The organism is Streptomyces sp. NPDC001634, assembly GCF_040298185.1.
Taxonomy (GTDB): Bacteria; Actinomycetota; Actinomycetes; order Streptomycetales; family Streptomycetaceae; genus Streptomyces.
Genome location: NZ_JBEOZU010000032.1, coordinates 1 through 102,902, shown reverse-complemented (window position 1 = coordinate 102,902; position 102,902 = coordinate 1). Strand labels below are relative to the sequence as shown.

Below are 102,902 nucleotides of genomic sequence, written 5' to 3'. Positions count from 1 at the left end.
TGCCCCTGTCTCAGCCAGCAGCATGACCGCTCCCCGGGGTGTCGTGCCGGTCGGTGTGCACGGCCGGTGACGGTGACCTCGGCCACCGGCTCCAGCAGGACCATGGCACAGGCCCGCAGCGCCTCCCGGAGCGCGAACCGGCCGGCCGTGCGGAACGCCATCTCGGACGAGTCCTTGGGGTGGGTCGCCCCGTCGGTCAGCACGACGCGCAGCCCGGTCACCACGTGACCGTCCAGCGGCCCCTCGGCCAGGGCGTCCCGGCAGCCGGCCTCCACCGCGCGCACGTACTCCTGCGGCACCCGGCCGCCGATCACGGTCGAGCGGAACTCGAAGCCGGACGCGCCGTCGTCGCCGGCCTCCAGGGGCTCCACGTCGAGGACGACATGGGCGAACTGGCCCGCTCCGCCGTCCTGTTTGACGTGCCGGTACACCAGCCCGGAGACCCCACGGGTCACCGTCTCCCGGTAGGTCACCCTCGGCCGGCCGACGTTGACGTCCAGCCTGTGCAGGCGGCGGACCTTCTCCACCGCCACCTCCAGATGCAGTTCACCCATGCCTGACAGCACCGTCTGACCCGTCTCGGGGTCGGTGCGGACGGTCAGCGAGGGGTCCTCCTCGACCAGCCGTGCCAGCGCCGTCACCAGGCGTTCGGTGTCGGTGCCGCGGCCGGCCTCGACCGCGACGGACACGACGGGATCGGCGGCCGTCGGCGGTTCCAGGACCAGCGGTGCCCCGGGAGCGCACAGCGTCGATCCGGCGCGGGCCGACTTCGGCCCGACCACCGCGACGATGTCCCCGGCCACGGCCCGGTCCAGTTCCGTGTGCCGGTCGGCCTGGACCCGCAGGATCCGGCCGATCCGCTCGGATCGGCGGGTGCCCGCGTCCATCACCGTCTCTCCCTTCCGAAGGGTTCCCGAATAGATGCGCAGATACGTGAACCGGCCCGTGGCGGTGGCGTTCACCTTGAACGCCAGCGCCGCGAACGGTGCCCCCGGGTCGGCCGCCCGCTCCTGCTCCGTACCGTCCTCGGTGCCCCGCACCGCGGGCACGTCCAGCGGCGAGGGCAGGTAGGCCACGGCGGCGTCCAGCAGTGGCTCGATCCCGCGGTTGCGATAGGCCGAGCCGCACAACACCACCACGCCGTCACCGGTACGGGTGAGATCGCGCAGCGCCAGGGCCAGGGTGCGCGCCGAGAGCGGGGAGCCGGCGCAGAACTCCTCCAGCGCCAGGGGGTGGAGTTCGGCCACGGCCTCCTCCAGCAGCCCGCGGCGCCGCTGCGCCTCGTCGCGCAGGGCGTCAGGCACCGGGCCCTCCTCAGCCGTGTCGCTGCCGTCGGCCCAGACCAGCGACCGCATGCGCAGCAGATCCACGACTCCGGTGAACCCGTCCTCCGTGCCGATCGGCATCTGCACGACGAGCGGGGCCGGATGCAGTCGCCGCCGGATCGACTCGACCGCGGTGTCGAGGTCGGCACCCGCGCGGTCCAGTTTGTTGACGAAGGCGATCCTCGGCACCCCGTACCGGTCGGCCTGCCGCCACACCGACTCGCTCTGCGGCTCGACGCCCGCGACCGCGTCGAACACGGCGATCGCGCCGTCCAGCACGCGCAGCGAGCGCTCGACCTCGTCGGCGAAGTCGACATGGCCCGGGGTGTCGATCAGGTTGATCCGGTGTCCGTCCCAGACACAGCTGACGGCAGCGGCGAAGATGGTGATGCCGCGGTCGCGCTCCTGCGGGTCGAAGTCGGTGACGGTCGTGCCGTCGTGGACCTCGCCACGCTTGTGGGTGGTACCGGTGAGGTAAAGGATCCGCTCGGTGACGGTGGTCTTCCCGGCGTCGACATGGGCGAGGATGCCCAGGTTGCGAACGGCGGTGAGCGGACTGGTGAGTTGACGGTGCAGGTCGGTACGCACGGCCCAGGGCCTTTCAGGGTGATCCGAACAGGGCGGCGCGATTCCCGGACGAACGGGCCTGCGGTCAGGCCGGGTTGGGACCTCCGCCGCATCCCTGCGCGGCGCACACGGCCAAGGGGGAGGCAGAGGTCAGATGTTCGTCACGGGCATCCGGTCCCGGCCGCGCAGCCGGTACCGGACGTACGGAGACACGAGGATCACCTCGTACCGTGAGGGGGGAACGACGACAGCGGTGCGCTCACGCACGGCCGGGCTCCCCTCACTGGTCACGGGACGCGCGGCGAGGATGTGGCGGCGCGCCATGTGTGGTGAGTGTAGGGAGCCGGTCGGGGGCGGAGCACGGGATTTTTTTCCTCAGGCGGGCAACGGCGGGGAACGGCAGGGCACTTGCACACGCTGCCGGCCGGGTCCTCACCTGGCCGCGGGCTCCGCAGGCAGGTTGAAGACGTGACCCGGGGTGACGATCTTCGTGATTTCTTCGCCGATGAGTGTGCTGGGCTCCTGGCCCTCATGGTTGATGTCGGTGTTCAGCAGGACGACGAGGGTCGCCTTCCCCGACGGCAGATAGACGGCAAGGGACTCATAGCCCGGCAGTGAACCGTTGTGCCCGAGCCAGCCCTGCACACCGAAGAGGCCGAGGCCGTACCCGATGCCCGGCACGGGGGTCGGGGGCATGGTGAGCCGCTGCTTCTGCAGGGAGGGGCTGATCAGGTCGTGGCCGTCCGGCAGTTTGCCCGTGGCCACCGTTTTGGCCCAGACGCGCAGGTCCTGGAGACCGGAGATCATCGCGCCGGCCGCCCAGGCCCAGGAGGGATTCCAGTCGGCCGCGTCCTCGACGTCCCCGCTCGCGGTCTGGTCCGTGTATCCCTGGGCGTGCGGCGCCGGGAACGTCGCGTCGACCGGGAGGAGCGTGTGGTTCAGTTCTGCCGGCGCGAGGATGTTCTTCTGGAGGAAGTCCGTGAGCCGCTGACCGGTGGCCTTCTCGATGACCAGGCCGAGCAGGATGAGGTTGGTGTTGGAGTACTTGAACTTCTTGCCCGGCGGGAACAACACAGGGTGCTTGAAGGCGTAACCGAGGAGCTCCTGCGGGGTGAACGGCCGCAATGGATCGGACGTCAGCGTCCCGTAGAAGCTCTCGTCCTCGGAGTAGTTGAACAGCCCGCTGCGCATGGCGGCCAGCTCGCGCAGGGTGATCTTGTTTCCGTTGGGCACGCCGTCGACGTACTTCCCGATCGGATCGTCCAGGCCCACCTTGTGCCGGTCGACCAGCTCCAGCAGCGCCGTCACGGTGAACGTCTTGGTCTCGCTCCCGATCCGCATGTACAGATCCGGCGACATCGCCTGGCCGTTGCTCTTGTCGGCGACCCCGAACGACCGCACGTAGGTGCCCTGTCCGGGCGTCCACAGGCCCACCGTCACACCCGGTACGTTCGCCTCCTGCATGACCCGCTGAATGACGATGTCGAGCTGCCGCGCCACATCGGGAGTGATCTGCCGGACCTCCCCAGGGGACGCCGACGTGGACGTGGGATGCGGTGCCGGTCCCCCGCCCCCGCATGAGGTCACGCCCGCGATCGGCAGTGCGAGCATCCCCGCGGCAGCGGCCGCCGCGGCCATTTTGCGCAGTCGTGTACGGGCATGCGTCATGGGCCGGCTCCAACCATGCGAGGCCACCTTCCGCGTCTGTCGTGCACGCGGGTTGAGAGGTGTGTCCGCCTACGGCGTGGCTGCACAGGAGCCGCAGGTCACGGCGCTGCCGTGGGACACAGGCCGCGAGGTTCCCGAACCCCCAGCATAAAAGCGCCCGCCCCCTGCCGCAGGTCGGCGCCCTGCGCAACGCGGTCGACGCCGTCCGGGTGACGGCTCAGTCCGCGCGTGGCACCGCCGTGGTACCGGGGACGACGAGGCGCGGCGGAATGACGGTCTCTCCGGTCGGCGCCGCCTCTCCTTCCAGGCGCGCGACGGCCCGGCCGACGGCGAGCTCCGCCAGGCGCGGGATGTCCTGTGCCACCGCGCTGAGGTCGATAGGGGCGAGGCGGGCCGGACGGCTGTCGTCGAAGCCGACGACGGCGACCTCGCCGGGGACGGGCACACCGGCACGCAGGAAGGCGTCGAGGACGCCGGTCGCGCAGCGGTGGTTGAAGGCGAGGACCGCCGTGGGCAAGGGGCCCTCGGCCAGGAGGGGTGCGGGCGGCCACTACGCCCTCCTCCTCGGTGAACCCGCCGGGCAGGACCCCTACAGGCTCGCCCAGGCCGTGGCGGTTCATCGCGGTGCGGTAGCCGCGGCGACGGTCGGCGGCGCCGGGCGCCCGGCCACCGTCGATATGGGCGATGTCACGGTGACCGAGCGCCACCAGGTGGTCCACGGCCTGGCGGGCGCCCTCGTCGTCGGCGGTCCGTACGACGTCCACGCCCGGCGCCGCCCCGAATTCAAGGACCGGGTCCTGCTCGATGCGGCCGTGGTCACGATCCGCTTCGAGCAACGGCGCCCTCGCCACCGCCGAGGCCGGCTTCCAGGCCGTGTACGGCTATGACGTCCGCGGCGAGGTCTTCGGCTCGGCGGGCATGCTGACGATGGGCGACATCCGCCGCACGCATCTGACGGCCTACGGCACCGAGGGCGTCGCCGCCGAGTGCGTCGCCTACGACCAGGACCTGTTCCACGACGCGTACGTCGCCGGACTCGCCGACTTCACAGACAGCGTCCGTACCGGCCGCACTCCGTCGGTCACCGGCGAGGACGCCCGCGCCGCCCTGTCCATCGCCCTCGCGGCCATCCAGTCGGTCGGCACGGGGGTCCCGTCCGCATCGACGAGCTCAAGGACCAGGAGTAACCGCGAAGGGACCGACAGTGTGATCCCGGCGCCCGGATCGAGCCCGCCGACCGCGGCGGAACCCAGCCGCCCGACTCCCCCACATGGCGCCCCACCTCGACCCCATCTTGACCGAAAAAGGCAAGTACACCCGCGTTTGTCAAGAGAAGTTCTAAAATTACCTACAGCATGCAATCGTTCCTGAAAGGGGGCGACAGAGCGGCAGAGCGGCGATCCGGTGAGCAGAGCGGCGATCCGGTGAGGGGAGTGATGCACATGGGGGCCGCAGGCGGCATCGACCTCGCCCGTGCGCGCGAACGCTTCCTGAAGGGCGAGCCGGCCGAGGCGGGCGTGCGGAGTCTGATCCTCAACTCGTGGCAGCGCAGCCTGCTGCTGGGTCTCTCCCCGGACCAGATCGAGCTCCCTTATCGACAGGACTTCGACCCGGACGTCCGCCTCGTCCGCGCGGCCGTCCCGGTGCTCGACCGGCTGCAGCTCAGGTTCGCCGGCAGCCGGATGAACATCGGCCTCGCCGACGCGGAGGGGGTGGTGCTCGCACGCCGCTTCGGAGAACGCTCCCTGGCCCGGAACCTGCCCGCATTCCAGGTCATCCCGGGTTTCGTGTTCGCCGAGCAGGTCGCCGGGACGAACGGCATCGGCATAGCTCTGGCGGAAAGGCGACTGTGCCAGGTCCATGGGGCGGAGCACTTCGCCGAACGCTCTCAAGCGAACGCTTGTTCGGCAATTCCCATCCGTGACCCGCTCAGCGGGCGCATCGAGGGCGTTCTCTCCTTCGGCTGTCCGCGCTCCGACGCGAGCCCGGTCATGGACACCCTGATCAGCAAGGGCGCCCGCGCCATCGAGCACCGGCTCCTGGAGCAGAGCACGGCGCGTGAGCGCACCCTGCTCCAGGCGTACCTGGACGCCAAACGCGACGCGGGGAACGGAGAACCGGTCATCGACGGTGAGCCGATCGCCGTGGACCAACTGGCCCGGAGCGGACTGGACTGGCGCGACCAGATGATCCTCAAGGAGAAGGCCGCCGAGCTGATCTCCGCGGCCCAGCGGGTCGCGGTCGAGGTGACCCTCTCCGACGGCCGGCGGCTCACCCTCCTCAGCCATGTGGTGACGGGCCCGTCCGGTGTGCAGGGCGTCGCCGTCGAGGCGGTGCTGCATCACGAGGCGCCGCTGCTCGCCGTCGCCGGCTCCCTCGGCGTATCACGAGAGGCCCCGCCACGGCATGCCACCCCTCCCGCCGTCCCGCCGCCCAGGCACCTTCACGGTGTGCCGACCGGCCTGCCGACGGGCCTGTCCGCGGCCGCCTCGACCCTTCTTGGCCCGGGGCAGCCCGAAAGCACCGGCCCCGGCGACAGGGCGGGCGACAGGCGGCTGGTACTCGTGGGCGAACCGGGAGTGGGCAAGTACGCCGTCGCGGCACGGCACCGCCTGGAGTTGCTCTCCGAGGCGAGCACCCGGATCGGCACCACTCTGGACGTGAGCCGCACGGCTCTCGAACTCGCCGAGATGGCCGTCCCGGGCCTCGCCGACCACGTCGCCATCGACCTGCCCGAGGCCGTACTGCGCGGCGAGGAGGCGGCCGACCCGCGCATCGACATGAATCGCGTGGTGATGCACGGCATCGGCGACGACCTCCCCTTCTACCCGGTCGGCCAGCGGATCGACCCCCGACCCGCCACGCCCCAGTTCCAGTGCCTGACCCTGGAGCAGGCGGTGCTGGTACCCGATCTGCGGGTGGCGAGCGGCTGGCTCGCCCAGGACCCCGAGCACACCGAGCGCCTGATCTCCCTGGGCGTCCACTCCCTGATCGCCGTCCCGCTGCTCGCCCGCGGCGTCGTCCTGGGTATCGCCAGCTTCTACCGCTCCCGGACCCCGGCCCCCTTCGGCGACGACGACCGTTCCCTGGCCCAGGAACTCGCCACGCGCGCAGCCATCTGCATCGACAACGCCCGCCGCTACACCCGCGAGCACACCATGGTCCTGGCCCTGCAGCGGAGCCTGCTGCCGAGCCGGCTGCCGGAGCAGAGCGCCGTCGAAGTCGCCCACCGGTACCAGCCCGCCGAGTACGAGGTCGGCGGGGACTGGTTCGACGTCATCCCCCTGTCCGGCACCCGCGTCGCCCTGGTCGTCGGCGACGTCGTGGGCCACGGACTGCACGCCGCCGTCACCATGGGCCGGCTGCGCACGGCCGCACGCAACTTCGCCGAGCTCGACCTCGCCCCCGACGAGGTCCTCACCCATCTCGACAATCTGGTGGGGCGCCTGGCGCGGGACGAGCGCAACGAGGAGTCGGCGGCAGAAGCCACGGGCATCATCGGCGCCACGTGTCTTTACGCCGTCTACGACCCCACCTCTCAGCAGGCCACCATGGCTCGCGCGGGCCACCTCCCGCCTGCGCTGGTCCTCCCCGACGGCACCGTGACCTTCCCCGACCTGCCCGCCGGGCCTCCCCTCGGGCTGGGCGGCCTCCCCTTCGAGTCCGCCGAGGTCCACCTTCCCGAAGGCAGCCAGGTGGTCCTCTACACCGACGGACTCGTCGAGGACCGCGACCGGGATCTGGACACATCCTTCGACCTGCTGCGCAGCACCCTGGCCCACCAGGACCGCACGCCCGACGACACCTGCCGGGCGATCCTGGAGACCGTGGCACCGGAGCACCCCGGCGACGACATCGCGCTGCTGGTCGCCCGCACCCTCGCCCTGGACCCCGACCGGATCGCCCACTGGGAGCTGCCCGCCGACCCGGCCCGCGTCTCCGACATCCGCGCCGCCGTCACCCGCCGCCTCGGCGACTGGGGCCTGGACGAGGTGTCGTTCACCGCGGAACTGGTGCTCAGCGAGCTGGTCACCAACGCCGTCCGCTACGGCAGCGGGCCGATCCAGGTACGCCTGATCCACGACCGCAGCCTGATCTGCGAGGTCGCCGACACCAGCAGTACCGCCCCGCACCTGCGCCACGCGGCCACCTACGACGAGGGCGGCCGGGGCCTGTTCCTCGTCGCACAGCTCACCCAGGCCTGGGGCACCCGTTACACCGCCGACGGCAAGGTCATCTGGGCCGAATGCGCCCTGGAGACACCCGGTGTTCTTCCCGAGCCGGCCATGATGGACTGGGAGGACCTCCCTGCCCTCTAACGACTCGACAAGCTCCGCCGCGAACCGCAGCAGTGAGGAACCCCTGGTCCGTATCCGGGGTCTCAGCAAGCGGTTCGGAGGCACGCTCGCGCTGGACTCGGTCGGCCTCGACGTCCACCGGGGCAGCGTGCTCGCCCTGCTGGGGCCCAACGGCGCCGGCAAGTCCACCCTCATCAAGATCCTCGCCGGCGTCCATGACGCGGACGAGGGAGAAGTGACCGTGGCCGGGCATCCGCTCGGCACCGACGCCGCCGCCCGGAACATGTCGTTCATCCACCAGGACCTCGGACTGGTCGGATGGATGACGGTCGCGGAGAACATCGCCTTGGGAACCGGCTTTCCCCGCCGCTGCGGGCTGATCTCCTGGCGGCGGGTGCGAGAGAGCTGCGCGCAGGCCCTGGAGATCGTTGCCGGGCACCTCGACCCCGACGCCCGGATCGCCGACCTCGGCCGGGCCGAGCGCTCGCTGGTCGCGATCGCCCGCGCGCTGTCGACCCGGGCCGCGCTCATCGTGCTCGACGAACCCACCGCCAGCCTGCCCGCTGCCGACTGCGCCCGGCTCTTCGACGTGCTGCACACCTTGCGCGACCGCGGCCACGGCATCGTCTACGTCAGCCACCGGCTCGACGAGGTGTACCGGGTCGCCGACCGCTTCGCCGTACTCCGCGACGGCCGCCTCATCAGCCAAGGGCGCCTGGCCGACCACCACCCGGCCCGCCTGGTGCGCGAGATCGTCGGGCACCAGCCGGCCGACTATCACCCCGCGACCGCCCGCACCGACGGACCTGTCCTGCTGCGCCTGGAGGGAGTGCGGACGCGCGACGCCGGGCCGGTAGGCCTCGAACTCCGGTCCGGGGAGATCCTGGGGATGGTCGGACTCACCGGGGCCGGTCACCTGTCCCTGGGCCGCGCTCTCGCCGGCTCCGGGCCGATCCTCGACGGACGGGTACTGCTCGACGGCCGTCCGTACCACCCGCGGACCGTGGCCGCCGGCGTCGACGCGGGCGTCGGCTTCGTGACCAACGACCGCCACGAGGAAGGCTGTCTGCCGGACCTCACTGTCCGCGAGAACTTCCTGGCCAACCCCAGGGCGGACGGACTGCGGGCGCTGCACTGGATCAGTCCGCGGCGCGAGCGCGACGCGGCCACGGCGCTGATCGAGCGGTACGGAGTGCGGCCCCGCGACAGCGAGGCCCGCATCGCCACCCTGTCCGGCGGCAATCAGCAGAAGGTCATGGTGGGGCGGTGGCTCCGGCTCAGCCGACGCCTGCTGATCCTGGAGGAGCCGACCGCCGGCGTCGACATCGGTGCCAAGGCCGCCGTGTACCACCTGCTCGACGACGCGCTGGCGGCCGGCGCCGCCGTGCTGCTCATTTCCACCGACTTCGAGGAGATCGCCAACGTGTGCCACCGTGCCCTGGTATTCGTCCGCGGGGCCGTGACCGCCGAGCTGACCGGCGACAACCTCACGGTCACCGAGCTGACCCGTACGGCCTCGGCCATGCCCGCCATCACCGGTACGGCGACCGAGCGATGACCACGCCACGCCCGCCCGAATCCCCTCCGGGCCGCGGGCCCGGCTCCCGCAGGCCCCGGTCCCCGCTGGGCCGCGCGAGTGGTCACCTCGCCGGCGCCTACGGTCTGCTGCTCCTGACCGCGCTGCTCTTCCTCGTCTTCTCCCTCGCCCGGCCGGACACCTTCCCGACGCTGGACAACGTCTCCTCGATCCTGTCCACCCAGTCGATCTCCGCGATCCTCGCGCTCGGGGCGACGATCCCCATCGCCACCGGCAGGTTCGACCTGTCCATCGGATACGGCCTGGGCCTCGCCCACGTCATGGTCCTGAAACTGATCGTGGCCGACGGCTGGCCCTGGCCGACGGCCTGCGTCGCCGTCATCGTCGGCGCCGGAGTCATCGGTGTGTTCAACGGCCTGCTGGTCGAGTTCGCCCGGATCGACTCCTTCATCGCCACCCTCGGCACCGGTACCGTGATGTACGCCTTCACCGGCTGGATCACCGGGGGCGCCCGGATCGTCCCCGGCCCGGCAGGTCTTCCGCGGGCCTTCACCGACCTCTACGACTCCAAGTTCCTCGGCCTGCCCGTCGCCGCCTACTACGTCCTCGCGCTCGCCGTGGCGCTGTGGTTGCTGCTGGAACGGCTGCCGCTGGGCCGGTATCTGTACGTCATCGGCTCCAGCCCCCGCGCGGCCGACCTGGTCGGCATCCCCACCCGCCGCTACGGCATCTACGCCTTCACCGGCTCCGGCCTGGTCGTCGGCTTCGCCGGAGTGCTGCTCGCGGCGCAGCAGCAGATCGGCAACCCGAGCGTCGGCATGGACTACCTGCTCCCGGCCTTCGTCGGCGCCCTGCTCGGCTCCACGGCCATCAAGCCGGGCCGCGCCAACGCCGCGGGAACCGTCGTCGCCGTCGCCGTCCTGGCCATCGGCCTGGCCGGCATCGAGCAGTTGGGCGCCGACTTCTGGGTCACCCCGCTGTTCGACGGTGCCACTCTGCTGCTCGCGGTCGGACTGGCCGGCTACTCCGCCCGCCGCCGCCTCCACGCCACGGCCACCGCGGCACATCAGAAGCCTGCGAAGAAGACCACCACACGGACAACCGACACAGACCCACCACAGGCTCCCTGAACCGACCAGACTCCACCTCCGCCAGGAGCAGGCAGCTGTGCACTCGAACCGCAAGACCGCCCTCCGGGTCGTCGCCCTCGGGGCGGTCGTCGCCCTCGCCATCGGCTGCGAGCGTGGATCGTCGACCCGCGCCGGCCCCTCCGAACGGCCGACGACATCCGGTTGCCCCGCCGCCATGGCCAGGGCCAGGACCTCCGTTCACCAGGCGGAAGAGCCCCGTACCGCCTGGAACGGCCCCACCACCGGCCCGAAGGTCGTGCGGGGCCGGTCGGTCATCTACGTCGCCCAGACGATGACCAACCCGGGCGTCGCCGGCACGGTGCAGGGTGCGCGGGAGGCCGCCAACACGGTCGGCTGGAAGTTCGACGTGATCGACGGAGGGGGCACACCCACCGGCATCCAGGCGGCGCTCAGCCAGGCCATCGCACTCAAACCCTCCGGGATCGTTCTGGGCGGCTTCGACCCCAAGGCAACGTCTCAGCAGGTCGCGAAGGCGAATGCGGAGAACATCCCGCTCATCGGGTGGCACGCGGTCGACTTGCCCGGTCCCAGCAAGAACCCGAAGCTCTTCACCAACATCACCACGAACGTCGGGGACGTCGCGAGGATCACCGCCGACTGGATCATCGCGCAGTCCTACGGCCACGCGGGCGTCGTCATCTTCACCGACGCGTCGATCCCGTTCGCCAAGAACAAGTCCGATCTGATCAGCAAACAGCTCGCCACCTGCTCCGGCGTCCGCCTCCTGGCCGACGAGAACATCCCGATCCCCGACGCAAGCGTGCTCACCCCCCAGAAGGTTTCGTCCCTCCTCTACCGTCTGGGCAGCAGATGGACCTACTCCGCGGCCATCAACGACTTGTACTTCGCGGACGCGGCCCCGGCCTTCCGCGCCGCAGGCAGAAAGGGCGCCGGCCCCCCGCACAACATCGGCGCGGGCGACGGCGACCCGTCCGCCTTCCAGCGCATCAACAGCAGGGAGTACCAGGCGGCGACGGTCCCGGAACCCCTGTCCCAGCAGGGCTGGCAGATGATCGACGAGTTCAACCGGGCCTTCGCGGGGGCGCCTGCCAGCGGTTATGTGGCTCCGGTGCATGTGGCTACGGATGAGAACACGGGTGGGCGTACGGCTTGGGATCCAGTCGGGTATCGGGAGGCCTATCGGAAGATCTGGGGGGTCTAGGGCCGGCTGACGAACTGGCCTCTGTCGCTCACCGGCTCGTTCGGCAACCCCGTGCCGGTCGCGGCCAGGGCACCTGCCCACCTCGGGCAACAGCAACCAGCAAGATCCTGGCCGACACCGGCCTGCCTCACCCGGAGCTGGGGCGAAGGTTGTTCGCGGACAACTGGGCCACCAAGTAACTCCGATTGTTGTACGGACCGTTGGGACCATTCCCTCGTGCCTGCCTTCATCAAGACATAGTTCACGACTTATCTTTTGATGTGTTGACGGCATGTCGGACGGCGCCTAACGTCCCATCAACATTTCGCGCCCCACGAGGCGACCTAGGAGACACGCGTGATCAACGTTCCCGCCGTGCTCGTCCGAGCCCACCGTCACCGCAGACGCACAGCTGCCCTCATGGCCGCCCTCCTGCTGCCGACCGCCGCCGGCATCGCGCTGGTCTCAGCCCCGAGCGCCACTGCCGCGGCCATCCCCACCACTCCCACCACCGTCGTCAATGCCAACAGCGGCAAGTGCGTTGACGCGCGTGCCGCGGCCACCGGCAACGGCACCGCCGTGCAGCAGTACACCTGCAACGGCACCGGCGCCCAGTCCTGGCAGTTCACCGCGACCGACGGCGGCTACTACCGGATCGGTGTGGCCTCCGCGCCGAATCAGGTCTGGGACGAGACCGACGTCTCCACCGCCGACGGCGCGCTGACCCAGCTGTGGCTCTACGGCGGCGGCGCCAACCAGCAGTGGCTGCCGGTCGCCGAGGCCTCCGGCACGTACCACTTCGTCAACCGCAACAGCGGCAAGTGCCTCGATGTGCCGTCGGCGTCCACCGCCGACAGCGTCCAACTGCAGCAGTACACCTGCAACGGCACCGGCGCCCAGTCCTTCACGCTCTCCGGCGGCATCACCCCGCCGTCGAACACGCCGGACTTCGGCCCCAACGTGACGGTGTTCGACCCGTCGATGCCGGCGTCCACCATCCAGTCCAAGATCGACTCGGTCTACAGCACCCAGCAGACCAATGAGTTCGGCACCCAGCGCAACGCTCTGCTGTTCACCCCCGGCACGTACAACGTCGACATCCCCGTCGGCTACTACACGCAGGTCTCCGGACTGGGCCTGTCACCGGACCAGGTGTCGATCACCGGCGGCGGTGTGCACGTCGAGGGTCACACCAGCGACGGCAACGCCACCCAGAACTTCTGGCGCGACGTCGAGAACATGTCGGTGAGCCCCGGCTCGGGCAGCACCATGTGGGCCGTTTCCCAGGCCGACCCGTTCCGTCGGATGGACGTGCACGGCAGCATGAAGCTGTGGGACGACACCCACGGCACCAGCACCAACTGGTCGAGCGGCGGCTACATCGGCAACTCCCGGATCTCCGGTCAGATCAACTCCGGGACCCAGCAGCAGTTCCTCACCCAGGACACCGCGATGAACGGCGGCTGGACCGGGCACAACTGGAACATGGTCTTCGTCGGCGACACCGGTGCCCCGGCGACCAGCTTCCCCAATCCGCAGTACACCACCGTCGCCCAGAGCCCGGTGATGCGCGAAAAGCCGTTCATCTACGTCGACGGCTCGGGAAACTGGCAGGTGTTCGTCCCGTCGGTGCGCACCAATGTGCAGGGCCCGGACTGGGTCAACGGCACCGCTCCGGGCACCTCGCTGCCGATCAGTCAGTTCTACATCGTCAAGCCCGGTGACACCGCCACGACGATCAACAATGCGCTCGCCGCGGGCCAGAACCTGATCGTCACCCCGGGCGTCTACCACCTGTCCGCCCCGCTCGACATCACCCGCCCCGACACCGTGGTTCTCGGACTGGGCCTGGCCACCCTCGTGCCGGACAACGGCGTTACCGCGATCACCACCGCAGACGTCGACGGTATCGACATCGCCGGGCTGCTGATCAGCGCGAACACCACCAACTCCAACACCCTCATGCAGGTCGGCCCGGCCGGCTCGGCCGCCAGTCACACCGCCGACCCGATCGTCCTGCACGACGTGTTCTTCCGCATCGGCGGTGACATCGCCGGCAAGGCCACCCAGTCACTGGTGATCAACAGCAACGACGTCGTCGGCGACGACCTGTGGCTGTGGCGGGCGGACCACACCAACGGCGTCGGCTGGACGACCAACCCGGCCGTCAACGGACTGATCGTCAACGGCGACAACGTCACCATGTACGGCCTGGCGGTCGAGCACTACCAGAAGTACCAGACCACCTGGAACGGCAACGGCGGCCGCACGTACTTCTACCAGAGCGAGACTCCGTACGACGTGCCCGACCAGTCCGGTTGGACCACCAGTGGAGGCGACCTCGGCTACGCCTCGTACAAGGTCGCCAACTCGGTCACCTCCCACGAGGCTTGGGGTGTGGGTGTCTACGCCTATCTCCGCGACAACCCCTCCGTGGTGCTCGGCCATGCCATCGAGGTGCCCACCACGTCCACGGTGAAGTTCCACAGCATGGTCACCACGGTCCTTGGTGGCGCAGGCACCATCAACCACATCATCGACAACACCGGCAACCAGGTCACCCCCAGCAACAACGTGGCCTATCTGGTCAGCTACCCGTAAGTCCGGCAGGGACTCGACGGCACACAGGAAAGAGGAGCCGGCCGGCCCAGGTGCGCATCACATCGGCCGGCCCCTCAGCCGTGCCGAGGGCTTGCCGCTGCCTTGTGGGGGTCTGGAACTGGCGGCCTCGCGTAAAGGACCGTCGCGTATTCCCCTGCCTTGCCGTGGCGGACGTAGCGGACGCCGTACTCACCGATCTCCGGGCCTTCGGGGTTGCGGCCTCGCGCTCCAGCATGTGCTCGGCGGTTTTCCACTCGTGGCACACCTGGATCGGACAGGTGCCGAAGCGGCGCTCGCACTCGGCCGCCCAGCCGTAGGCCGGGTCGGCGGCGTAGTCGCAGAACAGCCGCACCGCCTCCTGGTAGCCGCGCAGCGTCGAGCGGACGCAGCCGCGGACCGCCCGCAGGTCGCCGAACCACTCGTCCGCCGGCGTCGAGGACCAGCTCCAGGGGAGGGCGTCCGCGTGGGTGGCGCATGCCCGCACTTTCCGCTCACGGCCGTTGAGGTCGACAGCGCGAGGTTCCGCGCCGGCTGCTGGTTGCGGCAGCCGTCCTTCTCCAGACTTTGACGTGTCTCATGAGACATGTGGTGGCCGTCGCCGGCTCGCCTTGCATATGGACGGTCAGGATGGCTGGACTTGGTCGAAGAGGGCGAGGGCTTCGGCGGGGTCCGGGCTCACCAGGCGTTCCAGACCGGCCGTCGTGATCTTCGCCCACCTGCCGGCCCGTGCCCACATCCGTTCCTCGAAGGCGCGGACGGCGTCGTCCAGGTCTCCGGGGCCGGTGGCGATGGACTCGGCGAGTTCGGCGCCATCCAGCATCGCGAGGTTCGCGCCCGCCCCCAATGGGGGCATCAGATGGGCGGCGTCGCCCAGTAGCGTCACCCCGAAGACGTGGGTCCAGGTGTGGGTCACGGGCAGGACGTAGAGGGGGCGGTGGACGAAAGCGGTGCCGTGGTGGAGGAGGTCGAGGACGGGAGCGGCCCAGCCGTCGAACAGAGCCAGCAGGCTCGATCGCACGGCCTCGACGTCGGCCAGGTCCAGGTTCGTGTGCCAGTCCAGCGGCGCGCGGAACTGGGCGTACACCTTGACGTGGCCGCCACTGTTGCGTTGGGCGACGAGCTTTCGGTTCACGCCGTACACAGCCACGGAGCCGTCGCCGATCAACCGGGCGAGGTCGGGGTGGCGGGTGTCGACGTCGTCGAGGGAGGTCTCGACCGTGGTGACGCCGGTGTAGTGCGGCGTCACCGGCGAGACTGCCGGACGGGTCCGGGACCAGGCGCCGTCCGCGCCGACCACGAGGTCGAACGTCTCCTGTCGCCCGTCCGCGAACCGGACCAGTACGCCATCCCGGGTCCCCGGCAGCACCTGCGTCACGCCCCGCCCCCACTGGACGTCGAGAGGGCCGAGCAGCAGGTCACGGAGTTGCCCGCGGTCGATCTCGGGATTGGCCCGGTCATCTGGACGGGGTCGCCAGTCGCGCAGGACGGTTCCGTCCGCGTCCAGGATGCGCATGGCCTGCCCCTCGGGGCGAGACAGCGCCTGGAACTCCGCCAGCAGCCCCGCCTTGTCCAGTGCGAGCTGGCCCAGCCCTTCGTGCAGGTCCAGCGTGCCGCCCGGGGGGCGGGCGTCGGGGGAGGGATCGCGTTCGAGGACGGCGACGGGGTAGTCATGGCGGTGCAGGACGCGGGCAAAGGTAAGGCCTGCAGGACCGCTCCCGACCACAGCGATGCGGTGTCTCATGTCGATACACTGTATTTCCTCAATACAATGCATCGCAACAGTACGATGTGACCATGACTGTGTGGGACCGGCCGGAGCCGCCGACTCGCCCCGTGCCGCTCGACCGGGAGCGGATCGTCGCCGCCGCCATCGCGCTGGCTGACGAGGGCGGGCTGGAGGCGGTGTCGTTGCGCAAGGTCGCCGGCCGCCTGGACGCCGGCCCGATGCGGCTGTACGGATATATCTCCACCAAGGAGGAGCTGTTCGACCTCATGGTGGACGAGGTCCAGGCCGAGATTCTCCCCGAGGAGCAGCCAGGTGACTGGCGGGAGGCGCTGCGCGCCCTCGCCCATCGCACCAGGCAGGCCGCTCTCCGTCACGAATGGCTGGCCGACCTGCTCGGCGGCCGCCCGGCCCTGGGCCCGAACGGCCTCGCCGTGACCGAGGCCACGCTCGCCGCACTCGACGGCCTCGCCGACATCGACACCGTCATGCGCGCCGTGGAGACAGTCAGCGCCTACTTCACCGGCGCGATCAGGCGCGAGATCGCGAACCTGCGGGCCGAGCGCGCCACGGGCCTGTCCAAGCGCGACTGGCAGCGCGCCTCCGGCCCGCACGTGACGAGAATGTTGGCCACGGGCCGCTTCCCGGCGCTGACCAAGGCCGTGTACGACGGCACGGACGTGGACGCCGAGGAATCCTTCGCGACCGGCCTGGACTGGGTCCTCGACGCCGTCGCCGCCAAACTCACCCGGCCGCCGGCGTGACGCTTTGCTCTTGCCGAATGTGAGCGAGGCCGGGGTCGGTGTCCACGGGCCGTGCGGGCTTGCGCCGCTTGCCGTGCTCTGGCTGACGTAGCTGTGCCAGTCGACGAGCACTGCGGTTGCCCGGTTCGTCGTGGCCCGGCTGACGCCCGCCTCCCGCCAGAGATTCTGCTTGGTGAGCTTGCCGTCGGTGGGGATGGGCCGACCAGTGCCGAGGCCTTGTCGCGTGCCCCCTCAGCATATGAGCAGGGCTACCGGGGCCGGCAGTCAGTCGCGGGGGCGGAGGCTGGCTTCTTCGAGGTCGAGTTCGTGCTGGATCCGGCGCCGGGTGGCGTTGCTGATCTTGTTCTCTTCGTAGAGGCGCTGAAGCTCGGCCGCCTCGATGGCGATGAGTGTCCGGCGTATCTCGCGGTAGACGTCGGCAGGACGGGCGTCCGGGTCGCTGAAGTCGGCGTCTTCAACCTGGTGGATGCGCGCTTCCAGATGACGACGGGCCTGTTTCAGGGCGGCCTCGGCGGCGGCACCCAGATCGGCGAGCTGATCCAGATCGCCAAGCAGTTTGAGCTCTTCGAGAGCAGCGTAGGCAATGCGCCGGCGGGTCCGGGCCTCCTCGCGGGCGGTGTGCTCTGGTTCCAGAGCGATCCCGGAGCGGCGGACGACAGGGGCCAGGGTGAAACCCTGGAAGATGAGAGTGAGCGCGATGGTCCCGGTGGTGAGCGTGAGAATGAGCGCGCGGTGCGGCAACGGCGCCCCTGTGTGGGTGGCCAGGGGGATGGAGAGCGCGGCGGCCAGCGGCATGACGCCTCGGGTGCCCGCCCAGGACAGGACGGCCGGAACGCGCCAGGAGAGGCGGTTGTCGCCTTCCCCGTGCCGGTGGTGGATCAGGGCGGACAGCGGGAAGATCCACAGCAGGCGGATCGCCAGCAGAGTGAAGGCGATCACCGGCACCCACAGCGGCCAGCCGTGCTCGTCGTGCGCGAGTTGGCGGACGGCGGAGGGCAGCTCGAGGCCGATCAGGGCGAAGACGACGCTCTCCAGCAGGAAGGTCACGGTGTCGTAGACGGCGTGGACCTGGATGCGGACGGAGGCGTTGCCGAGCTTGTGGCCGGTGCTGCCGAGAACGACCCCGGACACGATGACGGCGGTCACGCCGGAGGTGTGCGATTGCTCCGCGATGACGTAGGAGGCGTAGGGAGTGACCAACGCGATGACGGTCTCCAGCATGGGGTCGTCGGTCCGTCTGCGGATCAGGGCCACCACTGCGGCGACCGCCGCGCCGATGAGGGCTCCTCCGCCTGCAAGGATCAGGAACTGCTCAACGGTCCCGGGCACGCTGATGGCGCTGCCGGACACCGCGGTGGCCACGGCGACCTTGTACAGGACCAGTGAGGTGGCATCGTTGAACAGGCTTTCCGCCTGCACCATGGCCTGCACGCGCGGTGGGAGGGACAGGCGCCGGCCGAGCGCGGTCACGGCCACGGGGTCGGTGCTGGCCAGGACAGAGCCGAGGATGAACGCGGTCGCGGCGGTGAGCGGGGTGATCTCGGCGGCCACGTACCCGACGGCGATGGCCGAGGCGACGACCAGGCCGAAGACCAGGCCGGTCACAGGCCGCCACACGGTGCGCAGGTCGCGGACGGAGATTTCCCCCGCCGAGGCGTAGAGCAGCGGCGGCAGCACCAGCACGTTGATCACGTGAGGCGGCAGGCGCACCTCCGGAACCCAGGGCATCAGCCCTACGACCAGACCCACAACCACGAGGAGCGAGGGGGCGGGCAAGCTCCAGCGCCGGGCTCCGGTCGCCACGGCTGTCGCCAGGACCACCAACAGCAGGACGACGATCAGGCCGGTCATGGAGCGTCCCCGGTGGGTTACGGCTTGTTACCCCCCTCTGACCAGGTGCTTTACCAACGTAACCGACCTCGGGCGGTGATGCAGCCGACCTGGAGCAGCGACCGTCCGGTGTCCGGAAGGATCCGAACGCGCTTGGAGGTGTTACCGGTACTCCCGGCCGGCGATTCTGTGCAGGGTCAGCGCGGCACCGAGGAGTTGGACGCCACGTGCGGTGTGCGGGTCGACGCCGGTCAACTCGGTCACACGAGCCAGGCGGTTGTCGACCGTGTTGGGGTGCACATCAAGTGCCTGAGCCGTACGGCGCCGGTCGAAGTCACAGTCGAGGAAGGCGGCCAGGGTCGCGGTCAGGCCGGGTTGGCCGTCCAGCGGTTCCAGGAGGGCGCCCAGTTCGGGTGCGCTGTCCGCAGCTCCCGACAGATGGTATTCGAGCAGTACGTCCTGCAACCGGTGCAGGCCGGGCTTGTCTGCAACGGCTGCGATGCGGCGTGCTCGTTCGGCCGCTGCAGGAACCTCCCTGGGAGAGCCCGCGGTCGCGGCGCCTACGATCGGCGCTGCCGGAAGACGGGAGGAGATTCGGCCGGCGACGGCGTCGAGTGCGGTCCGGGAGGGTAACAGGACGCAGCCGCCGCATTCGTCCGGCAGGCTGAGAACGCGGCCCTCGGCCAGAGGGGCGAGCCGGGCGAGCGCCCGACGCAGCAGCCTGCGCGCCGCCACCGGTGTCGGGGGCTCGGGGGCCCGCACACTGAGCACGAGGTAGCCGGATTCCAGGGACAGCCCGTAGCGGGCGGCGACCTCCTCGGGCTCGTCACCACGGATGAGTGCCCGGGCCAGCTCGCGTGCCGCCCCCTGCTGGTCGGCGAGGCCCGCAAGGTACGCCTCTGTCACGTTCTCGACGGTGGCCCGGAGCGCGCGGAGCTGCATCCGGGTCAAGGACTGCAGTGCCCCTTCCTCGCCCGGACGGGCCAACTCGCTCAACGCGTCCAGCAGCACCTCGGCACCGACGTGGTACCCCCTGAGCAACTGCACCAGGGGTAGGCCTTCCTCGGCGCGCTGGGCGGCGCGTTCCCGGAACACCACGATGTCGGTGTCCGGCAGGCCTTGCACATGGCGGAGGAACCCACGTATCGCGTGGCGGGCTGTCGCCGCGATCTCCACATCCCGCATCTCGCCGGGCAGGAGATCGAAGCCGGGCACCTCGGCCCGCTGACGTTCCACGATGGCCCTGGCCAGCTGGTTGACCCGCGGTTCGAGGCGTGCGGCCAGCCGAATCGCGCCGTCTCGCGCAGCGTCTGGTTGTGGCATGTCACAACTGTAGGCAGCTGTCAGTGGCCTCGCGGCCGATTGCTCGGAGCATGGGTTCACGGTGGCATGGGCACCATGAGCTTCTCCCTCACCGACTACGCCGACCGGGTCTGGCAGGGCGCCGTCGACGACAGCATCGTCCATGCCGGGCAGGCGGGCTCCGGCGTCATCGAGGTGGTCGACGGCGTCGGCTGGTACCCCGGCTTCGGTAACGTCATCACCTTCCGCACGGACGGCGAGGTCATCCTGTTCGACACCGGCAACCCACTGGCCGCCGACAACCTCCATCAGGCCGTGCGTGCCTGGAGTCGACTTCCGGTGACCACCGCCGTCTTCTCGCACGGTCACATCGATCATGTCTTCGGGATGGGTCCCTTCGATGCGGAGAACGCGCCACGCCCGACCGTGTACGCCCACGAAAAGGTCGGGGAAAGGTTCGACCGCTACATACTGACCGGCGGCTACAACACGGTCATCAACCAACGGCAGTTCCAGGCACCGGATCTGACCTGGCCGACTCAGTACCGCAGGCCCGACCTGACGTACCGGGAGGCGCTCACCCTGACGCGCGGTGAGCTGACCTTCGAGCTCTTCCACGTAAGGGGCGAGACCGACGACGCGACCGTCGCCTGGATCCCCGAACACCGCATCCTGTGCCCCGGTGACATGTTCATCTGGGTGACCCCCAACTGCGGCAACCCTCAGAAGGTGCAGCGCTACCCACGCGAGTGGGCACTCGCACTGCGCCGCATGGCGGCCCTGGGCGCGGAGATCATGCTGCCCTCGCACGGAGCACCGGTCTTCGGTGCCGACCGGATCCGCCTGGCACTCACCGAGACCGCGGAATGGCTGGAGAGTCTGGTCCAGCAGACGCTGGACGGACTCAACTCCGGTGCCCGGCTGGACGACCTGATCCACTCCGTACGCCCGCCCGCCCATCTGACCGACCGCGTCTACCTGCAAGCCAAGTACGACGAACCCGAGTTCATCGTGCGCAACCTGTGGCGGCGCTATGCCGGGTGGTACGACGGCAACCCCGCGCACCTCAAACCGGCTCCCGAGGGCCAACTCGCCACCGTATTGGCGGACCTCGCAGGCGGTGCGGCCGCCCTGTCGGATGCGGCCCGACGCTACGCCGACGCGGGCGAGCTGAGGGTCGCCGGCCACCTCGCGGAGTTCGCGGTGCAGGCCGCCCCCGACGACGCCACCGTGCACGCCGCACGCGCTGACGTCAACCAGGCACGTGCCGAGTCCGAGTCCTCGCTGATGGCCCAAGGCATCTTCACCTGGGCCGCCGCCGAGTCACGAGAACGGTGCGGTGGCAAGCCCTGACCCGTGCGTCGCCGACGGCAGGGCGATCCCGGACGGCGGACCGAGGGGCAACCACCGAACCGTGGACGCGGCAGCATCGCCATGCAACCGCCAGGCGGCCTCGGCCCTGCGCTGCCGGTGCTCCCGGCCGCCGCCCGACCGCGCAACCCGCTCGGCACCTCCCTGCCGGCTCGTCTCCGGTGGCCGACGCGTCCGGGATGGTGCCGACGGCCGGCCGAGGGGGCCCGCAACCCGCCACCCAGGTGCCGGCTCGTGCCGCCACGGTGCCGGGGTCCACGCAGCCCGCCGGCCGGAGCGGGCCACGAAGGCGCGGTCATCCCACGCCACCGCCCGCATACCGCGGTCCACCGGCAGTCCACCCGCGCACGACTTTCCCAGACGTCAGGAGCTCCCATGCCCTCCGCTGTCGCGGAAGCCCGTCCGTGGCGCCGCAAGGCCTCTGGTCTCGCCGCCACCGTACTGCTTGGCCTGGTTTCGCCATGGGCCTCGACAACACCCGTCCATGCCTCCACGGTCCAGCCGACGACAGACACAACCGCGTTCAACAGTGTTGCCTTGAACCAGATCTCCGTGTCCGGACTGCACAACGCCTACGACAAGAGCAAGTCCAAGTCGATCACCACGGGCCTTGACCTCGGAGCGCACCTGCTGGAGATCGACACCTACAGTACGTTCGGCAATCCCGGCGGATGGATCGTCAGCCATTCCGATCCCTTGGCCAACGACAACAACTGCACCTACACCACCGGATCCGGCATCTTCAAGACCACATGGGAGAACGGCAGCCTGAGAACCTGCCTCGACGACCTCAAGGCCTGGAGTGACGCGCACCCCGATCACGACCCCGTCTACATCAAACTCGAGCTCAAATGGGGCTTCCGCTCCAACGCGGGAATGGGACCGGACCAACTGGACCAGCTGGTGGCCAAACACCTCGGTTCCGACAATCTCTTCACACCCGCAGACATGCTCGGGACCACCTACCCGACCCTCGACGCCGCGGCGAAGGCCGGAGCCTGGCCGACCTGGAACGAGCTCCGAGGAAAATTCATCCTCTTCCCGATCACCGGCACCATAGAGAACAAGCTCGCAGGCTACAAACTGGACAACCTCTCCACCGAACAGGAATACGCCCAGCACCTGGCCGACCTTTCGACAGCAGGCCGGCTCGATCAGGCCTCGATGTGGCCTGCCATGACCAAACCGAGCCCCAACGGCGACCCCCGCCTCATCTATGGTGCCGCCCTGCGTCCCTGGTTCGTCATCTTCGACACCCAGGCCACCCACTGGCTGAACAACGGTTACAGCATGTCGTGGTACTGCCGCAGTCACTACCTCACTGTCGAAGGCTCAGCCGAAAGCGTCGTCCCCACACTCGACGACACAAACCCCGACCCCACCGCCGCGGCCCAACGCGTCCAGTATCTCGCCCAGCAAGGCCACTCCAGCGCCACCACCTTCGACTGGATGAAGACACCCGGCGCATTCACCCTCTGGTCCCGAAACTGCTGACAGGTCAGGAAATGACGGCGACCTCACAGCGTCAGGCGGGTCAGCCGACCGGCTGCGGAGAGGTGAGCCAGGAGAGGCGGGCATCGATGATCTTCGATCAATGGCATGACCGGGCAGCAGATGACGATTGGCGTGAGACAAGCCGTCGCAACGCGCGCTCTGTACAGACCACCGTCGGATGGATCTTCTGGGATCCCGGGGCTGTGGCGCGGTTCGAGGCCCATGGCCTCCCAGGGCCGTTCGGCTACATCGCTTCCCGCGGCGCGCCACTCGCGCCTGCCGGGGCCGAGGCACTGACCGCCGCGTTCGGCACCATCAGCTCGGTCGGCATCGCCGTCACCTTCGACCTCTTGAAGGGGGATGCGGCCGCCTTCCGCGAATTCTGGCACCTGCGGGACGAGGCTGTCGACGAGGGGCTGCGTCGCTATGCGCCCGACATCGTCGACCCGCTGGTCGAGATGGGGCCGACACTGTGGTCCGCGGTCGACCGCCTCCCGAGGCTGGGCCGCGTGCTGTTCGGTGCGACCGTGTCCATGCCTCGTCCACGGAACCCTTTGCTGTCGGGCTGGCACGCTGTGAACGCGATCCGCGAATGGCGGGGGGACTCGCATTGGGCCTTGATGGCCTCGGCCGGTCTGACGTCCTCGGAGGCATCGATCATTCACAACGAATGGTTGGGCTACAAAGACGACTGGCTGAGCAAATCCCGGGGTCAGACCGAAGAGGAGATCAACCATGGCTGGGAAATGCTGTCGCGGAAGGGATTCGCAGCAGATCGCAGGCTCCTTCCTTCCGGTCTACGGCTGCGTCAGCAGCTGGAGGACCTCACCGACGGTCTGACCGCCCTGCCATGGCAGCTCGTCGGCGCGGATTTCTCAACGGAGTTCGCGGAGCGCCTCGAACCCCCTTGTGAACTGCTCCTTGCACGCGTGGATGAAACCGCGGGACCGAACTACCAGCCTGCTTCGCGCGTGCGGAAGCGATACCGAGACCCCGAGGGGGACGGCACGAGCTGACGCTCCCTGACCTCGAACGCGAAGGTGATCACGTCGGTCCAGGGCCAGTGGCCGACGAGGCGCGAGCCGGTTGTGCGCGGCAGTGCACTCGCGCGCCCGGCTCAGTCCTGCCGTTCAGCAGCTTCAGTGTCAGCAGGTCCGGCGGAAGTAGCCGCTCGTGCCCTTGGACACGACCGACTGATCGCGGCGGACAATGCTCAGTGTGCTGCTCCAGCGGGAGCACGCTTCCGACAGGCCCTTCGCCGTGTACTCGACCACGAACACGTTGTTGTCGAACGCCTTGGCGAACTCGCCGCACTCATTCCACTCGCCGCATTCCTCCACCACGGCGAAGTCCAGACCCACGGAGGCACGGTCGGACACAAGCTCAGCGGTGTCCTTCTGGGCAACGGCCACGCCCTTCTCATGAGCGTGCACCGACAGCAGCTTCATCAACGCCTTTGCCTGGTTCGCCGTGAGGTATTTCGAGAAGCGGGTGAAGGTGTCGTAGTTGTCGGGCTCGATGGCCTTGTACCCCTTGGCCGCGCAGTCGTCGATCCATGTGTTCAGCTTGGCAGCGATGCGCTGCCGCTTGGCGTCCGTGCGGATGTCCAGGACGGCCTCGTCCCAGTCCTTGTCGTAGACGACATGCCGGTTGGCGTCGCGCAGCAGCAGGTCGGTGTCCCAGTCACTTTCCGCGCCCTCCTGTACCTGGAAGGCATTGATATTGCAGATGTTGTAGGCACCCGGCGCGGGCGCGTCCTCGTGGCTGCGACTGACCACCTTCACGCCGGTCGGCGGGGTGTAAGCGCCGCCGATCTGGTAGTCCCACCGCACGTGCTTCGGCGGTAGCGTCACCGCGGCGGCGGACGCGGGCGCGGTGGGCGACTGGAAGGTGTTGTTCTGGTGCGACCCGGCTTTCACTGCCGTGATGCTCAGCCCGGTGACGGCCAGGGCGGCGGCGAGGCCGAGGAGGAGGCGCCGCCCTCGACGTCCGTGAGCGGTTCGAGTCCGGTCCGTTCCCCCCTTCACCTCGGCGGTGGCCAGGTCTCGTGGAACAGGGCGCGTAGGGGAAACATGGCGGCTGGTTACCGCTGAGTCGGCCACTCCCGGCGCGACCGGCGCGGCGGAATCCGGCAGGGTCTGGAGAACACGGTGCAGTTCGGCGAGTTCGGGCCGGGCGGCCGGATCCTTGTCCAGGCAGCGTTCGGCAATGCTCCGGAGCGGTTCGGCGACTCCATCCAGGTCCGGTGCCGCGTATATCACCTGATAGCCCGTCAAATAGGGACTGCTTCCGTCGAACGGACGGTTGCCAGTGGCCGCGTACACCAGCAGCGACCCCAGCGAGAAGACGTCCGAGGCCGCGGTGACATCCCGCGGCGCGGTGAACTGCTCCGGTGACATGAAAGGCGGGGTGCCGATCAGCCGCCCGGTCACGGTGAGGGCCTGGTTGTCGACGGCGTGTGAGATGCCGAAGTCGATGACGCGGGGTCCGTCCTCGGCCATCAGGACGTTGCTCGGCTTCAGATCACGGTGCACCACACCCGCCCGGTGGATGTCCCGCAGCGCCTCGACAAGGCCCAGCGCGAGGGCACGCAACTCGCCCCCGAGCAGCGGGCCGTCCTTGGCCACGATGTCCGACAGCGTGCGGCCCCGTACATACTGTGTCGCCATCCACGGCTGTTCGGCGTCCGGATCGGCGTCCACCACCGGGGCCGTGAATGCCCCGCTCACCCGGCGGACGGCCGCGACCTCCTGCCTGAAGCGCGTCCGGAACTCCTCGTCCTGCGCGTACTGCGCGTGCACGACCTTGATCGCGACCTGCCGCCCCGAGACCGAACGGCCCAGATAGACGACACCCATGCCGCCGCTTCCGAGCCGGCCGACCAGTGCATAGCCGCCTATGGACTCGGGATCGCCGGGGCTCAGCGACATCACCGGTCACCTTTCCCATGTGCCGTGCTTCGAAAAGCCGTTCAGGGGCATCAGACTAACTTGAATCTTTAACGTCGCGGTCGAAGGGTTCGTCGTACTTGATCACTGCCATTCCCGCCGGCGCTCATGTGCGCGGCCTTCGGCTGGATCATGTGCTCCGATCAAGGAACACATGTGTCCAGCAGGAAGGCCGTGAGGATGAGTCTGTCGCATCACGCTCTACGACGCGCCGGCCGCGGGCCGGGGGGACATCGCCCGCCTGGCGGGTCCTGGCCGCGGTGGAGCTGCTGCGTGCAGCGGACGACCCGGCCGGTCCTGGCCGGCCCCTGCGGACCGTCGCCTCACTGGCCCGGGCCGCCCGAGCAACGGCCCGGATCCCACCGTGCCCCAGAACGCGAGCCTCTGCCCCCATCAGCAGTCGGCGCTGCCCCTCACCAGGTGAGTCCTTCCGCGACGAGTCCGGCCACCGACTCCTCGGCGGCGGTCATCGCAACCCAGCCGTGGGTGAACGGCTCGCGGACCACAAGTCGACGGCGGACGCCGAGGTCGCGCAGCTTGCCGCGGATCCGGCGGGCGTCCCAGACCGCTCCCAGGTCCGTGTAACGAGCGAGGGCGTGACCGAGGGTAGCCACGCCGGCCGCGTGGTCGGAGGCGAGCAGGCACGTGCCCAGGTCCTCGGTGGCCATGGCTCACTCCAGCGGCCGGCGGCACTGCTCGAAGCCGTCCATCGCGGCCTGCAGGTCGCGCTCGTTGTTCGACAGCAGGCCCTGTGTCAGACCGTGCGCCAATGAGTTCCCCCGCAATTGAGAAGGGGGGTGAAGCGGGCGATGATGTGGTGCCGGCCCGTCCGATCGCCGTGCTGGCAAGATAGCGGCATGGAACGTGTGCTTGGAATCGGTGGATACTTCATGCGGGCCGCCGACCCGGCGGCCCTGAGCGCGTGGTATCGCGATTGCCTGGGCCTGGACGCCGATGAGAACGGCCTGTGGCGTCAGGGCGCCGGGCCGACAGTGTTCGCGACGTTCGAGTCCGAGACCGACTACTTCGGGTCCCGCGCCCAGCAGACCATGCTCAACTTCCGGGTCCGCGACCTGGACGCGATGCTCGCGCAATTGCGCGCCAAGGGAGCGGACGTGGCTGAAGAGACGCAGGACATGGAGGGTGTCGGTCGATTCGGCTGGGTCACCGACCCTGAGGGCAATCGGGTCGAGCTGTGGCAGCCCGCCTGACCGCGTCTTCACACAGGCGGTGACGTGCCGGTGGCCCACTGGGTTGCCGAGGTGTGAACCTTGATCAGGCCCGCGCGGCCGTGTCCCATGACGCCTTCTGCAAGCTGTCACGGGAACACCTTGGCGAGCTTGTCACCGAACTCGGGCCGGAGTGGTTGGCCCGCTACGAGTCCGGACAGCCGCCGACGGCGCCGCGGCGACCGGCCGCGCCAGGCCGGCGTTGGGTCGGCGCTGAGCCGAGGACGTATCCCGCCCGTTCGTGGGGGTAAGGCTCGGCCCAGGACCAGGCCGACATCGGCGGACGGCTCAGCCGAGACGGAGCCGTAGGTGACCCTTGATCTCTTCGGCCGGCGACCGAAGTCTCATCCGCGCTTGCGGAGGTACGCCTCCAGCTCGGCGGCCCCGGTCAGCATCGCCCGCCCGCGGGCGGACAGTCGGCCGCGCCAGTCGTACAGTGCGGCCTCCAGTGGCTCCAGCCCGCCGGCCGCCCGCACCTGGGCGATCAGCGGAGCGATCTGCTCCAGCAGATAGCCGCCCCGCCTGAGTTGGTGGGCCAGCCGGGCATCCCGTACGTCGGCCTCGTCGTAGACGCGGTACCCGGTCCGCGGGTCGCGACGCGGGCGCACCAGCCCGGCGCGCTCCCATTTGCGCAGCGTGGCAGGCCGGATTCCGAGCTTGCCTGCCAGCGGCCCGATGAACGTGCCGCCGGGCCCCGCCACCGCGGCCGGCTCGGAGGCCACACCGGGCTCGGACGCCGTGGTGGGCTCCAGGTCACGGAGGGCGCTCTCCACGGCCTGAAGGGTCCGGCGGTCGTCGAGAAGCTGGGCGTGGCTCTCGTCGATGAGGCGGAACGCCTCCTCGACCGTGCCCTCGTTGACCGCCCGCATGATCGACGTCGCTGTCTGGTGGCCGTGGCCGGGCACCAGGGCGAGGAACGCGCGCAGGGCTCCCGCGTGCAGCGAGGTATAGGTGCGGTAGCCGTGGGGTGTGCGACCGGCGGCCGGAAGGATGCCGGCCTCCTCGTAGTTCCTGATCGCCTGCGTGGACAGACCGTGCCCGCGCGCCAGATCAACCGGCCTGAGCCGATCGCTGCTTTGAAGGTTTTGCCCCATGAACCTGCCGATATCGCGAGAAAGTTTCAATCGAGGGTTCAACGATACCGTTGAAGGCATGGCTACTTGCATCAAGGACACCACGCATGCCGTCGAGGCCACCGCCGTCATGAGGCTGCTCCCGGGCAGGCCGCGGCTGCTCGCCCTGGGCGAGCCCACCCACGGCGAGGAGCCTCTGCTCGACCTGCGCAACGAGCTCTTCCGGCAGCTCGTCGAGCAGGAGGGCTACCGGACGATCGCGATCGAGAGCGACTGCATGATGGGCCTGGCCGTGGACGACTACGTCACCTCGGGCACGGGCACCCTCGATGAGGTCATGGAGCACGGATTCAGCCACGGCTGGGGCACCTCCGCGGCCAACCGCGAGCTCGTGCGCTGGATGCGTGCCTACAACGACGGCCGGCCCGCGTCCGAGCGGCTCCGCTTCGCCGGTTTCGACGGCCCGCTGGAGATCACCGGCGCCGCGAGCCCCCGGCAGGCCCTCACCGCACTCCACGGCTACCTCTCGGCCCGGGTGGACGCGGACCTGCTCCCCTGCACCGCGGAAACCCTCGACCGCCTGCTCGGCGCCGACGACCGGTGGACCGATCCCGCCGCGATGATGGACCCGGCCCACTCCGTGGGGCAGTCGGCCGAGGCCAGGGAACTGCGGCTGCTCGCCGACGATCTGGTGGCGCTGCTCGACGAGCAGACGCCGCACCTGATCACGGCGACATCGCGGGAGGACTGGAACCGGGCGCGCCTGTACGGGCGTACCGCAACCGGCCTGCTGCGCTACCACTTCTGGATGGCGGACACCTCGCCAAGCCGCATGACGCGGCTGCTGGGCCTGCGGGATTCGATGATGGCCGCCAATCTGCTCGTCATCGCCGAGCGGGGACCGGCGCTGGTGCACGCCCACAACGGCCATCTCCAGCGCGACAAGAGCACGATGCGCATGTGGGACCAGCCGCTGCTGGAGTGGTGGAGCGCGGGCGCGCTGGTGAGCGCCCACCTGGGCGAGGAGTACGCCTTCCTGGCCACGGTCCTCGGCACGATCCGGCACCAGGGAGTGGACACCCCGCCACCGGACACCGTCGAAGGACTCCTGTACGCCCTCCCGGAGGACCGCTACGCCGTCGACGCCCCCCGGCTGGCCACCGCCATCGGAGACACGCCGCCCGCCCCCCGCGTGTCCCCTTACTACGGCTACTCTTCACTTGACCCGGCCCACCTGGCCGGAATCGACGGGATCGTGTTCGTCAAGGACGTCCCGCAGAGCTAGTGCCACCATCAGCATTCAGGCCTGTCGGGGCGCCTCGGATGCGCGGGAGAAATCCCTGAGTCAACCGGCTCGTACACGGAGCGATGCAGCTGACCGGGCCCGGCGTCTGGGGGAGCCGAAGGATCCCGAGGAGGCTGTGCGTGTACCGCGCCGCGCCGTCGAGCTGGGCGTGCACCTCATCGACACCGCAGACTCCTACGGCCCATTCGTCAGCGAACAGTTCATCCGCAAGGCACTGCGCCCTTACCCGGCGGGCTTGGTGATCGCCACCAAAGGCGGGCCGTCCCGATCCGGCCCGGACGACTGGCGGCCACTGGGGCCGCCCGAATACCTACGGCAGCAGACCGAACTGAGCCTGCGCCACCTGGGCGTGGAACGCATCAACCTCTACCAGCTGCACCGCATCGACCCCAAGGTGCCGCCGGCCGACCAGATCGGCGAGCTTCGCCTGCTGCAGCAGGAGGGAACGCCGAACGGGAGAACCTGTGGGCTTCATCCCCTGGTTCCCGATGGCCACCGGCCGGCTGGCGCGTGAAGACGGCTCGCTGGACACGCTGGCCAAGACGTACGGCGCGAGCCCCTCCCAGCTCGCCCTGGCCTGACTGCTGCGCCGCTCCCCCGTCATGCTGCCCATTCCCGGCACCTCCCGCGTGTCCCACGTCGAGGAGAACACCCTGGCTGCACAGATCACCCTCAGCGACGCCGAGTTCCAGGCGCTCGGCCAGGCCGTGTAAGCGGCGGCCCGACCAGCCCGGCCCGCCGTTTGCCGGTGGCGCCGGGCCAGAAAAGATCCACGCGCAGAGATCCACAGCACGAGAAGACCATCGCTTCGGCATCTTCAGCCATGAACTGCGCTCCGAAGACCCGACACTTCAAGACCAGCGGCGTGACGCGGCAGCCGAACTGGAAGATCCCGGCTTCGGCGCGATCTGGCTCGGCGGCAACAGCAGCGTGCACCACGCGGCGAAGCCGGCCGAGTCCACCTCCGACGGTCCAAGCTCGAGCTCGATCACATGTCCTTCGCGCACATCGGCTCGGGACGCAATGAGGGTAGGCCGGCCACTGAGGTCGGGAGCGGGACCGTGCCGGTGCCGACTGATGAATGGCCGGCACCGGTCGATGGTCTTGGTTCACCAGGTGACGGGCAGTTCGTGGAGACCGTAGATCACCGCGTCGTACTTGAAGCGGGCGTCCTCCACCGGAACCGCCGGGCGGCGGCGAGGGAATACACCGACACCAGGTCCCGCCTGAGCGCCAACGCGATCGTCTGCGTCTCCCTGGCCGCCGCCCCCACCCAGGCCCTGACGACCGGGCAGGAGTGGCGACGCAAAGTCACGTGATCTACGAGTCGCAGGAGCTCGCGCACCTCCTGATGCAACATGGCTCAAACAGGTTCGGGTTGCGGTTCCGGTTGCCGCACTGGTGCAGCCTTCGGTGCCCACAGTTTGATGTTCCGTACGTAGCCGCGGACCACTGAGGTCAACGCCAGAATGACAAGTGGTCCAAACACCCACGGATGTTTGGCCATCTCCATCGGCATATAGCGATACGACACCAAGAGCACAGCGAAGACCGTTGCGCCGAAGGTGACCAGCTGGATTCCTGACCGATCCCAGCCACGTTCTAGCGAGCGCAGCGCTGCCTCGATCGTGAGCGCGAACACCACACCGGCCACGAGATCCACGCCGTAGTGATAGCCGAATCCCAGCGTTGCGCAGAGCGTGGCAATCAACCAGAACGCGCCCGCGAACCGCAGAATCCGTGGGCCCGTGCGGGAATGAACAAAAATCGCGGTGGCCCACGCTGTGTGCAGGCTGGGCATGCAGTTGCGTGGGGTGGTCTCGTCGAATGGCATCGGGTGCGGGGTATTGATCGGCGGCGGCGTGTCCGGCCACAGGTTGGCCACCGCCCAGTGAGGGCCGCCGGTACCGAAGGCGCCGGTGCCGTAGGCGAAGACCGGTCCGACCACCGGGAAGATCATGTAGATGGCCGGCCCGAGGATGCCGATCACGAGGAAGGTGCGCACCAGATGATGGCCCGGGAAGCGGCGCTCGACCGCCACATTACGCAGCTGGTACACCGCGACGATGACCGCGGCCACCGCAAGCTGAATGTAGACGTAGTCGAGAACATGGGCGCCGATCGGACCGGTGGCCCTGACAATCCGGCCTGCCAGCCACGACGGGTTGCCCAGCGCATGATCGGCAGTTGCCGCGTACTGGTCGAGCACCGCCGGGCGGGTCTTCGACGTGATGAGTAGCCAGACATCGCCGGCCTTGCGGCCGGCCACCAGCAGCAGGCCCAGCCCGACGCCCTTCAGCAGCAGGACACGCTCCTGGCCCGTGCGGCGCGTGACAGCGATGACCGCATAGCCCAAAATCACCCACAACGCGCCGTTGCCGAAGGGGTGGCCGTCGGTCACCTTGGTGCCGACCGCCCACCGCACCAGAAGGAAGGCGACATCGATGCCGATCGCGGAACCAGCCGCGATGAACCGTTGCCGCCGGGGGAGCACCACCATCATCAACGCCATACTGGCGTACAAAAGGAAACCCGATTTAGGGGGGAATATCACCTCGAGTACCTGGTTGGTGATCGGCCCCGGCAGACCATAGCGACGCGCGGCGATCTCCAGCGCGACAAGGAATCCGAGGGCGACCACACCCACCGCGACCCACAGCATCGCCCCTGGTTGCCGCCGCGCGACGAATTTAATTCTGCAGTTTATTCGCGAAAACACTCGCGATGTTATAGATATCAATTGTTTGACCGATTTGCTAGATGTTTACCAAAGGGCCACTATTCGTGCCGGATGGCATGAGTTTCCGGTGAAGGACGGGCGACGAGGGTACTCGTCATGAGTTCGATCATGCTATCGGTGCGGTGTGGGTGGATTTCACTGGTCACGGGTGGTGCGAAGGTCGGTCGATCCTGGCTCGATGGCCCAGCGTCGCGGGCCGAGCAGGCTGACGGCGGATCAGGGGCGGGTTGGGAGAGTGCGACTCGGGTGCGGGTGCGACAGTGGCAGGCGCGGGCGATGGCCCGGTGAGCGTCGGATGCAGTCCACGACTTGCACTCGCACCGGCCGTGGTAAGGCCCACCTTGCTTCTGCCGCGCAGGACGCAACGGACACGGCGTGCCGCGGACAGCAGCCAAGTGATCACCCACGAAGGCCGGGCGCCCTCCACCTCGTTAACAATCAAGTCGGCAGTGACTGAAGGCTTGTTGACGGGCCGCAGGGAGAAGTTCAGCCAACGGTCGAGTGCGTGCGGAGGCATCGGAACCGCCGGTTCCGTCACCGTGCTGGGTGCCCCCCACTGAGCTGGAGGAGGTTGCAGATGGATCCGCACCGACGACTGGCCAGAAGGCTGAGTACCTTGGTGGCCGCACTGCTGCTCGCCCTGGCGCCGACGATCTCAGGTGGCGCTGCGTCCGCGCAGACGGCCGGGACCGTTCCGGCGTTCGACCACGTGTTCACCATCCTGATGGAGAACCATTCGTACAACGAGATCGTCGGCAACAGCCAGGCGCCGTACATCAACTCGCTTGTCAGCCAGTACGGCATCGCGTCGAACTACTTCGCGGTCGGGCACCCGAGCCTGCCGAACTACCTGGAACTGACCGGTGGATCGAACTTCGGCATCACCACCGACTGCAACCCGTCGCAATGCACGGTGAACCAGCCGAACATCGCGGCGGACCGGATCACGCCGGCCGGCAAGACCTGGAAAGCGTACGAGGAATCGATGCCGGCGCCCTGCACGCTGTCCGACTCGGGCGAGTATGCGGTGCGGCACAACCCGTTCGTCTACTACACCGACGTTCAGACCACGTCGCAGTGCAACAACGACGTGCCGTACACCCAGCTCGCCACCGACCTCGGCTCGACGGCCAGCACACCGAACTACGTGTTCATCACCCCGAACCTGATCAACGACATGCACGACGGCACGATCGCCCAAGGCGACACCTGGCTGTCGCAGAACGTGCCGACCATCCTCAACTCCCCCGCCTTCACCAGCCAGAACTCGGTGCTCAACATCGTGTGGGACGAGGACGACAGCAGCCAGAGCAATCAGGTGCCGTCGATCATGATCAGCAAGTCGACCACGGCCGGCTACCACTCGACCAACCTGTACAACCACTACTCCTGGCTGGCCACGATCGAGTCCGCATGGGGTCTCGCTCCGCTGACCAGCAACGACGGCGGCGCCACCCCGATGTCGGACTTCTTCGTACCGCAGGTCGGCCAGACCCTGCCCGGTGCCCCGACCAACGTGACCGCCACCGCCGGCCGCCGGCAGGCGACCGTCTCCTGGACACCGCCGGCCAGCAACGGAGGCTGCTCGATCACGCAGTACAACGTGGTCGGCTCCCCCGGCGGTAGCGCGACAGTCAGCGGCACCTCGACCAGCGCCACCATCACCGGCCTCACCCCCGGAACCAGCTACACCTTCACCGTCTCCGCCACCAACTGCGTGGGCACTGGACCCGGCTCATCCCCGTCCAACCCGGTCGTTCCGACCAAGCACTGATTCCGCCGGGCGCCTCTGAGTGCGACTCCGCTCAGGGGCGCCCGGACTTGGGGACGCGGGCAACAACGTGGGTCTTCGAACTTGAGCCGTACGCTTCGCCAGGTCTTCTGACGGGTTGCTCCGGTGCATGACCCTGACCGCCGCTGCCCCGGGCCAGGCCTCGACGAACTGAGCCACCAGGGCCGCCGCGATCGCAGGCGGGAGATCGGCCGATCTACGCCTCCCCTGACGGTCGGGGCCCACAATTGGCCCCCCTGCTCCTCCCCCGCCGGCATGCCGCCCGCCACTGGTCTGCGGTTTGCGTTCTACGGCCGGGTGTCGGCCGAGGACGATCAGGACCCAGTGACATCGCGGGGCTTGGCAAGTATTGCGCGCCCAGGGCCTGGTGTCGGGACACGGGCGAATCGTCGCCGAGTTCTTCGACACCGGGCGCAGCCGCACTGTGCCCTGGGCGCACCGTCCGGAGGCCGCAGCCCTGCCGGCGGCGATGGCCGGCTCCGGCCGGAACTTCGATGCGGTTGTCATCAGCTCAAGTGAACGCGCCTTCTACGGCATCCAGTTCGCGGCCGTGGCTCCGCTCTTCGACCACTGTGGCGTCGAGGTGTGGGTGCCGGAGCTGGGCGGCGCAACCTGCGCTCTTGACGCTGCTGGCAGGGCTGCTGCGGTGCGGCGTGTGAGGTCGGCGCATGAAAGCCCACTGGACCCCCGCCGTCCCGACTACCGATGCCGCCATAGCCACACCAGCGCCACCCGCCCCGGCTCCACGTCGAGCAGCGTTCAGCGGGGGCTGAGCCGGTTCCGGCGTGATGCCGCTCGTGAGCGCGGGGCCTATGTGGATCCCGCCGTGCGCGACATCTGCGCATCGATTACGGCGGTCTCCGTGCTCGCCTTCACCGACCACAGGGCGCCGGTCTTCCCCGGCCCGGTTCGGCTGAATGCATCCTTCGCCGCAGCACCGCCCACTGCTAGCGTCGGGCGAGCCGGGAGACGGAGGCAGGCGATGGCAGCCGAGGTGATCGATCTGGTCGCGATGGGCGAGGACTTCGTCCGCGATCCATATCCGGTTTACGCGGCGCTGCGGGAGCGCGGCCCCGTCCACAAGGTGCGGATTCCGGAGGGTACGGAGGCCTGGCTTGTTGTCGGGCACGAGGCCGGCCGGGCCGCGCTTGTGGATCCGCGATTGTCCAAGCAGTGGGAGAACGCCTCGCCTTCCTTTCCGATCCCCAATCCATCGGCGGGGCCCCACATGCTCAACTCCGATCCGCCGGACCATGAGCGGCTGCGCAAGCTGGTCGTCCGCGAGTTCACTCCGCGCCGGATCGAGCAGCTCTCGCCGCGGGTACGGCAGATCACCGACGAGTTGCTCGACGCGATGGTGGCCCTTCCGGAAGGGCGGGCCGATCTCGTCGAGGCACTCTCGTTCCCGCTTCCGATCTCGGTGATCTGCGAGCTGCTCGGTGTGCCGATGCTCGACCGGGCCGCGTTCCGCGCCTGGACCGGCACGATCCTCACCGACCCCGACCCGGGGGCGCGGCTGGCGGCGACGGGCGAGGTGGCCACGTATCTCGTCGACTTGCTGGAGCGCAAGCGCCAGGCCCCGGGCCAGGACCTGATGAGCGCCCTGATCCGCACCACCGACGAGGACGGCGACCGGCTGTCCGCGAACGAACTGCGCGGTACCGCCTGGCTGCTGCTGGTCGCGGGGCATGAGACCACGGTCAATCTGATCTCCAACGGCGTATTGGCCCTGCTGACCCATCCCGACCAACTCGCCGCACTGCGCCAGGACATGACGCTCATCGACAACGCGGTGGAGGAGATGCTGCGCTACGACGGGCCGGTGGAGACGCCGACGTTCAGGTTCACCACCGAGCCGGTCGAGATCGGCACTACGGTCATCCCCGGCGGTGGTGAGCTGGTCCTCGTGGCCCTGGCCGACGCAAACCATGACCCGGCACGCTTCCCCGACCCCAGCCGCTTCGACATCCGGCGGCCCGCCAACGGCCATGTCGCCTTCGGTCACGGCATCCACTACTGCCTCGGCGCGCCGCTCGCCCGCATGGAGGCTCGGATCGCGATGCGTGCCCTGCTGGAGCGCTGCCCCGACCTCGCACTCGACGCCCACCCGGCCGCCCTGACCTGGCGCCACGGAATGCTCATCCGGGGCCCACGTCAGCTGCCGGTGCGGTGGAAGTCCTGACCTTGCGCTTGCGTATTACCTCATTCGTGCTGGTGCGGATTCCCTCATGGAGGCCCGGGAGGTGGTGGCCGGCGCGACATCGTCCGTTCCGGGCATGGCCACGGAGCCACACCACCTGGGCCATGTTCCTGCACCCTCAAGCGCAGGCCATCCGCACCACCGATTTCTTCGAGACCGAGGCCCCTGACCGGGGCGACGCTGTACGTCCTCGCGGTAATCGGGCACGCCACCCCGTGGGTGCGATCCTCGGCGCGACCGGACACCCGACCGCGGCATGGGTCACCCAACTCGCCCGACACATGGTCATGGAACTCCGGGACACGGGCGCCGGCTCGCCGCGCCACTCCGTCCCCCGGCCCAAACCGATCACCGCACACGGCCGGCTCACCCATGTCGGGCGGGCCGGTCCCCGGGCTCGTGCCCGGGAACCGGCCCGCCGTCGTGACTGCCTGCAGTGCCTTTACTGGCCGAAGCCGTAGGCGAACAGGTGGTCGGTGCCCGTCGAGCCCGTCACCGGCAGCGTGATCGACGCCACCTGCTTGGACGAATCCAGCGGGACCTTCGTGGCGAAGACGTAGGTCTTGACGTTGTCCCGGCCCCCGCTTCCGGTGTTCCGGTAGGCCGTCGTGACGGCCGTCGCGTCACTCGCCAGCGGCTTGCTGGACCCGCCGTTGAGCGTCCAGTCCGAGAAGCCGACCATCGCCTGCGAGGTGGTGCCGTCGGTGTAGGTGACGGTCACCGTGCCCGTGACCCCGCTACCGTCGGTCGGCGCGTTGGTCGCGGCGCCCAGCAGACCCAGCGACGCGCCCGACGTGCCGGCCGGCACCGAGATGGTCTGGCCGGCCATCTCCAGGTTGTCCAGCTGACCGGACGTCACCGTCGGCCAGGTGTAGGAGATGCCGTCGGCCGTGAGGGTGGAGCCGCTCGTGACGCCCGCCGCCGACAGCGCGTTCTGCGAGAACGCCCAACCGCCGTTGTCGAAGCCGCCCGAGAAGCTGGTGCCGTCGGGGTAGATGCCCTCGTTGGTGTCGAACGGCCACAGCGCACCGGCCTTGGCCACGGCCACACGGAGGGTCGCCCCGCTCAGCGCCGCACCGGTGCTGTGGTCGGTCAGTGCAAAGGTGACCGGAAACGTCCCCTCGCTCGCGCCCGCCGTCACGTGGACCTTCGCCTCGGCACTGCCCGAGGCGGGCACCGTCAGCGAGCCGGACACCGTGTCCAGCGTGACACCGGAGGGCGCCGTCGCCTTCCAGTCCACCGTGACGGCCTCGCTGCCGAGGTTGGTCAGGTCGAGCGTGCCGTCACCGGACGCGCCCGGCTGGAGCACCAGGCCATCGCTGGAGGGACCGGTCGCGGCCAGCACCCGGCCGCCGCCCGTGGTGTCCGACGGCGGCACGGCCGACGGGTCGGACGCCCAGGAGGTGTTGGGCTGGGTGCCGAGCGTGAAGTCGATCGTGCCCGCGCCCTTGAACTGCTGGTACGTCAGCCAGGAGGTCTTCCACTCCTTGCCCTTGACGTCGAGCGACTGCACGTACGGCGCGTCGGTCGCGGCCTGCGGCGCGTTGATCCGCACCGTCTTGGCGCCTGGGAAGGTCACCTGGGCCACCGGGAACACCGGACTGCCGAGCGCCAGGGTGTCCGTGCCCGGGGTCTCCGGGTACATGCCGAGCTCGGACCAGACGTACCAGGAACTCATCGCGCCGAGGTCGTCGTTGCCGAACGAGCCGACCGGAGCGTTGAAGTACAGGTTCTGCTGAGCCTTGCGGACAGCCGCCTGAGTCTTCCACGGCCGGCCCGTGTAGTCGTACTCCCAGGGGATCTCCACGCTGGGCTCGTTGCTCAGGTCGGCGTTGGTGTTGCCGGGGTTCGTGATGTTGTCGAGCAGGCTGTCCAGGTAGGACGAGTACGCGTTGTCACCGCCGCGTGCCTGGATGAGCTGCTGCAGGTTGAACGGGACCATCGGCGTGTACTGGGCCGACGTACCCTCCACGAAGCCGTTGGAGGTGCCGGGGGTGAAACCGCCCGCGAACCGACCGTCCTTGTTCTTGCCCTGCATGTAGCCGGTCTGTGGGTTGAAGACGTTCATCCAGTCCTGGGCGCGGGTGGCGAACTTCTCGTAGACAGCCGTGTTGCCCAGCGACTTCGCAAAGGCGGCGAGGGCGTAGTCGGCGGAGTCGTACTCCAGCTGTGTGGAGACCGGGCCGTAGAAGTTGCAGCAGCCGTAGTCGTTCTCGTCCAGCGGGAGATAGCCCTTCGCGTCCCGCACCGACTCGCCGGGGCGGTCGTTGTTCGGGACGGTGGCCTCGTGCTGCAGTGCGGCAAGTGCCTTGTCCGTGTCGAAGCCCGTCGCGCCGAAGGCGTACGCGTCGGCAATGATGCCGGCGGCCGGGTCACCGACCATCACGTAGCTCTCGCCGTTGTTCGAGGCCCACTTGGGCAGCAGGCCCGTCTGGTCGTAGCCGTTGAGCATCGAGGTGACGACGTCGCCGGCGACCTTGGGCTCGACCATCGCCATCAGCTGGGTCTGGGAGCGGTAGGTGTCCCAGCCGGAGTAGTTGGCGTACTGGGCCTTCTGCCCCTTGGCCAGCCTGTGGACCTGGTTGTCCATGCCCATGTACTGGCCGTTGTCGTCCGAGAGGACGTTCGGGTGCAGCAGCGCGTGGTAGAGCGCGGTGTAGAACTGCACCTGTTGGTCCGAGGAGCCGCCGCCGACCTGGATCTTGTTCAGCACCGCGTTCCAGGCGTCGTGGTTGGCCTGCTCGACGGCGTCGACGTTCCAATTCCTGATCTCGGTGGCCAGGTTGCCCGCCGCGCCTGCGTCATTCGTGTACGAGATGCCGACCTTCGCGCTCACCGTCGGGTTGGAGGAGGTGTCGAAGGTCAGGTACATGCCGTTCGCACCCGTCGTGGGGGGCTGGGAGGCCTTGCCCGCGGTGGACGAGCGGGGCACAGCGCCGGCGCTCGGGGCGGGGGAAGGTGTGCCGGAGGCCTTGTCACCGCTCCCGTGGATCGTCGGGGCCGGCTTCGCGGGGACGGTGAAGTGCTTCTCCTTCAGCGGCGCCGACCTGGACGCCTGCGGGGGCTGCTGGACCTTGCCCGCCTTCAGCGATGTCGCATCGGGATTGATGGTGCTGCCGACCCAGGTGCCGCTCGCGGCGAACGGCTGGTCGAACTTGATGTCGAAGTGCAGCGTGTACCTGTTGCTCGCACCGCAGAAGTGACCGCTTTCGATCGCGCCGCTGATCTCCTTGTTGTTCACCACCTGGACGCGGGTTCCGTCCACCTGTGTGGCGCCCCCGCTGAGTTTGAACAGCAGGTTCGCCTGCCGGCCCGCGGGGAAGGTGAAGGTGCCCAGGCCGGCGCGGGTGGTGTCGGTCAGCTCGGTCTTCACCCCGTTGGCGTCGGTGACCTTGTAGTACCCGATGCCTGCCTGCTCGTCGTCGTGACTGAAGCCGACAGATGCGCTGCCGAGGTCGCCCGACAGCGCGCCGGTCACCGGCAGGATGGGCAGATCGCCCGCGACGGGGCAGCCGGGTCCCGAAAGGTGGGTGAGGCTGAAGCCGGAGATCTTGTTGTCGTTGTACTCGTAGCCGCCACCGTCAGGGCGGTCGGGCGTCGTGTCGGGACCCCATTGCACCATGCCGGCCGGCATGTCGGGGCCGGGGAAGGTGTCCACCGCACCGGAGGTGCCGATGAGGGGGTTGACGAGGGACGCGGGGTCGTTCACGAAGGTCGGCGTCACGGTACTCGCGGCATGGGCGCTCCCGATCGCCGGAAGCGGGATAGCGGCCATGCCCAGGACGGAGATCACGGCCAAACGTCGGCGGAATCTCTTTCGGTTACGTGGCGCAGCTGAACGTCGGGGTCTCACCATCGGTTGCCTCCGCAGCAGTTCGTGCTTCGCACATCAGATGCCGGCGCCCCGAAGAACGTCGGAGCGCCGGCGACAGGCAGGAGTTCCGGCCGCCCCCACGGCCTGACAACGTTGCCATGCCCGAGTGTTGAGTGAAACGCGTGTGCTTACGACATGTCAACGAGGCCAACAAGACTTTCTGAGTGCGAAGTTCACAGACGGGCACGTTCGGAGCCACCACCGCTGGCCCCGCGTGCCGCGCGCGAACCCGGGACCGGCGAGCGGCGGGGCTCTCCTCGCAGCAGGGGCGGCCGTCCACCCAAGTGACCGGCCGCCCCTGACAGTTCGAAAGGCTACGGGATGGTAGCGCCCTCCGCGCTCAGCGCCGCCGTCACCGGCTGGAAGAACGTCTCACCGCCGGAGGTGCAGTCACCGCTGCCGCCCGACGTCAGCCCGATCGCCGAACTGCCGTCGAAGAGCGCGCCGCCGCTGTCGCCGGCCTCGGCGCACACGTCGGTGTCGATCAGGCCGGAGACCGAGCCCTCCTCGTAGTTCACCGTGGCGTCGAGACCGGTGACCGAGCCGCCGTGCAGGCCGCTGGTGCTACCGCTGCGCTCGACCGACTCGCCGACGTAGGCGTCGGCCGCCCCGGTGATCTCCTGGGTGCTGCCGTCGTACAGGTCGACCTCACTGGCGGGGGCGGAGCTGGAGTCGTCGTACTGCACCAGGGCGTAGTCGGTGCCGGGGAACCGGGAGTCGACGGTCTGGCCGATCTCCGCTCCGCCTCCGGAGTCGGACCACGTCGAGGAGGCGTTGCCGCAGTGTCCGGCGGTCAGGAAGTAGGGTGCGCCGTCGACGGTCACATTGAACCCGAGCGAGCAGCGCACCGAGCTGCCCCAGATGGCGTCCCCTCCGGCGACCAGCAGCTTGAAGGGTGAGGCCGTGTGACGCAGGGCGGCCCTGTCGCCGAGCGCCTTGACCGCGGCGCCGAGCCGGGCGCGCTTCGCACCGGTGACCGTGGGGTCGGCGGTGACCACCACCTTGTCCTGCCGGGGATCGATCACCCAGGCGGTGCCGGCGATCCGGGCCTGCTTGGCCAAGTCGGCGATGACGGTGTGCAGTTGAGCCGTGGAGTAGCGCACGACTCTGGGTACGGCGCCGGTGTCGCGGACCTGCTGGGCCGCCGACGGGTCGGTGATGTTGACGACGAGCCGACGGGATGCGGCGTCGTAGTAGGAGCCGGCGGCGCGATTCCCGAGCCGGGCGGCGAGGGCGGCCGCGGCCTTGGCCTGGTGGGCCGGCGAGGCGGGCGCGGCGGTGGCCGCGCCGGCGCCCGGCAGGAGGACGGCGCTGACGGCGAGTGCCGCCGCTGCCGTGCCCGCTAGGGTGAGGCGGGCGGTGGATGTCGGACGGTACGTCACGTGTGAACCTCCTGAGGGGGGCGTCCCGCCCGCTGGGGCGGCCGGGACCGGAGGGTGAGCGGCACGCCACGTGTTGGCGCGACCATGCCAATGGAATGGACCGCCGACGAGTATCTCGACGCGCCACCCGCGGCCACAAGGAGCCTTTCCGGCCGCCCCCACGTGACGATTCGGGACGCACACCTCTGGGGGCCTCCGCCCGTAGTTCGCCACGACGAGGCCGAAGTTGTGCCAGTGAAGCGAGGACATGCCAATGCGTGGGTTCGTCCCCCACGTGTCCCCCAGCGATGGCATTCGTGCTCGCCCGGGGTGCGGGCCGGGTCGTAAGGTACTTGGCCATGAGCATCGAGGAGCCGAGCGACCGAGCCGAGCGCGATCCGCGTCTGCTGCGTGTCTCGCATGCGGACCGCGACCGGATGGTGGAGATCCTGCGGGATGCGGCGGCGGACGGCCGGCTGGACATCGATGAGCTCGAGGAGCGGGTGGAACGTGCGCTCACCGCGCGCACCTTCGCGGATCTGGAGCCGCTCGCGGAGGACCTGCCGGTCGCCGCGCCTGCTCCGCCGACCGTTCGTGCGCCCGCGCCGACGGCCCCGGCGGACGGGGAGGTGGAGCGGTGGCACGTGAGTGGCCAGCGGCTTCGCCGGGAGGGCGCATGGGTGGTGCCGCGCATCATCGAACTCGATGTGCACGGCGGCTCGGCACGGCTGGACTACACCGTGGCGCGGCTGCCGGAGGGCGGGCAGAGCACGCTCCGCATCTCGACGCACGGCGGAAGTGTGCGACTGACGGTGCCGCCGGGGATCGCGGTGGACCTGAGCGGGATCTCGACGCACGGCGGACGGGTCCGCGACAATGCCTCGCGGCACGCGGTGCCCGGGGCGGCGGTGACGCATGTGATCACGGTGACGGGATCGACGCATGGCGGGAGCGTGCGGGTGGAGGCGTCGGAAGCGAAATAGCGGGCGGAGCCGTTACCGTGCGCGTCCGCCAACCCCCTGGCTGGTAGCTACGATGTGATCGACAGCGGTCCAACGGGGGGCCGAGCGCGCCAGAAGAGCGGTCGGCCGGTTCGGTGACCCGGCAGGGAACCCGGCGAGGCCCATGGCCACATGGCGCTTCGAGCTGGAGCCCGAGAGGACCGGCACCAGGCTGCGGCAGGTCGCACAGATCGGGCCCGGCCGCTCCGGGCTCAGCCTGGTGATCGAGCGCATGCCGGAGCGGGAGGAGAAGATCGTGGCCAACCGGCTGGCCGAGCTCCGCACCAACATGGAAGCCACCTTGCACGGCATCAAGGCGCTCGCCGAACAACTCGGCCAGGCACGCGTGTCCTCTGGCCCGCTGGTGCGGCGGCGGGCTCGGTGTCTCGGAGTGCGTGCGCTCCATAGAGGAGACGACAGCGGGCGGCCGTCCACGTGCAGGCGCGGTCGCGCAGGGCGCGGCCCCGGTGAGCATGTCGCGTGACGGCGCAGTTCTGGAGATCTCCTCTCAAGGGATGTGCTGAGCTGGGAGAACGCTGATTGGGGTGTGCTGAACGCGCGGTGGGAGGCCGCGCGGGAGGAGCTGTCCCGGCTGCTGGTGGTCACCCGCGAGACAGCGGCGGCGGTGCCGGCGGAAATCTCCGGTGTGGAACAGCGCCTGACGGAGCCGGCCCCCCAGGCCGGTGGGGTGGAGGTTCAATAGGGTCCGTCGGCGAGGAACGCAACGGGGGGAGCTGGGTGTGGAGACCACGACGGAGGACTTCGACCGCCAACTCGAGCCATACCGACCGGAACTGCTCGCCCACTGCTACCGGATGCTCGGCTCGGTTCACGACGCCGAAGACCTGGTGCAGGAGACCTATCTGCGGGCTTGGCGGGCGCGGGCCCGTTACGACCAAACCCGCGGCTCGCTGCGGACCTGGCTGTACCGGATCGCGACCAACGCCTGCCTGAACGCCCTGGAGAGCCGCAGCCGCAGACCGCTGCCGTCAGGGACGGTCACGGAAAGCGATCCGCTCCAGCCGTTGGTCCATGGCGGCGAGGTCACCTGGCTGCAGCCGATGCCCGACGCGCTGCTGCACCTGGGGGACCCGGTCGCCGCAGTCATCGACCGGGGCAGCCTGCGCTTGGCGTTCGTCGCCGCGCTGCAGCATCTGTCGGCACGCCAGCGTGCCGCGTTGATCCTGCGCGAGGTGCTCGCTTTCTCGGCGGCCGAGACCGCGGACGTGCTCGGTACGTCGGTCGCTTCGATCAACAGTTCGCTGCAGCGGGCGCGTGCACGCCTGAACGAAGCGGGCGTCCGGGAGGACAGTGTCGCGGAGCCTTCACAGGCGGAACAGCGGGCCTGCGTCGAGCGCTACATGAAGGCTTTCGAGAAGGCGGACATCGAAGGAATCAAGCAGCTCCTCGCCGACGATGTCCTCATGGAGATGCCTCCGATGCTCAACTGGTTCGTCGGCCGCGACAATTACGCCCAGTTCATGGGCTGGGTCTTTGCGAAGGCCGGCAGCAGCTGGCGTCTCGACCCGATTGCGGCGAACGGCCAGCCGGGCTTCGCGGCCTATCGCCGCGGCGACAGCGGCGCTTTCGAGTTGCACACCCTGCAGGTGTTCACCGTTACTGACGCCGGCATCAGCAGGACCACCGTGTTCCAGGACATCGAGGTCTTTGCGGCGTTCGGCTTGGACACCAAGAGCGAATCCTGAGGGCTGCTCCGCCCGCCGCGGGCCCGTGCCGATGTCGGGACGTGGGCGGGCCCCTCTTCGCCGGCTCCGGGGCGGCAAGCCGACCAGATCTGGGCGCATCATCGCTGGTCAGGGCGCTGTCGGCTGCCACTCGAAAGGAATCTCCGCGGGCGCGATGAGTTCTGGCCCGGCCGCCGGTATCTATCTGCGGAGCGCAGACGACTCCCGGTGAGCCGCAGGCCGCGGCGATCTGTACCGGTACGACGAAGCGAGGAAGACCTTGACTGCGAACCAGACGCGTGCAGCGGACGAGACCGCCATCCGCAACGTGCTCAAGGGGGTCTACGAAGCCTGGAATGCCAGCGATGCTGATGCGTTCGTCGCCGAGTACACCGAGGACGCCAGCGCGATTCTGCCCGGGTCCTACCGAAAGTCCCGGGAAGAGATCCGCGAGAGCATGAAGGTCGGCTTCAGCACCTTCCTGAAGGGCTCGACCACTACCGACAAGGTACTGAACATCCGTTTCCTCAGCGACGACGCCGCCGTGGTCGTCAGCGAGACCGGCATCCTCTTCCCGGGCGAAACCGAGGTGCCGCAAGACCGCCTCGTGGTCGCGAGCTGGGTGCTCACCCGGCAGGACGGCAAATGGCTGCTTGCGGCCTACCAGAACTCCCCGGTGGTCATGAACCATGGCTGAGGCTGCGGCCGACCTGGCACCCCTCGACCATCGCCGCGGATGAGGGGCGCTTTCGGGTCGACCCGGCCAGGGGGAGTCTCCCCTTCCCTCTACGACCACCAGGCTCGGGCCACTCGCTCTGGTCGGCGGCCACGCCTCAGTGAGCCCCCTCAGAGGAAGAGGCTCACTCAGTCACCCCACAGACTCCCATGGGAGGGGATCATGCAGATCAGCACCCGAATGCGCGCGGCATCCGCTGCGCTCGCCATCCTCGCCGGCAGTCTCACGTTCGCCGCTGTAGGCACCGGAACGGCCCAAGCCGGCTCCTGCGCCTCCGTTCTCGGCCCGTCTCAGGCCATCACGGTAAATTCGCGGACAATCGGCTCTTTCTACCTTGCCTGGAACTACTGCAACAGTAGCAACGAGGTTGCGTACACCGAGGTCAACCTCTGGAACACCAACTACGTCAACGGCAATTGGCACGGCGGCCAGATCGACGTGAAGTCCAGCTCGTCCTACAGCGCGAACACCAACGCGCCTCTCCCCAACCTCAACAGCTGGTGGTGGGACTCGGGGTTCATCAAGGTGGCCCCCAACGTCTCGAACACCCGCCTGTACTACGGCAACATGAACTTCACCGCCGGCGGTCACTCGTGCTCGGGGCAGACCCCGACGTGGAACTTCTCCAACGGTAGCTACAGCACCAGCGGTATGTACGTGCATTGCAGCTGATCAGCGACTGAGGGCGGGCAACGACGTCCCACTGTTGGACGGCGCGGGCCATCCGTGATGTGGTGCGCCTGGAAGCTCGTAGCCCGCCCCTGACCAGCCAGTAGCCCCGCAGCCATGGAGCGTCGCACTCGTCTTCGGCGTGGGCGGCCATCGCGGAGCCCGCTGGCGCTGCTGTCCGGGGCCACTGCGCGAGAGTATCGGATGCGCTCAGCGGTGACCCCGGACAATCTCCGACTTCCTCTCAATGAGCCTTTCCAACCTCCCGCATCACCTGGGAAGTTGGCCTGACAGACGGGTATCGCCGGGGTGGTCTGCTACCGCGCTGGGCACCGGCCCCGCTTCTTCTTCAAGCTGCGCATCTGGCACGGCCGCCGGGGCGAGCCGAAGGCGTTCTCCTGGCGCCAGTACCGCGATCTGATCGTCATGACCCACGCGCAGCTCGGCACCCCGGTGGTGTGGTGCTGGAACATCTGAACGTGCACGTTCCAGTGGCTCATCGAAGGGTCCAGTGGGGCCTGGACGGATCGCTACCTCACCTGTGAGGTGCCCGTGTCCGGTTTTCCAGTTCCCCGATCCGCGCCACCGTCATTCCCCCCTTCGGGCATACCCACACCGCCGTGTCCGTGCGGACAGTCGCCGTCAGCGGATGCGTGTCCGGGTGTGTCGGGCACTGTGGCCAGACCGCCGATGCACCTTCGGACCACAGTGCCTCCACCGCCCAGTCCTGGACCTGATCTGCCAGGTGCACGAGCAACTCTGCGGCGGTGCCATCCGGATGTGGTGTCAGGCCCTGGCCTGAACCGTCGGGGGCCCAGAGCGTGATCCCGAACCTGTCGTCCGTACGTATGTGCGGCTGCACCGCGCACTCTGCCTGGAGGTCCCGCAGGACTGACTCTATGGCTTCGGCGAATTCCATGTCGTCCACTGAGGCTCCTGATCACATCGGGAAGAACCGTCCCACAGTCTCCACTGTCCCTGAAGCTTGCGGACGATCTTTTCCGGCCCAGGCCCCCGTTTCGGCAGCCGCCTCAATCCCGGCGCTGCCTGCCGGCTGTCCGACAATTGACGCCCAACCGCACGGCCGGGGCTGCACCGCCTCCGTGGGCGTCAGCCCACCACCATGCGCGTACCGCATGAGGACCTCCTACCGCAACGGTCAAGAACCGTCACGAGCCCAGGGACACGGCGAGTTCAGCCTGAGTACAGCCAGGCCGCTACGAGGCTCTGCCATGGGTTGCTGCCGTATTGTGCGAGGTACAGCGCTCGTGAGCTGACTCATAGAACAGGCGCACCGAGACGCTCGGGGTAGCGCTCGAGCATCGAGTAGAAGAGGTCGACCGGGTTTATCGCGTGGCCAATCGGCCTCGACGGCGTCGAGGTACTGGCGGGTCTCGGGGATAAGTCGTCCGGCGTCGTCGTGGAGTTACTTGTTCTGGTGGCTTGCCACGATTCGGCGCGGCTGACGGGCTGTTCGTCCTATGCCACGAGCCTCCCAGCGAATCCGAAGCAAGCGTTGGGCGACTTCCACGTTCGGCCTGGCTGACCGGATCGCGGGGAGCGGGCACGAGCGGTTCCCACGTTCTCTGCTGTTCGGTTGACGGGTTAGGCACCCGGCTCTGCCCCTGCGCCCTCGCCACGATTACGTCGTAGACCTTCGTCGTGGCCTCCCGGCCCAAGCTGTCAATACCGGACCGGGAGTTCACCGCCCTTCCGGGCGGTTGCGCGCCGCTGACCAGCCCATATCCGCCGGATTGGAGCTGGCAAGAACTCAAGAGGGTAACAACCCCGGTTCCTCGCGTATACCTTCCCGTCTCGCTCACGGGGCCCGACCCATCCGGCAGTGCTGGGCCGACCCGACTTTGTCGAGGCTGCTCTCGCCCTCGCCGGCGATCCCCGGTTCAGGCTGCCTCCAGCTTCATCTCGCCGCTACGACGGCGAGTCGACGGTGGTCTTCCACCTCCGTCCGAAACAAACAGCGCCTCGTGGCGCACTGACACGGTTCCTACCGCCCTGTTGACTGCGCGGCTTCCGCGGCCCGCCGTCGAGAGATGATCTCCAGGCCCGCTCGGATACCGTGGCCCGCTCAGAAGTCGTAGCAGACGTAGGCGCCCTCGGGCCCGCGGGCGATCCGGTCCGAGCCCCAGCAGTGGAGCATCGGCCCAACGCGGTACAGGGCGGCGCCACCGGCCAGCAGGACAAGGACGGCGAGCACGGCGGTCACGATCCGCATGGCCGTCATCCGCCGTACGAGCCACCAAGCCCCGGCGACCGCAAGCGCCCCCAGCCCCAGCATGACGGCCGATATCGGGGCGGTGTTGTTCTGGATCCCGGGAAAGCGGTCCGGGTGCGCGGCGTGTTGGACGGCGGCGAAGGCGAAGAAGAACAGCAGCAGCCCCAGCAGCAACAGTCCGACGGAGCCGACCCCGCGGCCGACGGCCCGGCCCCGGCTCCGCGGGCTTCCGGGCGCCTCGGCATCGTCCGCGCGCACGAGCCGCCGGTCGAGGACCGCCCGCAGCCGGTCCACCTCCTCCGGGTCCGCCACGGCCCGCTTGGGCAGGACGCCGAAGCCGACGGCGGACTTGTCGGCGCTGAGAAGCACGAACAGCTCCGGCGTCTCGACATAGCGCGAGTAGAGGTGCCAGTCGTGGCTGACCGAGCTGTGCGCGGTGGTGAGCCGGACCCCGGTGTCGTCGACCGTCCCGCGGATGTCCCCCTGCCGTTCGGCGAGCCGGTGGAGGCGGCGCGCCTGCAACCACGGCACCGCAGTCATGAAGGCGACGAAGACCACCACCCCCGCATACAGCGACCACCGTGTGTCCCGGTGGCCGGAGCCGGCCGCCGACAGCAGGGCGCCGACGGTCGTGACCGCCACCGTCCAGACCAGCGCCCCGCTCTGAAGGCGTCCCGCGCCGGTGCTCCTCGCGCGTGCCCGCAGCGCGGACGCCAATTCGCCGACGGTCGGCCGGTAGGCCAGCTCCACCGGTCTCTCGGCGACCGCGTCTGTTTCCCGGCCCTCGGTCATGTCCCCTCCCCGGTTCGGTGATCAACCGGATCGTAGAGGCTTTATCAGCCGCTCCGGCGACCTGGCGTGGTCGGCACCGTACGTCATCGAGGTCACGTAGCGTTGGGAGTGCCGCGGTCGACGGTGTACGGGCACCTCGACAGGACCAAGCCCGTCCCACGCGAGCCCAATAGGACTCCGGGCCGAATTGGCGGGGCCAGGCCACGATCGGCCCCTGGGGAGTATCCGAACGGAAAATAGCGGTAGGCGCCAGGTGTTGGGTCCCGGCACTGGACCCTGAGCCGCTTCCGGCGCCTGATTCTCAGCCGGGTTGCTTGGCCATGACGACCAGACCCGGCCCGCTTTGCTCATCTGCAGGGAGCCGAAGTTCGGCGACCGGGCGCAGTCCAGCCTGCTCGATCAGGTCCACTGCTTGACTTTCGTAGGGGCATAAAGCTGGCAGTCCGCTACGAAGCCACCGTCCGGATCGCCGCCATCAACGACTGACTCTGAGCCCGTGAGTCACACGGACCCTGGGCCGGGTCAGTATCCGATGGCCTCTCGGAGAAGCAGCACGGTGCCGCGCCCTGGGCGGGGTTCCGCGTTGAGGATGAGCAGGCGGTTGACGGCGCTGGGCATCCCGTACACCGCCTGGGCGCGGGCGTTCTCCAGCGGGAGGGCGTGCTCCTCGACGCGGCGCAGCGCTGTGCTCAGATCAGGCACCACCTTCTGCGCGCCGACGATCCAGACCGCGTGGGCGGCGCCGCCCGCGTTGGCAGGGAGTTGGCTGCCGCTGCCCGAGGCAAGAACGAGCGAGCCGGTCTCGGTGACCGCGGCGGCGCTGTTGACGACGAATTCGGGGCCGGCGACCAGCCTTCGGATCTCGTCGGCGCCGGTGGCACGGTCGATGGCCAGGACACGCGGCCTGATGGCGTCGTACCGGCCGCTGGCGTTGATGTCCTCGTCGATGCCGGACAGCCGGAGGGTCTCGCTGGCTCCGGTGAGCACACTGGCGCCCTCGGGGACCAGGTCCTTGATGCGGGCGCGCGCGGCCGCGGCGTCGTCGAGGATCTCGGCGGCGAAGCCGTTGGCACACAGCGCGGCGGCTACCCGCTCCAGTCGTTCGGCCGATGCCGGGTCGGCGAAGGATGCGGCCGGAACCGGGGTGGCCGTGGCGTCTGCCGGGTTGGTCCCGGAGCCCTGCGCCGCGTGGGGCGCCGTGCCCGCCAGCGGGGAGGTGTCGAGGTACCTGACCTCGTACACCCGCTCGGCGAACTTCCAGCCCTCCGCGGTGCGCTGGTAACGGTCGTGGTAGACGGCGTAGTTCAGACCCTGGCGTCCGTCGAGGGCGCGGGCGAGTTCCTGGATGTAGGCGCGGCCGGTCGCGGTGTCGCCGTCGAGCAGAATCGTGCCGGGGTGTGTGTTCTGTACGAAGAAGTCCCACTGGCTCTGCAGCCGCTCGCCCCCGGCAAGTATCTCCTCGCGGCCCACCTGCTCGACAGGAATGTTGGGCATGCGCAGGACACCGTCCGGTGTGAACAGCGACGCCAGGCGGGGTCGGTCACGCATCATCGCCGCGTCGGTGAACTCGCCGCGCAGTGCCTCGATCTCGACGCGGTCCGCGATGGCCCGGAAGTCGTTCATCGGAGTCCCCTCTCCGTCTTGTTGTCGTCCTCACCGGTACGACAACGCAGCCCTTCGGAATGTGAGGCGGCGCGTCGGCCTCACATTCCGGTGCGCTGTTTTGTCGTAACGGGTAGAGCCACGGAGGCGAGCGAGCGAGGGAGAAGGCCAGACCATGACCACCAGCGGCGAGCCCGGCGACGATCAGAGCAATCCGGGCCTCAGCGCGATCATGAGCGAGCGGCGCCGGCTGATCAACCTCGCCTATCGACTCCTCGGGTCCCTTGCCGACGCCGAGGACGTCGTGCAGGAGACCTACGCCCGCTGGTACGCCATGTCCGCACGGGAGCAGCAGGCCATCGAGTCGCCCGGCGCATGGCTGGTGACGGTCGCCGGCCGCATCTGCCTGAACCTGCTCGGCTCGGCGCGGGCCAGGCGGGAGACATACGTGGGCGACTGGATCCCGGAACCGCTGCCCGAGCCCACGGAGTGGATCAACGGGCGCTCCGGCGTCGGCGGGATCGACCCGGCCGATCGGGTCACCCTCGACGAGTCGGTGACGATGGCCTTCCTGGTCGTCCTCGATTCGATGACCCCGGCCGAGCGCGTCGCGTTCGTCCTGCACGACGTCTTCCGCTACCCCTTCGGCGAGGTCGCCGAGATCGTCGGCCGCACACCGGCGGCGTGCCGCCAACTGGCCTCGTCCGCCCGCCGTCGCATCCGCACTGCGCAGACCCCGGCGGGCGCGAGTGCCGGGCAGGCCGGCATCGTCAGGCAGTTCAAAACGGCGTGGGAGGCCAAGGACATCGACGCCCTGATCAGCCTGCTCGACCCCGACGCCACCGCGACCGCCGACGGCGGCGGGCTGGCCGTCACCCACCTGCACCCGATCGTGGGCGGTGAGCAGATCGCACGTGCCTACGCCGAGATCGCCCGTGTGTCGGGCGACCGCACGACGTTCCTGGAGTGCACGGTCAACGGCCTGCCCGGCTTGGTGGCGCAGCAGGACGGCAACATCGCAACCGTGTTCGCGTTCGAGATCGCGGGCGACCGGATCAGGCATATCTGGGCGGTGCGAAACCCCAAGAAGCTCCGTCCCTGGCGGATCAGCTGAGGAGCGATCCGAACACACCGCAGGGATCGGATCGTGACCAGCACCAACCCGCACCGAGGCCCACATCTCAAACACTCCCCAGCTGCTTCGCTGGCGGTCTGGCACAGGGCTCGGGCGAGGCGGTGAAGGCGGCCGCCGGGCGGGTGCCGGGCAGCGAGCGCGGTCAGCGGGGCGCCGAGACAGTGCAGCGGCAAAGCGCTTCCGGGCATGAAGGATGCCCTTCCAGAGCGGGCGGACCGGTGCGGTTCCCGGCCGGCGTTACGGCGTTACGGGTTCGCGGTGACGGGGAGGGGGCGGGGCCCGAGTGCGGGCCCCGCATGGTCAACGGCCCCCGATGACACCCCGGTGCGTCGTACAGCGGCCTGGTAGTTGTCCAGGACCAGGGTGAGCTGGTTCATCTGCTGGGCGAACGGGCGGCCTACAGGTCGGTGGCGTGTCCCGCGTCGGCCAGTTCGCCCAGCGCGGTGCCGCTCTCGTGCCGCTGGCGGACGACGCCGGTATCCGATCTCGTCAAGGGCCGCATGCAGGGCCTCGTCTCCGGGCGCGCGTTGCGTAGTGAGTCTGAACAGGTTGGGGAGGAGGGGGAATTGGCGCGGGCTGCGGTGGCAGGGGCCGCAAAACGACTCCCGAAGTCACACCGAAACGACTCCCTCAGAAACCGGCACAGCCAGTCCGGTACTGCTCGACCGGAAAGCCGGTGCCCTGATCCTTCGGATCGTGTGGGTCGGACACGGCGGTGAACAGCCAGGCGCGCGCCCACGGGTATTTCCGCAGGGGAACCTCAGGCCCTGATTACCACCCGAACGACACCGTGAGGCTCCTCAGTACATCGATCTATTCGTGATCAACTTGGACGCCGAGAGACGGAAGTCACACGGCCGGAAGTGCCGCATTACCCACGATCTGATAGGAGTGTCTCGGCATGCGTAATTTCGGATTGCTCGGTCGGAGTTCCGTGGCGGCCGTGAGTGCGGTCGTGTTCTCCGCTCCGCTGGCTTCAGCTGCTGGTGCCTCGTCCTTGGCCGACGGCCAACAGGGAGAGCAGGTGCTGTCACTGATTGCGAAGACCACTCAGTTCACACCAAACGGCTCGGGCGATGCCCAGGGCAACGGGTTCACGCTCGCCAACGACCTCTATCGCGACGACCAGAGGGTCGGCTCCGGTGGCGGAGGCTGCACCATTGTCAGCCTCGAGGCAGGTGCGAGCACCGGCACTCTGCAGTGCCTCATCACCTTCGCCCTCAGCGACGGTGACATCACGGTCCAGGGCTTTGCCCCCTACGCCCCGCCGCCCCGCGACTTCAACCTCTCGATCAACGGCGGCACGGGGAGCTACGCGGCAAGCCGTGGCTACGTGCACGGGCACACCGTGGACAGTACGACCACCGAACTCACGTTCCACATCGTGCCCTGAACGACGCGCCCCCAGAAGCTGTGACGCGGGAGAAGCACACCTCACGTTCCCACCGCTAGTGCTGTGACCAGGAGGGTTCGCCGGGTTGGTGGATGGAGCGGTTGGATGGGTGGTGACGTCCGTTCCGACCGCTGGAGGCGTGAGTGGCCGAGCCTGTGCGAGTGCGCAGACTGACCGACCAGGAAGGGCAGAAGCTGCAGCAGATCGTGCGCCGGGCAGCACCAGTTCGGTGCGCTACCGGCGGGCGATGATGCTGCTGGCTTCCGCGGGCGGAAACCGCGTCCCGGTGATCGCCCAGCTGGTCCAGGCCGACGAGGACACCGTCCGGGACGTGATCCACAAGTTCAACGAGATCGGCCTGGCCTGCCTGGACCCTCGATGGGCGGGAGGCCGTCCCCGCCTGCTCAGCGATGACGACGAGGACTTCGTCATCCAGACGGCTACCACCCGCCCCACCAAGTTGGGCCAGCCCTTGACCCGCTGGTCGATCCGCAAACTCGCCGCCTACCTGCGCCGCGTGCACGGACGCGTCATCCGTATCGGCCGGGAAGCCTTACGGTGCCTGCTCCTGCGCCGCGGCGTCACCTTCCAGCGCACCAAGACGTGGAAGGAGTCACCCGGCCCCGAGCGCGACGCCAAACTCGACCGGATCGAGCAGGTGCTGGAACGCTTCCCGGACCGGGTCTTCGCCTTCGACGAGTTCGGCCCTCTCGGGATCAGGCCCACCGCAGGCTCCTGCTGGGCGAAGCAGGGCAAGCCCAACCGCCTGCCAGCGACCTACCACCGCACCCACGGCGTCACCTACTTCCACGGCTGCTACGCCGTCGGCGACGACACCCTGTGGGGCGTCAACCGCCGCCGCAAAGGCACCGCCAACAGCCTCGCCGCCTTGAAGTCGATCCGCGCGGCCCGGCCCGACGGCGCCCCCATCTACATCATCCTGGACAACCTCTCCGCCCACACCGGCGCCGACATCCGCCACTGGGCGAAGAAGAACAAGGTCGAGCTGTGCTTCACCCCGACCTACGCCTCCTGGGCCAACCCGATCGAGGCGCACTTCGGCCCGCTGCGGCAGTTCACCCTCGCCAACTCCGACCACCGCAGCCACCCCGCGCAAACCCGGGCCCTGCACCGCTACCTGCGCTGGCGCAACGCCAACGCCCGCCACCCCGACGTGCTCGCCGCCCAGCGCAAAGAACGCGCCCGTATCCGCAGCGAGAAGGGCACCCGCTGGGGCGGACGTGCCAGGTGCCTGGCAGCGTGAACGAACGACTACCGGCACAGCCCAGCCGTACAGCACGAACCGCAAGGAGCTCCGCATGGACCACCAGGACGTCGACGCCGCCGTGGCAGAGATGCTGCGGATACTCAGCCCCCATACCGCAGAGGACTGGACAGTGCCGGCGGGGCCGCTTGAATGGACCTGCTGGCAAACAGCAGCGCACATCGGCCATGACCTGCTGGCCTACGCAGGGCAGCTGGCAGCACAGCCCGCCGACGCCTACCTTCCCTTCGACCTGAACATCCGCCCCACCGCCTCACCGGCTGAGGTGCTCCAAGCCGTCACCGCCTGCGGCGGGCTGCTCAGCAGCGCGTTGGCCACGGCCCACCCGGCCCTGCGTGCCTGGCACTGGGGTCCGTGCGACCCCGAGGGGTTCGCAGCGATGGGCGTCGCCGAAACCCTGCTGCACACCCACGACATCACGCAGGGATTGTCCGTGAACTGGCTACCACCAGCATCGCTGAGCGCAGCCGTACTCAACCGGCTCTTCCCCGCCGCCCCGCCCGGAGACCCCACCCAGGTAATTCTCTGGTGCACCGGCCGCGGGGACCTCGACGGCCTCCCTCGTCAAACCTCATGGAGGTGGGAAGCAGCGCGATCGGACTGACCGAGGGGACTGTAAATCGTTCGGCTCTGGCCCGTAGTCGGTGGTGACGCCGAGTAGCGGTCAGGGCAGAAGGATGCGGTGGCGGAGGAGGTCGATTCCGGCGCGTCCGTGCATCTGTCGCATGATCCTCTTGGTGCGGGTGTTGACGCCTTCGGTGCGGCCGTTGTGGTAGGGCAAGGTGAGGCCGGCGTTCACGGCGGATCGGTCGATTTCGAGACCGTTGGTGAAGCTGCGCAGGTGAGGCAGGTCGATGGCCCGGGCGGTCGTGATCCACTCGGTGAGTTTCACGTCGTTGCCCTCGGCCGGTTTCAGCAGGGTGGCGAAGCCGCGTAGGAGATCGGCAAGTGCGGTCATCTCCGGGCAGGCCGCAGCGATCTTCTCCAGCAGGGTCGTTTCCTTCGGGCGTAGGTTCTCGGGGTCGGTGAGCAGGAGGCGGCTGGCGTGACGTGGGGTGGTGACGGGGCGGTCGCCTTCGGCGCGCCCCTGGTTGAGGTAGCGGACCAACAAGTTGGCGCTGCCGCTGTAGCCCAACTCTCGGATTTCGCGGAGCAGTTGGGTGACGGGGACTGCGGGGTCAGCCTGGCGCCGCTCGCGGAGGTGGTCGCGGTAGGGGTCGACGAGGGTCGGGCGGTAGGCGGGGGCGATGCGCAGGGCCTGGGGTTCGGGCATGCGGGCATACCGTTTGACGGTGTTCAGGGCCAGGTTCAGTCGGCGGGAGCAGTCGAGCAGGCCGACGCCCTGGCCGAGGAGATCGTGAACCTTGTTCCAGCGTTCGCGGGTGGTCTGCTCGCGTACTCCGCCGGGGCGGGGCGGGTTGCTGGTGGCCCAGCAGCCGGCGGGCGCGCGGACCTCGAGCAGGACTTTGTCGCACAGGTTGCGCCAGAGGTGCCATCGGTCGCTGACCTGCACCGCGTCGGGCAGGGCACGGCGGACAGCCTCGGCGTAGGTGGCCGATCCGTCTCGGCACACAACCTCGACACCACTGCCGTGCTCCCGCAGCCAGGACTCCAGGGTGGCCGCCTCGCGGTCGGGCAGGACCGCAACGCGTCTGCCGGTCTCAGCATCCGTGATGATCGTGGCGTAGCGGTAGCGGCGGCGCAGGGCGAAATCGTCCACGCCGATCACCCGCGGGACCGCCTGCTGCGGCAGGGGCAGGCGCCGCAGATGACGCAGCGCGGTGCTGCGGGAGACGGGCATGGCCAGCAGACCGGCGAGGCGGGCGGCCGCCCGTCCGCATAACTCCCGCGCCACCTGTGATATCTGCCCGGCAAGCCGCACCGTGCGGCGCTGATGGCGCTCAAGCAGTCCAGGAATCTGCTCGCGGAAGGTCTGCCGCCGGCAGCCCAGGACCGGGCAGACCAGCCGCCGTACACGCAAGTGGACGACGACCTTGCGGCCGTCGACCGGCACGTCCGTCACCCGTCCGGCCGTGGCACCCGTGCACCTTTGCTGTCGGCGTCCTGCACACCGGACACGGCACCGCCACATCCGGGGTGCGGGCCGTGATCACTACCGCGTCGCCGCCGTCCGCCACGTCCTCGACGGCCAGCACCGACAGCCCGGAAAACACCATGTCTATAAGGGAGTTGCCATCCATCGAAGATCATGATCGCGGATGGCTACTCAACGTCACCACCGACTACGGGCCAGAGCCGTTCGTTTGACAGACCCTCTGCAGCCGTACCTGGACAAGAAGCAGTTGGTCGTCCAGTCCGGCCAGACCGAGCTCAAGCAGGTCACCACCCTGCGTTGGGACGGGCCCACCGCGCAGAAGCGCATGGAGGCCATCCTCGCGGAGTCGTACAGGAGCAAGAGTGTCGACGCGGTCCTGTCGCCATACGACGGCATCTCCATCGGCGTCCTGGCCGCTCTGAAGTCGGACGGCTACGGCTCCAGCAGCAAGCCCCTCCCGGTCGTCACCGGTCAGGACGCCGAACTGGCCTCGGTGAAGTCGATCATCGCGGGTGAGCAGGCGCAGACCGTCTACAAGGACTTCCGCCTGCTCGGAGAAGCCGCCTCGGACATGATCGACGACATACGTAACGGCAGACCGCCGAAGGTGAACAACAGAAGGACCTACAAGAACGGCGTCAAGGCCGTACCCGCCTACTTGCTGGAGCCGACGAGCGTCGACAAGAGCAACTACGAGTACGTTCTGGTCGTGAGCGGCTACTACACCAACGCCGAGCTCAAGTAGCCATCTCTGAGAGCTCCGACGTCCCGGGGCCCTGCCTGACGCAGGCAGGGCCCCGGGACGTCCGCACCGCACGCCTCGGCTGCGCTCGATGGAACCCCGGGCTGTGTGGTACCTCTCTCACCGTGCGCGTACCGGAGGCGGTGCGAACCGCCTGGCCGGGCGGGGGCGGCGGTCGTGAAACCTGTCCCCGACCGCCGGCGCCGGTTGCAGCCGGACAACGGCGTCGATGCCACCGCCGGGCGCTTCATGGAGGGTGATGTCACCGCCCCCGCCCTTGCGAGCCGGCGCACGATGAGCAGTCCCGGTCCGGAGCCGTCACTGTGGTTGCCAGCGGCCCGCCAGAACCGGTCGAAGGCGCGCTCACGTTCGGTCGCGGTCATTGCGGATGCCGATAACTCCTCCACCCAGGTGGAGTGCTTGATCGACTAACCTCAGGTCGCGCTCGCCGACCACTCCGATGTTTTCACGTGCACAGACGCGGACGGCATCATGATCTGTCGTGCTTCTGCGCCTGGCCTGCCTCGCCGCGACCAACACCCTGTCGCTCCTGCGCCTGCTGCCGATGAGCGACCGGGACAAAGACATCGAGATCCTTGCCCTGCGGCACCAACTGCTCGTACTGCAACGCCAGGTCGGCAAGCCCACGTTCACCGACACCGACCGCGCTGTCCTCGCCGGCCTGCTCCACCACCTCCCAAGGGAGAAGCTGCGCCAACTCCTGGTGTTGGTACGCCCGGACACGATCATGCGGTGGCATCGCAACCTGCTCAAGCGACGACATGCCGCCACCTGTGTGTCGAAGCGGCGCAGACGCCACCCACGGTCCGGTCGATCCGCGCCCTGGTCTTACGCCTGGCCCACGAGAATTCCACGTGGGGCTATCGCCGGATCCACGCCGAACTCGCGGCGCTGGGCATCAAGGTCATCGCCTCCACCGTGAGATCCTCCGCGAGCACGGCATCCCACCCGCGCCCGAACGGCAGAGCACGACCTGGGCCGACTTCCTGCGCGGCCAGGCCGACGCGCTGCTCGCCTGCGACTTCTTCGAGACCCGAACCCTGACCGGGGCGCGTCTTTACGTCTTCGCCGTCATCGAGCACCCGACACGGCGCATCCGGATCCTCGGCGCCACCGCTCACCCCACCGCGATGGGGGCACCTCCCAGCGGTAGCTGGGGGAGGATCGTGCAGCTCGGACGCAACCTCCTCGTTGGACCTCCAGGACGCCGCCAGCCAGGCCCGATTCCTGATGCGCGACCGCAAGGCTCTGGATCAGTGGATCGCCCGGGCCTTCGCCCCCGACCGGCTCGCCGCCACCATCGAAGCGCTCAGCCACGCCAGTGGATCAACGAGGCGCAGCGAGACAACAAGGCGGCGCGGAAGCAACTTGACGCGCGCCCCACGGTCACCAGGAAGAAGGAAGCCCCACTCGACGCTCAACAGATCCGAGAGATCGCCGAGAGTCTTGGAGCCATTGCACAGCGCATCCACGCAGGTGACGCCGACAAGAAAGGCCCACTCTACGAAGCCCTGGGCATCACCATCAGCTACGAACACAAAACGAGGACCGCAACCGTAAGGTCGAGGCCCTCGTCACCGTATCGTCAACGATTCTGTCCGAGGGGCGAGTTGACCGCTGACGATACGGTCGTGGTCGCGCAGGGGCGGCTCCAACTTGTGACGCAGTGAGGCCGCTGCTCAGGGACGTCTGTTGAGTTTTTGGCTTCGGTGAGAATGCGGCCTCAATCCATGAATCCGACGCCGCGATCTCTGCGGATCTTTTCGACGTGGTGTTGCTTGTTGCCGACACGCAGCAGAGATGCGTCCTGGGCCGGCAAGTCGTCCTGCTGGGTTATGGAGGCACCTGTGGCACGGTCATGCGTGGGGCGTGGCAAACGAGTCCTGCCCACCGTCGTCGCCGGGGCCGCACCTGGCCGGGCAACGACGGCCACCCGGATAGGCCGGATCCGAAGGGAGATACGGGGGCCCAAATGTGCGGCGAGCAGGAATGCGCCCAACGACAAGCACAACACGAGAATGCCAAGGAACTTCAGGACTCCAGGGCGAGCAGACCAGTGTAGGTCTTCTCGTCTCCGATCGAACCCAGGGGCGGCGCGGGTGGCCATGCCCAGGAGGCCCCGGTACACGTCTGGCGGCCACGAGGCGCGCTGTGCCGCCGACGCCTCGGCGTGCTGCACGAGCCATGCCTTCAACTCCTCAGGCCCCGATACGGTGACGAGGACCTCGACCTGCCGCGTCGGGGCGTGACGACTACAGTGGCGGCCCGGCCCGCACCGGGCACAGGCCGGGAGACGACACTCAGCGCCAGCCGAGCTCCGGTCCCACGTGGGTGAGGATGCTCTCCATCACGTGGACGTTGTAGTCGACCCCGAGCTGGTTCGGGATGGTCAGCAGCAGGGTGTCCGCGGCCTCGATGGCCTCGTCCTCCCGGAGCTGCTTCACCAGCACGTCCGGCTCGGCGGCGTACGAGCGTCCGAAGATCGCCCTGGTCGTGTCGTCGATCATGCCGACCTGGTCTCGCGAGTTGCGGTCGCGGCCGAAATAGGCCCGGTCCAAGTCATTGGTCAGGGCGAAGATACTGCGGCTGACCGACACCCGTGGCTCTCGCGCGTGCCCCGCCTCCTTGTACGCCTCGCGGTACGCCTCGATCTGCTTGCGCTGCTGGACATGCAACGGTTCGCCTGTCTCATCGTCCTTCAGCGTGGAACTCTGCAGGTTCATCCCGAGCTTCGCGGCCCAGACGGCCGTCGCGTTCGACCCGGAGCCCCACCAGATCCGCTCGCGCAGCCCCTGCGAGTGCGGCTCGATGCGCAGCAGCCCCGGCGGGTTGGGGAACATCGGGCGTGGGTTGGGCTGCGCGAAGCCCCTGCCCTCGAGCACCTCAAGGAAGGCCTCGGTGTGCCGGCGGGCCATGTCCGTGCCGGTCTCGCCCTCGGCGGGGGTATAACCGAAGTAACGCCAGCCGTCGATCACCTGTTCCGGTGATCCACGGCTGATGCCGAGCTGCAGTCGGCCGCCGGAGATGAGGTCGGCAGCACCGGCGTCCTCGGCCATGTACAGCGGATTCTCATAACGCATGTCGATCACACCGGTGCCGATCTCGATCTTCGAGGTCCGGGCACCGATGGCCGACAGCAGCGGGAACGGGCTGGCCGCCTGCTGCGCGAAGTGGTGCACGCGGAAGTACGCACCGTCCACGCCGAGCTCCTCGGCCGCCACCGCCAGATCGATGGACTGGTGCAGGAAGTCGGCGGCGGACCGGGTCTTGGAGTGTGCACTCGGCGACCAGTGGCCGAACGAGAGGAAACCTATCTTTTTCACATGTGTTCACAGCCTCCGGCGACCGCCTTTGATTCCCGGAGCCGGCACGTTGTGATCAAGTCGGCTGTGCCGGAGTGCCGGGCAGGAGCCGGGTGCGGGAGTCGGAGCCGGGTCGCCCACGCCGGCGGCCCGAGCCGGCGCTGCAGGCCGGCGAGGTGCCAGGTGTTCGGGGCCACCTACAGTCACCGGTCGGACGGGGAGACTCACCCGCCGCCGAGGATGCGTGCCTGAGCGGGCAGCATGCAGGCGTTGCGTCTGGGGAGTGACCCCAATTCGCTCATTCCGGCAAGCACCGCACCGCTGCACTGACCTCGTGGCCATACGAGTCGGCGTTCCGGACAGACACCGGGGACAAATGCGACGAAGGCCTGCCGGTGCCGGCAGAGGCTGCCTTCGTCCCCATCATGCGGCCGTGCCAGGGGACGGACAACCGGCGGCTCGCCCGCGCCGCACTCAGGAGCAAGGCCCCGAACGGCAATGGCCGGGGCCCAGTCGCATCCGGCCGGCCGAGCGTGCCTGTCCCGCGTGAAAACCCGAGTTCGGGCCCCTGATCAGGACGTTTCTCTGCGGGACGGTGATGGACCGGGGCGTGATCGAGATCCATGCGGTGCTCATGGATCTGTCCGCTGACGCGCGGGTCGCTGGAGCCGGCGGGCCTGCGGCTGCCGGGCAACGCCGCCAAGGACGTCGAACTGCTGGTGCTGCGGCAGCAGCTCGCTGTGCTCCAACGCCTGCTCGGTGAACCGAGGTTGGAACCGGCCGACCGGGCCCTGCTGGCGGCCCTGTCGCGTCTGCTGCCCAGACAGAGCTGGAGCAGCTTCTTCGTCACCCCAGCGACGCTGCTGCGCCGGCACCGAGAGCTGATCGCCGGCAAGTGCCCCCACACACAAGAGCCCCGGTCGGCCGCCGAGAACGGAGGAGACGCCGGAGCCGATCCCGCGTCTCGCGCGGGAGGGTCCGCTGTGGGGACACCGCAGAGTGCCGGCACGCAGCCATCTCCGAGGCGGTCCCGCGGATACACGAAGTTAACTCCCCGGACTCGGGTGTGAGACCGGTCCGGCCGACGATCGCAATACCTATCAAGCGACAGGTATCTGTCGACCGATCGGAGGTGCGGCGATGAGCCGGCCCGAACTCCCCCTTGCGCAGGACCCTGGCGGCGGTGGCACGACCGGCCACGCCCTCTTCGGCTACCAACAGGAACTCCGCCGCGGCGTAGGCAGCTTCGCGTCGTTCGCCGCGGGGTTCTCCTTCGTGTCGATCCTCACCACCGTCTTCCAGCTGTTCGGGCTGGGCTTCGGTCTCGGCGGCGCCGCGTTCTTCTGGACCTGGCCGCTGGTCTTCGCGGGCCAACTGCTCGTCGCACTGTGTTTCGCCGAACTGGCCGCGCGCTGGCCCATATCCGGGGCGATCTACCAGTGGTCGAGCCGGCTGGCCGGCACCACGACGGGCTGGTTCGTCGGCTGGATCATGATCATCGGGCAGATACTCACGGTCGCGGCGGCCGCGATCGCGGCACAGGCGGTGCTGCCGGGCATCTGGTCCGGGTTCCAGATCGTCGGCGGTCCGGGCGCCGATCCGTCGGTGGGCTCCCCGACCGGGGCGCAGAACGCGGTCCTGCTGGGATGCGTCCTGCTGGTCATCACCACGGTGGTGAACATCCTGGGCATCCGCCAGATGGCCGCCGCCACCAGCTTCGGCGTCACGGTCGAGATCATCGGCGTGCTCGCACTGGTGCTGATCCTGTTCTTCCTGCCCGAGCGGGGTCCGCAGGTGGTGGCCCACCCCACCGGCTGGGCCGGTCACGGCGGCTACTTCGGGGCCTTCCTCGCGTCCTCACTGATGGCGGCGTACGTGATGGTCGGCTTCGACTCGGCGGGCGAGCTGGCGGAGGAGACCCACAGCCCGCGCCGGACCACTCCCCGGACCATCCTGCGGGCCCTGATCACCTCGGGTGTCGGCGGCGCGTTGCTGATCCTGTCGGGGCTGATGGCGGCGCGCAGCCTGACCGACGGAAAACTGGCAGCCGGTGGTCTGTCCTGGGTGCTCACCGACCGGCTCGGCGGGGTTCTGGGCCGCCTGCTGCTGTGCTGCGTGGCAGTCGCGGTGTTCGCCTGCACCCTGGCCGTGCAGACCTCCGGGGCGCGGATGATGTACTCCATGGCGCGCGAAGGCGCCCTGCCCTTCCACCGGCGCCTCGGCAAGGTATCGGCCCGCACCGGTACGCCGATCACCACGTCGATCGTGGTGGGCGTCGGCGCCGCGATCGCGCTCGTGGTCAACATCCGCCAGTCGGCGATCTTCACCGCCCTGTCCAGTCTGTGCATCGCCCTGCTGTACCTGGCCTATCTGGGCGTGACGGTGCCCCTGCTGGTCACCCGGATCCGGCGAAGGGGCAGCGGCGGGCTGCCGACGGGCGTCGACGAGACCGGCCGGCCCCTGTTCTCGCTGGGCCGGTGGGGAGTGGCGGTCAACACGCTCGCCGTGCTCTACCAGGCCGGCATGACGGTCAATCTGATCTGGCCCCGTGCGGAGATCTACGACCTCACCGGCGGCACGTGGTGGCTGCGGTGGAGTGCCCCGCTGTTCATCGGGCTCAGCCTCGCCGCCGGTGCCGGTTACTTCCTCGCCGGCCGGCTGCACCGCCGTATCGAACTGAGGCACGTACCGCACACGCACACCGAGCCGCCCCTGGACGCGCAGGCCGTCGCCGAGCCCGCCTGAGGGCCCGTGTGACGCGAGGGGACGCATCGATGACGTACCGACGAAGGGACGACGGGACATCCATGACCACCACCGAGAGCTCGACGGCCGTACCGCAGCACGGCCGCCACCCGACCGGGCAGGCTCCCGCCCGCGCCCGTGATCTGCACCTGACCGACAGCGTCCGAAGCGCCCGCGACGACGCCCGCGCCCAGGGCGGGCAGGCCGGCGCGTGGATGCCGTACCTGCCCGCGTCGGACAGCCCGTACTGCCCGCCCGGGGTGGACGCGGCCACCCTGGTGTGGGCGGAGACGGTGGCACCCGGCGGCTACACGCACAAGGTCCTCGCCCGCGGTACGCGGCTGCGCTTCGACGACCCGAGCGGTGACGCCTGCGCCCACCTGCTGCTCTTCAACGCCCTGGAGCCGGTGGAGCGGCTGAACGTCGCCGACACCCAGAAGGTGCCGTGGCAGGCGTATCCGGGCCAGAACCATCCACTGCTCTCCGGCGACGGCCGGGTCCTGGCCGTGGTCAGCGGTGACTCCTCCGGCCGGCACGACGCCTTCTGCGGCACCACCACCGACGCCTGGAACGAGCGCAAGTACGGTGACGCCCGCCCCGAGGGGCCGTCGCCGTCCGGCCGCGGGCTCTTCCTCAAGGCGGCCGCCAAGCACGGTCTGAGCCGGCGCGATCTGCCGCCCAGTCTCTCCTTCTTCCAGGGCGTGCGCGTCGAGCCGGACGGCACCCTGGCCTGGCAGGGCAGCGCGGGGGCGGGCACGCATGTCGAACTCGTCGCGGAGATGCCCCTGCTGGTGCTGGTCGCCAATGCCGCCCATCCGCTGGACCCTCGTCCCGGCTATGTGGTCGGCCCACTGCGGGTGCACGCCTGGCGCGGTGCCCCGACCGGCCGAGACGAGCCGCGGTTCACGGCGACTCCGGAACTGCACCGGGCGTACCTCAACACCGTCGACTACTGCGAAGCCCGGGGGCTGTGACATGGCGACCACACGGACCGAGACCACGCCCGTCAGCTCCCCGACCGCCGCCGGCGGCACGGTCGCCTCCACCGTCCCGGTCGGCGCCGTCCACGCGGAGGGCTCCCCCCTGGACTGGGGTGCGAGCCTGGTCGAAGGCGAAGTCGTCCTGGACGAGACGGTGGCCCCCAACGCGCCCTGGTCGGCGGTGGTGCGGACGGGGCACGTCCTGACGATCGTCGACGTCGGCGGCAACCAGTCGGCCGACTGTCTGCTCTACAACGCCGACGATCCCGAGGAGCGCTACAGCGTCCCCGACACCCTGGCCTGGCAGGGCAACGCCTATGTGCGCACCGGCACCGTGCTGCGCAGCAGCGAGGGCCGCCCGATGATGACCGTCGTCGCCAACGAGGTCGACCGCCAGGACACCATCGGCGGCGCGTGCGGCAAGGAGTCCAACACCCTGCGCTACGGCCATCATGTGATGTTCCAGCACGGCTGCCGGGAGAACTTCCTCGCCGAGGCCGGGCGGCGGGGCCTCGGGGTGCGGGACATCGTCTCCAACCTCAACTGGTTCATGAACGTGCCCGTCGAGGCGGACGGCGCGCTGGGCATCGTGGACGGCATGTCGGCGCCGGGCCGCCGGGTCGCGGTGCGCGCCGAGACAGATGTGCTGGTGATGGTGTCCAACTGCCCGCAGATGAACAACCCGTGCAACGACTTCAACCCCACTCCGCTGCGAATGATCGTCGTGGAGCCGGCACCGGTCGACGTCGACGCACGGTCCGCGGAAGCCGCTCGCACCGCGAAGGAGGGCGCGTGAGCCGCCCCACCGCCGTTCTCGTCGCCAACCGCGGTGAGATAGCCCGCCGTGTGATCCGCACCGCCAGGAGGATGGGCCTGGGCACCGTCGCCGTCTTCTCCGACGCCGACCGGGCCGCCCCGCACGTCCGCGAGGCCGATCACGCGGTCCGCCTCGGTCCGGCGCCCGCCCGAGCGTCCTATCTGCGCGGGGAGGCGATCATCGAGGCCGCGCTCGCCCATGGCGCGGGCATCATCCACCCCGGCTACGGCTTCCTCTCCGAGAACACCGTCTTCGCCCGTGCCGTGGAGGAGGCCGGTCTGCGTTTCGCGGGACCGACCGCCGACCAGATCACCGCCTTCGGTGAGAAGCACACCGCGCGCGCCCTGGCCAAGGCCGCCGGAGTGCCGCTACTGGCCGGGACGGAGTTGCTTGCAAGCGCCGAGGAGGCTGTCACCGCGGCCTCCTCGATCGGGCTGCCCGTGATGGTCAAGGCCACCGGCGGTGGCGGCGGCATCGGCATGCAGGCCTGCGCCACCGCCGATGAGGTGCGCGGGGCCTTCGCGCGCGTCGCGGCGCTCGCGGAGTCCAACTTCGGGTCCGCCGGGGTGTTCCTGGAGCGCCTCGTGCGCCCCGCCCGCCATGTCGAGGTGCAGGTCTTCGGCGACGGCACCGGCCGGATCGCCGTCTTCGGCGACCGGGACTGCTCGTTGCAGCGCCGCAACCAGAAGGTGATCGAGGAGGCCCCGGCCCCGGCCCTGCCTCCTCATGTGCGGGCACTGCTGCACGACTCCTCGCGCCGGCTGCTCGCCTCGGTCGGCTACCGGGGTGCGGGGACCGTGGAGTTCGTCTACGACCCCGTGCGCGAGGAGGCCGCCTTCTTGGAGGTCAACACCCGCCTCCAGGTCGAGCACCCGGTGACCGAGGAGGCGTACGGCGTCGACCTCGTCGAACTGATGCTCGCCCTGGCCCGCGACGGCGCGGTCGAGGAAGCGGTGTTCGAGCGGGAGTGGACGCCCTCCGGCCATGCCGTGGAGGCTCGCGTCTACGCCGAGGATCCCGGCAAGGACTCGTTGCCGTCCTCGGGCCTGATCACCCGGGCGGTCTTCCCCGGCCAGGGCGCCGACCACATGCCCGGCGTGCGCGTCGACGGCTTTGCCGAAACCGGTCTGGAGGTCTCGCCGTACTACGACCCCATGCTCGCCAAGGTGATCGCGAAGGGCCCCGCCCGGGAGGCCGCGTTCGACGTGCTCGGCCAGGCCCTGGCCGCGAGCCGGATCGATGGCATCGTCACCAACCTGGGCCTGCTGCGCGAGCTGACCTCGCGGGGCGAGGTGCGCGAGGCCGTGCACAGTACCAGCACGCTCGCCACCACGGCCGACCCCGAGCCGCGCATCGACGTCCTGGTGCCGGGCGCGATGACCACCGTCCAAGACCTTCCGGGCCGGCTCGGCTACTGGCACGTGGGCGTACCGCCGAGCGGCCCCTTCGACACCGTCTCCTTCGCCGAGGCGAATCTGGCCGTCGGCAACCCGGCCCAGGTGCCTGGCCTGGAGGTCACCGCGGGCGGGCTGTCCCTGCGCTTCTCGGCCGCCACCGTGGTCGCCGTCACCGGCGCTCCCGTCCCGGTCACGGTGGACGGCAGCGCGGCAGCCCTGTGGGAGCCGGTCACGGTCCCGGCCGGCGGCACCCTGGTGCTGGGCGCCTGCCAGGGGCCGGGTCTGCGCACCTATGTGGCCGTCCGGGGCGGCATCGACGTACCCGAATACCTGGGCAGCGCCTCGACGTTCACCCTCGGCGGCTTCGGCGGGCACGGCGGTCGGGCGCTGCGCGCCGGGGATGTGCTGCGACCCGGAGCTTCGGCGACGGCCGGTGGCGGCCCGACCCCGCCCGAGCGCCGGCCGGCGATCACCTCGCACTGGCAGATCGGTGTCACCGAAGGGCCGCACGCGGCGCCCGAGTTCTTCACCCGCGAGGACATCGACACCCTCTACGCCACTGACTACAAGGTCCACCACAACTCGGCCCGCACCGGCGTCCGCCTGATCGGGCCCAAGCCGCGGTGGGCGCGCCAGGACGGCGGTGAGGCCGGGCTGCACCCCTCCAACATCCACGACACGCCATACGCGGTGGGAGCCTTGGACTTCACCGGCGACACACCGATCATCCTGGGCCCCGACGGGCCATCCCTCGGCGGGTTCGTCTGCCCCGCGGTGGTCGCCAGCGGCGAACTGTGGAAGCTCGGCCAGCTCCGCCCCGGTGACACCGTCCGCTTCGTACCGGTCAGGGAAGCCGAGGCGGCCGCCCTCGATGCCCGCCGCTCCTCCCCCACGCTGATCAGCACGGGCGGAGACGGCGACGACGGCGTACTCGGCCGCCTGGAGGCCACCGATGCCCGCCCCGCCGTCACCTACCGCCGGGACGGCGACGACAACGTCCTGGTCGAGTACGGCCCCATGGTCCTCGACCTCGGCCTGAGGATGCGGGTCCACGCCCTGCAGGAGACTCTCGCCAGCCACGCGCCCGACGGCGTCCTCGACGTCACCCCGGGCATCCGCTCCCTCCAGATCCACACCGACGCCCGGCGGCTGAAGGCCCGTGACCTCACCGCCCTGCTGCGCGAGCTGGAGGACGAAGTCCCGCCCAGCGACGAACTGGTGGTCCCCTCCCGCACGGTGCGGCTGCCGCTCAGCTGGGACGACCCGGCCACCCGGCTCGCCATCGAGCGGTACATGGCCGGGGTGCGCGACGACGCCCCGTGGTGCCCGTGGAACATCGAGTTCATCCGCCGTGTCAACGGCCTTCGGACCGCCGACGACGTCTACCGCACCGTCTTCGACGCCTCCTACCTGGTGCTCGGCCTCGGCGACGTCTATCTCGGCGCCCCCGTCGCCACCCCGCTCGACCCACGGCACCGCCTGGTGACCACCAAGTACAACCCGGCCCGCACCTGGACCGCGGAGAACTCCGTCGGCATCGGCGGCGCCTACCTGTGCATCTACGGCATGGAAGGCCCCGGCGGCTACCAGTTCGTCGGCCGCACCGTGCAGATCTGGAACCGGTTCCGCAAGGGCGGCCTGTTCCAGGACTCGCCGTGGGCGCTGCGCTTCTTCGACCGCATCGAGTGGTATCCCGTCACCGCGGAGGAACTGCTCGAACTACGGGCCGAGACCGACGCCGGGCGCGGTGACTTCCCGACCGAGGAGGGCACCTTCTCGATCGCCGAGTACAACGCCTTCCTCGCCGCGGAGGCCGACTCGATCGCCGCGTTCCGCCGGCGGCAGAGCACCGCCTTCGAGGCCGAGAAGGAACGCTGGCGAGCCGCGGGAGAGTTCGACCGCACCGACGATCCCGAACCCGTGACCGCCACTGCTGCCGTCACCCTGCCGGACGGGGCGGTCCCCGTCACCGCGCCGTACACCGCCACCGTCTGGCAGATCGCCGCCGAGCCGGGCGCCACCATCGCGAGCGGCGATGCGATCCTCTCCCTGGAGGCGATGAAAATGGAGTCCACCGTGAACGCCCCCACCGCCGGGACACTGCTGGAGATCTACGTCAAGCCCGGGGAACAGGTCGCCCCCGGCCAGATCCTCGCGGCGGTGCGGGCATGAACGCCATGACACCGGCCGCCCGCGTCCAGGCCGCCTACGACCGCATCGAGGGCGTCGGCCGGCCCGAGATCTGGATCCGCCTCAGGCCACGTGAAGAGGTGCTCGCCGAGGCGGCCGGTGTCGACCCGGCGCTGCCGCTGGCCGGCCTGGTGGTGGCCGTCAAGGACAACATCGACGTGGCCGGCCTCCCCACCACCGCGGGCGCCCCGTCGTACGCCTACGAGCCGCAGGCCGACGCGCCCGCGGTGGCGCGGCTGCGCGCGGCCGGCGCGGTGGTGCTCGGCAAGACCAACCTGGACCAGTTCGCCACCGGCCTGGTCGGCACCCGCAGCCCCTACGGCGCGGTGCGCAACGCCTGGGACGCGGCCCGCATCTCCGGCGGGTCGTCCTCCGGATCCGCCGTCGCGGTGGCGCTGGGCATCGCCGACATCGCGCTCGGCACCGACACGGCCGGCTCCGGGCGGGTGCCCGCCGCCCTCAACGGCATCGTCGGCGTCAAGCCCACCAAGGGCCTGGTGCCCGTGACCGGGGTGGTCCCCGCCTGCTACACGCTCGACTGCGTGACCGTCTTCGCCCGCGACCTGCAACTCGCCCGCACCGCCGCGGAGTTCGTCGAAGGCCCCGATCCGGCCGATCCGCTCTCCCGCACCGGCACCCAGCTTCCGCCGCCCCCCGCGCGCCCGCGGATCGCCGTACCGGCCGGGGAGCATCTGAACGGCATGGCCGACGGCTGGCGCGAAGCCTTCGACGCCGCCGTCGCCCGCCTGGTGGGCACCGGGACGGAGATCGTCGAAACCGACATCACCCCGCTGCTTCAGGCCGCGGACCTGCTGTACGGCGGCGCGTTCGTCGCCGAGCGGTACGCCGCCGTGGGCGCGCATCTGGAGAAGCACCGCGACCTCATCGGGGCGGACCTCGATCCGACCGTCGCCGCCATCGTGCTGGCAGGCCGGGAGAAGACCGCCGCCGACTGGGCCGCCGACGCCGCCAGGCTCGCCGCGCTCGGCGCCGCCGGACGCGCGGTGCTCGACGGCTGTACAGCTCTCCTGACGCCGACCACCACCTGGCATCCCACCCTCGACGAGGTGGCGGCCGACCCGGTCGGCGCCAACGCCCGGTTGGGACGGTTCACCAACTTCGCCAACCTGCTGGACTGCGCCTCGCTCGCCGTTCCCGCCGGGTTCGTGGACGGCCTGCCGTTCGGCGTGATGTTCACCGGACCGGCCTTCTCCGACCGCGCCCTGGCCGCGCTGGCCGAGCGGTTCGCCAATCCCGGGCTCGACCTGTTCGTGGTCGGCGCCCACCTCACCGGTCAGCCCCTCAATGCCCAGTTGGTGCAGGCCGGCGGCACCCTCACCGGCCCGGCCCGCACCGCAGGCGGCTACCGGCTGTACGCCCTGGCCACCGAGCCGCCCAAGCCCGGCCTGCTCCGGGTCACCGAGGGCGGGCGGGACGCCGGCGCCGGGGCGAGTCACGCCACGGCGTCAGGCGGCGACGCGCGGACGGGCATCGAGGGCGAGATCTGGCGGCTGCCCGCTGCCGGGTTCGGGGCGTTCACCGCCGCCGTGCCCGCGCCGATGACCATCGGCACCGTCGAACTGGCCGACGGGCGGCAGGTCTGCGGCTTCCTCGTCGAGCCGTACGCCGTCGAGGGCGCGCCCGACATCACCCGCTTCGGTGGCTGGCGGGCGTACACGGCGTCCGCGTGACCGGAGGCCGTGGGGCGGACGCCTGGTGGCAGGATGGGGCCATGACGACGACGCGTCCCCGTCAAGGCAGGCCCCGGCACACGCCGCCGTCCGACCCCGGCACCTCCGCCCGGGAAGAGATCCTCGACGCCGCCGGGGCGCTCTTCGTCGACCATGGGATCACCAGCACCAGCACCCGCATGATCGCCGAGCGGGTCGGCATCAGGCAGGCCTCGCTCTACTACCACTTCGCCACCAAGGAGGAGATCCTCGCCGAGCTGCTGGCGACGTCCGTGCGGCCCAGTCTGCAGATGGTGGACCGGATCCGGGCGCTGGTGCCCGAGCGGGCGAATCCGGCCGCCGCGCTGTACGCCGTTGCCGCGATGGACGTACGCACCCTCTCCCGCACTCCGTACAACATCGGCACGCTCTATCTGCTGCCGGAAGTGCGGGCCGAGCGGTTCGACGCCTTCCGGGCCGAGCGGGGCCGTCTGCAGTCGAGCTACGGCACGCTGGGCGCCCTGGCGGCGAGCGAGGACGTCGCGCGCGGCCTGCCGGCCGAGCGGCTCGGTGAACTGCTGATCCAGCTGGTGGAGGTCGTCATCCAGATACGGCGGTCCCGTGAGCCGGATGCGGCGGACACCGAGGCCATCGCGTCGTCGTGCCTGCGCCTGTGCGGGCTAGGAGAGCCGGCGGTGGCCGCCGCCCGGGAGGAAGGCCGAACGCTGCTGAGCAGCCTGGACCGACCGCCGGCCCTGTAGGTGCCAGTAACCTCACCCGTGCTGGTCAGAACGCGCGTGAGCACTGTCGTGAGTCCCTGCCGGTCAGGGGTGACGATGGGGGGCCTCGCTCGGTGATTACCCACTGGCTCCGGGCGACGCCCGGATGTTCCGGTGCTGCTGCGACTGCCTTACCTGGCCCTGACGAGCGTGTTCACCTTGATACGACTCCTGCCGATGGGCGACCGAGACCAGGACGCTGAGATCCTGGCACTGCGCCACCAACTGGCCGTGCTGCAGCGGCAGATCCACAAGCCCAACCTCACCTGGCCCGACCGCGCGCTGCTCGCCGGCTCCGGCACCGCCCCCCCGAGCACGACTTGGTCGACTCCAGTTGATCGTCTCCCCCGACACGCTGCTGCGCCGGCACCGCGACTTGCTGCGCCGCCGCCACGCCAAGGCCTCACGCCCCAAGCGTCCCGGTCGACCACGCACCGTGCGCTCCGTCCGCGCTGTGGTGCTCAGGCTCGCCAGCGAGAACCCGAGGCGGTGCAGGTCATCGTTCCTCACCGGGTGGGAGCGGGCGGAAGCTCACCCAGCGCACGCATGAGGGCGATCTGCGCCTGGTCCCGCTGAGTTGCGAGTTCCTCGATGGGTCGGTCGCCGAGGTAGGCCTCGGCCTGCTCGCTCAGGAGTTTGACGGTGGCCTCGTCGAAGGTCGGGCTTCCCAGGAACTTCCAACTCTGTTCCATCGCGGGAGCGAGATGCGAGAGGAAGTGAGCAAATCCGCCGGAACCGCCGCCGAGATGGAAACTCTGAAAGGGCCCGGCAACCGCCCAACGCGGGCCGATCGAAGAAAGTGACGAGTTCGTCGAGTTCCCGCTCGGTCACCACTCCCTCGGCCACCAGATGGACGCACTCGCGGAAGAAGGCCGCCTGCAGGCGGTTCGCGACGAAACCCGGAACTTCCTTGTGCAGGACCTGGGGCTTCTTGCCCAGGGCGCTGTAGAAGGCGCGCGCCTGCTCAACGGTCTCCTCCGAGGTGAGCCTGCCCGGAACGATCTCGACAAGAGGCACCAGGTGCGGCGGGTTGAAGGGGTGGCCGACGATCAGGCGCTCGGGCTGCTTGAGGACCGTGGCGATCTCGCTGGCCGGAAGACCCGAGGTCGAGGTGGCGAAGAGCGCATGGGCAGGAGCGTTCTCCTCGATGGTGGCCCACATCCGGTGCTTGATCTCCAGGCGCTCCGGGCCGTTTTCCGCGAGCGCCCGTTCGACCTCCGCTTCCGTGCGATGAGCCTCCCGCTGTTCGGCGGCGACGGCATGTACGCGCGAGGGTCACGGTGAGCCGACGGGGCAGGCGACCCTGCCTACTTCGGTGTGGCGAACACGTTCGCGATGCTGCGCCTGCTGCCGATGAGCGATCGGGACAAGGTCGTCGAGATCCTCGCCCTGCGCCACCAGATCACGGTGCTGGAGCGCCTACGGAGACCTGGGCACCTACGCTGCACGCCGCGAAATCGGCGTCCACGGCCCGCTGCGCGAGTTCTACCTGCGCGGCCCCCTCGACGTGGGCGGCGAGCACGACTGGGTCACCGAGGTCGGCTGGCCCATCTTCCGCTCGAACGGCTCCGCGCTCGCGCCCGGCTGCCCGCTGCCGCCTCCGGGCGTGCCGCCTTCGCGCGCGAGCTCACTGGTGGTGGGCGTTACAGCGGTGCACGCCTGGTCGAGGGCGACGACCTCGCCATTGAAGCCGAACTGGTGCAGGTCGCCGCCGGGCGCCTCGATTGGTCCGGCGTCGGCCACGCTGCCGGCCTTGACGGGGTCGAACCCGGCCGCGCGGATCAGCCGCTCGGCGGTGGTCGCGCCGGTTTCGTCGTCGGTTACGTAGAAGAGCGCCGCCCGCTGCGGCGAGGGTGCCGAACGCCTTGACGTAGTGGGCGTTCTTGGGCAGTAGGGCGGCGGCCACCGACCCGGCCGACTGCCCCTCGGGCAGCGACAGCACGACCTGGCCCCTCTCGTCGAACGCGATCGGGTTCGACGGGTCGATCACGACCTTGCCGTCCAGCAGGGGTGCGACCTGCGGGATCAGCTCCCTCATGGCGTCCAGCCAGATCGCGAACACGACCGTGTCCGCGCCCGCGATCGCATCCTGCACCAGAGGCCGCCTGGGCGAGCGGCCCGAGCTCGTCCGCGAGCTCCTCCACGCGCGAGGCGCCCTTCCCTGCCAGGACGACGCTCTCGCCCCCGGCCACCAGGTGCCGGGCGAGCGCGGATCCGATGTTGCCGACGCCGACGATTGCTGTGGTCATCTCCAGTCTTCCTTGTCCGTTGCCCTAGGCCTGTGAGCACGCGACTGCGCGGGGGTGGCCCGGTTGCGATGGCTACCCGGCCACCGTCCGGGTTCCCCGCCGGTGGATTTGGATCGCTTGTTCGGCCGACAGCCGGTTCCGTTCATCAAGAACCGGCTGCTGTTGTCTCCGAGCCGGTCAAGGAGGGACTTGGCGCGAGATGGTCAGGCGCGGGAGCGCGCCGCCCCCGTCGCCTCTGCGTGGGCACCAGCAGCATCGGTGCTGTGATCTCGTGACGTCGGTCGGTGGGGCGGTGGGGTCATAGTGCAGCGAGGCGTCCGGACTCCGCCGACAGGCGGGCAACAGACGTGGCGTCGATTGTCTTCAGCGCGCGCTCGGTGGACGGGCCACGGGTGCCTGTTGGTGCCGGACGGTGAGGTATCCGGCTGCGAGCAGCGCCAGCACGGTGGCGCATTCGGTGACGACGCTGACGAGCGCCTGCGGCGCGGGTTGCAGGCCGTGTTCGATGAATCCGAAGACGCCTATGGTGCGTGAGGCGGCGAAGCCGGCGAGCGCGCCGAGGGCCGTGCCCGCGGCAGCAAGGTGGATGAGCGCGGGCGGTGGCAGGAGCGCTCCTGCCAGCAGCAGCGCTCCGAGGCCGAAGGAGGCCGCGGCTTGGAGCAGGAACAGGACGCCGACAGCGTGCAGGTATCGGTAGCCGTCGAGGTAGAGCTGGGCGTGGACGGCGCCGCTGGCGACGAGCGTGGCCCCGCCGACCGCGGTGAACAGCCTCGCCGCCGCTGGCGGGCGCGCTCCGGTCCACCCGGGGGTACGCCTGGATGCGAACGTGGAGGTGTCGGTCATGCCAGCTCCTGATCGGCGATCGCCAGTGGGGTGGTGCCCTGTCGGTAATCGACGGTGCGGATGCCGAGGGCGGTGTGCAGTTGCCGGGCCGGCAACACCTGCGGGGTCGGCGCGGGGGCTTGGCCGGGCTTGGGCAGCGGGTAAGCGGTCGTGGTGGCCGAGTGGAAGGTGACGTTGCCTTCCACTCGGCTGAACAACTGGTGGACGTGCCCGTTGAGTGCGGTGACGGAGGAGAATCGCTTGAGGAGGTTGAGGACCTGCAGCGCGTCGTCGGTGGACCACCCCCATTGCGGGTACATGGCGAACAGTGGGATGTGGCTGAACACGACGATCGGGGTGTCGGAGGACAGCCCGGCGACGTCGCGGCGCACAAAGTCGATCTGATCGGTGCCGAGGTGTCCGAGCTTTTCCAGGCTGAGGGTGTTGACGAGCGCGATGAAGTGCACGCCGTGTGTGTCGAAGCTGTACCAGCCGTCGCCTTCGGTGCCGCGGGCGAAGGTCTGCCGGTAGGCGCGGCCGTGGTCGTCCACGGAGTCGTGCTCGCCCGGGACCGTGAACACGCGGTCGGTGCGCAGTCCGCTCATCATCTGCTTGACCTGGTCGAACTGCGCCGGGGTGGACAGGTGAGTCAGGTCGCCGGTGTGCATGACGAAGTCCGGCCGGAATCCCAGGGAGTTGACCTGGTCGATGGCGCGCGCGAAGGAGCCGGTGACGTCCGTGTTGGCGGGCCCGGTGAAGCCGATATGGCTGTCGGAGACCTGCACGAAGCGCAGGGTGCCGGCATCGCCGGTCGTCGCGGAGGCGATGCCGTCACGCGTGTCGGCGATGTGGCTGACAACCTCTCCACCGGTGACACTCAGCACTACAGCGGCGCCGAACCAGCCGGCGTGCCGTGCGAACTGGCGTCGGGTCATGGGGGCGGTCATCGGGTCACCGTCACGGTGGCCGTCATGAACGGGTGGATGGTGCACAGGTAGCTGTAGGTCCCCGGGGTGGTGAACGTGTAGGAGAAGCTCTGCCCGGTGCTCAATGGCTGCGAGTTCAGCGGTCCGGCGTTGTTCTGGCTGGTGACGGTGTGCGCGTCGGTGTCCTGGTTGGTCCAGGTCACCGTGGTGCCGACTTTCACCGTGATGGAGGCGGGCGCGAAGGCGAAGTTCTTGATCGCCACGCTGTCGGAGGCCACCGGTGCACCGGCCGGTGTCTGCGCGCCCGCGCTCGTCGGCATCGGCATCGTCATCGTCGGCGCGGAGCCGGCTGCGGACGGACCCGTGGACGGCTGCGCGGCGGCGCCCGTTGTGGTGGCGCCGGGCAGCCCAGCCAGGCTCGACTCGCCGGAGCCGGGCGTGATGGCGGTGGCCGTGGCCGACGCGGTGCTGTGCGCGGGACTGGAGCATGCGGCCAGGGTCAGCCCGGCCGCCGCGAGCAGCACGGCCGCGGCGCCGACCCGGCGCTTGGGCAAGGACGTGTCCATTGGTTCAGCTTTCTGATCAGCCCTGGACGGGCGCGGATGAAGGCCTCGAACTGGATTCGGCGTGTGTCGGGGCCAGGCGCTTCTGCCGCGGCCCGCCGCCGTCGCAAAGGGGATACGGGCGGGGGTTACACCGGCACCGCGCACGGCTGTAACCCCCGCCCGTATCTCTAGGCGGGGAGAAACGACGGAGGGTCAATCGATGCCGAGAGAACAGATCAGGCGCGCCGCGCTCTACCATGAGCCGTGGCCGGTCGCCGGAGGTTCGCAGCGCTCAGACGGGTCGGCCCGGCCATGATCCGGCAGGCTGACACCGCGGTGCTGGCGCCCCACCCCTCGGTACTGCCGTGGGCGGCGTATCCCGACTGGGAGGCGATCTACGCCGACAACGTGGGGCGGATCTACCGGTTGATGTTCGCGAAGGTCGGCAACCGTCCGGACGCCGAAGACCTGACCTCGCAGGTGTTCACGGCCGCGCTCGGGCCGTTGCGCCCCGGCGCCGAGATCGGCCAGGTACGCGCCTACCTGACGGCGACCGCGCGTACCGTGCTCGCCGAGCACTGGCGGCGCACGCTCGGCCACCAGGCCACCGAGATCGACCCCGACGCCATCGACCTCGCCGATCAAGCGCCCGGCGCCGGGGAGGCCGACAACGCCGGTGCCGGCGCGCATGCCCAGCGCATACTGGACGCGCTACCGGAACGGTACCGGCAGATTCTCGTCCTGAGATTCCTACGCGGGTACACCATCCGGCAGGCCGCAACGGAACTCGGGGTCACGGTAGCGAACGCAAAGGTCCTCCAGCACCGCGCCTTGCGCGCGGCCGCCCGCGTGGAGAACCAGGCCGACAAGGAAGGGGAAGCGCCATGAGACGGCAGGCAGTAGACCGCTACGTGGAACGGCTGCTCGGCCGGCGCCGCCCCAAGCCGTTCGCGGCCACCGAGGACGAACTGGCCCTCGTGCGCACCGCCATCGACCTGGCGGCCGCCGGACCGGACGCCCAGGGCCCCAGCCCCGCATTCGTCGACCGGCTGCGAAACCAGTTGCGCGAACACGAGCAGACGCAGGCGGCCACGCCCACACCGCAGCCGACGTGGCGCACCCCGCCACGCCGTCGACTCCTGGCTGCGGGCGCGCTCACCGCCACCGGCGCGCTGGCCGGCGTGGCCGCAGACCAGTTCCTCCAACGACGCGACGAGGGCGCGCAGGCACAGCAGCCCGGCCCGCCCGCAGAACTCGTCCCCGTCACCGGCAGTTGGCAGCCGGTCGCCCAAACCACCGAGGTTCCCGAGGGGGCCGTCGTCGCCTTCGACCTGGGCACGGTCACCGGATTCGTCCGACGCACCGACGGACGTGTCCGCGCCGTCTCGGGCAACTGCACCCATCAGGGCTGCCGGCTCGACCTCGACAGCGCACACGACAAACTCGCCTGCCCGTGCCACGGAGCGACCTTCAGCCTCGCCGGCGTGAACCTGACGCGTCCGCACCGATCCGGCGAGCCCCTGCCCGCACTACCGCGGCTCCCCGTGCGCGAACTCGACGGCACAATCCAGATCTACGCTCCGGCTGCCAGCCACTCCCCGAAGTCGACCGCGTAACGTCCCTGACGAGTCCCGCTCTGTGAGGGAGCCAACCGATTTGCCCGAGTCCACCGAGGGCAAGTCCGTTGTTCGCCCTCGACCCGCTCGGCGACGACGTCCCGGCGCGCTCGTGTTCGCGTGCCGAGGTCGAGCTGTGCACCTTCGCCAACGGAGCAGCCAAACGTCTTGGCCCGCGGGGTCCGAGCACTCCGCCAACGCCACCGAACGCGCGGGTGCACCGGCCTGCGCCTGCCGACAACTCATCCGCCCAGGTCACCCGCCCGCAGCCGTGATCAGCGACCGCGGCATAGTGGTCGCCCGTGATGCTGCGCCTTGCCTACCTGGCACTGCCACCACTGACCATCGGCATGGCCTTGCACCCCCGGCCCACAGCCGACGGAGCCCACCACTGGCTCCGCAACGCCGTCCGCCGGACTCTCTGCACACCGTGTTCGGTCCTTGGTCGACGGTCTTCGGTCGGTTCCGGGCCTGGCGGGACGCCGACGTGTTCACGGCCCTGCTCGAGGACTTGATCGCCGAGGCCGCTCGCGAAGGGAGGACGGACCTGTCGCTGGTCAGCGTGGACTCCACAACCGTCCGTGCCCACCACGACGCCGCCGGGATGCTTGTTGACGAGGAGATCATGCAGGCCATAGAGGAGGCCGCGCGTGATCAGGAGAAGGCCCGACAAAAAGGGGCGGACCGCGGGAACAGAACGGACAGGAAGAGCGTAGATGCGTCCGGCTGCGGCGCAAGCTCCGCCTGACGCAGGCCCTGCTCGGCAGATCCCGGGGCGGGCTGACCGGCAAAGTACATCTCGCCGCCGACCGCCGGTGCCGTCCAGTGGCGCTCATCCTGACGGCGGGACAGGCCGGCGACAGCCCGCAGTTCGTCCCCATCGTCGCCAAGGTGCGTGTGCGCCTGCCCGTCGGCCGGCCCCGCACCCGGCCCAGCGCGGTCGCTGCAGACGAGGCGTACTTCTCCCGCGTCAACCGCGCCTACCTGCGCATACGCTGTATCAAGGCCGTCATCCCGGAGAAGAAGGACCAAGCCGCCAGCCGGAAAAGGAAGGGCAGGAAGGGCGGCCGACCTGTCGGCCACGACGCCGAGCGCTACAAGGAGCGGAACACCGTCGAGCGCCTGATCAACAAACTGAAGGCATGGCGAGGCATCGCCGCCTGCTGCGACAAGACACCCGAGAGCTACCACGCAGGACTCCACCTCCGAGCCTCGATGATCTGGATCGACGATCTCCTGCGAGAAGCCGACCGATGACGACCTCACACGGGCCCTACCTGGCGGGCTACGCCGACGCCGCCTGGTCACCCCCCGCACCCTGCTGTCCTGGCACCGCCGACTGCTGCGGTGGAAGTGGAAGGAAATACTGTGCGCATGGGCCGGCCGCCGATGTCCGAGGAACTCACCGCTCTCATCCTGTGCCTGGCCCGCGAAACTCGATGCCGTCTTCACCGCCGACGGCGTCGAGATCTTGAAGAGCGCGCCGCAAACGCCACGCATGAACGCCCACGCGGAGAGGTTCATACGCATCACACGAGCCGAGTGCACCGACCGCCTGCTCATCTACCACGAGCAGCACCTGCGGCACATCCTCGACGAGTACGCCCAGCACTACAACACCGCCAGGCCCCACCGGGCCCTGCAACTTCGAGCTCCTGCAGACGAGCCCGATGTCACCCCTTTCCCGGCCCAGCGGGTCCAGCACCATGACGTCCTCGGCGAACTCATCCTCGAGTACGGCGAAACCGCCTGGCCAAGATCAGCGCAGTTGACGAACGCCCAGGTCAGCACGCTTGCTGAACGTTTGGAATCCTACAGGCAGGGTCCGCGTCGGCTACCGCCGTACCCGACGCGGGCCGATGACCACAATGCCGGAGTTGCGGCGTGGATCGGGTCCCTTCAGGCTGTATCTGGCAAGCGACCTTGATGACGTAAAGAGGTGACCGGGTTGCAGGACCATGCGGCCCGGTCAGCCCTCCGAAACGTTGGTGTGGGTGACGCGTGCCGCCTCATGAGCCGGTATCCCGGTGAGTCCAGTCGCGATTCTTCAGCGACCGGCTCCAGCACAGGAATCAGTGAGACGGAAACGGGCTTCTCAATCCCCGTCCTACTCCGGAGCAGTGTCCGGAGTACTTCTTTGCAGCAGGCGCTGCGGACTCCCCGCTCAATCCGTGGTGTCCGCTGAACGTGTGGTCCGCAGTGGCCCGAATGGGCGACATGTATGACCACCGGTCGCCACAGCCCGCCACCAGCGACAAGGAGTCACAGGGCATGGGTGGAAAGCAGAAAACACTCGCCATACTGACCGGAACCGCGCTGGCAGCCGGACTCACCAGCCCGGCCTTCGGGTCCACCGCCGCTCACTCGCCGACCCTACACACCGCCACCACGGGGTCGGGCAAGTCGGTCGTGGAGTGGAACCGCGAGCTCATCACTATCCTCAGCGATCCGAAGGCGCAGCCGTCCACTGTCCACCCCACGCGCAGCTTCGCGCTTCTCCAGGCCGGCGAGTACGACGCGGTGGTATCGATCACCCGGGCCGGCCCCGCCTACGTGTTCTCGGTGTCCGCGCCGCGAGGCGCTCGTGCGGATGCCGCAGCGGACCAGGCAGCACACGATGTGCTGGTCGCCCTGTACCCGGCCAAGCGCGCAGGCGTGGACCAGCTGCTGAGCAGCCAGTTGTCGGCGATTCCCAACGGCCCGGGCAAGCAGGCGGGCATCGGGGTGGGATCCGCGGTCGCCCGCCGACTGATCAGCCTGCGGTCCAACGACGGGTCCTCGGCCAAGCCGCCGGAGTTCCGCCCCGGCGACAAGGCTGGTGACTACCGGCCCACCCCTCCCGACTTCACGGCGCCGGTGTTCACCGACTGGGGCTCGGTCAAGCCCTTCGTGCTGGCCGGCGGACGCCAGTTCCGCCCGGCAGCGCCGCCGCCCGTGAGCGGCGCCGCATACGCCACCGCCTTGAACGAGGTCAAGAGCCTGGGGAGCAAGACCAGTACCACCCGTACCCCCGATCAGACCGCGGCCGGGAAGTTCTGGGCGGCGGCGCCCGTCTGGAACGTCTGGAACCAGGTCGCGCAGGACCTTGTCACCTCCCAGAACGCGAGCCTGGAGAAGTCGGTGAAGGTCTTCGCCCGGCTCGACCTGTCCCTCGCCGACACCGCGATCACGATGTACGACGCCAAGTACGCCTACCGCGTATGGCGGCCCGTGACCGCCATCCGGCTCGGAGGCACGCACTACAACCCGCGCATCGTCGGCGATCCCAACTGGACCCCCCTGCTGCCGACCGCGCCGGATCCGTCCTATCCCGGAGCTCACGGCGCTCTGAGCCAGGCGGCCGCAACGACGCTCGCCGGGTTCTACGGGGCGCGGCATCAACTCGCGGTGACGTCGAAGGGAGTCACCCGAACCTTTGCCGGCTTCCAGGACGCCGCCACCGAAGCGTGGCTCAGCCGGATCTGGTCCGGCCAGCACACCTCCATCGACAACCGGGCGGGCCAGCAACTCGGCACGCAGGTGGCCGATTTCGTGGCACGTCACCTCTGACCGACCCCACCGGGCGACATCCAGCCGACGCCGCTATTGCGGCGGACGGTCGTGGCCACGCGGCCAAGAGCGAGAGCTGTTCGACCCTGCAAAGGTACGCACCACGCGCTACCGATACCGCGGGGCGGGACCGTCGTCCCAACACCATGGCCGACAGCAGGATGAGATAACTGCCGGCCCTGGCAGGCCCTGTTACGGGACTTGTGTAGAGCCCGTTGTGCTGCACAGCGCATGGCGGGTTCGGCGAGCGGCCTGGCGAAACGGACTGGCGGCGACGCCAGCACCGCGCTCCAGGCCGCCTCAACCCCCGTCAGGGCACCGCCAACGCCCGCCCCCACTCCCCCAACCGATCATCCGCTGACCGCCGCTGGGGCGCCGGGCCGTCCGCGTGTCGGCGCGTCGATCACCGTGGCTGATGCCCCAGGGCCTGAGCTCGGGTACGCGCGTGCCAATGGTGCAGAACGGCCCGCAGCTCGGGCGGTGTTCGGTGATGGGCGGTGTGGGGCCGGGTTCCGCCGGCCTCGGCCCGCCGAACACGCCCTGGTCAGCATGCGGTTGAGGGGTGATATTTGCCAGGCCGCGGACGCCGGTCAGTGCGGTGACCGCAAGCCGCTTGTCGCGCAGTTCTCGGGATTCAGGGGCAGTCAGGTCAAGTTCCGGTCAGCTCGGTCGGTGGTGGAGCAGGGTGGCCCGCAGGTCGTTCTCGGTGATCTGGTCGGTGGGGCGGTGGAGTGTCCAGCGGTGGGCCTCGCCGTCCATGGGCAGCACCGCGACGACGGTTTCCAGCGGTGGGTGGCTGGGTTCGCTGCAGGTGAGTTGGCGGATTATGACGGCGGTGTCGTCATCCAGGCCGAGCAGGGCGCGTACGGCATCCTTCAGTTCGCGGAGGTGCGGGCTCGGCCAGGCGATTCCTGGGCGCGGTTCCAGGTACATGGGAGATACTCCTTGGTTCCGGAATGAGGGGTGGGCGGCGCAGATAGCGCCAGTGAGGTCGACGGTGTGTTCGGCGGCGAAGCCGATGTCGCAAGCGTGGCGACTGGCCCGCCTCTCGACGATGTCGGTGTCCGCGGGCGGGGTGTGCTGCAGCCGCGGCACGGCTGTGGTTGCGGTGCCGGTCGGCGGTACGCAGCCGGTGCGCCCCACCGGCCCGTCTGTTGGCGTACGGCATCCACACCGCTGTCCGCCTGCAGCTCGCGCAGCGTGGTAGAGGGTGGTCAGGCCGAGCGAGGGGGCTTCGGCAAGCAGCAGGGCGTGCAGTGCCTGGGCCGACACCAGATCGTGGCAACCGGTGAGCACCCGCATGATCGCCCTGCGCTGCCATGTCGTCCTGTCGTGGTAGCCCGTGCGGTGGTGTGTGGCTTTGTGCCGGGCCCGCCACACCCCGGGCAAGGACAAGGCATCCCGGGTGGCTTCGTGGTGGTGGTTCAGTTGGGTGGTGTGCGGGAGGTGGCCCGATTCCAGGTGGGTGTCCTGACGGGCGGTCGGGCAGCGCGGTGTTGTCGGGTCACGGTTGCCTGCCAGATGGCGAGGAGCAGCAGTGTGCCGGTTTCGGCGACGAGGCTGAGGACGGCTTGTGGGGCGGGCTGCAGACCGTGTTCGGTGAATCCGAACACACCCACGGTGCGTGAGGCGGTGAATCCGGCGAGGGCGCCGAGCGCAACGCCGGCTGCGGCGGCCCTCAGCAGCAGGGGTGGAGTCCCGATCAGCAGCAGGGCGGCGAGGGCGAAGGCAGCGCTGGCCTGGAGCAGGAACAGGGGGCCGATGATGTGGATGAAGCGGTACTCGTCGAGGTAGAGCTGGGCGTGGATGTATCCGCTGGCGGCAAGGGTGGCGGCGGTCGCCGCTCGCAGGGTGGGGGCGAGGAGTCTGTGGGTGTTCATGCCAGCCTCTGATCCTTGATGGCCAGTTCGCGGTCGCCTTGGCGGTAGTCGACGGTGCGGATGCCGAGTGCGTCCTTGAGCTGTCGGGCGGGGACGACCTGCGGGGTGGGGGCGGGGGCGCGGCCCGGTTTGGGCAGGGGGTAGGCGGTGGTGGTGGCGGAGTGGAAGGTGATGTTGCCCTCTGTCTTGGTGAACAGCTGGTGGACGTGCCCATTGAGACAGGTGACCGAGGAGAAGCGGCGCAGGAGAGCGATGACCTTGAGTGCGTCATCGGTGCTCCAGCCCCATTGTGGGTACATGGCGAACAGTGGGATGTGGCTGAAGACCACGATGGGGGTGTCCGACGACAGTCCGGCGAGGTCGTTGCGGACGAATTGGATCTGTTCGTTGCCGAGGTGGCCGAGCTTCTCCAGGCTCAGGGTGTTGACCAGGGCGATGAAGTGCACGCCGTGGGTGTCGAAGCTGTACCAGCCGTCGCCGAGTGTGCCCTTGCCGAAGGTCTGCCGGTAGGCGCGGCCTGCATCGCCGATGGAGTCGTGCTCGCCCGGCACGGTGAAGACGCGATCGGTCTGCAGACCGGTCATCATCTGCCTGACCTTGTCGAACTGTCCCGCCGTCGACAGGTGGGTCAGGTCGCCGCTGTGCATGACGAAGTCAGGCCTGAACCCCAGCGAGTTGACCTGGTTGATCGCTTCGGTGAACGAGCCGGTCACGTCCATGTTCGCCGGACCCTGGAAGCCGATATGGCTGTCGGAGACCTGGACGAACCGCAGCGCGCCGCTTCCGGCCGCGGCGGCCCCGGAAGCGGCGGCGTTGGTGCTGCGGGAGTCGGGTATATGGCTGATCACCTCTCCAGCGACCACGGTCAGCACCACGGCTCCGCCGAACCATCCTGCGTGGCGGATGAGTTGGCGGCGGGTCATACCGTGTTCCTCGGCGGGCTGCGCCGTGTCGCCCACCGGTGCACCGTCCTGGGCGTCGTGGTACTCGGTCATCAGGTCACCTCCACGGTGGCGGTCATGAACGGATGGATGGTGCAGAGGTAGGAGTAGGTGCCGGGCTTGGTGAACGTGTAGCTGTAGGTGGCGTGGGTGTTCAGGGCGGCCGAATGCAGCGGGCCGCCCGATCCGGCGCTGGTGACGGTGTGGGCGTCGGTGTCCTGATTGGTCCAGGTCACCGTCGTGCCCACTTTGACCTTCAGCGTGGCCGGGGAGAACGCGAAGTTCTTGATCGCCACGGCGTCCCCGGACACCGGCGCGGTCGACGCACCCGTACTCGGAGGGCTCATGGGCATGCTCATGCTGGGCATGGGCGAGGCGCCGGGAGCGGAGCCCGCCGCGTTCCCCGGCCCGGAGGCACCGGGCATCCCGGGCGTCTGGTGCTGCCCGCGTCCAGGTGTGATGGCAGCGGCGCCGGTGGACGAGGAATGCGACGACTGGCCACATGCGCTGAGAAGCCCCAACGCGCCGGCGGTGGCTACGGTGGCAACGGCCAGTCCGGCCGCAGCACGTGAGCGCCGGCTTGATGTACGAAAGTTCAGGTGCATGGTGTTCGTTCCTCACTGATCGGACAGAGTTGGGGGAGGTGCCCGGCTGAGTGCACGCAACCCCAGGAATGTGTGGTGGATGCCGCGTTCATGGGCGCGTGCCGCTCGCGGATCCAGCGAACGAGCGTGGGTGCTGCCCCGCGCCGGTCGCGCGCCTCGACGTGCCCCGCGCTGCGCGACCGCCCTTGTGCGCCGCGAAGGTGCAGGCGGCATGCGGCAGGTCCCCCTGCGGGGAGCCGCGAGTGACGCGGGGCCGGTTGGCGGTGCCCATACGACTGGTGCGCACGCTGGGCCGGGTGGAGTTCTGCCCCGGTGGTTGCGCAGCCCTCGATCGCTGTGCGCGTCGAGCGCTGCATAGAGCCGTCGCCGTGGTGTGCGCTGGGCACGGGCCGGGGCGGCGCGGTGGTGCCGACTTCGACGCACGAGGGCGGAGTGAGCGTGGCCAGCGCCAGGAGCGCGTGCGTCGCGTGGTGTATTTCGATCACCTCTGATCCATCCTTTGTCGCATGGGGGATCGATGAGGAATTGCGCGTAAGTCGACCCTTTTCCGGCTCCACGGACGGCGGGGGTCCTACGGTTCGGTAGATATGCACTCTTTGTGAGGCCTCTTGGTGTCGCCGCAGATCAGCCGTCCTCCCCCCGGGCGCCGCACGCACTGACAGGGGCGTATCCACCGCGACGCTCGCAGAGTGTCACCTGCACCGTGCCGTGCGTTACAGGATGAAGCGGTACATGTGCGCGATGATCGTCTTATGCCCTGGAGTTCCCGAAAACGTGGTCCAAGGACCGATCCGAATCGCTCCGCGGATCGTGTCTCTGGTAAAGGGACCCTTTCGACCACCGACGAGGAACTGCTCCGCACTCTGTATGCCGAGCACGCAGGACCCCTGTTCCACTACGTGCTGCGACTGACCTCAGGAGACCGGCAATGGGCGGAGGATGTCGTGCAGGAGACGTTGCTGCGGACGTGGCAGCATCCCGCCGCGTTCGATCCCGCACGTGGCCCGGCTCGGGCATGGCTGTTCACGGTTGCCCGGCACCTGGTCATCGACGCCCGCCGGGCCCGGCGGGCGAGGCCGGCCGAGGCCGACAGCGAGGCCATCGAGCGGGTTGCCGAGCAGACGCCGGGCGAGGACCAGATCGAGCAGGCACTGCAGAGCTGGGCGGTGGCCGACGCCATCCGGACGCTGTCCCCGGACCACCGCGCCGTACTGCTGGAAACGTACTACCGGGGCCGGACCATGGCGGAGGCCGCGGATGTGCTGGGCATCCCGCTCGGCACGGTGAAGTCGCGGACCTACTACGCCCTCCAAGCCCTCCGGCTGGCGCTACAGGAACGGGGCATCGAGCCATGACCGTGGCGTGCAGGAGGTGGCGACCATGAGTGCGGAGCGCGACACATTCCGGCTGGCGCTGGGAGGATACGTGCTGCGCACGCTGCCCCCGGTGGAAATGGAACAGGTGCGCGCCCACCTGGCGGCATGCGCCGAGTGCCGGACGGAACACGCCAAGCTGGCGGGACTGCCCACGCTGCTCGCGACGGTCACCGAAGCCGAGGTCGAAGGCCGGACGGTGCCCGCGGCCGACGGCGACCTGGCCGATCGGCTGGTGGCGCGTGCAGCCGAGAGCGCGCAGGGCTCCCCGCCCGCACAGCCCGCCGTACCTGCGGTGCCGCAGGCGCGCGAGGTGGGTGTGCTGGAGAGGCTGCTCCAGCAGGCCGCGGCCCGGCGCCGCAGGACCTGGCGGCTGCAACTGGCCGGCGCTGTCGCCTCCCTGATGCTCATCGCGGGAGCGGCCGGCGGCACATGGCTGGCGACCATCGGGTCCGTGGGCGGCGAGGCGCAGCAGCCCGGACCGACCGCACCGGCTCCCTCGCGCACCTTCTCCGGAAACGATCCCACCACCGGCGTCTCCGCCTCGGTAAAGGTCTCGCCCTCCGCCTGGGGCAGCGTCCTGCAGGTCTCCGCCAAGGGGGCGCCCGCAGGAATCACCTGCCGGCTGCAGGCGGTCGGGCCCGGCGGCGCCAGGGCGGACGGCGCCACCTGGAGGGCAGGCGAGTACCCCACCGGCACCACGATCCCAGGGGCGGTCCCCATGTCCCCGGGAGCCATCGACCACTTCGAGATCCTCGTAGGCCACGGTCAGAAGCTGGTCACGATGCAGGCGTGAGGCCAGGCAGGACGGTCGCGTCAGCTGTCGGGTGTGAGCGCACGGCAGCACAGGAGGCCGAGAGACGTCGCCACCGAAGGGTCGGGCCGCGGGCGGAGAGGGAACCGGGCAGTCGACATGAAGCGAGCCGCCTCAAGACCGGTGGACCAGGCTGGAGGAGCACGCCGAGGACGTCCGGCCGATGGCCATCGAGAAGGCCTGTGCTCGTGACATCGGCTGCACAGGGACGCAAGTGATCGCCGTCGTCGACCGATGCCACCACGCCGCACGGCTCCGGGATCGGCGAGATCGTCCGACGTGGGCACCCGGCGGATGAGCGCGACGGCGGCCTCGGAGGCCGACACTGGCGCCTCTATGGCCGAGGGGCTGATCGGCGCCATGCGCGCGGCGGCGGCTCGTGGTCGAAGCGGCTGCCACCGGCCGGGAAAGGTCACCTCCGCGGCCGGACGGATCAGGGTGAAGGCCGTCCGGGTGCACGACCGGCGGGACGAGAGGCGGCCGCAAGTGGTCATCCGGTCGATCTGGCCGCTGTGGTGTCACACTTCCCCGGGGCCGGTCAGGTGCTGCGGCTGCATCGCCTGCACAACCTGTCATCGGGGGGTGTGTCGGCACCGGGGCAGTTCTACGGCTCGGCCGTGGGGCTCTGACCCGCTCCCGTCACGCGGCTTCCGGCAGTGGCTGGCCGGCCACCCCGCGACGGGCCACCTCGGGTGCCCGCCGCGTACACGGGTGGGCGCGGCTATACGGGGGCCGACGGCATGCACCTCAGCCTCCGCCCGGGGGAGGTCGAAACCGGCACCCTGGTCCTTCTCGCGGCGCGCCGACGGTTTCCGGGCCCTGGTCACCCTCACCACCGGATCCGGCGAACCGGCCCAGTCCTCAGCGACTTGATGCGTGAGCGCGCCGACGGGGCGTGCACTCCCTACCGGGTGGCCGGTGGCGCCGCCCTGGTCTTTACAACGGCCCGGCCGAGGTGTTACCCCTCCCGCGCGCGAGCAGAGGTATGCCGTTCACGAAACGGCCGGCGACCTCAACTCTCCTTTTCCTCCGAGGTCCGTGCAGCCTGGAGAAGAGGATCCAGGCGGTCGGCACACCGAGGGCCGCGACCGAGCCGAGATGCGGGCAGGAACGTTCGTCCGGCTCTACGGCGTGGGGTTCTTGCAAGGCCGTCCGGAAGACCACGGGCGAGGAGACCGAGCTGCCGACGCCGGGTCCGGTCGAGCACGGCATCGAGCTCTGGCAGAGGCGAGTGAGCCCAGCCAGGCCGCTGGCATTGACATGCAAGCAAGAAGTCGAACAAAAGTGGCGAATAACTCGAACCGTTCGGCATGCGTCGCCCGTGGAACTGAATGAGCGCGCCCATGCAGGGGCCCACCTACCGACCGCCCCCGAAGTTGTCGACGGTCTCCCCCGTTCCGGTCTCCGCACATCCACAGAAGAGCCAGAAGACCATGTTCGTGACCGACTCCCCCAGCCCGAGTTCACTGCTCGGCCAGCCCTGCCGCAACCAGGCGCTGCTCACCCTGCCGGCGCAAGAGGCGCACGTCTCCGCCGCTCGCCACTTCGCGGCCGATCTGCTGGAGACCTGGAGTGTTCCCGAAAGCGAGCGTGACTCCGCCGTCCTCATCGTCGACGAACTCACCGCCAACGCCGCCCAGTACGGCCGCGAGCGCATGACCCTGCTGCTCGTCCTCGACCACGGCACTCTGCACATTGTGGTCACTGACTCCGGCACGACCGTGGAGCGCCACCGCCCCGACATCGCCCCCGACGAACACGGCCGAGGCACTGGCATCGTCCAGTACCTCGCCCAGTCGGCCGAGGTCCACCAGACACGCAGCGGCCGCGAAGTCCGCGCCTGCCTGAGGTGCTCGCCATGACCGGGCCGGACCTTCCGCACGAGCTGCGCCCCCCTACCGGGGCCCGCACTGCAGCACAGCGACGGGTCACCGGGGGCGGCTGCGACGCCGGGTCACCCGACGACCCCGCCGAGTGGGCCTTCGCGACCCACAAGCCCGGCCTCATCGACGGCTGCCCGGGCCCGGCCCAGGTGCCCATGCGGTCCGGGGCACACCCATCCGCCCTCGATCACGGCGACCCCGGCCACGACACGGTGCTGTGTCAACGCTGGGGCGCCCGGCCCCTGCGTACCGGCGGAGGTATGACCATGGACGTCACCCCGAACAGCGGCGAGGACATCGGCGCCCCGCCCCCGCACGAGGCGTACGCGAATGCGCCAGACCTACGCCGCGAGATGCACCAAGTGCTCGCTCTTGGGGCCGAGCGCGACGGCCGCCAGGCCAGGCCCGTCACCGGACCCCCGGTCGATGCGCCGGCCGCCGAACGCGCCTGGCTGCTACGTCGTGCCGCCCTCATGGACCGGATGGCCATGGACGACCCCTGCCCCGGCCCGGTCGCAGCCGCCGCAGAAACCGCCGAACGCCTCGTCCTGCACGACCGCCACCATCCCGACCTGGTGGCCGGCCCGCACCACCCCGACGGGATCACGCTCGACCCCAGCCGCCCCTACGTCCGCCAGGAGTATGCCGCCTGGACGGCCGCCGGCCGCCTCGGAACCTGAACCGACCCCGACCCGACAGGAAGAAGGACACATGACCCGCAAGGACATCAACACCCGGAATGCCCCCGCAGCAGCCGACCAACTCCACTCGCCTCGCCTCCCACGCCCGACAGCCCTGCGTGAACATCGCGCCGACCGGCGACAGGAACGGTCACGCCAGGGAAAGCCGATGAACGCACCGTGGTCGAACGCGAAGACCCATCAGCTGTTCCAGGTGCCCGAACGTGGTTGCTCCCAGGGGCAGTGGCTGGGCGTCCATCCGGCCCAAACGCCCCCACACATTCCGCGGGCCGGGCAGCCGGCGCAGGTGGCCATGCAGGTCACAGGCGGCGAACTACGCCTCGTCATACACCTGTTGCTGGTCGAGCTCCCCGCGGTTGCGGCGGCGACGGGCGACGAATTCACTTGTGAGGCCGGGCTGGACGACGCCGTGGGAATCTCCCGATGGCGCGGGCGGCGAACACCGGTGAAACCGCCGTGCCAAGTGCACCGGGAAACCCCCTCCCAGCCGCCTCCGCACAAGACCGCGGGCGCGGGCACGGGCGCCGGCCTGCCCGGCCACCTCCTGCGGATCCCCTTCTGCGACGACGAGTGCCAGGCATCCGTCGGTGCAGAGCCCGCCGGGCGTGGTGTCCCGGCCGAGTGTGGCCGGGACACGGAAGGGGAACTCTTCACCGTATCGACGGACGGGCAACCGTGCTGGACGCGCCCGCCGGCGGCAGCGGGCCGTCCGCGGCCAAAGGTGTGCACCTCCCACCGCGTCACCCTTCGGCGAGGCCCGGTCGTGGGCGGTGCACTTCCTTGGGCAGCGGCCGAAGCTCTGCGCGCGCCCGGAGAGCGATGGAGGCATGCTCGGGGCGGCAAGACACGATGCGCCGCGCGCGCCCCCGCTCCCACCGCTGCCGCGCAGCAACAAGCGGCACGGATCGCCGAGGCGGGTACGAAGGCCGGCACAAAGGCCCGGCGGGTACTGGACAGCGGCCTCTTCGACAACGCCGGCATCCGCGTGGCGGCCGCCCGCACGATCCGGCAGGGCCACACGGCGGGGCCGTCCACTCCGCCCCAAGGTTGTACGGTCGCGCACCGTAGCAAGCCTGCGTTCGAAGGGCTGGTGTAACGATGTTCCGCAATGCGCTGGAGCCCTGGCACCTGCTGATCCTGGTCGCGGTAGTGGTTTTGATCTTCGGCTCGAAGAAACTACCCGACACGGCCCGGGCGCTGGGTAAGTCCGTGCGAATCCTCAAGAGCGAGACCAAGGCCATGAAAGACGACGGCGCCTCAAACGAGCCACGCCCCGAGCCTGAGCCTGCACCGGGACCGCGGACGATCTCGGACGCTCCCGAAGGACCCGCCACCGCCCGCGCCGTGCCCACGGACAGCACGACCAGCCACCGAGACTGAGCCCGGTCCTGCGCGCCCCTGGCTGATCCCCCGCACGAGACGCTGCCCGAAGCCTCCCCTGCCGGTTCACCTCTTGGGCTGTCGGGACGCCCGCGTCCGCAGTATCGGCCGGCGTCTTGGCCGGAGCAGTGCTGTTTCCTGGCCCGAGCGCGGCGCGTAACCGTGGACGGTCTGGGGACCTTCGTGAGCCGCCCACCCTCTCGCAGGGCAGGGCAGATCAGATCAGCTCGCGGTAAGTGGTGCCGACCTGAACCAACTGCCTCCTGGACGTGCTACCTGCCGCAACCGACGCCGTGGCGAGCTCGCGCCCCACCGGGCGACAGAGACGATCAAGTACTGACGCAGGGCCGGTAGTCTCCGGTCCGGCGCACGAGATGAGGACGTGGCGTGCCCCAGTCAGCCCGCAACAAGGAGAAGGATTCCGGGGGGCGGATGCCGCTCGCGGAGCACGTTCGTGAGCTTCGCAACCGGCTCGCCAAGGCCGTCCTGGCCATCCTGGTCGTCACGATCGCTGCGGCCTTCCACTACAGGGACATCATAAACTTCTTCACCAGGCCGGTGCTGGACTCGGTCGGCTGCCCGACGTCCTTCGCCGATCTGGCCAAGCAGACCGCGAACACCACCTGCGCGCGGATCACGATCAACGGTCTACTCGCGCCCTTCACCCTGGCGTTGAAGGTGACCCTGATGGCCGGCGTTGTGCTGGCCTCGCCGGTATGGCTGTACCAGCTGTGGGCGTTCGTTGCCCCCGGCCTGCACAAGCACGAGCGGAAATACGCCTACGCGTTCGTCGGCGCGGGCGTCCCGCTGTTCTTCGGCGGCGCTTTCTTCGCCTACAAGGTGCTGCCCACGACCGCGAAGGTGTTGATCGACTTCACCCCGCATGGGGTGAGCAACCTGCTGCCGCTGGATGATCTGCTCGACCTCGTCACCCGCATGGTGGTCGTCTTTGGTCTCTCCTTCGAGATGCCGCTGCTGCTGGTGATGCTGAACCTCACCGGGGTGCTGTCCGGCCGGCGGATGCTCGGCTGGTGGCGCGGCATGATCCTGGGGATCACGGTCTTTTCGGCTGTGGCGACGCCGAGCACAGACCCCCTGACCATGCTGGCGCTGGCCGCGCCGATCTGGGTGCTCTATTTCGCCGCCGTTGTCTTTTCGCTTCTCAATGACCGGCGCAAGGCCCGCAGAGAAGCAGAAGGACCCGGCGACGACGAGGCCTCCGATCTCGACCTCACGCCGCAGGACATCGGCGAAGTGGAATCGGTGTCCGCCAGCCAGGCCCTGCCCGCACAGCCGGACGCTGACGACGACCGCGCCGACGGGTAAGACGACGTGACCTGACGGGGCCTTCATAGGGCACGGAGCGTGGAGGCCCCGCCGACGCGCAACACCAGCTCCAGGCCGCCCGACCCCCACCGCGCCGAGCGCGGCCCAGCCGTGCCCTTGCCGGATACCACGTCCGCCCAGGTCACGCAGCATGTTCGTATTCGTGGAGGATGCCGCCGAGGCGCTCGCGTCTGCGTATGTCCAAGCGGGCGATCTGGGAGATCCTCCGCGAGCACGGCATTACGCCCCCGCGCCGGAACGGCCGAGCACCACCTGGGCCGAGTTCCTGCGCGGCCAGGCCGAGGCGCTGCCGGCCTGCGACCTGTTCGAGGCCCGAACCCTGACCGGGCACGCCTGTACGTCTTCGCCGTCATCCACCACGCCTCCAGACGCATCCGGATCCTGGGCGCTATGCCCACCCCACGCGCGACTGGCTCGTCCAACTCGGGCGGAACCTGCTCATAGACCTCGAGGACGCGGGCAACCGGACCAGATTCCTCATCCGGGACCGGGACGCGAAGTTCACAGCAGGCTTCGACGCCCTGTTTCTCCGACGCGGGCCCGGAGGCGATCAAGAGCGGTGTCCGCATACCCCGGATGAACGCCATCATGGAGCGCTGGATCCAGACCTGTCGCAGGGAGCTGCTCGACCGCACGCCCATCTGGAACCATAGCCATCTGTTGTACGTGCTGCGCGAGTTCGAGACCTTCTACAACGAGCACAGGCCGCACCGGACCCTCGGCCAGGCGGCTCCGCTCCGCCCACTGCCCGAAGTCACCGACGTCCCGGCGCGAAGAAGCCGACTGAAGATCCGCCGACGAGATCGACTCGGCGGGACTCTCCACGAGTACGAACATGCTGCCTGACCTCGGCGGATGATGTATCGGCACCCGCAGTGCCGGAAGTCATCGCCGAGCACATTGCGGCGGTCAACGCCTTCGATCTTGACGCCATCGCGGGCACCTTCGCCGACGATGCCCTCGTCAACGACGCGCAGCGGGAGTTCTTCGGGGCTGAGTCGATCCGCGCGTGGGCTCGGCGCGACCTGGTAGGCGACAAGGTCACCATGGCCGTGACCGAGGCCGTGCACCACCGCACGCTGACGATCGTCCGAGCGCGTTATGACGGCGAATACGACAAGACGAATCTTCCTGCCGAACTCATCTTGACCAATTACTTCACCGTCGCGGGCGGCGAGATCACCAGTCTGATCATCCTGCGCAACAGGCCCGCCACGTCCGATCAGCACGCCCTGCGGTCCGTGTGAACGGCGTACGCTACTGCGAACACCGCGGAGGACCACCCTATGAGCACGACCGTAGTCACCGAGTTCTTCGCGATGCCGGGCCGCGGCGATGACGTTGCGAAACTCGTCCTGGAGATCCTCGGGGAAAGCCTTCAGCACGAAGGATGCGAGGACATCCGCATTCTGCGCGACCAGGACGACGCCGACCACGTCGCTGGGCTGACCCGGTGGGCCGAACGGCACAACTACACCGACTACCTTGCCTGGCGTACCTCGCACGGCTTCACCGCCACACTCGAAGCGATGCTGACCCAGCCGCTGGTCATCCACTACTACGATGAGGCTTTCCAAGGCCAGGGAATGGCGGTGCGCAACCGCTGAGCGCGCGACCCGACGGCACGCTCGCCCCAGCCCTCTCCAGCGGCGGGTCCTCTCCATCGCGCCATTCACCACCCCATCCTGGAACGAGGAGGCCGACAGGGGTCGACGTGCGCCGCCCTGCTTGATGGGTGAGACTTGCCAAGGAGCCTTCCGCGTCTCGCCATGCCCGTGCCCGGGTAAGGAGGCACATGGTGTCCGACACTCTCGCCTGGCTCTCCGCGTCCCGGGTGTCGATCTGGTTGGGCGACCTGAGCCGACCGCGACTGGTAGCCGGCAACCGGCAACCTGGGCAGGCTCGTCGCGTGCCGGAACGTCGCCGACGTCGCCACTCACCCGGCGATCTTCGCAAGCCCGGTGTACGAGGCCAACGGGGGCGTGGACGGGCGGGCCTCGATCGGGGTCGACCCGCGGCCGGCACATGACACCGCGCGCACCATCGGGTGGCTGGTGTACCGGCCCAGTCTGTTCGTCAAGATCCCCGCGGTCAAGCAGGGTCCGGAAGCGATAGGCACATGTCTGACCGAGGACCTCAGCATCAACGTCACGCTGCTGTTCTCCCTCGACCGCTACGACGCGGTGGCGGAGGCGGTCCCGACCGGGATGGAACGCGCGCGGGTCACCGGGCGCTACCTGTCCAGGATCGCGTCGGCGTCCTCATTCTTCGTATCGCGAGTGGATACCGAGATCGACCGGCGGCTTACCGGTTGGGCGGCGGGCGAGCCACTACGCTGCACGGGCAGGCGGCCTTCACCAACGCCCGTATCGCTTACGAGCACTACGCACGCGTGCTCGCCACCGAGGGGTGGAAGCGGCTGGAGCGGGCCGACGCCAGGCCGCAGCGGCTGCCGTGGGCGTCCACGGGCGTGAAGGACCCGGCATACGATGCCACGCGGTACGTCGTGGGCCTGGTCGTCCCAGGCGTGGTCAGCACCATGCCGGAGGCGACACTGAACGCTGTCGCCGAGCACGGCGCGGTTCCGGTTGGCAGTATCCGCGACACCTATGGCGAAGCGCACCAAGAGCTGGATGACGAGGGCGTGGAGAAGTTCAACGCCAGGTGGAGTGAGTTGGTTGAGAAACTCGCGGTCAGCCCGCACGAATCCGACAGCGGCCGGCCCCACCGCCCAGACCGCAGCAGGGAGAAGGTGTGATGGTGCAATCCACGTTCGTGATCGTCGGGGCGAGTCTGGCTGGAGCCAAGGCCGCCGAAGCGCTACGCGGGAACGGCTTCGACGGTCGGATCCTGCTCATCGGGGACGAGCCGGACCCACCGTATGAGCGTCCGCCACTGTCCAAGGGCTACCTCATGGGCAGGCAAGACCGCGAAACGATCTTCGTCCACCCGTCGCATTGGTATGCCGATCAGGGCATCGATCTGCGGCTGGACACCATGGTCACGGCCATCGACCGCGACCGGAAGGCGGTCACCGTCTCCGGTGGCGGGACGATCGGCTACGACAAACTGCTGCTGGCTACCGGCGCCTCCCCGCACCGCCTGGCCGTACCGGGTGCGGACCTCGACGGCGTGCTCTACCTGCGCCGCGTCGGCGACTCCGAACGCATCCAGCGCACCTTCCGCTCCGCCTCCCGCATCGTCCTCGTCGGCGGCGGCTGGATCGGCCTGGAGGTGGCCGCCGCCGCACGGGAGGCAGGCGTCCAGGCCACCGTGCTAGTGGCAGGCGAGCTGCCACTGCTGCGCGTGCTGGGCCCGCAGATCGCGCCCGTCTTCGCCGACCTGCACCGTGAACACGGCGTGGACCTGCGGCTCGGTGCGCGGGTCACCGAGATCGTCGGCGAGAACGGGAGCGCCGCGGGCGTACGGTTGGCCGAGGGCACCCGCATCGACGCGGACGCGGTCGTGGTCGGCATCGGCGCCACTCCCGACACCCAACTGGCCGCCGAATCCGGTCTGCAGATCAACAACGGCGTCGTGGTCGACGCCTCCCTGCGGACCTCCGACCCGGACATCTACGCGGCTGGCGATGTGGCCAACGCCCTTCACCCGATGCTGGGCAAGCACATCCGCGTTGAGCACTGGGCCAACGCCCTTCACCAGCCTGGGACGGCCGCGCGGTCGATGCTGGGCGCGCCTGCGTTCTACGACCGCGTCCCGTACTTCTTCACCGACCAGTACGACCTGGGCATGGAGTACGCGGGCTACGCCGAGCCCGGCAGCTACGAGGACGTGGTGGTGCGCGGCGACCTGGCAAGCCGGGAGTTCATCGCCTTCTGGCTGGCCGACGGTCGCGTGCTGGCCGGCATGAACGTCAACCTCTGGGACGTCAACGACGCGGTCCAGCACCTGGTCCGCTCCGGCGAGCAGATCGACCGGGACAGGCTCGCCGACCCGGATGTTCCGCTGGAACAGCTGACTGCCGGAGCGGAGTGATCAGTGTCCGTGACTTTTCATGTCGCTCATGTGCTGCGGGGCCTCCCCCTGGGCGTGATGAGAACCGGAACACCCCATGAAGCGGGCACCGCACCGCGCAGGCCGACACGGCTTGCGCCGACCTCGCGTTCACGAACTCGGGAACAGAAGCCCGCCCGCCATCAGGCCGCCGTCGACGTGCCGACCGGTGGCCGATTTCCGACGTGTTCTCGTCCAGCCAGGTGCGGACGGCCTTGCAGCGGTGGACCGGGTGCCGGTCGGCGATCACGTGGACCTTGCGTCCGGCCTGGCGGGCGAGCCGGTCCGGGAAGCCGGTGAACACCTTCGCGGTGAAACGGCTGGTGAAGACGGTGAACCACAGCGCGCCGCGCGAGGCGACGGCCGACATGATGTTCACGCGCAACCCCTTGCCGTTAGCCCTCACCACGAGGGTACGGCCGTTCGGCGCCCAAGAACGGCCGGGCGGAGAGAGCCCCATCCTGACCAGTTCCCGCACCGCGGCCCGGGTCCACGGCGGCCCGCCGATCAGCAGCTCCTCGGGCGTGTGGTCCGCCATCGCCTGAAACGGCGTGCCTCGTTCCGCATCGCTGATCAGCTCATGCGGTCCGGGGCGCCGACTCCGCCCCACAGCCAAGGCGTCCCGGCCGCCGCGGTACCGCCACCAGCTGCCCACCGACCGCTCGTTGCCCCCGAACGCCTCAGACGCCTGCCGGTAGGTACGCACTGTGCCCGATTCCAGCGCGGCCACCACCCGCAGCCGCACCACCTCCCGCGCGGCAAGCGACACCCGACGCGCATCCTCAACCTCAATCACACCCGGCCAACGAGCAGGCAACTCAACCGTTCCGGCTCAATGACTGCGCATCGCCCCGCGCGAGGGCCACCTCCGCTGCGGGCTCCAGCCCACAACGCGTTCCGATCGCCGTCGTGCACCCTGCGAAGGACCGCAATTCGGCTGTGTCTGCCCGCTCGCCCTCGTCGTCCCGGCCGATGCCGTAGGCGGTCCCAACACCCAGGGACCTATGGCTCTACGAACACGGCCCCTACTTCACCTGGATGGACATGTCGCTCTCATCGGCCGTCCGGCCCAACCGCTCTCCTCGATTCGCGTACCTGCGGGCGAGCCGACCGGGCCCGGCAGGAACTCTTCGGGCGTACTGGCGAGATCGGCCCGCAACGGCTGGAGAACCTGTTGAGAAACCCTCGCCTCGCGACCGCCTCGATCGCCTCTGACGCCGTGCGTGCCACGGTGCACAACGTTGCTTCGGCGGCAGAAGGACGACGATCGGCATGAGTCCGCGGTCCGCACCGGCGGCGGTCGCACCCGCCCGCACCGATCCTCCTCGCTTTGCCTCCCAGCCGTCGGCCCGAACCACCGGCACTCCCAGCGCCGCGCTCGGCACCACGTGGTGTGCCGTCAAGACCCAGGGCAGCAAAATCGAGAGCGGGGGCGGCTGATCACGTGGACGATCTCGCTCGCCCCGCCAACCACCGACGGCTCTACGGCGTCCTGTGGATTCTCCTGCCCGTGGCGGTGGTGGTCGGCCTCTACTGGTACGGCCGGGTACACACCCCCAACTACGAGACCAGCCTCTTCGGGCAGCGCGGCAACGACGCAAGACTGCTGAAAGCCCAACTCGGGTCCGCACTCCTGGGCCTGGCGCTGATTCAGCTGTTTCTCGCCCTGTGGATGTACCGCCGCCTGCCCGCACTGCGAGCCGCACCGCACGGGGTGCACACCACGCACCGCCTGATCGGCCTGACCGCCTTCCTCCTCTCCCTGCCCATCGCTCGGCACTGCATCACCGCCTACGGCGTCCAACTGACCGACCCCCGCTTGGCGCTGCACTCGCTCACCGGCTGCTTCCTCTACGGGGCCTTCGTCGCCAAGGTCATCGTGGTCCGGCACCGCCGCTGGCCCAGCTGGGCACTCCCCCTGGCCGGCGGTACCCTCGTCACTGCGATCGCCCTGATCTGGTACGCGGCCGCCTTCTGGTACCTGAACGGCTTCCAGGCACCCGGCCTGTGAGCAGAACGCGAGGTGCCTCTCCCGACGGCCAACGACGGCCCCGGCCGGTCCGACAACATCACGGTGAGCGACACGCCGCCCAGACACCCTGTACCTGGGCGGTACTTGTCGGTTCGGGCGAGGACGTCGCCATCGCCGTAGCCCTGGGCGGGAACTGTCTGGCCGATTTGGCGATGTTGCGCACCGAGCCCGCTGTGTTCGGGTACTGCGGCCGTTCGTGGGAGGGGGCCGCGTGGTAGGCGCGGGTCAGTTCAGTGAGCAGGCCGGGGAGCCCTGCAGGTGCCGAAAACCCCCTGCGGTGGACCTTGTCCCCCAGCGCATGGAACCGCCGTCCGGGATCGGCCTTGGCCGCCCGGTAGAGCGCATGCTGCAAGGCTCGGACCGGATCCAGCTTCAGGGATCCCGACGTGGCGGAACCAGCCGATGTGGCACTCACCAAGCCCCTCCAGACAGCCTGCGCATCGACGAAGCAGCGGCCCTTCCCTGGCCAGCGGTTGTGTTGTCCGCCCGGCTCATCGCGGTACTACGGCCGCCTCCGACTCCCACCCGGCTCGCGTCCACTTCCCGGGGTGCACCCGGTTATAGGACGCGCAGCTTCCGGCAGCACCTATCCGCAGGCCACCGGGCCGGGGAGGGCCTCCCCAGTTCCCGCTGTCACCGTCGCAACGTTCCGCGCCCCATACGCCGGGGAGTCCTTCACGGCTGCATCTCCAGGATCTTCGCCGCTTCCATGGCCTTCGCCCTGATTTCGGGGGCTCGGCACTCCCTGTCCCCGCCCCAAGAGGCGGGCCTCTCACGACGCCGCAGGCTTCGCGTGATGCTACGGACCGCTGCTTTGCTCTCCCTTAGCAGGACTTTCGACACTGGGCTTCGACGCCGGGCGTTTCCCCCCGACGCCGCCAGTCTGCTACCGGGCCTCCTGGCAGCTACCCGGACCGGGCTTCCACCGGCAGGCGACAACGAGCTTACGACCGAAGATCAACTACGTCATCAAGACCTCCGAGTCTGCTGGGCGCGCGAAAGCGCGAGGCTAGGCGTGTATTTCTTGTCGCTCGGCATCGCGGATGGCGCGAGCGGCGTTGATGAGCCCGATGTGGCTGAAGGCTTGGGGGAAGTTGCCGAGGGCTTCTGCTGCGGTGGAGTCGGCCTCCTCGGCCAGCAGGCCGAGGTCGTTGGCGTGTGCGAGGGCGGTTTGGAAGGCGTGTCGTGCACGGGTGGTTTGGCCGGTGAGGGCGAGGGCTTGGGCAAGCCAGAAGGTGCACAGCAGGAAGGTGCCTTCTTCTTCCTGTAGTTCGTCGGTGAGGTAGCGGCGGACCAGGCCGTTGTGGTCGGTCAGTTGGGTGGCGATGGCCAGCACGGTGGACTGGATGCGGGGGTCGTGTGGTGGCAGGAAGCCGACGATGGGCAGCATCAGTGCGGAGGCGTCGAGGTCGTTGGTGTCGAATGCCTGGGTGAAGGCGCCCAGGTCGGGGTTCCAACCGCGTTGTTCGATGGCTTGGCGGATCCGGTCACGCTCGTGCTGCCAGTGGGGCAGGTGTTCGTCGGCCTGGAGGGCAGGGGCCATGCTGATGGCGCGGTCCAGGGCGACCCAGCACATCAGTTTCGAGTGGAGGAAGTGTCTGCTGGGTCCGCGTCTTTCCCAGATGCCTTGATCCGGTTGGGTCCACCGCTGGGCGGCTGTCTCGGCTGCCTGGAGCAGGAAGGTGCGGGTGGCTGGGTCGAGAGGCTCATCGGGCGGAAGGGTCTGGGCGGCGGCGTCGAGGAGTTCGCCGTAGACGTCGAGTTGGCGTTGGCGCCAGGCGTCGTTGCCGATCCGAACGGGGCCGCTGTTGCGCCAGCCGGTCAGGTGAGGCAGGGGCCGCTCGCTCAGATCACGTTCTCCGCCGATGCCGTACATGATCTGCAGGTCGGCGCCGCGGTTGAGTTGGGTTGCCGCGGCCCGGGCGAGGAAACCGAAGAACCGGTTCTTCTCCTTCTCGCAGGCGGCCGTGGCCAGTGCCTGAATGGTAAAGCTGGCGTCGCGGACCCATGTGTAGCGGTAGTCCCAGTTGCGCATTCCGCCCGTCTTCTCGGGCAGAGAGGTGGTGGCCGCGGCGACGATGGCCCCGGTGGGAGCGAAGGTCAGGGCCCGTAGCACGCGTCCACTGTGGCTCACTTCGTCCTGCCAGGGGCCGACGTAGCCGCGGTGGAGCTTCGACCAGGAGCGCCAGCCTTTGACGGTGTCGGACATGCGACGCCGGATCCGTCCCGTCCGCCAGGCCACCGACTCCCTTTCCCACGCCGTCCCGACGTGCAGGGCGAATCCGAGGCGGTGCCCCGCCGAGAGCGGGATTCGGCCGTGCGCCGTGGAGCCGCTCACCCGCAGGTCGACGGGGCTCGACAGGAGCAAAACGTGGGCGCCCCCGTACGCCGCAAGCCCACCTGGCACGGCTGAGAGGAGTGGGTGGACGAGTCCGAACTCCGGGCGCGGCGCGTAGGCGATCTCGATGTCCACCCGCCCTTCGGTGCAGGTGATCTGCCGCAGCAGCATTCCGGGGGAAGCGGTGCCGAGCGCGTGCCCGCGTTCGCGCCGTCCCAGGGCAAGGGCATCCCGCAGGACCGCCGTGCCCCCGGTCGTGCGGAAGACCGTCTCCAGAACGAGGGTGTCCTCGACGTAACGGCGGCTGATGTCGACCGGGCCGGTGACAGGGCGGATGGACCAGTGGCCGGCGTCCTCGTCGAGGAGCCGGGCGAAGATCGCCGGGCTGTCGAACCGGGGCAGGCACAGCCAATCCACCGAGCCGTCGGAGGTCACCAGCGCGGCCGAGCGGCAGTCGGACAGCAGGGCGTGGTCACCGATCGGTCGCGCACTCATGCGTCGCAGCCCGTCCAACTTGGGCCGGACGCGGCCCGGCCGGGACGACGTGAGCAGTCACCTGCGCCGCAGGTCACGCCAGGTGCCTGACGGGTGACATGGATCCCAGCCTCTCTGAACAGCGGATTCACCTCCAGCCAATCAGCACGATCGGTGGATCGCACGTGCCGGTTGCCGACGGTTGCTCCGACCGAGTGGCACGAGCTGGTGCCTCGCTCGGCGTACGTCGTTTCTCCCTGCCGCCGCGTGGCCGACCCCGCGTCATCAGCGAGGTCCCGAGGCCCAATCCGGGCGGCCGAGGGCAAGGAGGCGTCGGTGGCCGTATCCCCACTGGTCGGTGACGCTGAGGGCAAGGTCTTCGGCGATCGTGTTGAGCGCTCGTCGTCCGAGCCGTGCCCAGGGAAAGTACGGACCGCTCTGGCCCTGGAGGTTCTCGAACCGGGCGGTGCACAGCTCTTCGACGTCATGGGGGTCGACCTCGACGACGAGGCGCCCGGTGGTGGCGATGAGTCCGCCGCAGCGGCGCAGCAGGCCATGAGGGTCGCCTCCGATGCCGATATTGCCGTCGATGAGCAGCACCGTCTTCCAGCCTCTCTCGGCCGGCAGCCGGTCGAAGACCGATCGGCACAGTGCGAGCCCGCCCAGAGAGGTGGTCAGGGCGACCGCGCGAGGTGCCAGGTCGACCCCGAGGGCGAAAACTCCCCGGCTCAGGAGTGCTCTGCACATGCGGCCCGGGCCGCAGCCGACGTCGAGGACGGGGCCGATGCAGCGCTCCAGTACGGTCCTGTCGGCCACCGTGGGCTGCCCGTGCCAGCGGTGCACCGGCATCCGGATCCGGCGCCCGTCGGCCAGCCGTAGGTACACCGGTTCTGGGCCGGGTCGCAGGGCGAGCGCGTAGGGATCCTCGTCGGCGCCGTACAGCTCGTCCTCGTCCGCGGTCACGGTGCTGCGCCATGCCCCGCGGCGGGTCGGCTCTCGTCGCCGCGGCCGGCCCGCCGCACGCGGCGCCATCTCACCGCGAAGGCCACCGCGGAGGCCACGAAGAGCACGCCGGTGATCGCCAGCCATCGGCCGAGGTAGACGCTGTCGGACAGCCCGGTGTCACCGGCGTAGGGGACCGCCAGACGGAAGACGAGGGGGAACCAGATCAGCAGGAGCAGACCTGACAGGAAGGCCGGAACGCGCAGGTAGTTGATCCACGGCACCGTCGGTCCGTCGGCGGCACGGTGCCGCACTACGGAGAGGGCCGACAGGTCGGCCAGCGAGTACAGGGGCAGCAGGATGAGGTCGTGGAGGATCGCCGCACCGACGAACCAGATCGCCACCTCCCAGGGCTGGACGGCGAACAGGCGCACCATGGCGTAGCCGGTCAGGGCGAACGAGGCGATCAGGACGAGCAGGTGCAGGGGGCCGGAGCCGTACCAGCGGACGATTCGTGCCATGGTCACGCCCTGAAGGTGAGCTGGTGGACCCACTTGGTGTTGTTCACGCCGGGGTTGGCCGGGACGATGATGCGGGCCGGGTAGCCGTGGTCGAGTGAGAGGTCCGCGCCGTTGACGCGCAGGGCGAGCAGCGCTCGGGGGTCGTGGATCTGGTTGCCCCGCAGCACCACCCTGGTGAAGGGGCCGGGGGGTTGGATGGACTGGACCAGGACGCTTGCGGCGTCGGGCATTCCGGCCAGTGCGGCGAGGTCGGCCAGCCGAAGGCCGCTCCAGTGCTGGTCTTCGGTGGACCATCCCTCCACGCAAGCGATCGGCAGTGCGGCGGCGTGCTGGGGCATCGCCAGGAGCTGCTCGCGGGTGAAGACCCGTGGCGCTCCGCGTCCGTGGACCTCCAGCCGCCAGTTGGGTCCGACAAGGGCGGGGGTCACGCCGACTTTCGCCGCCGTCTTGTTGATCTGAAAGCTGTTCGGGCCGCTGCCCGGATCGCGGTTGTGCGGTGCGAGCAGCGCAGTGGCGCGCAGCCGTCCGCCGATGCTCTGTCCGGCGGTCACGACGAGGAGGAGCAGCGATCCCGCTCCCACCATGCCCACCGCACCGCGGCGGGTCATCGTCGGCGGGGCGGGAGCGGCTGCCACCAGGCCGTCGGGATCGGGCGGTTCGGGCACTGTGTGGGCAAGGTCGGTGCGCAGTTCGGCGCCCAGGCTGCGCGAGCGCAGGGCCCGCGTCATCCGGCCAAGTCGGAGGCACACGTGGACAACGAAGGCGGCGATGAACACCCAGGCGCCGTAGAAGTGCAGGCGGTAAAACGAGCCCGGGAAGACGTAGTAGAGCTGGATGTTGAAGATGCCGGTGACGAATTCGAAGATTACTCCGCCGACCAGCATCAGCAGGGACAGCCTCTCCAGGCCGTGGACGATGGAGCGTACCGGCAGCCATTCGAACAGCTTCGGGATCACCGACCACAACTTGGCCAGCAGCACCGGCACCAGCACCACACCCAGCGTCACGTGCACGCCCTGGAGCAGCCGGTATAACCAGTACGGGTGTGTGGGCCAGCTGAAGAGGTAGAAGCCCAGGACGCCCTTGTCAGGTGTCTGGTCGTTGATGCGGTCGAGTCCCGGGTTGTAGGAGGCGTAGGAGAGCAGCCCGGTGACGAAGAGCAGCGGGATGCCGATCAGCAGCACCAGGCCGAACACGGACGTCAGCCAGGGCCCGCGGATGGGACTGCGCCAGAAGCTGGGGCGGAACGGCCCCGGGGGCGGGGGAGTCTGCTCGGCCCGGCGCACGAGGGCCCTGGTACGAGCGGCCCCCTTGGTGGCCCGTGCCGCCACGGCAGCGCGAACGCGCTCGAGGCGCCCCTGCGCGTGACCCTCGTCCGATCCCCGCCGCTGCGGCCCGCCGGAGCCCGCGGCCGGCGGCCGTCCG

General features: G+C 69.3%; 82 protein-coding genes and 14 pseudogenes. 56 read left to right on the top strand and 40 right to left on the bottom strand.

The window, feature by feature from the left end; all coding sequences use genetic code 11:
- The 5 genes and pseudogenes from fusA to ABT186_RS22650 form a co-directional block, all read right to left on the bottom strand.
- Positions 1–1,913, bottom strand: a 1,913-nt coding sequence (gene fusA, locus ABT186_RS22670; protein WP_351926474.1) for an elongation factor G, incomplete at its 3' end; no start/stop codon positions are given.
- Positions 1,914–2,042: 129 nt separating this feature from the next.
- Positions 2,043–2,216, bottom strand: a complete 174-nt coding sequence (locus ABT186_RS22665; RefSeq protein ID WP_351926472.1) for a hypothetical protein — start codon at positions 2,214–2,216, stop codon at positions 2,043–2,045.
- 108 nt (positions 2,217–2,324) lie between these two features.
- Positions 2,325–3,560, bottom strand: coding sequence for a serine hydrolase domain-containing protein (locus tag ABT186_RS22660; protein WP_351926470.1), 1,236 nt, complete (start codon positions 3,558–3,560; stop codon positions 2,325–2,327).
- A gap of 217 nt (positions 3,561–3,777) precedes the next feature.
- Positions 3,778–4,077 carry a substrate-binding domain-containing protein gene (locus ABT186_RS22655; protein WP_351926468.1) on the bottom strand — a complete coding sequence of 100 codons (300 nt, stop codon included), beginning with the start codon at positions 4,075–4,077 and terminating at the stop codon, positions 3,778–3,780.
- Between the two features lie 136 nt (positions 4,078–4,213).
- Positions 4,214–4,324, bottom strand: a pseudogene (locus tag ABT186_RS22650) (LacI family transcriptional regulator); the annotation flags it as partial.
- A gap of 109 nt (positions 4,325–4,433) precedes the next feature.
- Between ABT186_RS22650 and ABT186_RS22645 the strand changes: the two are divergent.
- From ABT186_RS22645 to ABT186_RS22620, 6 genes are all read left to right on the top strand, one after another.
- Complete coding sequence (locus ABT186_RS22645; protein ID WP_351926466.1) at positions 4,434–4,931, top strand: hypothetical protein; 498 nt, start codon at positions 4,434–4,436, stop codon at positions 4,929–4,931.
- 71 nt (positions 4,932–5,002) lie between these two features.
- Positions 5,003–7,879 carry a SpoIIE family protein phosphatase gene (locus tag ABT186_RS22640; RefSeq protein ID WP_351926464.1) on the top strand — a complete coding sequence of 959 codons (2,877 nt, stop codon included), beginning with the start codon at positions 5,003–5,005 and terminating at the stop codon, positions 7,877–7,879.
- Positions 7,869–9,416, top strand: a complete 1,548-nt coding sequence (locus tag ABT186_RS22635; RefSeq protein ID WP_351926482.1) for a sugar ABC transporter ATP-binding protein — start codon at positions 7,869–7,871, stop codon at positions 9,414–9,416. Before ABT186_RS22640 ends, ABT186_RS22635 begins: the two co-directional genes overlap by 11 nt.
- Positions 9,413–10,525: an ABC transporter permease gene (locus tag ABT186_RS22630; RefSeq protein ID WP_351926462.1), complete on the top strand. Its 1,113-nt coding sequence runs from the start codon at positions 9,413–9,415 to the stop codon at positions 10,523–10,525. Before ABT186_RS22635 ends, ABT186_RS22630 begins: the two co-directional genes overlap by 4 nt.
- A 37-nt stretch (positions 10,526–10,562) precedes the next feature.
- Complete coding sequence (locus tag ABT186_RS22625) at positions 10,563–11,708, top strand: substrate-binding domain-containing protein (protein ID WP_351926460.1); 1,146 nt, start codon at positions 10,563–10,565, stop codon at positions 11,706–11,708.
- Positions 11,709–12,107: 399 nt separating this feature from the next.
- Positions 12,108–14,288: a pectate lyase-like domain-containing protein gene (locus ABT186_RS22620; RefSeq protein ID WP_351224468.1), complete on the top strand. Its 2,181-nt coding sequence runs from the start codon at positions 12,108–12,110 to the stop codon at positions 14,286–14,288.
- Here the strand turns inward: ABT186_RS22620 and ABT186_RS22615 are convergent.
- Both ABT186_RS22615 and ABT186_RS22610 read right to left on the bottom strand, forming a co-directional pair.
- Positions 14,275–14,772, bottom strand: coding sequence for a hypothetical protein (locus ABT186_RS22615; protein ID WP_351224401.1), 498 nt, complete (start codon positions 14,770–14,772; stop codon positions 14,275–14,277). The two genes, ABT186_RS22620 and ABT186_RS22615, sit on opposite strands and share 14 nt — an antisense overlap.
- 138 nt (positions 14,773–14,910) lie before the next feature.
- Entirely contained in the window at positions 14,911–16,029 is a 1,119-nt protein-coding gene (locus tag ABT186_RS22610; RefSeq protein ID WP_351926458.1) for an FAD-dependent oxidoreductase, read from the bottom strand.
- A gap of 53 nt (positions 16,030–16,082) precedes the next feature.
- On the opposite strand from ABT186_RS22610, the gene ABT186_RS22605 reads away from it, so the two are divergent.
- A complete protein-coding gene (locus tag ABT186_RS22605; RefSeq protein ID WP_351224405.1) occupies positions 16,083–16,775 on the top strand; it encodes a TetR/AcrR family transcriptional regulator in 693 nt (230 codons plus the stop codon).
- A gap of 264 nt (positions 16,776–17,039) precedes the next feature.
- On the opposite strand, the gene ABT186_RS22600 is transcribed toward ABT186_RS22605, so the two are convergent.
- Positions 17,040–18,626 (bottom strand): Na+/H+ antiporter, encoded by a 1,587-nt coding sequence (locus tag ABT186_RS22600; protein ID WP_351224407.1) that lies wholly within the window; start codon positions 18,624–18,626, stop codon positions 17,040–17,042.
- 141 nt (positions 18,627–18,767) lie between these two features.
- Positions 18,768–19,928, bottom strand: coding sequence for a PucR family transcriptional regulator (locus ABT186_RS22595; protein WP_351926456.1), 1,161 nt, complete (start codon positions 19,926–19,928; stop codon positions 18,768–18,770).
- A 75-nt stretch (positions 19,929–20,003) separates the two neighbouring features.
- Between ABT186_RS22595 and ABT186_RS22590 the strand changes: the two genes are divergently transcribed.
- The 3 genes from ABT186_RS22590 to ABT186_RS22580 all read left to right on the top strand — a co-directional run bounded on the left by ABT186_RS22590 (position 20,004) and on the right by ABT186_RS22580 (position 23,788).
- On the top strand, positions 20,004–21,260 hold the full coding sequence (locus ABT186_RS22590; protein WP_351224411.1) for an alkyl sulfatase dimerization domain-containing protein: 1,257 nt from the start codon (positions 20,004–20,006) through the stop codon (positions 21,258–21,260).
- Positions 21,261–21,653: 393 nt separating this feature from the next.
- Entirely contained in the window at positions 21,654–22,772 is a 1,119-nt protein-coding gene (locus ABT186_RS22585; protein ID WP_351926454.1) for a Ca2+-dependent phosphoinositide-specific phospholipase C, read from the top strand.
- Positions 22,773–22,858: 86 nt separating this feature from the next.
- Complete coding sequence (locus ABT186_RS22580; protein WP_351926452.1) at positions 22,859–23,788, top strand: SCO6745 family protein; 930 nt, start codon at positions 22,859–22,861, stop codon at positions 23,786–23,788.
- A 129-nt stretch (positions 23,789–23,917) separates the two neighbouring features.
- Here ABT186_RS22580 and ABT186_RS22575 read toward each other — a convergent pair whose 3' ends face one another.
- Both ABT186_RS22575 and ABT186_RS22570 read right to left on the bottom strand, forming a co-directional pair.
- A complete protein-coding gene (locus ABT186_RS22575; RefSeq protein WP_351926450.1) occupies positions 23,918–25,702 on the bottom strand; it encodes an endo alpha-1,4 polygalactosaminidase in 1,785 nt (594 codons plus the stop codon).
- Positions 25,703–26,133: 431 nt separating this feature from the next.
- Entirely contained in the window at positions 26,134–26,388 is a 255-nt protein-coding gene (locus ABT186_RS22570; protein WP_351224419.1) for a hypothetical protein, read from the bottom strand.
- Between the two features lie 189 nt (positions 26,389–26,577).
- Here ABT186_RS22570 and ABT186_RS22565 point away from each other — a divergent pair, with 189 nt between their 5' ends.
- Positions 26,578–26,931 carry a VOC family protein gene (locus ABT186_RS22565; RefSeq protein WP_351224421.1) on the top strand — a complete coding sequence of 118 codons (354 nt, stop codon included), beginning with the start codon at positions 26,578–26,580 and terminating at the stop codon, positions 26,929–26,931.
- A 362-nt stretch (positions 26,932–27,293) separates the two neighbouring features.
- Here ABT186_RS22565 and ABT186_RS22560 read toward each other — a convergent pair whose 3' ends face one another.
- Entirely contained in the window at positions 27,294–28,043 is a 750-nt protein-coding gene (locus tag ABT186_RS22560; RefSeq protein WP_351224423.1) for a TioE family transcriptional regulator, read from the bottom strand.
- 58 nt (positions 28,044–28,101) lie between these two features.
- Here ABT186_RS22560 and ABT186_RS22555 point away from each other — a divergent pair, with 58 nt between their 5' ends.
- The 3 genes and pseudogenes from ABT186_RS22555 (at position 28,102) to ABT186_RS22545 (ending at position 30,647) form a co-directional block, all read left to right on the top strand.
- On the top strand, positions 28,102–29,307 hold the full coding sequence (locus tag ABT186_RS22555) for an erythromycin esterase family protein (RefSeq protein ID WP_351926448.1): 1,206 nt from the start codon (positions 28,102–28,104) through the stop codon (positions 29,305–29,307).
- A gap of 21 nt (positions 29,308–29,328) precedes the next feature.
- A pseudogene (locus ABT186_RS22550) lies at positions 29,329–30,041 on the top strand (aldo/keto reductase).
- Positions 30,042–30,458: 417 nt separating this feature from the next.
- Positions 30,459–30,647: a hypothetical protein gene (locus ABT186_RS22545; RefSeq protein WP_351926491.1), complete on the top strand. Its 189-nt coding sequence runs from the start codon at positions 30,459–30,461 to the stop codon at positions 30,645–30,647.
- A gap of 44 nt (positions 30,648–30,691) precedes the next feature.
- Here the strand turns inward: ABT186_RS22545 and ABT186_RS22540 are convergent, their stop codons facing one another.
- Positions 30,692–31,990 carry a phosphatase PAP2 family protein gene (locus ABT186_RS22540; RefSeq protein WP_351926446.1) on the bottom strand — a complete coding sequence of 433 codons (1,299 nt, stop codon included), beginning with the start codon at positions 31,988–31,990 and terminating at the stop codon, positions 30,692–30,694.
- Between the two features lie 655 nt (positions 31,991–32,645).
- Between ABT186_RS22540 and ABT186_RS22535 the strand changes: the two genes are divergently transcribed.
- On the top strand, positions 32,646–33,842 hold the full coding sequence (locus tag ABT186_RS22535) for an alkaline phosphatase family protein (protein WP_351926444.1): 1,197 nt from the start codon (positions 32,646–32,648) through the stop codon (positions 33,840–33,842).
- A gap of 1,000 nt (positions 33,843–34,842) precedes the next feature.
- Positions 34,843–36,042, top strand: coding sequence for a cytochrome P450 family protein (locus ABT186_RS22530; protein WP_351926442.1), 1,200 nt, complete (start codon positions 34,843–34,845; stop codon positions 36,040–36,042).
- Between the two features lie 460 nt (positions 36,043–36,502).
- On the opposite strand, the gene ABT186_RS22525 is transcribed toward ABT186_RS22530, so the two are convergent.
- Both ABT186_RS22525 and ABT186_RS22520 read right to left on the bottom strand, forming a co-directional pair.
- Positions 36,503–39,853, bottom strand: coding sequence for a GH92 family glycosyl hydrolase (locus ABT186_RS22525; RefSeq protein ID WP_351926440.1), 3,351 nt, complete (start codon positions 39,851–39,853; stop codon positions 36,503–36,505).
- A 395-nt stretch (positions 39,854–40,248) separates the two neighbouring features.
- Positions 40,249–41,316 carry a S1 family peptidase gene (locus ABT186_RS22520; protein WP_351926438.1) on the bottom strand — a complete coding sequence of 356 codons (1,068 nt, stop codon included), beginning with the start codon at positions 41,314–41,316 and terminating at the stop codon, positions 40,249–40,251.
- Between the two features lie 338 nt (positions 41,317–41,654).
- On the opposite strand from ABT186_RS22520, the gene ABT186_RS22515 reads away from it, so the two are divergent.
- The 7 genes and pseudogenes from ABT186_RS22515 to ABT186_RS22485 form a co-directional block, all read left to right on the top strand.
- Positions 41,655–42,278, top strand: coding sequence for a DUF1707 SHOCT-like domain-containing protein (locus tag ABT186_RS22515; RefSeq protein ID WP_351926436.1), 624 nt, complete (start codon positions 41,655–41,657; stop codon positions 42,276–42,278).
- A 142-nt stretch (positions 42,279–42,420) separates the two neighbouring features.
- The gene (locus ABT186_RS22510; protein ID WP_351224435.1) at positions 42,421–42,780 is read left to right on the top strand and encodes a hypothetical protein; all 360 of its coding nucleotides are present in this window, start codon (positions 42,421–42,423) and stop codon (positions 42,778–42,780) included.
- Between the two features lie 63 nt (positions 42,781–42,843).
- Positions 42,844–42,999, top strand: a complete 156-nt coding sequence (locus ABT186_RS22505) for a hypothetical protein (protein WP_351224437.1) — start codon at positions 42,844–42,846, stop codon at positions 42,997–42,999.
- Positions 43,000–43,036: 37 nt separating this feature from the next.
- The gene (locus ABT186_RS22500; protein ID WP_351224439.1) at positions 43,037–44,002 is read left to right on the top strand and encodes a sigma-70 family RNA polymerase sigma factor; all 966 of its coding nucleotides are present in this window, start codon (positions 43,037–43,039) and stop codon (positions 44,000–44,002) included.
- A gap of 259 nt (positions 44,003–44,261) precedes the next feature.
- Positions 44,262–44,678, top strand: coding sequence for an SgcJ/EcaC family oxidoreductase (locus tag ABT186_RS22495; protein ID WP_351224441.1), 417 nt, complete (start codon positions 44,262–44,264; stop codon positions 44,676–44,678).
- A 201-nt stretch (positions 44,679–44,879) separates the two neighbouring features.
- A complete protein-coding gene (locus tag ABT186_RS22490) occupies positions 44,880–45,389 on the top strand; it encodes a hypothetical protein (RefSeq protein WP_351224443.1) in 510 nt (169 codons plus the stop codon).
- 297 nt (positions 45,390–45,686) lie between these two features.
- Positions 45,687–45,857, top strand: a pseudogene (locus ABT186_RS22485) (IS630 family transposase); the annotation flags it as partial.
- Positions 45,858–45,921: 64 nt separating this feature from the next.
- On the opposite strand, the gene ABT186_RS22480 reads toward ABT186_RS22485, so the two are convergent.
- The 4 genes and pseudogenes from ABT186_RS22480 to ABT186_RS22465 form a co-directional block, all read right to left on the bottom strand.
- Positions 45,922–46,305: a hypothetical protein gene (locus tag ABT186_RS22480; RefSeq protein WP_351224470.1), complete on the bottom strand. Its 384-nt coding sequence runs from the start codon at positions 46,303–46,305 to the stop codon at positions 45,922–45,924.
- Between the two features lie 1,167 nt (positions 46,306–47,472).
- Positions 47,473–48,411, bottom strand: coding sequence for a YcxB family protein (locus ABT186_RS22475; RefSeq protein WP_351224447.1), 939 nt, complete (start codon positions 48,409–48,411; stop codon positions 47,473–47,475).
- Positions 48,412–48,712: 301 nt separating this feature from the next.
- Positions 48,713–48,820: pseudogene (locus tag ABT186_RS22470) on the bottom strand (SAM-dependent methyltransferase); the annotation flags it as partial.
- Between the two features lie 113 nt (positions 48,821–48,933).
- Positions 48,934–50,034 (bottom strand): LUD domain-containing protein, encoded by a 1,101-nt coding sequence (locus tag ABT186_RS22465; RefSeq protein WP_351224449.1) that lies wholly within the window; start codon positions 50,032–50,034, stop codon positions 48,934–48,936.
- Positions 50,035–50,188: 154 nt separating this feature from the next.
- On the opposite strand from ABT186_RS22465, the gene sigJ reads away from it, so the two are divergent.
- The 4 genes and pseudogenes from sigJ to ABT186_RS22445 all read left to right on the top strand — a co-directional run bounded on the left by sigJ (position 50,189) and on the right by ABT186_RS22445 (position 54,430).
- Positions 50,189–51,127 carry an RNA polymerase sigma factor SigJ gene (gene sigJ / locus ABT186_RS22460; RefSeq protein WP_351224451.1) on the top strand — a complete coding sequence of 313 codons (939 nt, stop codon included), beginning with the start codon at positions 50,189–50,191 and terminating at the stop codon, positions 51,125–51,127.
- Between the two features lie 1,045 nt (positions 51,128–52,172).
- Positions 52,173–52,541 carry a hypothetical protein gene (locus ABT186_RS22455; RefSeq protein ID WP_351926434.1) on the top strand — a complete coding sequence of 123 codons (369 nt, stop codon included), beginning with the start codon at positions 52,173–52,175 and terminating at the stop codon, positions 52,539–52,541.
- A gap of 143 nt (positions 52,542–52,684) precedes the next feature.
- Positions 52,685–53,805 (top strand): annotated as a pseudogene (locus tag ABT186_RS22450) (IS630 family transposase).
- Between the two features lie 55 nt (positions 53,806–53,860).
- A complete protein-coding gene (locus tag ABT186_RS22445) occupies positions 53,861–54,430 on the top strand; it encodes a DinB family protein (RefSeq protein WP_351224457.1) in 570 nt (189 codons plus the stop codon).
- Positions 54,431–54,490: 60 nt separating this feature from the next.
- Here the strand turns inward: ABT186_RS22445 and ABT186_RS22440 are convergent.
- Positions 54,491–56,027 (bottom strand): annotated as a pseudogene (locus ABT186_RS22440) (ISL3 family transposase).
- Positions 56,028–56,045: 18 nt separating this feature from the next.
- Here ABT186_RS22440 and ABT186_RS22435 point away from each other — a divergent pair.
- Positions 56,046–56,627 (top strand): substrate-binding domain-containing protein, encoded by a 582-nt coding sequence (locus ABT186_RS22435; protein WP_351926432.1) that lies wholly within the window; start codon positions 56,046–56,048, stop codon positions 56,625–56,627.
- Positions 56,628–57,114: 487 nt separating this feature from the next.
- On the opposite strand, the gene ABT186_RS22430 is transcribed toward ABT186_RS22435, so the two are convergent.
- Positions 57,115–57,408: a hypothetical protein gene (locus tag ABT186_RS22430; protein WP_351235078.1), complete on the bottom strand. Its 294-nt coding sequence runs from the start codon at positions 57,406–57,408 to the stop codon at positions 57,115–57,117.
- Here ABT186_RS22430 and ABT186_RS22425 point away from each other — a divergent pair.
- Positions 57,349–57,887: pseudogene (locus ABT186_RS22425) on the top strand (transposase family protein); the annotation flags it as partial. The gene ABT186_RS22430 and the pseudogene ABT186_RS22425 overlap by 60 nt on opposite strands.
- A gap of 11 nt (positions 57,888–57,898) precedes the next feature.
- Here the strand turns inward: ABT186_RS22425 and ABT186_RS22420 are convergent.
- Positions 57,899–58,183 (bottom strand): hypothetical protein, encoded by a 285-nt coding sequence (locus ABT186_RS22420; RefSeq protein ID WP_351926489.1) that lies wholly within the window; start codon positions 58,181–58,183, stop codon positions 57,899–57,901.
- Positions 58,184–58,945: 762 nt separating this feature from the next.
- Complete coding sequence (locus ABT186_RS22415) at positions 58,946–59,968, bottom strand: LLM class flavin-dependent oxidoreductase (RefSeq protein WP_351235073.1); 1,023 nt, start codon at positions 59,966–59,968, stop codon at positions 58,946–58,948.
- 602 nt (positions 59,969–60,570) lie between these two features.
- On the opposite strand from ABT186_RS22415, the gene ABT186_RS22410 reads away from it, so the two are divergent.
- The 8 genes and pseudogenes from ABT186_RS22410 to ABT186_RS22375 form a co-directional block, all read left to right on the top strand.
- On the top strand, positions 60,571–61,017 hold the full coding sequence (locus tag ABT186_RS22410) for a hypothetical protein (protein ID WP_351235071.1): 447 nt from the start codon (positions 60,571–60,573) through the stop codon (positions 61,015–61,017).
- A gap of 70 nt (positions 61,018–61,087) precedes the next feature.
- Positions 61,088–62,692, top strand: coding sequence for an amino acid permease (locus ABT186_RS22405; protein WP_351926430.1), 1,605 nt, complete (start codon positions 61,088–61,090; stop codon positions 62,690–62,692).
- A gap of 62 nt (positions 62,693–62,754) precedes the next feature.
- The gene (locus ABT186_RS22400; RefSeq protein WP_351235067.1) at positions 62,755–63,666 is read left to right on the top strand and encodes an urea amidolyase associated protein UAAP1; all 912 of its coding nucleotides are present in this window, start codon (positions 62,755–62,757) and stop codon (positions 63,664–63,666) included.
- A 1-nt stretch (position 63,667) separates the two neighbouring features.
- Positions 63,668–64,468, top strand: coding sequence for an urea amidolyase associated protein UAAP2 (locus ABT186_RS22395; protein ID WP_351926428.1), 801 nt, complete (start codon positions 63,668–63,670; stop codon positions 64,466–64,468).
- On the top strand, positions 64,465–68,058 hold the full coding sequence (gene uca / locus ABT186_RS22390) for an urea carboxylase (protein ID WP_351926426.1): 3,594 nt from the start codon (positions 64,465–64,467) through the stop codon (positions 68,056–68,058). The genes ABT186_RS22395 and uca overlap by 4 nt, the downstream gene beginning before the upstream one ends.
- A gap of 5 nt (positions 68,059–68,063) precedes the next feature.
- Positions 68,064–69,767: an allophanate hydrolase gene (locus ABT186_RS22385; protein WP_351926480.1), complete on the top strand. Its 1,704-nt coding sequence runs from the start codon at positions 68,064–68,066 to the stop codon at positions 69,765–69,767.
- Positions 69,768–69,808: 41 nt separating this feature from the next.
- Positions 69,809–70,507: a TetR/AcrR family transcriptional regulator gene (locus tag ABT186_RS22380; protein WP_351926424.1), complete on the top strand. Its 699-nt coding sequence runs from the start codon at positions 69,809–69,811 to the stop codon at positions 70,505–70,507.
- A 132-nt stretch (positions 70,508–70,639) separates the two neighbouring features.
- Positions 70,640–71,009, top strand: a pseudogene (locus ABT186_RS22375) (integrase); the annotation flags it as partial.
- Between the two features lie 22 nt (positions 71,010–71,031).
- Here ABT186_RS22375 and ABT186_RS22370 read toward each other — a convergent pair.
- From ABT186_RS22370 to ABT186_RS22335, 8 genes and pseudogenes are all read right to left on the bottom strand, one after another.
- Entirely contained in the window at positions 71,032–71,217 is a 186-nt protein-coding gene (locus ABT186_RS22370) for a hypothetical protein (RefSeq protein ID WP_351926488.1), read from the bottom strand.
- 148 nt (positions 71,218–71,365) lie between these two features.
- A pseudogene (locus tag ABT186_RS22365) lies at positions 71,366–71,686 on the bottom strand (3-hydroxyacyl-CoA dehydrogenase family protein); the annotation flags it as partial.
- A 324-nt stretch (positions 71,687–72,010) separates the two neighbouring features.
- Entirely contained in the window at positions 72,011–72,268 is a 258-nt protein-coding gene (locus tag ABT186_RS22360; RefSeq protein ID WP_351926422.1) for a hypothetical protein, read from the bottom strand.
- A complete protein-coding gene (locus tag ABT186_RS22355) occupies positions 72,153–72,620 on the bottom strand; it encodes an NAD(P)-binding domain-containing protein (protein ID WP_351926486.1) in 468 nt (155 codons plus the stop codon). The genes ABT186_RS22360 and ABT186_RS22355 overlap by 116 nt, the downstream gene beginning before the upstream one ends.
- A gap of 16 nt (positions 72,621–72,636) precedes the next feature.
- Positions 72,637–72,774, bottom strand: a pseudogene (locus ABT186_RS22350) (NAD(P)-binding domain-containing protein); the annotation flags it as partial.
- Between the two features lie 363 nt (positions 72,775–73,137).
- Complete coding sequence (locus ABT186_RS22345; protein WP_351926420.1) at positions 73,138–73,617, bottom strand: hypothetical protein; 480 nt, start codon at positions 73,615–73,617, stop codon at positions 73,138–73,140.
- Positions 73,614–74,543: a metallophosphoesterase family protein gene (locus ABT186_RS22340; protein ID WP_351926418.1), complete on the bottom strand. Its 930-nt coding sequence runs from the start codon at positions 74,541–74,543 to the stop codon at positions 73,614–73,616. Before ABT186_RS22340 ends, ABT186_RS22345 begins: the two co-directional genes overlap by 4 nt.
- Positions 74,540–75,088: a cupredoxin domain-containing protein gene (locus tag ABT186_RS22335; RefSeq protein ID WP_351926417.1), complete on the bottom strand. Its 549-nt coding sequence runs from the start codon at positions 75,086–75,088 to the stop codon at positions 74,540–74,542. The genes ABT186_RS22340 and ABT186_RS22335 overlap by 4 nt, the downstream gene beginning before the upstream one ends.
- Positions 75,089–75,379: 291 nt before the next feature.
- Between ABT186_RS22335 and ABT186_RS22330 the strand changes: the two genes are divergently transcribed.
- From ABT186_RS22330 to ABT186_RS22305, 6 genes and pseudogenes are all read left to right on the top strand, one after another.
- Positions 75,380–75,955, top strand: coding sequence for an RNA polymerase sigma factor (locus ABT186_RS22330; protein ID WP_351926415.1), 576 nt, complete (start codon positions 75,380–75,382; stop codon positions 75,953–75,955).
- Positions 75,952–76,683: a Rieske (2Fe-2S) protein gene (locus ABT186_RS22325; protein WP_351926413.1), complete on the top strand. Its 732-nt coding sequence runs from the start codon at positions 75,952–75,954 to the stop codon at positions 76,681–76,683. The genes ABT186_RS22330 and ABT186_RS22325 overlap by 4 nt, the downstream gene beginning before the upstream one ends.
- A 323-nt stretch (positions 76,684–77,006) precedes the next feature.
- Positions 77,007–77,198: pseudogene (locus ABT186_RS22320) on the top strand (hypothetical protein); the annotation flags it as partial.
- A pseudogene (locus tag ABT186_RS22315) lies at positions 77,117–77,940 on the top strand (IS5 family transposase); the annotation flags it as partial. The pseudogenes ABT186_RS22320 and ABT186_RS22315, both read left to right, overlap by 82 nt.
- A gap of 241 nt (positions 77,941–78,181) precedes the next feature.
- Positions 78,182–78,610 carry an integrase core domain-containing protein gene (locus tag ABT186_RS22310; RefSeq protein ID WP_351224541.1) on the top strand — a complete coding sequence of 143 codons (429 nt, stop codon included), beginning with the start codon at positions 78,182–78,184 and terminating at the stop codon, positions 78,608–78,610.
- A 344-nt stretch (positions 78,611–78,954) separates the two neighbouring features.
- Positions 78,955–80,232 carry a vanadium-dependent haloperoxidase gene (locus tag ABT186_RS22305; protein WP_351926411.1) on the top strand — a complete coding sequence of 426 codons (1,278 nt, stop codon included), beginning with the start codon at positions 78,955–78,957 and terminating at the stop codon, positions 80,230–80,232.
- Between the two features lie 660 nt (positions 80,233–80,892).
- On the opposite strand, the gene ABT186_RS22300 is transcribed toward ABT186_RS22305, so the two are convergent.
- The 4 genes from ABT186_RS22300 to ABT186_RS22285 are packed head-to-tail and all read right to left on the bottom strand — an operon-like array spanning position 80,893 to position 83,400.
- On the bottom strand, positions 80,893–81,627 hold the full coding sequence (locus tag ABT186_RS22300) for a hypothetical protein (protein ID WP_351926409.1): 735 nt from the start codon (positions 81,625–81,627) through the stop codon (positions 80,893–80,895).
- A gap of 29 nt (positions 81,628–81,656) precedes the next feature.
- Complete coding sequence (locus ABT186_RS22295) at positions 81,657–82,112, bottom strand: hypothetical protein (RefSeq protein ID WP_351224535.1); 456 nt, start codon at positions 82,110–82,112, stop codon at positions 81,657–81,659.
- Positions 82,109–83,107 carry a metallophosphoesterase family protein gene (locus ABT186_RS22290; protein ID WP_351224533.1) on the bottom strand — a complete coding sequence of 333 codons (999 nt, stop codon included), beginning with the start codon at positions 83,105–83,107 and terminating at the stop codon, positions 82,109–82,111. The genes ABT186_RS22295 and ABT186_RS22290 overlap by 4 nt, the downstream gene beginning before the upstream one ends.
- Entirely contained in the window at positions 83,107–83,400 is a 294-nt protein-coding gene (locus tag ABT186_RS22285; protein ID WP_351224531.1) for a plastocyanin/azurin family copper-binding protein, read from the bottom strand. Before ABT186_RS22285 ends, ABT186_RS22290 begins: the two co-directional genes overlap by 1 nt.
- Positions 83,401–84,410: 1,010 nt before the next feature.
- Here ABT186_RS22285 and ABT186_RS22280 point away from each other — a divergent pair.
- The 11 genes and pseudogenes from ABT186_RS22280 to ABT186_RS22230 all read left to right on the top strand — a co-directional run bounded on the left by ABT186_RS22280 (position 84,411) and on the right by ABT186_RS22230 (position 95,152).
- Entirely contained in the window at positions 84,411–85,013 is a 603-nt protein-coding gene (locus ABT186_RS22280; RefSeq protein WP_351926407.1) for a sigma-70 family RNA polymerase sigma factor, read from the top strand.
- 25 nt (positions 85,014–85,038) lie between these two features.
- Positions 85,039–85,827 carry a zf-HC2 domain-containing protein gene (locus tag ABT186_RS22275; RefSeq protein WP_351926405.1) on the top strand — a complete coding sequence of 263 codons (789 nt, stop codon included), beginning with the start codon at positions 85,039–85,041 and terminating at the stop codon, positions 85,825–85,827.
- A gap of 1,361 nt (positions 85,828–87,188) precedes the next feature.
- Positions 87,189–87,707 carry an ATP-binding protein gene (locus ABT186_RS22270; protein ID WP_351926403.1) on the top strand — a complete coding sequence of 173 codons (519 nt, stop codon included), beginning with the start codon at positions 87,189–87,191 and terminating at the stop codon, positions 87,705–87,707.
- On the top strand, positions 87,704–88,408 hold the full coding sequence (locus tag ABT186_RS22265; protein ID WP_351926402.1) for a hypothetical protein: 705 nt from the start codon (positions 87,704–87,706) through the stop codon (positions 88,406–88,408). Before ABT186_RS22270 ends, ABT186_RS22265 begins: the two co-directional genes overlap by 4 nt.
- Positions 88,409–89,527: 1,119 nt before the next feature.
- Positions 89,528–89,809, top strand: coding sequence for a Sec-independent protein translocase subunit TatA (gene tatA, locus ABT186_RS22260; RefSeq protein WP_351224521.1), 282 nt, complete (start codon positions 89,528–89,530; stop codon positions 89,807–89,809).
- Between the two features lie 387 nt (positions 89,810–90,196).
- A complete protein-coding gene (gene tatC, locus ABT186_RS22255) occupies positions 90,197–91,135 on the top strand; it encodes a twin-arginine translocase subunit TatC (RefSeq protein ID WP_351224519.1) in 939 nt (312 codons plus the stop codon).
- A 212-nt stretch (positions 91,136–91,347) separates the two neighbouring features.
- A pseudogene (locus ABT186_RS22250) lies at positions 91,348–92,002 on the top strand (integrase core domain-containing protein); the annotation flags it as partial.
- A gap of 29 nt (positions 92,003–92,031) precedes the next feature.
- The gene (locus ABT186_RS22245) at positions 92,032–92,403 is read left to right on the top strand and encodes a nuclear transport factor 2 family protein (RefSeq protein ID WP_351224517.1); all 372 of its coding nucleotides are present in this window, start codon (positions 92,032–92,034) and stop codon (positions 92,401–92,403) included.
- A gap of 39 nt (positions 92,404–92,442) precedes the next feature.
- Entirely contained in the window at positions 92,443–92,763 is a 321-nt protein-coding gene (locus tag ABT186_RS22240) for a putative quinol monooxygenase (protein ID WP_351926400.1), read from the top strand.
- A 191-nt stretch (positions 92,764–92,954) separates the two neighbouring features.
- A pseudogene (locus tag ABT186_RS22235) lies at positions 92,955–93,914 on the top strand (transaldolase family protein).
- Positions 93,914–95,152 carry an NAD(P)/FAD-dependent oxidoreductase gene (locus ABT186_RS22230; RefSeq protein ID WP_351926398.1) on the top strand — a complete coding sequence of 413 codons (1,239 nt, stop codon included), beginning with the start codon at positions 93,914–93,916 and terminating at the stop codon, positions 95,150–95,152. Before ABT186_RS22235 ends, ABT186_RS22230 begins: the two are co-directional and overlap by 1 nt.
- Here the strand turns inward: ABT186_RS22230 and ABT186_RS22225 are convergent.
- The gene (locus ABT186_RS22225) at positions 95,046–95,576 is read right to left on the bottom strand and encodes a transposase (protein ID WP_351926478.1); all 531 of its coding nucleotides are present in this window, start codon (positions 95,574–95,576) and stop codon (positions 95,046–95,048) included. The two genes, ABT186_RS22230 and ABT186_RS22225, sit on opposite strands and share 107 nt — an antisense overlap.
- Here ABT186_RS22225 and ABT186_RS22220 point away from each other — a divergent pair.
- Both ABT186_RS22220 and ABT186_RS22215 read left to right on the top strand, forming a co-directional pair.
- On the top strand, positions 95,467–95,715 hold the full coding sequence (locus ABT186_RS22220; RefSeq protein ID WP_351926484.1) for a hypothetical protein: 249 nt from the start codon (positions 95,467–95,469) through the stop codon (positions 95,713–95,715). The two genes, ABT186_RS22225 and ABT186_RS22220, sit on opposite strands and share 110 nt — an antisense overlap.
- 899 nt (positions 95,716–96,614) lie before the next feature.
- A complete protein-coding gene (locus ABT186_RS22215; protein ID WP_351926396.1) occupies positions 96,615–97,181 on the top strand; it encodes a DUF6529 family protein in 567 nt (188 codons plus the stop codon).
- A gap of 1,030 nt (positions 97,182–98,211) precedes the next feature.
- On the opposite strand, the gene ABT186_RS22210 is transcribed toward ABT186_RS22215, so the two are convergent.
- The 4 genes from ABT186_RS22210 to ABT186_RS22195 all read right to left on the bottom strand — a co-directional run bounded on the left by ABT186_RS22210 (position 98,212) and on the right by ABT186_RS22195 (position 102,763).
- Positions 98,212–100,035: a glycoside hydrolase family 15 protein gene (locus ABT186_RS22210; RefSeq protein WP_351926394.1), complete on the bottom strand. Its 1,824-nt coding sequence runs from the start codon at positions 100,033–100,035 to the stop codon at positions 98,212–98,214.
- A gap of 264 nt (positions 100,036–100,299) precedes the next feature.
- On the bottom strand, positions 100,300–100,977 hold the full coding sequence (locus ABT186_RS22205) for a class I SAM-dependent methyltransferase (protein WP_351926392.1): 678 nt from the start codon (positions 100,975–100,977) through the stop codon (positions 100,300–100,302).
- Complete coding sequence (locus ABT186_RS22200; protein ID WP_351224555.1) at positions 100,974–101,477, bottom strand: hypothetical protein; 504 nt, start codon at positions 101,475–101,477, stop codon at positions 100,974–100,976. The genes ABT186_RS22205 and ABT186_RS22200 overlap by 4 nt, the downstream gene beginning before the upstream one ends.
- Before the next feature lie 2 nt (positions 101,478–101,479).
- Positions 101,480–102,763 carry a molybdopterin-dependent oxidoreductase gene (locus ABT186_RS22195; protein WP_351926476.1) on the bottom strand — a complete coding sequence of 428 codons (1,284 nt, stop codon included), beginning with the start codon at positions 102,761–102,763 and terminating at the stop codon, positions 101,480–101,482.
- Between the last annotated feature and the right edge of the window lie 139 nt (positions 102,764–102,902).

Bases quoted from the DNA above. Each gene is read 5' to 3' on its own strand.
- ABT186_RS22665 (WP_351926472.1), bottom strand. From the start codon at position 2,216: ATGGCGCGCCGCCACATCCTCGCCGCGCGTCCCGTGACCAGTGAGGGG.
- ABT186_RS22660 (WP_351926470.1), bottom strand. From the start codon at position 3,560: ATGACGCATGCCCGTACACGACTGCGCAAAATGGCCGCGGCGGCCGCT.
- ABT186_RS22640 (WP_351926464.1), top strand. From the start codon at position 5,003: ATGGGGGCCGCAGGCGGCATCGACCTCGCCCGTGCGCGCGAACGCTTC.
- ABT186_RS22630 (WP_351926462.1), top strand. From the start codon at position 9,413: ATGACCACGCCACGCCCGCCCGAATCCCCTCCGGGCCGCGGGCCCGGC.
- ABT186_RS22620 (WP_351224468.1), top strand. From the start codon at position 12,108: ATGGCCGCCCTCCTGCTGCCGACCGCCGCCGGCATCGCGCTGGTCTCA.
- ABT186_RS22610 (WP_351926458.1), bottom strand. From the start codon at position 16,029: ATGAGACACCGCATCGCTGTGGTCGGGAGCGGTCCTGCAGGCCTTACC.
- ABT186_RS22605 (WP_351224405.1), top strand. From the start codon at position 16,083: ATGACTGTGTGGGACCGGCCGGAGCCGCCGACTCGCCCCGTGCCGCTC.
- ABT186_RS22600 (WP_351224407.1), bottom strand. From the start codon at position 18,626: ATGACCGGCCTGATCGTCGTCCTGCTGTTGGTGGTCCTGGCGACAGCC.
- ABT186_RS22595 (WP_351926456.1), bottom strand. From the start codon at position 19,928: ATGCCACAACCAGACGCTGCGCGAGACGGCGCGATTCGGCTGGCCGCA.
- ABT186_RS22590 (WP_351224411.1), top strand. From the start codon at position 20,004: ATGAGCTTCTCCCTCACCGACTACGCCGACCGGGTCTGGCAGGGCGCC.
- ABT186_RS22585 (WP_351926454.1), top strand. From the start codon at position 21,654: ATGCCCTCCGCTGTCGCGGAAGCCCGTCCGTGGCGCCGCAAGGCCTCT.
- ABT186_RS22580 (WP_351926452.1), top strand. From the start codon at position 22,859: ATGATCTTCGATCAATGGCATGACCGGGCAGCAGATGACGATTGGCGT.
- ABT186_RS22575 (WP_351926450.1), bottom strand. From the start codon at position 25,702: ATGTCGCTGAGCCCCGGCGATCCCGAGTCCATAGGCGGCTATGCACTG.
- ABT186_RS22570 (WP_351224419.1), bottom strand. From the start codon at position 26,388: ATGGCCACCGAGGACCTGGGCACGTGCCTGCTCGCCTCCGACCACGCG.
- ABT186_RS22565 (WP_351224421.1), top strand. From the start codon at position 26,578: ATGGAACGTGTGCTTGGAATCGGTGGATACTTCATGCGGGCCGCCGAC.
- ABT186_RS22560 (WP_351224423.1), bottom strand. From the start codon at position 28,043: ATGGGGCAAAACCTTCAAAGCAGCGATCGGCTCAGGCCGGTTGATCTG.
- ABT186_RS22555 (WP_351926448.1), top strand. From the start codon at position 28,102: ATGGCTACTTGCATCAAGGACACCACGCATGCCGTCGAGGCCACCGCC.
- ABT186_RS22540 (WP_351926446.1), bottom strand. From the start codon at position 31,990: ATGCTGTGGGTCGCGGTGGGTGTGGTCGCCCTCGGATTCCTTGTCGCG.
- ABT186_RS22535 (WP_351926444.1), top strand. From the start codon at position 32,646: ATGGATCCGCACCGACGACTGGCCAGAAGGCTGAGTACCTTGGTGGCC.
- ABT186_RS22530 (WP_351926442.1), top strand. From the start codon at position 34,843: ATGGCAGCCGAGGTGATCGATCTGGTCGCGATGGGCGAGGACTTCGTC.
- ABT186_RS22515 (WP_351926436.1), top strand. From the start codon at position 41,655: ATGAGCATCGAGGAGCCGAGCGACCGAGCCGAGCGCGATCCGCGTCTG.
- ABT186_RS22510 (WP_351224435.1), top strand. From the start codon at position 42,421: ATGGCCACATGGCGCTTCGAGCTGGAGCCCGAGAGGACCGGCACCAGG.
- ABT186_RS22490 (WP_351224443.1), top strand. From the start codon at position 44,880: ATGCAGATCAGCACCCGAATGCGCGCGGCATCCGCTGCGCTCGCCATC.
- ABT186_RS22480 (WP_351224470.1), bottom strand. From the start codon at position 46,305: ATGGAATTCGCCGAAGCCATAGAGTCAGTCCTGCGGGACCTCCAGGCA.
- ABT186_RS22475 (WP_351224447.1), bottom strand. From the start codon at position 48,411: ATGACCGAGGGCCGGGAAACAGACGCGGTCGCCGAGAGACCGGTGGAG.
- ABT186_RS22465 (WP_351224449.1), bottom strand. From the start codon at position 50,034: ATGAACGACTTCCGGGCCATCGCGGACCGCGTCGAGATCGAGGCACTG.
- sigJ (WP_351224451.1), top strand. From the start codon at position 50,189: ATGACCACCAGCGGCGAGCCCGGCGACGATCAGAGCAATCCGGGCCTC.
- ABT186_RS22445 (WP_351224457.1), top strand. From the start codon at position 53,861: ATGGACCACCAGGACGTCGACGCCGCCGTGGCAGAGATGCTGCGGATA.
- ABT186_RS22435 (WP_351926432.1), top strand. From the start codon at position 56,046: ATGGCTACTCAACGTCACCACCGACTACGGGCCAGAGCCGTTCGTTTG.
- ABT186_RS22430 (WP_351235078.1), bottom strand. From the start codon at position 57,408: ATGTCGTCGCTTGAGCAGGTTGCGATGCCACCGCATGATCGTGTCCGG.
- ABT186_RS22410 (WP_351235071.1), top strand. From the start codon at position 60,571: ATGCGGTGCTCATGGATCTGTCCGCTGACGCGCGGGTCGCTGGAGCCG.
- ABT186_RS22405 (WP_351926430.1), top strand. From the start codon at position 61,088: ATGAGCCGGCCCGAACTCCCCCTTGCGCAGGACCCTGGCGGCGGTGGC.
- ABT186_RS22400 (WP_351235067.1), top strand. From the start codon at position 62,755: ATGACCACCACCGAGAGCTCGACGGCCGTACCGCAGCACGGCCGCCAC.
- ABT186_RS22395 (WP_351926428.1), top strand. From the start codon at position 63,668: ATGGCGACCACACGGACCGAGACCACGCCCGTCAGCTCCCCGACCGCC.
- ABT186_RS22385 (WP_351926480.1), top strand. From the start codon at position 68,064: ATGACACCGGCCGCCCGCGTCCAGGCCGCCTACGACCGCATCGAGGGC.
- ABT186_RS22380 (WP_351926424.1), top strand. From the start codon at position 69,809: ATGACGACGACGCGTCCCCGTCAAGGCAGGCCCCGGCACACGCCGCCG.
- ABT186_RS22370 (WP_351926488.1), bottom strand. From the start codon at position 71,217: ATGGAACAGAGTTGGAAGTTCCTGGGAAGCCCGACCTTCGACGAGGCC.
- ABT186_RS22345 (WP_351926420.1), bottom strand. From the start codon at position 73,617: ATGACCGACACCTCCACGTTCGCATCCAGGCGTACCCCCGGGTGGACC.
- ABT186_RS22340 (WP_351926418.1), bottom strand. From the start codon at position 74,543: ATGACCGCCCCCATGACCCGACGCCAGTTCGCACGGCACGCCGGCTGG.
- ABT186_RS22335 (WP_351926417.1), bottom strand. From the start codon at position 75,088: ATGGACACGTCCTTGCCCAAGCGCCGGGTCGGCGCCGCGGCCGTGCTG.
- ABT186_RS22330 (WP_351926415.1), top strand. From the start codon at position 75,380: ATGATCCGGCAGGCTGACACCGCGGTGCTGGCGCCCCACCCCTCGGTA.
- ABT186_RS22325 (WP_351926413.1), top strand. From the start codon at position 75,952: ATGAGACGGCAGGCAGTAGACCGCTACGTGGAACGGCTGCTCGGCCGG.
- ABT186_RS22310 (WP_351224541.1), top strand. From the start codon at position 78,182: ATGAACGCCCACGCGGAGAGGTTCATACGCATCACACGAGCCGAGTGC.
- ABT186_RS22305 (WP_351926411.1), top strand. From the start codon at position 78,955: ATGGGTGGAAAGCAGAAAACACTCGCCATACTGACCGGAACCGCGCTG.
- ABT186_RS22295 (WP_351224535.1), bottom strand. From the start codon at position 82,112: ATGAACACCCACAGACTCCTCGCCCCCACCCTGCGAGCGGCGACCGCC.
- ABT186_RS22290 (WP_351224533.1), bottom strand. From the start codon at position 83,107: ATGACCGAGTACCACGACGCCCAGGACGGTGCACCGGTGGGCGACACG.
- ABT186_RS22285 (WP_351224531.1), bottom strand. From the start codon at position 83,400: ATGAGCCCTCCGAGTACGGGTGCGTCGACCGCGCCGGTGTCCGGGGAC.
- ABT186_RS22280 (WP_351926407.1), top strand. From the start codon at position 84,411: ATGCCCTGGAGTTCCCGAAAACGTGGTCCAAGGACCGATCCGAATCGC.
- ABT186_RS22275 (WP_351926405.1), top strand. From the start codon at position 85,039: ATGAGTGCGGAGCGCGACACATTCCGGCTGGCGCTGGGAGGATACGTG.
- ABT186_RS22270 (WP_351926403.1), top strand. From the start codon at position 87,189: ATGCAGGGGCCCACCTACCGACCGCCCCCGAAGTTGTCGACGGTCTCC.
- ABT186_RS22265 (WP_351926402.1), top strand. From the start codon at position 87,704: ATGACCGGGCCGGACCTTCCGCACGAGCTGCGCCCCCCTACCGGGGCC.
- tatA (WP_351224521.1), top strand. From the start codon at position 89,528: ATGTTCCGCAATGCGCTGGAGCCCTGGCACCTGCTGATCCTGGTCGCG.
- ABT186_RS22240 (WP_351926400.1), top strand. From the start codon at position 92,443: ATGAGCACGACCGTAGTCACCGAGTTCTTCGCGATGCCGGGCCGCGGC.
- ABT186_RS22230 (WP_351926398.1), top strand. From the start codon at position 93,914: ATGGTGCAATCCACGTTCGTGATCGTCGGGGCGAGTCTGGCTGGAGCC.
- ABT186_RS22210 (WP_351926394.1), bottom strand. From the start codon at position 100,035: ATGAGTGCGCGACCGATCGGTGACCACGCCCTGCTGTCCGACTGCCGC.
- ABT186_RS22200 (WP_351224555.1), bottom strand. From the start codon at position 101,477: ATGGCACGAATCGTCCGCTGGTACGGCTCCGGCCCCCTGCACCTGCTC.